The sequence below is a fragment of the Aeromonas sp. R6-1 genome, assembly GCF_040908165.1.
Classification (GTDB): domain Bacteria; phylum Pseudomonadota; class Gammaproteobacteria; order Enterobacterales; family Aeromonadaceae; genus Aeromonas; species Aeromonas caviae.
The window spans coordinates 1-115,343 of sequence record NZ_JBFODF010000015.1; the positions used below are offsets into that span (position 1 = coordinate 1).

Here is a 115,343-nt window from a genome sequence, read left to right on the forward strand (position 1 = left end):
CCTGAGTACCTGAGTACCTGAGTACCTGAGTACCTGAGTACCTGAGTACCTGAGTACCTGAGTACCTGAGTACCTGAGTACCTGAGTACCTGAGTGCCTGAGTGCCTGAGTGCCTGAGTGCCTGAGTGCCTGAGTGCCTGAGTGCCTGAGTGCCTGAGTGCCTGAGTGCCTGAGTACCTGAGTGCCTGAGTGCCTGAGTGCCTGAGTGCCGGTGGGCACATCCGTGCATCAAGCGCAGGAGAGGAGTGGAGAGGGGCATCATAGGGAGGGGCGTTAGGAGGCTAACGTCTGGCCGAGCCTGCGGCTCAGAGCCTGTGAGTCAGGGGGCCTGTGAGGTAGGAAACGGCTTGCACACCGGCTAACGGCCATAAAAAAACCGGCGCCTGGGCGCCGGTTTTTGTTCACCGAGACGCTATTACAGAGAAGCGGTGAAGGTACGGGTGATGACGTCTTGCTGTTGCTCCTTGGTCAAGGAGTTGAAGCGAACGGCATAACCGGATACGCGGATAGTCAACTGCGGATATTTCTCCGGGTTTTCCATGGCGTCCAGCAGCATTTCACGGTTCATCACGTTGACGTTCAGGTGCTGACCACCTTCCAGGTTGGCTTCATGGTGGAAGTAACCATCCATCAGGCCGGCCAGGTTGGCTTTCTGGGCTTCCATGTCTTTGCCCAGGGCGTTCGGCACGATGGAGAAGGTATAGGAGATACCATCTTTGGCGTAGGCGAACGGCAGCTTGGCGACGGACGTCAGGGAAGCAACGGCACCCTTCTGATCACGACCGTGCATCGGGTTGGCACCCGGGCCGAACGGCGCACCGGCGCGACGACCATCCGGGGTGTTACCGGTCTTCTTGCCGTACACCACGTTGGAGGTGATGGTCAGCACGGACTGGGTAGCCACGGCACCACGGTAGGTGTTGAGCTTCTGAATCTTCTTCATGAAGCGCTCGACCAGGTCGCAGGCGATGTCATCGACGCGAGCGTCGTTGTTGCCGAACTGCGGGTACTCGCCTTCGATCTCGAAGTCGATGGAGACGCCATCGGCATCACGTACCGGCTTGACCTTGGCGTACTTGATGGCAGACAGGGAGTCAGCGGCTACGGACAGACCGGCGATACCACAGGCCATGGTGCGATAGACATCACGGTCGTGCAGCGCCATCAGGGAGGCTTCGTAGCTGTACTTGTCGTGCATGTAGTGGATGATGTTCAGCGCAGCAACGTATTGCTTGGCCAGCCAGTCCATGAAGTGATCCAGTCTGTCCATCACGTCGTTGTAGTCGAGGTACTCGGAGGTGACCATTTCGGTCTTCGGACCGACCTGGATCTTGAGCTTCTCGTCCATACCGCCGTTGATTGCATACAGCATGGTCTTGGCCAGGTTGGCACGGGCACCGAAGAACTGCATCTGTTTGCCGACGATCATCGGGGACACACAGCAAGCGATGGCGTAGTCATCGTTGTTGAAGTCCGGACGCATCAGGTCGTCGTTCTCGTACTGAACAGAAGAGGTCTCGATGGATACCTTGGCGCAGTACTTCTTGAAACCGACCGGCAGCTTCTCGGACCACAGGATGGTCAGGTTCGGCTCAGGGGACGGGCCCATGGTGTACAGGGTGTTCAGCATACGGAAGCTGTTCTTGGTGACCAGGGTACGGCCGTCAACGCCCATACCGGCCAGGGTCTCGGTGGCCCACATCGGGTCGCCGGAGAACAGTGAATCGTATTCCGGGGTACGCAGGAAGCGAACCATACGCAGCTTCATGACCATGTGGTCCATCAGCTCCTGGGCTTCTTGCTCGGTGATCAGGCCTTTTTGCAGGTCACGCTCGATGTAGATGTCCAGGAAGCTGGAGGTACGACCGAAGGACATGGCCGCGCCGTTCTGGGACTTGACCGCCGCCAGGTAGGCGAAGTAGGTCCACTGGACGGCTTCTTTGGCGGTCTTGGCCGGTACGGAGATGTCGCAGCCATATTTGGCAGCCATCACCTTCATCTGGGCCAGGGCACGGTGCTGCTCGGAGATCTCTTCGCGCAGACGGATGGTGGCTTCCAGGTTGACACCGTTTTCCAGGTCAGCCTGCAGGGACTTGAACTGGGCCAGTTTGTCGGCCATCAGGAAGTCGACACCGTACAGGGCAACACGACGGTAGTCACCGATGATGCGGCCACGGCCGTAGGCATCCGGCAGACCGGTGATGACGCCGGACTTGCGGCAGTTCAGGATGTCTTTGGTGTAGACGTCGAACACGCCCTGGTTGTGAGTCTTGCGGTACTCGGTGAAGATCTTCTCGACCATGGGGTCAAGCTGGCGACCGTACACTTCGCAAGAGGTCTTGACCATCTTGATACCGCCGTTGGCGATGATGGCGCGCTTGAGCGGCTTGTCGGTCTGCAGACCAACGATTTGCTCCAGGCTCTGATCGATATAGCCGGCATCGTGAGCGGTAATGGTGGAGGGCAGGTCGGTATCAAAATCGACCGGCGCGTGAGTGCGGTTCTCGATCTTGATGCCTTCCATGACCTTGTCCCACAGCTTGGTGGTAGCTTCGGTCGCGCCAGCCAGGAAGGACTCGTCACCTTCATACGGGGTGTAGTTCTTCTGGATGAAGTCACGGGTGTTGACAGAGGTCTGCCATTCACCGGCTGCGAAGCCTTCCCATGCTTTTTGGAACTGTTCGTTAAGTTCTGCCATTTTCATTACCTCTCAAGGTATTTATGTGTCTGCCGCCATCCTTAATGATGGCGACGGAAGATAAACCAGTAAGTCAGCCCAACCATGACGCCACCACCAATGATATTACCGATGGTGACAGGGATGAGGTTGTGCAGGACGAAGTTGGACACGGTCAGGTCGGCAAAGGTCGCCGGATCCTGGCCGATGGCCTGCCAGAATTCCGGGCTCGCGACGCTGTGGATGGCGATACCGACCGGGATCATAAACATGTTTGCGATGCTGTGCTCAAAACCGGAGGCCACGAACATGGCGACGGGGAGCAGCATCACCATCACCTTGTCGGTGGCGCTGCGGGCGCCGAAGGCCATCCACACGGCGAGACACACCATGAGGTTGCAGAGGATGCCAAGGGCCACGGCTTCAAAGAAGGTGTGATGGATCTTGTGCTGGGCCACTTTCATGGCGTTCAGACCCCACTGACCATCCGCTGCCATGTATTCCGCCGACATGATGATGAGGCCGACGATGATGAGACCGCCGATGAGGTTACCGAAGTAGACCAGTCCCCAGTTCTTGAGCAGCTGGGCCCAGCTGATGCGATTCGCCGCCTTGGCTACCAGGGTGAGGGTAGTGGAGGTGAACAGCTCGGCGCCGAGCAGGACGCAGAGGATGAGACCGAGGGAGAAGCAGATGCCGCCCACCAGCTTGGACATGCCCCAGGCCATGCCGCTTGAGCCCGTGGTGACGGTGATATAGAAGACGAAGGCGATGGCGATGAAGGCGCCAGCGGTGATGGCCAGGGGAATGACCTTGTATGCGGGCTTGGTGGCCTTGGCATAGGTAATGTCTTCGGCCAGGGCGGCGATGGCTTCGGGCTTCAGACAATCAAAGGGAGATTCTGCTTTCAATTCTCAGTACCTGCATATTTTGCCTGTGGAAATCATAACAAAGGGGCTGATCCCCAAAATTGACTCCGATCAAGAATTACAGATTGTGAATGTAATTTTACTACAGGATTTTTCGCCATCCGGAAGCGTTTCCTTACACCAGGTTTCAGGTGAAACAGAAATGGGTCTGTTATTAATTTTATGATTTTTAAGAACTTATAAAGGACACCCTGAAAAACGTACCGGCAAGGCACCTGTGCGGCCGCACTGCACCATGAGTGCCAAATTAACAACCCCCTAAGAGGTATTTTTTGTCTTTTATTTCATCTTTGTGGCACGGCCAGCCAAAGCGTAGACCATAAAACAGAAGGGGCCATAAGGCCCCTTCGTCACACTAGCATATCAGTTCCAGGTATGGATTCGTTTGGCTTTTTGCAATTTCTCGTAAGCGGCCAGCAGTTTCTGGTGCAGCGGGAACTGGGAGAGGGAGAGATCGGCGGCTTCCAGACCGTGGAAGCGCGCCTCGCCGCGGGCGTTGGCCCACGCCTGCGCCAGGGTCTCTTCCCCGAACATGCGGGCGAACACCGGGCGGTACTGTTCGGGGTCGCGTTCCTCGTCGAGGAAAAGCTCGACGCAGGCGCGCAGGGCGCGGTAGTAAGCGGCGCGGTCCGCCGGGAACACCGACTGGTTGAACTCCATGGTCCAGTCGATGAGGTCGAGGGCGCTCTCCAGGTCACCAGCGGCCAGCGCCAGCATGGCTTTGAGCTCACCGACGCGCAGGGTGTGCAGGGCAGTGCCCTTGGCGGCGGCGATGCCGAGCAGCTCGCGCACCCGGGTCCGCTCGTCGTGCCCCTCTTCATCCAGCTGGTCGAACAGGGCCATGTACTGCTCTGCGTCCCACTCGAGCGCCGGCAGCGCCAGGATGGTCTCCCGCAGGTGGGCCCCCATGGTGTTGTTGGCCAGCAGCAGATCTTCCACCGGATAGATGTCGGACATGCCGGGCACCAGGATACGGCAGGCGTAGACACCCAGGTGCTCGTAGTCGGCGATGTAGACCGGCTGCTCCAGCTCGTGGAAGATGCCGATCAGGTGGTCGAACTCCTCTTGCGAGGTGCCACGGAAGTCCCAGTCGGCAAACTCGAAGTCGGACTCTTCCTTGAACAGATCCCAGCTGATGAGGCCGGAGGAGTCGATGAAGTGGGTCTCCAGGTTGTGGTGATCCGCCACCTGCTCGTTGTCAAACGACGGCGGCACGAAGACGTCCAGATCCTTGAGACTGCGCCCTTGCAGCAGTTCGGTGACGGTACGCTCGAAGGCGACCTCGAAGCGCGGGTGGGCGCCGAAGGAGGCAAAGCAGGTGCCGTTGCTCGGGTTGAGCAGCACCACGCAGATGACCGGATAACGGCCGCCGAGGGAGGCATCGAAGCTGTAGATGGGGAAGCCTTCGGCCTCCAGTGCATCGATGGACGCCTTGATGCCCGGGTAACGGGCGATGACCTCGCCCGGGATCTGGGGCAGGCTGATGGCCTCGGCGATGATCTTGTTCTTCACGTGGCGCTCGAACACCTCCGACAACCCCTGGGTGCGGGCCTCGGTGCGGGTGTTGCCGGCACTCATGCCGTTGGAAACATACAGGTTGCCGACGATGTTCATCGGGATGTAGACGGTCTGGCGGTCGGACTGGCGCTCGAAGGGCAGGGCGACGATGCCGCGCTCCTCGTTGCCGGATTGCAGGTCCACCAGCATGTCGGCGGTCACTTCCCCGTCCGGGTTGTAGAACTTGCGGGTGAAGGAGTCGAGCAGACCAGTGGGCAGCTGATCCCCCTCGATGGGGAACCACTTCTCGTTCGGGTAGTGGACGAAGTCGCCATTGGCGACCTGCTCGCCCAGGTAGAAGTCGGCGAAGAAGTAGTTGGTGGAGAGACGCTCGAAATACTCGCCAAGGGCGGAGGCGAGCGCCGCCTTCTTGCTGGCACCTTTGCCGTTGGTGAAGCAGAGGGCGCACTCCTTGTCCCGGATGTGCACGGACCAGACGTTGGGCACGGGGTTGAGCCAGGAGGCCTCTTCGATATCAAACCCCAGGGCTTGCAGCTTGGTCTGGAAGCGTTCGATGGAGTCTTCCAGCGCTGCGTCCTTGCCGGGAATAAAAGTGTGGTCGGTCATCACAATGTCCTGATTTTATGGGCTCATGTTTGGACGCAGATAATAGCATGAGTGACGGGGAAAGCGGCCAGGGCAATGGTGTGGGCTTGCCCAGGTCTGCATTGGAGGGGCGGGGTGTGGTAGTGGGGCCGGGCGGTGCGCTGCGGGGCGGTGATTTTTCATGGGAAAGAGGGTTGGATCATCAGTTTTACTTAACATAATTAAGATAAAGTAAATTTTATTATGACCCTGTGCCCTTCATCATGGCGTCAACCATTGGTGGGGGGAGGAAAAGAGGGGAGCGCCCGTGCCCGTTCCCCCCCCGTCTTGATGAGCCTTGACCAGGAGTGCTGAATGTTCCCGATGATCCCCCGTATCGACCCCGAGATAGCCAGGTTGGCGCCGGGCTTTTGTGCCCTCAGCATCGTGGTGGAAGCCGCCCCCGTGATTGACACTCTGGTGGGGGAGCGGGCCCTGGCCCGGGCATGTGCGGCCCTTGGCACCGACGAGGCCCCCTGGGCCCTTGAACATCTGGCCGCCTGGGATCAGGTGTTCAAGGGGTTTGGCGCCAAGCCTGCCCGCACGCCCTGCTCGGCCCAGGCACTGCGCAAGCGGGTGCTGCGCGATGGCGTCTTGCCCGCCATCGATCCCGTGGTGGATCTCTACAACGCCATCAGCATCGAGTATGCCATTCCCGTGGGCGGGGAGGATCTGGCGGCCTATGTGGGAGCGCCGCGCCTGGTGATTGCCGATGGCAGCGAATGCTTTGACACCCTCAAAGAAGGGCTGCCAACCCAAGAGGCACCGGCTCCCGGAGAGGTGGTGTGGCGGGACGATCTCGGCGTCACCTGTCGCCGCTGGAACTGGCGCCAGGGGATCCGCACTCGCCTGAGCCTCTCTTCCCCCCGGATGTGGTTCATTCTGGAGTGTCTGCCGCCGATGCCGCGCACGGCCTTGTGGGAGGCCGGCGACAGGCTGATTGCCGGTCTCACGCAGATGATGCCTGGGGCCCGCATCGAGCAGACGCTGGTGGAGTGATTGAAGGAGCAGACGAAAAGATAAAAGGAGGCGCCCCATGTTCGCCCGGGCGGTCATGGGGCGGATCTTGCTCGCCATGCCACGTCTGTGCCGCCCGCCTTTACCCACCGCCTGCGAATACATCAGCAAGCAGAGGAACACGGCAACACGCCGGGCTGACATCGTCCCCAGGAGCTTGCCACGTCGGGGCCGGTGTACCCGGCCCTTTCAGCGCGCCTAACCGATGAATTTCAGACCCAGAATGCCGACGATGATGAGCAGCAGGCAGAGCACCCGGGCCAGGGTGGCCGGTTCGTTGAACAGCCAGATCCCCATCAGCACGGTGCCGACCGCGCCGATGCCGGTCCAGACCGCATAGGCGGTACCAAGGGGCAACTGTTTGACCGCCATGGCGAGCAGCAGCACGCTCACCCCCATGGCGATCAGGGTCAGCAGGGTGGGGAGGGGACGGCTGAAACCGTCGGTGTATTTGAGGCCGATGGCCCAGGCGACCTCGAACAGGCCGGCCAACAGCAGGAGCAACCAGGACATAAGGCAGATTCCGCAGGAAGCAGGGTCGTCCCTGCGTATCAGGAGGCCTCGGGGCCGTCCCCGAGGGGCAGCGGGGCTGCCGGTCGGTCTCAATGATGCCCCAACTGAAGGCAGGATGCCAACCGGCTGCCCGCAGGTCGGCCAGGCCGACGGATATTGCAGCGAATGGCACAGAATATTGCGCAATTCGACTTGCGCCCGCCGTCACAATCCGTAATGTGGACAGACGCATTTTTTGCAACTCATATATTGTGAATCCCTTGTAAACGGCTGGCGCCAAGGCAGGGGGTCACGGGTACCACACACGATTTCTATAAGCAGCTATCCAGGGTAGGACATTATGAAAAAAGTAGGTTTGGTCGGTTGGCGTGGCATGGTGGGTTCGGTGTTGATGAGCCGGATGCAGGAAGAGAAGGATTTTGCCCGCATTCAACCCACCTTCTTCACCACCTCCCAGGCCGGTGAGGCCGCCCCCAATTTTGGCGTCGATGCCGGCACCCTGCAGGACGCCTTCGATCTCGAGGCGCTGGCCGCGCAGGACGTCATCATCACCGCCCAGGGCGGCGACTACACCAAGGATGTCTATCCGCGCCTGAAAGCCGCCGGCTGGCAGGGCTACTGGATTGACGCCGCCTCCTCCCTGCGCATGGAGAAGGACGCGGTCATCATCCTAGATCCGGTCAACGGCGACGTCATCGAACACGCCCTGAACAACGGCATCAAGACCTTCGTTGGCGGCAACTGCACCGTCAGCCTGATGCTGCTGGCCCTGGGTGGCCTGTTCAAGGCCGATCTGGTGGAGTGGGTGAGCGTGGCCACCTATCAGGCGGCCTCCGGTGGTGGTGCCCGCCACATGCGCGAGCTGGTCACCCAGATGGGCATGCTGCGGGATGAAGTGGCGGTGGAGCTGGCGGATCCCGCCTCCGCCATCCTCGACATCGAGCGCAAGATCACCGAGAAGACCCGCTCCGGCACCCTGCCGGTGGACAATTTCGGTGTGCCGCTGGCCGGTGGCCTCATTCCCTGGATCGACACCAAGCTCGACAACGGCCAGAGCCGTGAAGAGTGGAAGGGCCAGGCCGAGACCAACAAGATCCTGGGTATCGAAAACGCCGCTATCCCGGTGGATGGTCTGTGCGTGCGGATCGGGGCCCTGCGCTGCCACAGCCAGGCCTTCACCATCAAGCTGAAAAAAGATGTGCCGCTGGCCGAGATCGAAGCCCTGCTGGCTGCCCACAACGACTGGGTCAAGGTGATCCCCAACGATCGCGACATCACTGCCCGCGAGCTGACCCCGGCTGCCGTCACCGGCACCCTCAGCATCCCGGTCGGTCGTCTGCGCAAGCTCAACATGGGCCCGGAATACCTGGCCGCCTTTACCGTGGGTGACCAGTTGCTGTGGGGCGCCGCCGAGCCGCTGCGTCGCATGCTGAACATCCTGCTGGCCCGCTGAGGTAGCTGCAGCAGGGAACAAGGAAGGCCTTGCCTTTCTTGATCCCCTCTTCGTGCCTGTCCATAAAAAAGCGGCATCCCTTGGGATGCCGCTTTTTAATTTATCCAGTTTGACTCTTAGATGTTCTGTGCTTCGTTTGGCACGATGACAGAGGCATGATTTCCTTTCGGCCCCTGCTGCAGTTCAAAGTTGACTGCCTGACCTGCTTTCAAGGTCTTGTAACCTTCCATTTGAATCGTGGAGTAGTGAGCGAAGATGTCTTCACCACCGCCTTCCGGACAGATAAACCCAAATCCTTTTGCGTTGTTGAACCACTTGACTGTTCCGGTTGCCATACATCTACATCCTTTTATTGATTACCCTGAAGTCGTTGAGTAACCTGCGCCAGCCTTATATAACTAGGGCATGACCCCGTAGCAGACGGGCGCCGATTAGCAAGTAACCAATCTAGTCCAACTTTTAAGCGAGTCAAGAAGTTGTTAACAACCGATGTGATCTGGTTAACAAGTCTATTGACAATCTTGAGCGACACGGTAGTAATCTAGAGGTACCAAAGCGCAACTATGAGCAAGCAGAAAGAACTCTTTGCTAATGAAGAGATTGCAGAGGCAGAGAAAACGAAGCTGCAACCGCCACCCATGTACAAGGTCGTCCTGAACAACGACGACTACACACCGATGGAGTTCGTGGTGGAGGTGCTGCAAAGGTTCTTTGGTATGGATCTGGAGAAGGCCACTCAGGTGATGCTGAGCGTGCATTATAGTGGTAAGGGAGTCTGCGGCACATTTACCGCCGAGATTGCCGAGACCAAAGTGGTCCAGGTCAACACCTATTCACGTAACAACGAACATCCACTGCTATGTACCATGGAAAAGGCTTGAATCTGATGACTTGATGGCGATAACGACACCGCATTGTTGCTGTACTGAGGGGAGGTGCCTATGTTGAACAAAGATCTAGAAAAGACGCTGAACGAGGCTTTCAAGCTGGCCCGTGACGAGCGCCACGAATTCATGACCGTCGAGCACCTGTTGTTGGCCCTGCTGGATAACAGCTCAGCCCATGAGGCGCTGAGTTCATGTGGTGCGGATGTGGAACAGATGCGCAAAGAGATCCGCGCCTTCATCAATCAAACGACCCCGCTCATCCCCCGTGACGACGAAGACAGGGAAACCCAGCCGACGCTGGGCTTCCAGCGCGTGCTGCAACGTGCCGTCTTCCATGTCCAGTCGTCCGGCAATACCGAGGTGAGCGGTGCCAATGTCCTGGTCGCCATCTTCAGCGAACAAGAGTCCCAGGCCGCCTACTTCCTGAAAAAAGCCGAAATAAGCCGCCTGGATGTGGTGAACTTCCTGTCCCACGGGGTGCGCAAGGACAACAAGCCCGAGAGTGGTGGCAACAATGCGGAATCTGATGACGAGGTATCCTCTGCCCAGATAGAAAGCTTTGCCACCAACCTCAACCAGCTGGTGCTGGAGGGGCGCATCGATCCGCTCATCGGCCGTGATCAGGAGCTCAATCGCACCATTCAGGTATTGTGCCGCCGCCGCAAGAACAACCCCTTGCTGGTCGGGGAAGCCGGCGTGGGCAAGACCGCCATCGCCGAAGGGCTTGCCTACCGTATCGTCAAGGGGGATGTGCCCGAGGTGATTGCGGGTAGCACCATCTACTCCCTGGACATGGGCTCCCTGCTGGCGGGCACCAAGTATCGTGGTGACTTCGAGAAGCGCCTCAAGGTGCTGCTCAAGCAGATCGAACGTCAGGAGGGGGCCATCCTCTTCATCGACGAGATCCACACCATCATTGGCGCTGGTGCGGCTTCCGGTGGGCAGCTGGATGCGGCCAACCTCATCAAGCCGCTGCTCTCCAATGGTTTGCTGCGCTGCGTGGGCTCCACCACCTACCAAGAATATGCCCAGATCTTCGAGAAGGACAGGGCCCTTGCTCGCCGCTTCCAGAAGATCGACATCGTCGAACCCACAGTAGACGACACCACTCGCATTCTGATGGGACTCAAGAGCCGTTATGAGTCTCACCATGGCGTGCGTTACACCGTCAAGGCGATCCGGGCGGCGGTGGAGCTTTCCGCCAAGTACATCAATGATCGCCATCTGCCTGACAAGGCCATCGACGTCATCGACGAAGCGGGGGCAGGGCAACGCCTCTTGCCCGTCAGCAAGCGCAAGAAGGTGATCAATGTGCCGGAAATCGAAGCCATTGTTGCCAAGATTGCCCGTATTCCCGAGAAATCTGTCTCCTCCTCCGACAAGGAAGTGCTGAAGAATCTGGAGCGTAATCTCAAGATGGTGGTGTTCGGGCAGGACAAGGCCATCGAGGTGCTGACCGATGCCATTCGGTTGTCACGTTCAGGGCTTGGCAACGAACGCCGACCTGTGGGCTGCTTCCTGTTTGCCGGCCCGACCGGGGTGGGCAAGACCGAAGTGACCCAGCAACTTGGCAAGGCGCTCGGGGTCGAGGTATTGCGATTTGACATGTCGGAATACATGGAACGCCATACCGTGTCCCGGTTGATAGGGGCTCCTCCCGGTTACGTGGGATTCGAGCAGGGAGGGCTGTTGACCGACTCCGTCCTCAAGCATCCGCACTCCGTCGTGCTGCTTGACGAGATCGAGAAGGCGCACCCGGATGTCTTCAACTTGCTGCTGCAGGTGATGGACAACGGTACCCTGACGGACAACAACGGGCGCAAGGCAGATTTTCGCAATGTGATCCTGGTGATGACCACCAACGCAGGGGTTCAGGAAACCCAGCGCAAGTCCATCGGCTTCCAGCAGCAGGACATGAGCCACGATGCCATGGCGGTGATCAACAAGACGTTCAGTCCGGAGTTCCGCAACCGGCTCGATCACACCATCTGGTTCAACCATCTCGACATGGGAGTGATCCATCAGGTGGTCGACAAGTTCATCGTCGAGCTGCAGGTTCAGCTGGATGCCAAGGGCGTTTCACTGGAGGTGTCTGAAGAGGCGCGCCACTGGTTGGCAGAGAAAGGTTATGACAGGGCAATGGGAGCAAGACCCATGGGCCGGGTCATTCAGGAGCACCTCAAGAAGCCCCTGGCCAACGAGATCCTGTTCGGTTCCCTGGTCGATGGCGGTATTGTGAAGGTTGAGCTGGTGAACAACAGCCTCAGCTTTGATTTTCAGGTCAACGTTGAAGCTGTCTCTCACTGACTGTGAGCAAGGCCGGAAATGACAAAAAACCCCAACCGAGAGGCTGGGGTTTTTTGCTGAATTCCTGGCTTAGCGAGAGCGGAAAACAATACGTCCCTTGGAGAGATCGTACGGAGTCAGAGCCACCGTTACTTTGTCCCCAGTCAGGATACGGATGTAGTTTTTGCGCATCTTGCCGGAAATATGAGCGATAACCACGTGACCATTTTCCAGTTCCACACGGAACATGGTATTGGGCAAGGTTTCGAGAATGGTACCCTGCATCTCAATACTGTCTTCTTTAGCCATTGAATCCTCTTGATAAGCCACAACAAAAAACCGCTGGATCATGCCGGATTTAAGGCTATGTGTAAAGTTTACTCGGGCTTGGTGTCGATTTTTTTCCATTCTCCCTGGACCAGCAGCTCATGGGGCAGGTATTGGCGCTTGTAATTCATCTTGCGGCACTCCTCCACCAGATACCCCAGATAGAGCCACTGACGACCGGTACGTCTGGCCAGTTCCAACTGGCTCAGGATGGCGAAGGTGCCGAGCGACCGATCGGCATAGTCGGGGTCGAAGAAGGTGTACATGGCGCTCAGAGAGTGGGGAAGCAGGTCCGTGGTGGCCACGCCGATGAGGCGTCCCTCCTTGCGTATCTCCAGATAAAGGGGGGGCATCCAGTCGCAGTGCAGGAACCCCTTGTATTGAGTCCGGCTCGGTGGGTACATGCTGCCATCCCGATGACGCTCACGGATATAGCGTTCATAGAGCTGGTAATACTCGGGCTTGTCGTCATAGCTCAGCACGAGTTCGAGATCCCGGTTCAACTGGCGGATGCGTTTCTGCCCACGACTCGGGATGAAGCGTTCACTGTGTATGCGCAAGGATTGGCAGGCGCTGCAGGCGGGGCAGTGAGGACGATAGATGTCGTTGCCACTGCGCCGGAATCCTGCCGTCAGCAGCCGTTCGTACCCGGCGGCGTTGAGCAGTTCATGGTCCATCAGGACCAGCAACTGCTCCTGCTCGTGACCGAGGTAGCTGCACGGGTGCCTGGGGGTCAGCCCGACCTTGAGGATCACTTCTTCACTCATAGGCTGATTCTCCTCGGTTGCCAGCATCCCTCTTGCAACGGTTGCCGGGTCAGGGTGGCCAGGGTGGTCAGAAAGCGCTGCCTTGGCCACTCCTGGACGCCCAGCGTGGCCAGAAAGTCGTTTTGCATCTGGCAGTCGATGAGGGCACCGCCGTGCCCTGCAAAGTGGCGGCAGAGGGCCACCATGGCCAGTTTGGCGCCATTGTCGATGCGGCTGAACATGGATTCACCACAAAAGAGTCGGCCTAGGGAGAGGCCATAGAGACCTGCCTGCAACTGATCATCCTGCCAGATCTCGATGGAGTGGGCATGACCGAGGCGATGAAGGCGCCGATAGGCGTCGATCATGGGGGCACTTATCCAGGTGCCGCTGGCGGTGCGACGGGGGGCGGCGCAGGCTGCAATGACGTCATCAAAGGCGCGATTGATGTAAATCTCGAAGGGGGTGCGGCGCAAACACTTCTGCAGGCTGCGGCCGATGTGGAGTTCCTCGGGCACGATGACTCCCCTGGGGTCCGGTGACCACCACAGCAGTGGCTGATGGGGTTCATTCCACGGAAAGATCCCGCTGTGGTAAGCTGCCAGCAATCGAGCGGGGGAGAGATCTCCCCCAATCGCGAGCAGCCCGTTGGGCTCTTCCAGCGCATGGCTGGGGGAGGGAAACCAGCACAGCTCATCATCCAGTTCGGTAAGATAGCGAGACATAAGGCAGAGGTTCATAGATGAAGGCCATTATCCTGATAGTATCCAGCTTGCTTGGCTTTGTCACGGCGCCGGCCTGGAGTGCGGTGTATGAACGCAACACGGCGCGTCCGGTGGAGCAGGTGGTCTTCGGCCAGGTGGATGCGGTGCGCAACATCACCCAGCGCCAGATGGTGGAATCAGAGCATTCCGGCTGGAAAACCCTGGGAGGGGCCGTGCTTGGCGGGCTGCTCGGCAACCAGTTTGGCGGTGGGCACGGGCGGGAAATTGCCACAGCGGTCGGGGCGCTGGCGGGAGCGGCGGCGGTGCAGCAGTTTCAGTCAGGGGGCAGCGTGGTGGAGAACAAGTTGGTGGAGCTGCTGATCCGCAACGAGCAGAATGGGCTCATCAACGTGATCCAGGATTACGATCCGGCCATGGTCTTTGCGCAGGGCGACAAGGTACGCATCCTCTATTTCAACGATGGAGTGCGGGTCGACAAGACCTATTGAACGGTGAAGAAGGGATTGACCCGGCGGCCGCCACACAAGGGGCGCCGGGCGGTACTACACGGAGTGCCTCTGCTGATGCTTGCTCAGACGTCCTGACAGACTATCTTGTCTCGCCCGGTATTCTTTGCCTGATACAACTGGCGATCTGCCTCGCTCAGCGCCTCGTCCATGGAGAGCCGCCCGACATTGATGACGCCGAAACTGGCGCGTACAAAGAGCGATATCTCCCGCGACAGCGGTTGCTGACGCATTTGCAGACGAAGCCCTTCCAGTCGCTTGAGCAGCACGGGAACGGGGCAGTGTGGCACCATCAGGGCAAATTCTTCACCACCGAATCGGGCTATCATGGCATCCGGGAAGAACTGGGTGAGCAGCCTGGCCAGATGACAGAGCAGCTGATCGCCGATGGCGTGCCCCCAGTGATCATTGACCTGCTTGAAGTGATCCACGTCGAGCACGCACAGGGAGAGCTGCGCCTGATGGCGCTGATGCTCCTCGAACCACTTTTGACCCTCGTTGAACCAATAGCGTCTGTTGTAAAGCCCGGTCAGGTAGTCTCGGTTGGCCGATTCCTGGATGTTGTTGAACTGCTCAAGGGCCTCCAGGTTGTGGCTGACCCGGCACTGCAGCTCCTCGGGTTCAAAGGGCTGATTGAGAAAATCATTCGCCCCTTGCTTGAGGTAGCGTGCCGAGAGGCCGTGCTTGTCCGACACCGAGATGCCGATGATGGCGAGCTGCTGCTTGCTGTAGCGCTCGCGCAGCATTCGCACCAGGCTGATGCCATCGATCTCCGGCATGTAGTAGTCCACCAGCATCAGGCGAATGGCGGGGTGCTGCTCAAGCTGTGCCAGCGCATCGCGGGCTGAATTGGCCTCGTGCACCTGCAACAACTGCTTGCGCAACTGGGCCGCGGTACGGTGACGGGAGGTGCGTGAATCGTCGACCACCAAGACTTCGATGGCCTGGTTGAGGTAGAGGCGGTGCACCAGACCGACGGCATATTGCAGGGAGTGACGTGAATCCTTCATCACATAGTCCAGCACCCCGGCCTCCAGCCAGGCTTCCCGCTTCTCTTCGCTGATGTCAGCCGTCAGGATCACCACCGGCAACCCACGCTCCCTCAGCACGTTGACAGCCTCTCCGCCGGGGGCGTCCGGCAGGGTGAGATCCACCAGGGCGACCACATAATCTTCCCCATGGCAATCGCGAGCCCCTTCAAGGGTATCGAACGCGTCGATTTCCAGTCCGGTCTGCTGCGCAATGGCCTGGGTCAGCATACGGCGTACCGTCAGGCTGTCTTCCACTATCATTATTTTTCGTTTCATCCTGCTCCTTGCAATAAAAAAGGGCATGCCAACTGGCATGCCCTTTATATCCTTCCGATTATTGTGCGTCCAGATATCGCTCTGCATCGAGGGCGGCCATGCAGCCGGTTCCTGCGGAGGTGATCGCCTGGCGGTAGACGTGGTCGGCCACGTCGCCGGCGGCGAACACGCCCGGGATACTGGTCTGGGTTGCGAACCCTTCCAGTCCGCCACGCACTTTCAGATAGCCGTTTTCCATCGCCAGCTGCCCTTCGAAGATCTGGGTGTTGGGCTGGTGACCGATGGCGATGAAGACCCCCATCAGCGGCAGCTCGGAGGTGGTGTCATCCCGGGTGCTGCGCAGGCGCACGCCGGTGACGCCCATGTCGTCACCCAGTACTTCGTCCAGGGTCTGATGGGTGTGCAGGACGATATTGCCGCTCTCGACCTTGTCGTTGAGGCGCTTGATCAGGATCTTCTCGGCGCGGAACTCGTCGCGGCGATGGATGAGGTGCACCTTCTTGGCGATGTTGGCCAGATAGAGTGCCTCTTCCACGGCGGTGTTGCCGCCGCCGACCACGGCCACTTCCTGATTGCGGTAGAAGAAGCCGTCACAGGTGGCGCAGGCGGAGACGCCGCGGCCCTTGAAGGCCTCTTCGGAGGGCAGACCCAGGTATTTGGCGGAGGCGCCGGTGGCGAGGATCAGCGCATCGCAGGTGTATTCACCGTTGTCGCCCTTGAGGCGGAAGGGACGCTCGGTCAGCGTCACTTCATTGATGTGATCAAAGAGGATGCGGGTATCGAACTTCTCTGCATGCTCTTTCATGCGCTCCATCAGGGCCGGGCCGGTCAGCCCTTCCGCGTCCCCTGGCCAGTTTTCCACTTCGGTGGTGGTGGTCAGCTGACCACCTTGCTGCATGCCGGTGATGAGCAGGGGATTGAGGTTGGCGCGAGCGGCATAGACGGCCGCAGTGTAACCTGCCGGACCGGATCCCAGGATCAGCAGTTTGCTGTGAGTGACTTGGCTCATGATGTGATTTCCGAGACGTGATGAGTTTGCGCGATTGTAGGTAATTCGTGATCCGTGGTCAAAGGCCAGCGCATCGATTGGGGCAATCGCCAACAAGAGGGGTGAGCCGGGGATGGCAGGCATAAAAAAACCGCCCATCGCGGGCGGATTTTCACTCATCTACCTCCCTTTGCAGGGACGCGATCAGTTCAGCAGGGTCAGGGGATCCGTGTAAGCCAGGTTGTGGGCCACGGCAACCTCCTTGCAGGTGATTTTGCCCGCCATCACGTTCAGGCCGTGCAACAGGTGGGGATCGGCGAGCAGAGCGTTGCGATAGCCCTGTTCGGCCAGCTTGATGATGAAGGGGAGGGTGGCGTTGTTCAGGGCCACGGTGGAGGTCCGCGCCACGGCACCCGGCATGTTGGCCACGCAGTAGTGCACCACCTCGTCGACGATGAAGGTGGGATCTTCGTGGGTGGTGGCATGGGAGGTCTCGACACAGCCGCCCTGGTCGATGGCCACGTCCACGATGGCTGCACCGGGTTTCATGCGAGCAATGTGGTCACGGCTGACAAGTTTTGGCGCAGTGGCGCCAGGCACCAGCACGCCGCCGATGACCAGGTCCGCCGCCAGCAGATGGCGCTCCAGGGTCTCGCGGTTGGAGTAGACCACCTTGGCAGCCCCTTGGAACTCGCTGTCGAGACGGCGCAGGGTATCGACGTTGTTGTCGAGGATGGTGACGTCGGCACGCAGGCCGACGGCCATGCGGGCTGCGTTGGAGCCCACCACACCACCACCGATGATCACCACCTTGGCCGGTTCCACACCGGGCACACCGCCGAGCAGCACGCCGCTGCCGCCACGGGATTTCTCCAGTGCCTGGGCACCGGCCTGAATAGACATGCGTCCGGCCACTTCCGACATGGGGGCCAGCAGGGGCAGACCGCCACGACCGTCCGTGACGGTTTCATAGGCGATGCAGACGGCACCACTGTCGATGAGATCCTGGGTCTGGGCCAGGTCCGGCGCCAGATGCAGATAGGTAAAGAGGGTCTGGCCGGGACGCAGCATGGCCCGTTCCACTGCCTGGGGTTCCTTGACCTTGACGATCATCTCCGCCTTGGCGAAAACTTCGGCAGCGGAGGCCAGGATCTCGGCTCCGGCAGCCAGATAATCTGCGTCACTGAACCCAATGCCATTTCCTGCGCCGCTTTGGACGAAAACAGTATGGTTTCGTGCTGTCAGTTCACGTACACTGGCCGGAACCATGCCTACGCGATATTCATGGTTTTTTATTTCCTTAGGTACACCGATAATCATGCTATCCCTCGTCTATCGATTGGTGGTTTATGTTGCCTAGATGTTAAGCGACATTTGCGCCTAGTATATTCAGGTATTGACAGGATTTGTGACCATTATTATAAAATGACTGGTGATTCTTACCAAAAAATAGCCAAAGGATGGAATTAAATGATGGAAGCTAAGAGTCGGCTAAAGGATTTGGACAGGATTGACCGCAACATTCTGAATGAACTGCAAAAGGATGGCAGGATTTCGAACGTTGAGTTGTCCAAACGAGTTGGCCTGAGTCCCACACCGTGTCTGGAACGGGTTCGTCGCCTAGAGCGACAAGGGTATATCGAAGGATATGCCGCCATTCTGAACCCTCATTATCTGGACGCGTCTCTGCTGGTGTTCGTGGAAATTACCCTCAATCGTGGCGCCCCCGATGTGTTCGAGCAGTTCAACAAGGCTGTTCAGGTGCTCGAAGAGATCCAGGAATGTCATCTGGTGTCCGGTGATTTCGACTATCTGCTCAAGACCCGCGTCAGCGACATGTCCGCTTACCGCCGCCTGCTGGGTGAAACCCTGCTGCGTCTGCCGGGCGTGAACGACACCCGCACCTACGTGGTGATGGAAGAGGTCAAACAGAGCAGTCGTCTGGTGATCAGCACCCGATAAGCGGGGTTGTGCTGTGACTTGCAAGTTCCATGACGAGTCACGATAGTCAGAAACGAGCGGCCGGTCCGCTCGTTTCTTCTTATAGAGAGTTTCAGGCTCGCCCTCAGGCACTGGCTGACAATCGGTGGGCTTTTCAGGGATACTAGGCCCCCTATCCCCGCATTCATGTTTTCACAAAGGAGCCGGAGTTTGGCCGATAAAAAGCTGTTTACTCCTTTATCAGGTACACAACGGATCTTCGAGGCCGTCTTGATCGCCATCACCCTGATGGCTGCCTATCTTTTGCTTGCCCTGCTGACCTACCATCCCGCCGATCCCGGCTGGTCGCAAACCTCCTGGCAAGGGGAGGTGAAAAACCTCGCGGGCAGCGCCGGTGCCTGGCTCGCCGACATCACCATGTTTACCTTCGGGGCCTTCTCCTATCTGGTGCCCCCTCTGGTGGTGCTGCTTGGCTGGAGCCTGTTCTGGCGCCCGAGCAAGCTGCTGGAAGTGGATTACCTCACCCTGTCGGTACGGATCATCGGCTTCGTGCTGACGGTGCTTGGCATGTCCGCCATCGCCAGCATGAACTTCAACGACTTGCAGAACTTTTCCGCCGGCGGCCTGGTGGGGGATGTGATCGCCTCAGCCGTGGTGCCGCTCTTTGGCGGCGTGGGGGCAAACCTGATGCTGCTCTGCTTCGTGGCCACCGGCATCACCCTCTTTACCGGCTGGTCCTGGCTCACCATCGTCGAGCGCATCGGTGCCGCCTGCACCGGCTCAGTCAGCGCCATCTACCATTTCCCCACCACCCTGGGCCGCTGGCTCACCGGTGGCTGGCGCCAGCCCCGCTATGAGGGGCCGGATCCCCTGCTGGAAGGCGTGGGCAGCTTCGATCAGGAAGAGGATGACGAAGACCCCCACGGCAGCTGGACACGCAACCCCAAGGCGAAGAATTGCGCTCAAAAGACAAAAGCTGACGAATGGCTGCCGGAGCTTGACGAAGACACCTTCCAGTTCGATCCACAGTTTGACGACGAAGAGGACGAGGCTCCGGCGCCTGCCGCCAAGGGCAAGCGCGTGGCCAATGGCCGTCCGCGTCCCGCCGTGCGCCAGGAAGAAGATGACCTCGACTTGCCCTGGGCGGAGGGGGATGACGAACCCGATGCTCCCGTTGCCGCGGCGCCGGTGAAAGCCAAGCGCCGTCCCCAGCCCGGTCTGGCCCCTTTGCCGAGCATCGATCTGCTGGACAGGCCGCCCGCCAAGACCCAGATGATGAGCAAGGACGAGCTGGAGCGCATGGGCCGGCTGGTGGAGGCGAAGCTCGCCGATTACAACGTGCAGGCCAAGGTGGTGGGCGTCTATCCCGGTCCCGTCATTACCCGCTTCGAGCTGGACCTGGCGCCGGGCATGAAGGCGAGCAAGATCACCAACCTCTCCCGGGATCTCGCCCGTTCTCTCTCTGCCAGCAGCGTGCGGGTGGTGGAAGTGATCCCGGGCAAGACGTTCGTCGGGATCGAGCTGCCCAACCGGGTTCGCCAGACCGTCTACCTGCGGGAAACCCTCGACTGCGAGGCGTTCGCGGCCAGCCGCAATCCGCTCACCATGGGGCTGGGTCAGGACATCGCGGGGGAACCCGTGGTGGTGAACCTCGCCAAGATGCCCCACCTGCTGGTGGCGGGTACCACGGGCTCGGGCAAGTCGGTGGGGGTGAACACCATGATCATCTCCATGCTCTACAAATCCTCCCCCGAGGATCTGCGCTTCATCATGATCGACCCCAAGATGCTGGAGCTCTCGGTCTATGAAGGCATTCCGCATCTGCTGACCGAGGTGGTCACCGACATGAAGGATGCCGCCAACGCCCTGCGCTGGTGCGTAGGCGAGATGGAGCGTCGTTACAAGCTGATGTCCGCGGTCGGGGTGCGCAACCTCAAGGGGTACAACGACAAGGTGCTGGCCGCCATCGAGGCGGGGGATCCCCTGGTCGACCCCCTGTGGCGTCCGGGCGACTCCATGGATCAGATGCCGCCGGAGCTGGAAAAACTGCCCCACATCGTGGTGGTGGTGGACGAGTTCGCCGACATGATGATGATCGTCGGCAAGAAGGTGGAGGAGCTTATCGCCCGTATCGCCCAGAAGGCGCGGGCGGCCGGTATTCACCTTATCCTCGCGACCCAGCGTCCGTCGGTGGATGTCATTACCGGCCTCATCAAGGCCAACATCCCGACCCGTATTTCCTTCCAGGTGTCGAGCAAGATCGATTCCCGCACCATCCTGGACCAGGGGGGCGCCGAATCCCTGCTCGGCATGGGTGACATGCTCTACATGCCTGCCGGCACCTCCAACCCCACCCGTGTCCACGGAGCCTTCGTCGATGACCACGAGGTACACAAGGTGGTGGCGGACTGGAAACTGCGTGGCGAGCCGGATTACATCGACGAGATCCTCTCCGGCGAGTCGGACGGCGAGGGCGGCGGTGGCGACTTCGGCGGTGGCGGCGATGAAGAGCTCGATCCCCTGTTCGACGAGGCGGTGGCCTTCGTGGTGGAATCCCGCCGCGGCTCGACCTCCAGCGTGCAGCGCAAGTTCAAGATCGGTTACAACCGGGCGGCCCGTCTCATCGAGCAGATGGAAAACCAGGGCATCGTCAGCGCCCCGGGCGGCAACGGCCAGCGCGACGTGCTGGCACCGCCGCCGGTCCGTGACTAAGCCTCACATCATCCTGGCCATGCCCTCTGCGGGCGTGGCCTTTTATCGAGAACCTCCCTATGAAGAGCCTGATGAAAAAACAACTGTTGATGGGTTCCATTCTGCTGGTCGCCAGCAGCCAGGTATGGGCCGATGCGGCCAGCGATCTCAAGGAGAAGCTCTCCTCCGTCAATGTCTTCTCCGCCACATTTGCCCAGACCGTCTATGACAGCAAGGGCAAGGAGCTGCAAAAGGCGAGCGGCTCCCTGCTGGTGCAGCGACCCAACCGCTTCAACTGGCACACTACCTCCCCGGACGAGAGTTTGATCGTGGCCGATGGCAAGGATGTGTGGGTGTACGACCCCTTCGTCGAGCAGGTCACCGCCCTCAAGATGAAGGATGCGGTGCTCAACACCCCCTTCGTGCTCATCGCGGGCAACGACAACAGCCTCTGGAAGAACTATGACGTGACCCAGGAAGGGGATGTCTACACCGTCACCAGCCGCAACAAGGACGAGCTGATCGCCTCCTTTCGCATCACCTTCGACCGTCAGAACAACATCAGCCGCTTCGACGTGAAAGAGGCGCAGGGGCAGTGGAGCGAGTTCACCCTGAGCAGCTTCAACCGCAAGCCGGTGCTCAAGGGCAACGAATTTGTCTTCAAGATCCCGAAGGGGGTCGAGCTGGACGACCAGCGTTGATGAGCCAGCCGTTACCGGCGTTATCGTCTGACCGGGCGTCATGGACGACCGGTCAGCTGCAAGGTCAATGCAGATGAGCAATTTATCCCTGGATTTCTCCTCGGACTTTCGTCCGCTGGCGGCCCGGATGCGGCCGCAAACCCTCGAGCAGTACATCGGCCAGCAGCATATCCTGGGGCCGGACAAGCCCCTGCGAAAAGCGATCCTGGCGGGGCACTGCCACTCCATGATCCTCTGGGGGCCCCCCGGTACCGGCAAGACTACGCTGGCAGAACTGGTTGCCCACTACTGCCAGGCGGAGGTGGAGCGGCTCTCGGCGGTCACCTCCGGCATCAAGGAGATCCGCGCCGCCCTCGACAAGGCGAAGGAGAACGGCTGGCGTGGGGTGCGCACCATCCTGTTCGTGGATGAAGTCCACCGCTTCAACAAGAGCCAGCAGGATGTCTTCCTGCCCCACATCGAAGACGGCACCATCACCTTCATCGGCGCCACCACCGAGAACCCCTCGTTCGAGCTCAACAACGCGCTGCTCTCCCGGGCCCGGGTCTATCTGCTCAAGAGGCTGGAGGAGCAGGATATCCTCGCCATGATCGATCAGGCGATGCAGGATGCTCGCGGGCTCAATGACCCTAGCCTGCGCTTTGCCCCCGGGGCCAAGGAGGCGCTGGCGAAAGCCGTGGACGGGGACGGGCGCAAGTCTCTGAACTATCTGGAGCTCCTGGCCGACATGGCCGAGGCCGACAGCTCAGGGGCGCGGGTGATCGACAGTACCCTGCTCGCCGCCGTGGTGGGGGAGCACGTGGCCCGTTTCGACAAGGGCGGCGATCACTTCTACGACCTCATCTCGGCGGTGCACAAGTCCATTCGCGGCTCGGCACCGGATGCAGCCCTCTACTGGTATGCCCGCATGGTGAGCGCCGGCTGCGATCCCCTCTACATCGCCCGCCGCTTGCTGGCCATTGCCTCGGAAGACGTGGGCAACGCCGATCCCCGTGCCATGCAGGTGGCGCTCTCGGCCTGGGACTGCTTCCATCGCATCGGCCCGGCGGAAGGGGAGCGGGCCATCGCCCAGGCCATCGTCTACCTCGCCTGCGCCCCCAAGAGCAATGCGGTCTACACCGCCTGGAAGGCGGCGCTTCACGACGCCAAGAACCTGCCGGACTTCGAGGTGCCGTCGCACCTTCGCAATGCCCCTACCAAGCTGATGAGCGAGCTGGGCTACGGCGCTGAGTATCGCTACGCCCACGACGAGCCGGGGGCCTATGCGGCCGGCGAGCAGTACTTCCCCCCGGAGCTTGCCGGCAAGCAGTACTATCAGCCCACCGAGCGGGGGCTTGAGAAGCAGATAGCCCAGAAGCTCGACTATCTGCATGAGCTGGACAAGCAGAGCCCGCGCAAGCGATAGGAAAGACCTTCAGGTTCCTTGCCCGGAAAAGGGCACGGCAAGGGCATCAGGGGAGGGGGTTTCCGGCAAAAACGGGCGCAATAGTCCCTGTTCGGGCGGGGGGGCGGTCTGCTACACTGCCCGTCTGACCCCGGTTGTCTTGGCCTTGCACCATCTTCTTGATTTCGAAGGCCCGATTCCGAAGGCAAAGGGGTGCGCCAACCGATGTTAACTTCCGGATCTGTTTCCCAACCCGGTCACGATGACCCGGGCCCAGATCCCATTAAAAAAAGTAGGTAAACCATGCTGGATCCCAAATATCTGCGCAGCGACATCACCGAAGCTGCCGCTCGTCTGGCGACACGTGGCTACGTTCTGGACGTAGCGGCGGTCAATGTTCTGGAAGAGAAACGCAAGGATCTGCAGTCCCGCACCCAGGAGCTGCAGGCCGAGCGCAACGCCCGCTCCAAGTCCATCGGTGAGGCTGCCCGTCGTGGTGAAGATGTTGCCCCCCTCAAGGCCGAGGTGACCAAGATCAACGACGAGCTTGAGACCAGCAAGGTCGAGCTGGAGGCCCTGCTGGCCCAGCTCAAGGGGATCGCCGACGCCATCCCCAACCTGCCGAGCGAGACCACCCCGGTGGGCCGTGACGAGAACGACAACGTGGAGGTCCGCCGCTGGGGTACCCCGCGTGAGTTCGATTTCCCGGTGCGCGATCACATCGATCTGGGTGAGGCGGCCAAGGGGGTCGACTTCAAGAACGGCGTCAAGCTCTCCGGTGCCCGTTTCGTGGTGATGAAGGGCCAGATTGCCCGTCTGCACCGCGCCCTGGCCCAGTTCATGCTGGACCTGCACACCCTGCAGCACGGCTACACCGAGTGCTACGTGCCCTATCTGGTCAACCCGGACAGCCTGTACGGCACCGGCCAGCTGCCCAAGTTCTCCCAGGACCTCTTCAATACCGGCATCGAAGGGGAAGGGGAAGACGAAGGCAAGGTGCGCAAGTTCTCCCTCATCCCGACCTCCGAAGTGCCGCTCACCAACATGGCCCGTGACGAGATCTTCGACGAGCAGGAGCTGCCCATCAAGATGACCGCCCACAGCCCCTGCTTCCGCTCCGAAGCGGGCTCCTACGGTCGTGATACCCGTGGCCTCATCCGTATGCACCAGTTCGACAAGGTCGAGATGGTGCAACTGGTGCACCCGGAAAAATCCTGGGATGCCCTGGAAGAGATGGTGGGTCACGCCGAGAAGGTGCTGCAACTGCTGGAGCTGCCGTATCGCGTGATGGCGCTTTCCACCGGTGACATGGGCTTCTGCGCCGCCAAGACCTACGATCTGGAAGTGTGGCTGCCGGCCCAGAACACCTATCGCGAGATCTCCTCCGTCTCCAACTGCACCGACTTCCAGGCACGCCGCATGCAGGCTCGCGTGCGCATCGACGGCAAGCCGCAGCTCATTCACACCCTGAATGGTTCCGGTCTGGCGGTGGGTCGTACCCTGGTGGCCGTGCTCGAGAACTACCAGCAGGCAGATGGCCGCATCGCCATCCCGGCTGCGCTGCAATCCTATATGGGCGGCCTGACCCACATCGGGTAAGCGCTCGTTGCAGACGACAACGCCATGGCATGCCATGGCGTTGTGCATTCTGGGCCCGGGAAACCCGCCGCAAGGGGAAGGGATAGCTCCCTTCGGGCCTGTAACACAATTTTATCAAGCATTGCGCAATCGTTTTTGTTAGACTGCGCCGCAATTTCGCAGGACATCTTTTTCTATGGTCTGGATTGATTACGCCATCATCGGCATCGTCGGTTTCTCCGCCCTCATCAGCCTGGTGCGCGGCTTTCTCAAGGAGGCCATGTCTCTGGTCACCTGGTTCGTCGCCTTTTTCATTGCCAGCCATTTCTATCCCGATCTCGCCGTCTATTTCACCTCTTTCTCCGATGCCATGGTTCGCAACGGTCTGGCCATCGCCGCCCTGTTCGTGGCGACCCTGATCCTCGGCAGCGTGGTGAACTACGTGGTGGGCCTGCTGGTGGAAAAGACCGGGCTTTCCGGCACAGACAGGGTGCTCGGGGTCTGTTTTGGCGCCATTCGCGGGGTGCTGATCGTCAGCGCCCTGCTGTTTTTCATGGATACCTTCACCAGCCTCTCCCAGAGCGACTGGTGGGTGGCGTCCAGGCTGGTGCCGGAGTTCAAGCCGGTGATCCAGTGGTTTTTCGGGTTCATGATGAACTCGTCCAGTTTTCTTCAACAGGTACAGTGACTTCGAGGTAGCAAAGACATGTGCGGTATTGTCGGTATAGTTGGCACCACCCCCGTCAATCAGGCCCTCTACGACGCCTTGACGGTGTTGCAGCACAGGGGACAGGATGCCGCCGGGATCGTGACCATTGACAGTGGAAACTTCCGGCAACGCAAGGCCAACGGTCTGGTGAAGGATGTGTTTGAAGTGCGCCACATGCAGCGCCTGAAAGGGAATATCGGCATCGGACACGTCCGTTATCCCACCGCAGGCAGCTCCAGTGCGGCAGAGGCGCAGCCGTTTTACGTGAACTCCCCCTACGGCATGGTGCTGGCCCACAACGGCAACCTCACCAACGCCAAGGAGCTCAAGGAGCAGCAGTTCAAGGTGGCCCGCCGCCACATCAACACCACCTCGGACTCCGAAGTGCTGTTGAACGTGCTGGCCCACGAGCTGGACTTGTGCGACAAGATGGCGCTGCGCCCGGAAGATATCTTCTCGGCGGTGCGCAAGGTGCACCAGCAGATCCGCGGCGCCTATGCCGTGGTCTCTCTGGTGATCGGCCACGGTCTCATCGGTTTTCGCGACCCGAACGGCATTCGCCCGCTGATCCTGGGTCGCCGGGTCGACGAGCAGGGGCAGGTGGAGTACATGCTCGCCTCCGAGAGCGTGGCCCTCGACGCCATCGGCTTCGAGACGGTGCGTGACGTCGCCCCGGGCGAGGCCATCTACATCACCGAGCAGGGCCAGCTCTTCTCCGAGCAGTGTGCGGAGAGCCCGCAGATGAACCCCTGCATCTTCGAATACGTCTACTTCGCCCGTCCCGACTCCTTCATCGACAAGGTCTCCGTCTATGCCGCCCGCCTCAACATGGGTCGCAAGCTGGGCCAGAAGATCGCACGGGAGTGGGACGATCTCGACGTGGACGTGGTCATCCCCATCCCCGAGACTTCCTGCGACGTGGCGCTGGAAATCGCCCACACCCTGAATCTGCCGTACCGTCAGGGCTTCGTGAAGAACCGCTACATCGGCCGTACCTTCATCATGCCGGGCCAGACCCAGCGCAAGAAGTCGGTGCGCCGCAAGCTCAACGCCATCAGCTCCGAATTCAAGGGCAAGAAGGTATTGCTGGTGGACGACTCCATCGTGCGGGGCACCACCTCCGAGCAGATCATCCAGATGGCCCGTGAAGCGGGGGCCGCCAAGGTCTACTTCGCCTCGGCCGCGCCGGAAATTCGCTTCCCCAACGTCTACGGCATCGACATGCCCACCGCCAACGAGCTCATTGCCCATGGTCGTGAAGTGGAAGAGGTGTGCAAGCTTATCGGTGCCGACGGCCTCATCTTCCAGGATCTGGAAGATCTGGAAGAGGCGGTGCGGGAGATCAACCCCGAGCTGCGCCACTTCGAGACCTCGGTCTTCAACGGTCACTATGTGACCTCCGACGTGGATCAGGGTTATCTGGACCACCTCAATGCCCTGCGCAGCGACGACAACAAGGCGGTGCGCGAGTGGCAGGAAGGGACCAGCAACCTCGAGATCTTCAACGAAGGCAGTTAAACGTTTTCAGATTGCCAGCGCGATGAAAAAAGATGGGGGTCTAGGCCCCCATCTTGTATTCGTGCACTCGGCGCAGCGCCTGGACAACCCACACAAGGGTCCTCAGGCCAGATCCTCCCCGTTGCTCGCGATCACCTTCTTGTACCACCAGAACGACTTCTTGCGCCGGCGGGCCAGGGTGCCATGGCCGGCGTCGTCCCTGTCCACATGGACGAAGCCGTAGCGCTTGCTCATCTCGCCGGTGGAGGCGGAGACGAGATCGATGCAGCCCCAGCTGGTGTACCCCATCAGGGGCACGCCGTCCTCGATGGCGTCCCCCATGGCCTCGATGTGGGCGCGCAGGTAGTCGATGCGGTAGTCGTCCTCTATCTCCCCTTGCTCGTTCACTTCGTCCACCGCTCCCAGGCCGTTTTCCACCAGGAAGAGGGGCTTCTGGTAGCGATCGTGCAAGGTGTTGAGGGTGATGCGAAGGCCCAGGGGATCGATGCCCCAGCCCCACTCGCTCACCTCGATGTGGGGATTGCGCAGGGACTTGACCACGTTGGCCTCGCTGGTGTTGCCCGCATTCATGTCGGCGGCGGCGCAGCGGGAGGCGTAGTAGCTGAAGGAGACGAAATCCACGGTGTGCCTGAGGATCTCGTCATCTTCCGGCCCCTTCACCAGGGTGACCCCCTTGTCACGAAACACCCTCTGCGCATAGGCCGGATAGGCGCCCCTGGCCTGCACGTCGATGAAGAGGAGGTTCTCCCGATCTTTCTGGAGGGCGGTCCAGACGTCGGCGGGCTTGCAGGAGTAGGGGTAGAAGTTGCCCCCCGCCAGCATGCAGCCCACCTGGTTGGCCGGGTTCACCTCGTGGGCGATCCGGGTCGCCAGGGCGCTGGCCACCAGCTCGTGGTGGGCGGCCTGATACTTCACCTGATCCTGGTGCTCCCCTTGCTCGAACACCAGCCCCGCCCCGGAGAAGGGGCTGTGCAGCAGGATGTTGATCTCGTTGAAGGTGAGCCAGTACTTCACCAGGCCGTCGAACTGCTCGAAGCAGGTGCGGGCGTAGCGGGTGAAAAACTCCACCATCTGGCGGTTGCGCCAGGAGCCGTACTCGGTCACCAGGTGCATGGGCACATCGAAGTGGCACAGGGTCACCAGGGGCTCGATGTTGTACTTTCTGCACTCCTCGAACACCGCCCGGTAGAAGGCGATGCCCTCGGCATTGGGCTCGCGCTCGTCCCCCCTGGGGTAGAGACGGGCCCAGGCGATGGAGGTGCGAAACACGGTGAAGCCCATCTCGGCCATCAGGGCGATGTCCTCCCGATAGCGGTGATAGAAATCGATGGCTCCGTGGCTTGGGTAGAACTCGTCATCTTGCAGGGTGATGCGCTTCTCCTGGCCGAGTTTGACCGCCATGCGGCGCGGGCCATGGGGGATCATGTCCACCGTGGTCAGCCCCTTGCCCCCCTCGAGATAGCCGCCCTCCGCCTGATTGGCGGCCAGGGCACCGCCCCAGAGAAAGCCCTCGGGAAATCTTGTTAACGACATTGGTTACCTCTTGTCATGTCTGAATGGGGTGTCACAGCCCGGCCTGCGCCTGGCTGGTGGCGACGGGTTGCACGGGCTCGGCGCGGGAGGCCGGGCTCTCGACCGGGATGTCCTCGAACCCCATCACCAGGGTCAGCACGAAGGAGAGCACCACCGAGAGGGCCATCACGCCGAACACCCAGGCGATGGTCATGGGGTTGGCCGGATCGAAGAACTGCACGCTGGTAAAGAGCCCGGGGGCGGCCATGGAGTGGCTGGCGAGCCCCGCCATGCCGGCGACGGCACCGCAGACAAAGCCGCTGATGAGGCTCGCGATGAGCGGACGCTTGAGGCGCAGGGCCACACCGTAGAGCGCGGGTTCGGAGATCCCCGCCATGATGGCGGAGGCAGCCGCCGCGAGCGCCGTCTGGTGCAGTTCCGGGTTACGGGTGCGCCAGGCCACCGCCAGGGACGAGCCGCCAAGAGAGAGATTGGCGCCGATTTCGGAGGGCATGACCATGCCTTCCTTGCCGGTCTCGGCGATGGTCTGGATGATGGTCGGGGTGAAGACGCGGTGCATGCCGGTCATCACCAGCAGGGGCCAGAGCGCCCCCATGATGGCCACCGACAGCCAGCCCAGGTAGTCGTGGACCGTGTAGACCAGGCCGGAGATGGCGGTGCCAATCCAGATGCCGACGGGGCCGATGAAGAGGATGGCCAGCGGCGCCGCGATCAGCACGATCAGCATGGGTTTGAGGAAGTTCTTGGTGACCGCCGGGGTGATGCGGTCGACCCAGCCCTCGATGTAGGAGAGGCACCAGGTCATCACCAGGGCCGGAATGACGGTGTAGGTGTATTTGACCGCGGTCACCGGGACCAGGGCGAAGGTCACCTGCTCCCCTTCGGCGGCTCTGGCCATCAGCTCGATGAAGCTGGGGTGCACCAGCACGCCTGCGATGGCGATGGCCAGAGACATGTTGGTCTTGAACTTGACGGCGGCGGAGGCGGCCACCATCAGGGGCAGGAAGAAGAAGGCCCCATCCCCGGCCACCGTGAGGATGGTGAGGGTCGAGGAGCCTTTCTCCAGCACGCCGGTCATCTCCAGCACCATGGCCAGCAGCTTGAGCATGGAGCCGCCGATGATGGCCGGGATGAGGGGGGACATGGTGCCGATCAGGGCGTCGAGGATGACGGCGCCCATGCGGCGCAGGCTCCAGCCAGCGGAAGCCTCCGCAAGCGGAGTCTGTCCGCCGCCCTGGGGCAGCAGGGCCAGCACTTCGCGATAGGCGTGGGAGACGGTGTTGCCGATGATCACCTGACACTGGTTGTCCGCCTGCACCACCCCGAGCACGCCCGTGATCGCCTTGAGGGCAGGGCCATTGACCCGGGCGGGATCGCCCAGCACAAAGCGCAGCCGCGTCATGCAGTGGGTCACGGCGACGACGTTGTCGGCGCCGCCGAGTGCGGTGATGACGGTACCGGCCAGAGCCGCATAGTTTTTTGACATCGAGGTAGATCCTTTTAACCAAGTGGGCCTGCTCGCCCCCGCCGCCGCGAAGGGCGGGAACGCGCATGAAACTGAATGTGGAACCGGTTCCACATAGAGTGCGCGGCCTGAGCGCGGGAGACAAGCACCTTGTGCAGCGAGCGTCCGGATCCGTGAATGGGATCACTGAACTCGGGCCTGCACGCCATTCGTGCGACGACAAGCCGGGGGCGGTGCAGTACACTGCGCCCCGTTACGAGCAAGGGAGAACACAATGACGACGATGCTGGAGGTGGCAAGGCGGGCAGGGGTGTCGAAGGCGACGGTCTCCCGGGTGTTGTCGGGCAATGGTTACACCAGCCAGGAGACCCGGGACCGGGTGCAGCAGGCCATCGAGGAGTGCGGCTATCGCCCCAACCTGGTGGCGAGGCAGCTGGCGACCAGGCACACCCGGACCCTGGGACTGGTGGTCACCAACACCCTCTACCACGGTGTCTACTTCGGCGAGCTGCTCTCCCAGGTGGCGCGGATGACCGAGGATCGCGGGCGCCAGCTCATACTGGCGGACGGCAAGCACAGCGCCGACGAGGAGCGCCAGGCCATCCAGTATCTGCTCGATTCCCGTTGCGATGGCGTCATCATCTATCCGCGCTTTCTTGGGGTGGAGGAGATGGACGAGATCATCGAGCAGCATGAGCAGCCCATCATGGTGCTCAACCGGCGTCTGAGCCGCCATCCGGCCCACTGCGTCTATGTGGATCAGCAGGCGGCGGCGGAGGCGGTGGTGGACAAGCTGGTGGCCATGGGGCACAGGGAGATCGCCTTCATCGCAGGCTCTGCGGATTCCCCCACCGGCGCCGAGCGCCTGGCTGGCTACCGGCAGGCGCTGATCCGGCACGGCATCCCTGTGCTGGAGACCTTGATCGCCCCCGGCAAATGGACACCCGCCTGTGGCGCGGCCGCCGTCTCGACCTTGCTGGCGCGAGGCGCTCGCTTCACTGCCCTGGTGGCCAGCAACGATGACATGGCGATCGGGGCCATCAAACGGCTGCACGAAGCCGGTGTGATGGTGCCTGACGAGGTTTCGGTGGTGGGGTTTGACGACATCCCCCTGGCCCCTTACGTCATTCCCGCGCTGTCGAGCGTCAAGATGCCGGTGAACGGGATGATCCAGGAGACCATCAACCGCCTGATCACCATGGTGGAGGAGGGGAGCCGGGACGCACTGCCCGCCTTCAGCGGCACCCTGATCCGCCGTGACTCCCTCAGGCGTCTGACGGGCTGAGCCATGATGGCGGTGGGCAGGCCGGGCGGGATCCGTTAGCATAGGCCCCCCGGCGCCAGGCGCCGCGTGTCGTATCAACAGATGAGAGTTCAGATGGATGACCTGTTAGCCCCCGTTCGCCAGTTCCTGCATTGCGAGACCCCGGATGAGTGGGTGGAAATGGCGCGGGATCCCGCCCAGTTGCCGACCCTGCTTATCGATCACGCCAACTGCGAGAACAAGGCGGCACTCACCGCCCACAGCCTGGTGCGCCGCTACTGCCTGCCCAAGGAGAAGCGTCACCTGCTGCCCAAGCTGACCTTCTACCGGGAGCTCGATGCCTTGCCGGAGAAGGCGGAGATCCTCGGCAAGCGCACCATGGGCGAATCAGACAGGAGCGTGTTTGCCGAGCTGGAGCGCAATCCCCTGCTGTTCCCCATGGTGCGCCTCATCCAGGAGGAGCTGCACCACTTCGAGCAGGTGCTGGAGATCATGGCCGCACGGGGCATCCCCTATGGTCCCGTCACCGCCTCCCGCTATGCCCGCAGCCTGCTGACCCATGTGCGCACCTACGAGCCGGCGGCCGTGGTGGACAAGATGATCATCGGTGCCTATATCGAAGCGCGATCCTGCGAGCGTTTTGCCAGGCTGGCCCCTCATCTGGACGAGGAGCTTGGCCGCTTCTATGTCTCCCTGCTGCGCTCGGAGGCGCGTCACTATCAGGACTACCTGGCCCTGGCACAGACGTTCGCAGACGAAGACATCAGCGAGCGGGTGGCCTTCTTCGGTCGCCTGGAGGCCGAGCTCATCTGTTCGCCGGATCCGCAATTCCGGTTCCATAGGGGACTGCCTGTCAGATCTGACAGTTGTTGAGGTGACGGGGGCTGCCTACCATTCCCCTGTTCCTACTACGAGCGACGCAATCACTTTTTTGAGCGCAATCCCCCGGCGACTGATGAGACATCAGGCCGGGTTTTTTTATGTCTGGCGCAAGGGGAAACGCGCCGCGGGATCAGCGGCGGTATTCGTTGTTGTAGTTCTGAATGAGGCGGCGGGTGACGTCGTGCTGGGGATCGGCGAAGACCCGCAAGGTCTTGCCGCGCTCCACCACACGCCCTTCGTGCATCACCAGCACCTCGTCGCTGATGTGGCTGACGATCCCCAGATCGTTGGCCACCAGCACATAGCTCAGCCCCATGGTCTCCTGCATCTCCAGCAGCAGGTTGATGATCTGGGAGCGTACCGAAATATCCAGGGTCGAGAGCGCCTCGTCCGCCACCACTATCTTGGGATTGAGGATGAGCGCCCGCGCCAGCCCCACCCGCTGCTGCTGGCCGGCGGAGAGCATCTGGGGATAGAAGAGGGCGTGGTCGGGCAGCATGCCCACCATGCGCAGGGTCTGGATCACCTTCTCCCGGCGCTCCTCCTCGCTCAGGGCCGTGTTGAGGCGAAGGGGGGTCTCCAGGATCTGGCCGACCCGGATTTTCCGGTTAAGGGAGGTGTTGGGATCCTGGAAGATCATCCGCAGCAGCTTGCAGCGGGTCTGGTAATCGCCGTGGACCATGGGTTGCCCCTCGATGGCGATCTCCCCGCCGCTCGGTTCAATCATGCCCGCCAGAATGCGGGCAAGGGTGCTCTTGCCCGAGCCCGCCTCCCCGACGATGGCCAGGGTCTGGCCCACCTCGAGATCGAACGAGAGAGGCTTTATCGCCTCCACCGCGCGGCGCCTGAACAGGCCGGTGCGGTTCTGGTAGGTCTTGCACAGGCCCCTGACCTGCAACAGGGAAGGTTCGGTCACGACGTGGTCTCCTTGGGTGCGCTCGCCGGATAGAGGGGCTGACGGGGCGGGCAGGTGCCCCGGATCAGGGTCTGGTGCCGGTTCATTTCTTCGGTTCTTCCATGTTGAGGGGGAAGTGGCAACTGAACTGATGCCCCTTGACCTTGCTCATCAGCGGTGTCTGCACGCACTGCTTCTGGGCGTAGGGGCAGCGTGGGCCGAGGCGGCAGCCGATGGGCAGATGCTGCAGCGGCGGTATCACCCCGGGCAGGGTCTCGAGCCGGGACTTGTGGCGCACCAGTTTGTCAAAGTCCGGGATGGACTTGAGCAGGGCATCCGTATAGGGGTGGTGAGGGGATTCCAGGATCTGGTCCCGGGTCCCCACTTCCACCATCTGGCCGCAATACATGATGTTGAGGGTGTCGGTCAGGTTCGCGATGGCGGCGATGTCGTTGCTGATGATGAGGATGGTGGTATTGCCCAGCTTGTTCATCTTGTCCAGCAACCGCAGGATCTGGGAGTGGGTGGTGGACTCCATGGCGCTGGTGGGCTCGTCCGCCACCAGCAGGCGCGGCTGGTTGGCGATGGCCATGGCGATCATCACCTTCTGGCACATGCCGTCTGACAGCTCGTGGGGATAGGCCCGCATCACCTTGCGGTGATCCTTGACCCCAACCCGGTGCAGCAGGGCGATGGCCCGCTTCTTGCGCCACTGGAAACGCTGCCAGAACTTGCCGGTGAAGGCGCTGGTGGGGATGGCCTCTTCGAGCTGGGTGCCTATCTCCTCGGAGGGGTCGAGGCAGCTGATAGGGTCCTGGAAGATCATCGCTATCTCCCGCCCCATGATGCGGCGCCGCTCCTTGGGCGCCATGGTCAGCAGATCCATGTCGTTGAAGCGCATCCGGTCGGCGCGCACCGTCCAGTTGTCCTTCTGGATGCCAACGATCACCTTGGCCACCAGGCTCTTGCCCGAGCCGGATTCCCCCACCAGCCCGCGGATCTCCCCCTCGTTCAGGGTCAGGCTGACTCTGTCCACCGCCTTGACCTTGCCCTGGGGGGTGTCGATTTCGATGGTGAGGTTGCGTATGTCGAGCAGGGGCATCAGCAATGTCTCCCGTTCAGGGCGCAGCCGGGTCGCTCAGGGCGTCCGGGGGCGGGGATAGATAACAAGGCTGGCAACATCAGTCGTTCCCCTCTTTGAGTGCTTCGCGAATGCCTTCGCCCACCAGGTTGGTCACCAGCACGCTGAACAGGATGGCCATCCCGGGCAGGGTCACCGTCCAGGGGGCCAGATAGATAAGATCGCTCGAGTCGGCCAGCATGGCACCCCACTCCGGCTGGGGAGACTGGGCCCCGAGACCGAGGAAGCCCACCGCCGAGATGTCCAGGATGGCGGCGGAGAGGGTGCGGGTGGTCTGGGTCACCAGGGTCTCGACGATGTTCGGCAAGATGGCCAGACGCATGATCCGCTGGGGCGGAGAGCCGTCGAGGCGGCTGGCGATGATGTACTCCTTCTGCATCTCGGCGTGGACCGCGTTGTAGGTCGCCCGGATGAAGGGCGGTATCAACGCGAGCGTGATGGCGATCAGGGTGTTGAACAGACCCGGCCCCAGGATGGCCACGACGATGATGGCCAGCAGCAGGGACGGGATGGAGAGCAGGGTATCGAGCAGGTGATGGAGCACGCTCGACTTCACCCCCTTGCTCATGCCGCCGAGGATGCCGATGGCAGAGCCGATGACCAGCGCGATGAGCACCACCAGCAGGGCGTTGCCGAAGGTGAGTCTGGCCCCGGCCACCAGACGGGAGAGGATGTCGCGCCCCAGATCGTCGGTCCCCAGAAAGTAATCGATGTTGCCGCTGTTGGCCCAGGAGGGGGCGAGCAGCAGGTGGTTGCTGTGCTGATCGTCGATGCCGTAGGGGATCACCAGGGGACCGATGAGGGTCACCAGCAGCAGCAGCCCGAAGCACCAGAGCCCCGCCATGGCCAGCGGGTTGCGCCGGTAGGAGGCCCAGGTCTGCTCCAGGGGGGAGAGGATCTTGAGCTCCGGATAGATGTTCGATTTATCGTGCATGATGCAGGCTCCCGTGCTGGTCGCAAGGGGATGGGCACGCCTGTGCGCCGGTGGCCCATGGGCCGCCGTGGTTCATCCACAGACCGCAATCAATCTTGTCTTGCATAGAGTTCTTTACGCCGTGCCGGATACATGATGGTGGTCAGCAGATCGGTGCTGACGCTGATGAAGATGACGAAGCTCGCCACCACCAGGAAGGCGCCGCGGATGGCGGCATAGTCCTGCAGCGCGATGCTGCTCACCAGCCAGCGGCCGATGCCGGGCCAGTCGAACACCACCTCGGTGATCATGGCGGAGGTGAGCACGCTGCCAAGTTGCAGCCCCAGCAGCGGCAACACGGGGGGCAGGGCGTTCTTGAGCCCGTGACGCCAGACGATCTGGCGGCGGGAGAGCCCGCGGCTGGCGGCGGCCTTGATGTAGTTCTGCTTCATCACATCGATGAGGGAGCTGCGCACGTGGCGGATCACCTCGGTGGTGGGCACCACGGCCAGCACCAGGGAAGGCAGTACCAGATGGCGCAGGGCGTCGTGCAGGGCCGCCTCCCGCCAGGGCTCCTGGCTCATCAACACATCGACGATGGCGATCCCGGTGATGGAGGGCACGTCGTAGAGCAGGCTGATCTGGCCAGAGGAGGGGAGCCAGCCAAGATCCAGGGAGAAGAACATCACCATCAGCAGCCCCAGCCAGAAGACCGGGATGGCATAGCCGACGAGGCCGGCGGCCATGATGGAGAGATCCGGGCTGCGCCCCTGATAGAGGGCCGCGAGGGTGCCCAGGGGGATGCCCACCAGCAGCGAGATGGCGAAGGCGGCGAGGCAGAGGGTCAGGGTCGCCGGGAAGTAGTGACGGATCTCGTCGAGGACCGGCTGGCCGGAGACGCTGGAGAGCCCGAAATCCCCGGCGGCGATGCGCTGGAGGAAGTCAGGATAGCCGTGCCAGAAATCCAGCACCTGGGTGATGAGGCGAAACTCCAGGAGGTAGGCCCCCAGAGTCAGCACCAGGAGGGTGATCACCAGCAGGGTGATGCGGCGCAGGATATAGAAAAACATGCTTATGCCTCCTGGGGACGGTGCGCCGATGGCCCGACGATGGAGTGGTTATCTGTCATGGTCACTCCCGATGGGCCTGGTTGAAGGTGGTGCCGCCAAAGGGCATCAGGGTCAGCCCCTGAATGTCGCTGCGATTCACCTGGGTTCTCAGGGCATGGGCCAGGGGAATGAGCGGCAACTGCTCGTTGAGCAAGGACTGGGCATAGTAATAGTTGCGCAGGCGGAAGGCGAGCTGCGGGGTGGTCACCGCATCGTCCAGCAGCTGATCAAACGCCGGGCTGCACCAGCGGCTGTAGTTGTTGCCCCGCTCGACGGCGGCGCAGCTCAGCAACTGGCGGAAGAAGTTGTCCGGATCCGCGTTGTCGGCGATCCAGCCCGAAAGCAGGCTGTCATATTGTCCATGGGCGAGCCGGGTCTCGATGACCGGCCAGGCCTGCTGCACTATCTTGAGGCTCACCCCAATCTTGGCGAAATCGCTGCGCATCAGTTGCGCCGTCTTGAGGCCGTCCGGGTTGTAGGGACGGGCGCCGGGTTGCACCAGCACCTGCATCTCGAAGCCGTGGGGGTAGCCCGCGTCCTTGAGCAACTGGCGAGCGAGCTTGAGATCCGGCGTGCGCTGGGGCAGGGAGGGATTGTAGCCCCAGGAGAGGGGCGGCAGCAGGCTGGCGGCGCTCTGGCCGGTCTCGAAATAGACAGCCTGCAGCAGATTCTGCACATTGATGGCGCTGGCGAGGGCCTGGCGCACCTGCACCTTGTTGAACGGGGCCTTGCGGGTATTGAGGGCGAGGAAGGCGACGTTCATCCCCGACTGCACCGACAGATCCAGGTGGGAGTCCTTGTCTATCACCGACAGCTGGCTGGCAGAGGGGGTGCTCATCACGTCGCACTCGCCGGTCAACAGCTTGGCAAGGCGTTTGGAGGACTTGGGGGTGATGTCGTAGATGAGCTGCTCCATTCTGGCCTCGCCGCCCCAGTAGCCGGGGTGGCGCAGGTAGCGCACGAACTCGTTGTGGCGATACTCCTTGAAGCTGAAGGGGCCGGTGCCGATGGGGCGGCTGTCCAGCAGCGCCGGGGTGCCGGCCTTTAGCATCTGCTCCCCGTACTCGGCGGAGAGCACGATGGCGTAGTCGCTGGCCAGGGTGGCGAGGAAGGAGGCATCGGGGCGGTTCAGCTCGAACACCACCTCATAGGGCCCCTTCTTGTAGACCCGCTTGATGAGGTTGCCGAGCCCCAGGCTGTAAAAATAGGGGTACTCGCCGCCGGAGACGGCGTGGAAGGGGTGGTGTTCGTCCAGCAGGCGCTGCCAGGTGAACAGGACGTCGTCGGCATTGAAGTGACGGGTCGGGCTGAACCAGGGGGTACGGTGGAAGGTCACTCCCTTGCGCAGGGTCAGGGTATAGGAGAGACCGTCCTCGCTGCTTTGCCAGCGGGTGGCGAGCCCCCCTTCGATGCCGAGGGTGTTGGCATTGACCTCGAGCAGGCGATCGTAGATGGGACGGGCACTGGCATCCAGGGTCGCATCCGAATTGGCAAGCTGCGGGTTGAAGGTTCGGGGTGCCCCTTCGGCACAATAGATGAGCCCGGTTTTGGAGGCTTCATCGCGTTTCTGACAGCCGCTGACCAGGACCAGGAGACCAAGCAGCAGGGGGGTGAGCATTCTCATGTTGGAACCATGTTTTCAGACAAAGTTGCCCGCCAGGGGGCGGGCGCGTTGCGGGGGGCGGCCGGGCAGGCGCTCCCGTCAGGGGTGACGTGCGCCGCGTTATCCGCGCGCACAGACCCGGTGCCAGGCATCAGCCCGCCTCCTGGTTGCCACTGTTGTCATCCCCGTCCAGCAATTGATATTTGCGCAGCATCCCCCGGAACTGGTGATAGCTCAGGGCCAGCAACTGGGCTGCTTTGCGCTGATTATACTGGGATTGCTGCATCGCTTGCTTGAGTAAATTAATCTCGTACTCCGCCACCGCCCCTTTGAGATCCAGCGGCAGGGTCAGGGTAGGGGTTGTCTCTGCCGAGGTCGGCGCGTCCGTGGAAGGGGCGGCGTCACCTCGGGCACGGGGGCGCCAGGGGGAGTCAAAGGGATTGAGTACCAGCTCCGCCAGCGGCAGCTGGGGGTTGCCCTGGCGATAGAGACTGCGCTCCACCACGTTCTTGAGCTCCCGCACGTTGCCCGGCCAAGGATAATCTTGCAGCAACTGGGTCGCCTTGCGCGAGAAGCCGGCAAAGAGCGGATACCCCAGCTCCCGGGTCATGCCGTGGGCGAAGTGCTCCGCCAGCATCAGGATGTCCTCGCGCCGCTCCCGCAGGGGGGGCAGGGTGATGACGTCAAAGGCTAGCCGGTCCAGCAGGTCGTGACGAAACTGTCCTTTCTGTGCCAGTGCAGGCAGATCCTCGTTGGTGGCGCACACCAGCCGCACATCCACCTTGAGGGGCTTGGCACCGCCCACCCGTTCGAACTCCCCGTACTCGATGACCCGCAGCAGTTTTTCCTGCACCCGGGCGCTGGTGGTGGCCAGCTCGTCGAGGAAGAGGGTGCCGCCGTCGGCCCGCTCGAAGCGCCCCTGATGACGCTTGGCGGCGCCAGTGAAGGAGCCCGCCTCGTGGCCAAACAGCTCGGTCTCCAGCAGGCTCTCGCTCAAGGTGGCGCAGTTGATGGTGACAAAGCTTTGATCCCAGCGATCCGAGAGATAATGTAGGCGGTGGGCGATGAGCTCCTTGCCGGTCCCCCGCTCGCCGATGATGAGTACGGGCTTGCGCAGCGGCGCGAGGCGCGATGCCTGCTCGATGATTTCTAGAAATGCGTTGGATTCACCCAACAGACTTTCCGTGGCCGTGGTCATCCCTGCCCCTGTGAGTTGAAAAATCTGGTTAATCTTACCAAAAGTTGGTTATTTTAATCATCACTTGTTTCCCCGGGACTTGAACTGCATTCTGAGTGCCCATATAAATCAACAAGTTAAATATTGTTCCAGATTGGCACACAAGTTGCCATTGTCAATGGAGACACAACCCGATGCCTATCACAGGAGTACAATCATGAGCATTTTTTCTCGCCTGGCCGACATCATCAATTCCAATCTGACGGCCCTGCTCGACAAGGCGGAAGATCCCCAGAAGATGGTGCGTCTGATCATCCAGGAGATGGAAGATGAACTGGTGAAGGAGCGCTCCAACCTGGCCCGCTTCCTCGCGAATCAAAAAGAGATCGGCCGTCAGGTGAGCCGCCATCAGGAGCGGGTCGCCGAGTGGCAGGGCAAGGCCGAGCTGGCCCTGACCAAGGGGCGCGAAGATCTGGCCCGGGCCGCCCTCATCGAGAAGAGCAAGCAGGCGGAGCTTGCCGACGCCCTGTCTCGGGAACAGCAGGCGGTGGACAGCGGCATCGAGAAGCTGGGGGAGGAGATCCGCCAGTTGGAAGCCAAGCTGGAAGACGCCCGTGCCCGCCAGAAGGCGATGGCCATTCGCAGCGAAGCCGCCAGCAGCCGTCTCAATGTGCAAAGCCAGGTGGCCCGTGGCGACAGTCAGGCCGTGGTGAGCAAGTTCGAGCGCATGGAGCGCCGCATCGACGAGATGGAAGCCCGCGCCGATCTGGGGCAGTCCGACAAGGCGCTCGCCCAGCAGTTTGCCGAGCTGGAAGCGGACGACCAGATCAGCCGCGAGCTGGAAGCCATGCGCCAGAAGCTGGGCCAGCACAATCCGGCACCGAAACAGGGAGAGTAACAGATGGAAGATCTGCTGGGTGTATTGATGGTTCCCATGGTGGTCTTCATGGTGGTGGTGGCCCCCATCTGGCTGGTGCTGCACTACCGCGCCAAGGGACGCATTGGCGCCGGTCTTGCCGATGGTGAGCGTGAACAGCTGCAGGGCTTGCTGGTGCGTGCCGAGAAGATGCAGGAACGGGTCGGCGCCCTGGAGTCGATTCTGGATGCGGAAGTCCCCGGTTGGAGGAACAAGGTATGAACAGTGTCAGTCGTGAAGGGCGCAACCTGTACCGGGATCCCCAGCGAGGCAAGATTGCCGGGGTCTGTGCCGGTCTGGCAGAGTACTTCGGGGTGGAGACCTGGATCGTGCGGCTGCTGGCCATCAGTGGTCTCATCTTCGCCGGTTTCATCACCTTCACCGCCTATATTGCCGCTTGGTTCTTGCTCGACAAGAAGCCGGTCACCCTCTACTCCCAGGAAGATGTCGAGTTCGCCGAGGTGCGGATGAAGGCGCGCAGCTGGCAGGCAGGCGTCACACCTCATCAGGCCCTTGCCCGCATCGGCCAGGAGCTGGATGCACTGGAGCCCAGGGTGCAGCGCATCGAGAAGCTGGTGACCTCCAAGGAGTTCACCCTGCAACGGGAGTTCAGCAAGCTCTAATCGTGCCGGGCCGCGAGGATACTGCCTCGCGGCCGTCTCTCTGATGTGATCACAAGGAGAAGAAGACCCGCCTTGATACGCAACAAACTCGAACACTCCTGGTCGGTGCTCCAGCACAAGGCCGTTGACGCGGTGAACCGGGCCCGGGATCGCCACATCCGGCTGGCGGTCACCGGCCTCTCTCGCAGTGGCAAGACCGCGTTTATCACGGCGCTGGTCAATCAACTGGAGCACGCGGCCATCGATGGCCGTCTGCCACTCTGGGACGCCCAGCGCCAGGGACGCATCCTCGGTGCTCGTCGGGTGCCCCAGCAAAACGCCCACATTCCCACCTTTCCCTACGAACGGGGCCTCGATGCCCTGTTTGGCGATCCGCCCGCCTGGCCCGCGCCGACCCGGGGGGTGGCCGAGGTACGCCTCGAGATCCGCTATCGCACCCGCCATCCGCTGCGTCGGCACTTGGGGGAGATCTCCACCCTCTATGTGGATCTGGTGGATTATCCCGGGGAGTGGCTGCTGGATTTGCCGCTGCTGGATCTGAACTACGAGCAGTGGAGCGAGCAGGTGCGGGAGCAACTGCGTCGTCCCGAGCTGCAAGCCCTGGCGGCAGGCTGGTTGACGCCGCTCTGGCAGGCGGATCAAGCCTTCGAGGAGCGGGCCGCCAGCGAACTGGCCGCCCGCTATACCGATTATCTGCACGCCTGCAAGCAGGCGCTCGGGCTTCACCTCATCCAGCCCGGGCGTTTCGTGTTGCCCGGCGAGTATGCCGGTGCGCCGCTGCTGCAATTCGTGCCCTGGGTATGGGAGATGCCCACGCACTCCCCCGAAGACGGCACCCTCTACGCCACCTTCAAGCAGCGCTTCGAGCAGTACAAGCAGCATCTGGTACAGGGCTTCTATGAGCAGCACTTTGCAGGCTTTGATCGCCAGATCGTGCTGGTGGACTGCCTGGCGCCCCTCAATGCCGGTGCCGCGAGCTTTGGTGACATGCAGCAGGCCATCGCCCGCATCATGGAGAGCTTCGCCTACGGCAAGAGCAACTGGTGGCGCCGCCTGTTCGCCCCGCGCATCGACAAGCTGCTGTTTGTGGCGAGCAAGGCCGATCACGTCACGCCGGAGCAGCACGGACCTCTGGTGTCGCTCCTGCAGCACCTGGTGAGCCGTGGCCGGGGTCAGGCCCGCTTCGAGGGGATAGAGACCGAATGCCTGGCGCTCGCCGCCATCAAGGCCACCGAGGTGGGCAAGGGGGTGGCAGACGGACGGGAATTTCCCGCCATTCGTGGCACTACCCTCTCGGGCGAGCCCTTGCTGCTCTTCCCGGGGGAGGTGCCTGCCCAGATCCCGCCTGCGCAGTGGTGGAAAACTCAAGGGTTTGATTTTCAGGCCTTTCGCCCGTTGCCCATGAGCGCCCATCAGGCGCTCCCCCATATCCGGCTTGATGCGGCGCTGGAATTCCTGCTCGGGGATCACCTCGAATAACGGGTGGGTGGCCCGCTGTGCTCGAGGGGCGCCCACAGGAGAGAATGCGATGAACGATCAGACAAGATGGCGCACCGATGACGCCGCTCCCCTGCAAGGCAAGGTGACGCTGGAGCCCGCGCCCTCGATGGCAAGCGAAGCGCAGCCACCGGCCCCGGCCCGGCGGCTGGAAGAGGAGAGCTTCGAGCCTCTGGACGCGCTGGACGAGCTCACCGAGGTGGAGCCCGCGCTTAACGTCAGGCCTCGGCGCCGTCATCGTCTGCTGGCCTGGGGGCTGGGCGGGGTGGGGCTGCTGTCGCTTGGCCAGTTTGGCGCTTTTCTGGTGGATCAGTTTGCCGCCTCCCCCTTCTGGGGTGGGGCCTGGCTGCTCGCCTCCGGCCTGGTGGCGGTGGGCACCGCCGGGGTGGCGGGGCGCGAATGGCTGCGGCTGCGCACTTTGAAGCGGCGCCAGGATGTGCGCTCAAGAGCCGAGGATCTGCTGGCCCATCAGGGGGTCGGTCAGGGGCAGGCCTTCTGCGAGGCCCTGGCCGAGAAGAGCGGTGACAAGGGGCGTGAAGGGTATCGCACCTGGTTATCCCAGCTTGACGAGAGCCACAGCGATCGGGAAGTGCTGACCCTCTACAGCCAGCTGGTGCTCACCGAGCGGGACAAGCTGGCCCAGGCCCGCGTCGCCAAATGGTCGGGGGAGGCCGCCGTGCTGGTGGCCCTGAGCCCGCTCGCCACCGTCGACATGATGCTGATGCTCTGGCGCAACCTGCGGATGATCGAGGACATCGCCGATGTCTATGCCATCGAGCTCGGCTACTGGAGCCGCATCCGCCTCATTCGCCAGGTGTTTCGCAACATGCTCTATGCGGGGGCCACCGAGCTGGTGACCGAGGTAGGGATGGATCTGCTGGGGGCCGAGCTGACCGCCAAGCTCTCCGCCCGCGCTGCCCAAGGGGTCGGGGCCGGGTTGCTCACCGCGCGCCTCGGGATGCGTACCATGGAAGCCTGTCGTCCGCTCCCCTGGTGTGCCGACGAGAAGCCGAAACTGGGCGAGTTGCGCAAGCGGCTGATCGGCCAGTTGGCGGGTTATCTCAACAAGTCGTGAGGTGGCTGGGATTCGATAGGGATGTCACAAATAATTTACAATTGTCAAAAGCAGCCGACCCCGGGGTCGGCTGCTTTTTTGAGGGGCAAACCGTTACAGTGATCCCATGACTCAACGACCAGTGACCGCCCGGATGGCGGCTGGCACCCGAAGGATGGGATCACTCATGGCAAGTCTCTACACGGCCCGCCAACCGGATGGGCAGGGCAGGATCCACTACACGGACGAGGAGCACGGCACCTGGCGGATCCTGATTGCACGCCAGCTTGCGGCGCTCGATGGCAAGGCCTGCGACGAATACCAGGCCGGACTGGCACGCCTCGACCTGCCTCTGGACCGCATCCCCCAGCTAGGCGAGATCAACGCTGCCCTGATGCCCGCCACCGGCTGGTCGGTGGCGGCGGTGCCGGCCCTCATCTCCTTTGATCACTTCTTCGCGCTGCTCGCTGATCGCCGTTTTCCCGTCGCCACCTTCATTCGCCGCCGGGACGAGCTCGACTACCTGCAAGAGCCCGACATCTTCCACGAGATCTTCGGCCACTGCGCCATGCTGACCAACCCGGCCTTTGCCCACTTCACTCACCTGTATGGTCGGCTCGGACGCCATGCGAGCAAGGAGGAGCGGGTCTATCTGGCGCGGCTCTACTGGTTCACGGTGGAGTTCGGTCTCCTGCAGGGGGAGGAGGGGCTGCGCATCTACGGCGGCGGCATTCTCTCCTCCATCGGCGAGACCGCCTATGCCCTCTCGGGCAAGCCCGAGCTGCAACCCTTCGATCTGCTGGAGATCCTGCGTACCCCCTATCGCATCGACATCATGCAGCCGACCTATTTCGTGCTGCCTCGTCTCGATACCCTCTATGGTCTGGAGGGGCCGGGGATCATGGCGGCCGTGGCCGAGGCCCGTTGTCTTGGCCTGCGTCCACCCCGCTTTGCCCCCGTTGCCGGCAAGCAGGCGAGCTGACCCGTATTCATTCCCACGATGTTTCATGAAAGGAGTCCCGAATGACTGAACTGGCGAGTCAACGATGCGAGGCGTGCCGCGCCGATGCCCCCAGGGTGAGCGATCAGGAGCTGGGGGAGCTGATGCACCTCATCCCCGACTGGCAGCCCCTGGTGGTCAACGGCGAGCTGCAACTGCGTCGTGAATTTGTGTTTCGCAACTTCAAGGAGGGGCTGGCGTTCACCAACCGCCTCGGAGAACTGGCGGAGGCGGAGTTCCATCATCCGGCGATCTTGCTCGAATGGGGCAAGGTGACCGTGAGCTGGTGGACCCACAAGATAGGCGGCTTGCATCGCAACGACTTCATCATGGCAGCCCGCACCGACGGTCTGATGAAGTAACCGCCGTCTGGCGCCAACGCAGACAGGGCCTGCCCGGTGAAAGCGGGGCAGGCCCGCATTTTTGTGGGGGAGCGCTCGCACTGGCGGGATCGAGTCTGTATTATCCCGTTATTCAGAATGTTAGCTAGGAAGTGTGTGCCGAATGCGTCTTGAAGTCAGCTGTGAAGACCGTCTGGGCCTGACCCGGGAATTGCTCGACCGACTGGTGGAGCACAACATCGATCTGCGCGGCATCGAAATCGATACCTCAGGCATCATCTATCTCAATTTCCCCGAGCTGGAGTTCCGTGACTTTCAGCATCTGATGCCGGAAATTCGCCGCATTCCCGGCGTCTATGACGTCAAGACCATCCCCTACATGCCCTCCGAGCGGGAACACCACGAGATAGAGGCCCTGCTCAAGGCACTGCCGGACCTGGTCTTCTCCCTCGACAGCAAGGGGCGGGTGACCCAGGCCAACCAGGCTGCCCTCACCACCCTGGCGTTGCCACCGGACGAGGTGCGCGGCGTGGCGATCGCCTCCCTGGTCAAGGGCTTCTCGTTTGGCCGCTGGCTGGAGTCGGGGGAGATCAAGCCCCAGACCTGCAAGCTGAGCCTCGGTGGCGAAGAGTACCTGGGCGATCTGATGCCGCTGTTCGTGGCCGAAGAGAAGGGCAAGCAGGCTCTGGCCGGCGCCGTGGTGGTGCTCAAATCCGCCCGCCGGGTCGGCATGCACTTCAGTGCCCTGCACGCGGTGGAAGTGGGGGGCTTTGAGCACCTCCAGGCCGAGAGCCAGAAGATGAAAGAGGTGCTGGCCCAGGCTGCCAAGCTCGCGATGCAGGACGCCCCCTTGCTCATCGTGGGGGAGACCGGCACCGGCAAGGAGTTGCTGGCCCGGGCCTGCCACGGCGCCAGCCTGCGCTCCAGCCACCCCTTCATGGCGCTCAACTGTGCGGCCATGCCGGACAACGTGGCCGAGAGCGAGCTGTTCGGCTATGCCCCCGGCGCCTTTGGCAACAACACCGAGGGCAAGCGCGGGGTGCTGGAGCTGGCCAGCGGCGGCACCCTGATGCTGGACGAGATCGGCGACATGTCCCCCCATCTGCAGACCAAGTTCCTGCGGGTGCTGCAAGATGGCGTGTTTCGCCGGGTCGGTGACGAGCAGGAGGTGAGGGTCAACGTGCGCTTCATCTGTACCACCCAGAAGCAGTTGCTGGATCTGGTCCATGAAGGGAAGTTTCGCGAAGATCTCTACTACCGCCTCAATGTGCTTAGCCTCAATCTGCCGCCGCTGCGCGAGCGCAAGGCGGACATCATGGCCCTGGCCCAGCAGTTCGTGTCGCGCTTTGCCAGCGAACTGCAGCGCCCGCGTCCGCGCTTTACCCGCAACATGGCCGAGTACCTCACCGCCTACCGCTGGCCCGGCAACGTACGCCAGCTGCGAAACTGCCTCTATCGGGCCATGACCCTGCTGGAAGGGGACGAGATTGGACCCGAGCACGTGGACTTGCCGGTGGCGGCCGATGCCATGCCGCTCATCGACGAGTGGTTCGAGGGGGGGCTCGACGAGGCGGTGAAGCGTTTCGAGAGCCGCCTGCTGGAGCGGCTCTACCCGGCGTTCCCCTCCACCCGCCAACTGGCCAAGCGGCTCGGTGTCTCCCATACCGCCATCGCCAACAAGCTGCGCGAATATGGGATTGGCAAGAAGTAGTGTCGATGGACGGTGTCTGCCAGGGGCATTGAGCGCCTTGCAGGCACGGCTGCGACACCCGGTGACGCAACCGTGCCACTTGCCTCTGGGGGCTGGCCACCCGGCTGGTAAGCTCGGTGCGGTGCCATGCAGGCACTCTCATCATGGGCGTCGGGTTACCCCGGCGCCGACCTGGACACTCTCTCGGGCACCATGCAGATGTTTTGTTACCTCCGGTTACTGATGTGGCTGGCGCCACTGTGCTGCATGCTGATGCTGGCAAACCAGGCCATGGCGGCAACCTCCGCCGAGGCGCGCAGCGACATGGTGCGCCAGACCGTGCTCGATATCCTCAGTTACACCCGCTGGCCCAGCGAGCCCGCCAGACTTCGGCTCTGCATCACGGCGCCGACGGAATATGCGTCATCCCTTCTGACCATCGAACGGCAGGCCAATGGCCGACCGGTGGAGGTCCATCACTACGACATGGACGATGAGGCGCTGATCCAGCGCTGTGACGTCATCTATCTGGGGGTGCTGGCACCGGCGCAGCGCCTCTCCCTGTTCGAGCGCCTGCGCGGTCACGCCATCCTCAGCATCAGCGAGCAGAGCCGCGAGTGCATCGCCGATGCGGTCTTCTGTCTGCAGGCCGGGGAGGAGAGGGTGCGTTTTCGGGTCAATCTGGATGCGCTGGCCCGCAGCGGCGTGCGAGTACACCCGGCCGTGCTCAAGCTGGCGCGAGCCGATGAGGAGGTGCGATGACGGTCCATCACGCCACTCCCCGGCTTACCCTGCGACAGAGTCTGGGGCGCACCCACATGATGATCTCCCTGACTGCCGTCTGCATGGCCGGGCTGTTTCTGACCGTCACGGCGCTGCTGGCGCTGCGCCTTTATGCGGATCACAACCTCAAGCTGGTGGCGCGGGCCATCAGCTACACCACTGAGGCGGCCGTGGTCTTCCATGACAAGGAGGCGACACTGGATGCCCTGGAGACCATCACCTCCCGGGAAGACATAGCCAGCGCCAGCATAGTGCTGCCGGACGGCCAGGTGCTGGCGAGCTGGCGCCGGGACATCACTACCCCCTGGACCACCCTGGAGCAGCACCTGGCCCGCCTGATCCTGCCGGGACCGGTGGCGCTACCTATGGTGCGGGAGAATCAGGAGATAGCCCGGGTTCACCTGGTCGGTCACGGCCAGTACCTGCTGCGATTTCTGTTGCAGACCCTGCTGGCTACCCTGGTGTGCCTGCTCATCAGTATTCTCGGGGCACTCCATGTGGCGCGCCGGATGCAGCGCTCCATCACGGCACCCCTCAAGGCCCTGACCGAGGTGGCTTACAACGTCAGCCGCCAGCGGGCCCTCAAGGAGCGGGTGCCGGCGGCCAATATCGCCGAGCTGCACGAGCTGGGGGAGGATTTCAATTCGCTGCTCGACGAGCTGGAAGCCTGGCAGGCCCACCAGAAGCGGGAGAACGCCAGCCTGCTGCATCAGGCAACCCATGATCCCCTGACCGGTCTGCCCAACCGCGCTCTGTTCGAGGCTCGCATGGAGCAGGCCATCCTGGCAGGCAACAAGGGGCATGAAGGTTTTGCCCTGCTCTATCTGGATTGCGATCGTTTCAAGCAGATCAATGACAACCTGGGCCACGGCATCGGCGACGAAGTGCTGATCGCCGTGGCGCGGCGGGTGCAGCATCAGCTCAGGCCCCTGGATCTGGTCTGCCGTCTGGGGGGAGATGAGTTCGTCATCCTCCTGACCCCGATCCAGGGGGAGGACGAGGTGCGCGAGGTGATAGGGCGAGTGCAGCAGGCCATGAACACCCCCGTGGTATTGAGTGACGGTCGCCATCTCGGGGTGGGGATCAGCATCGGCTCTGCCCGCTATCCCGAGCAGGGGAAGACGGCGGATGCCCTGCTGCAATGGGCAGACGACGCCATGTATCAAGCCAAACGACAACGCAGGGAGGAGAGAGAAACACGAAAAACGAGCACGTGAAGTTGAACCGGAAATAGTGAAAGGATGATAAGAATGCGCATGTTGAACCCGATCAAAGCGGGCCTGGTGGCACTGTTGCTGAGTGTGCTGGCGGCGTGCCAGAGCCCTCCCCAGGGGCTCACGGCGGAGCAGATCGCCGCCTTGAAGGAGCAGGGCTTTCACCTGACCGACGAGGGATGGACCCTGGATATCTCCAACAAGGTGCTGTTCGCCAACAATGTGGGGGCCCTCAACCCCGAGACCCGCCAGGTGGTGGAGAAACTCGGCAAGGCCCTGATTGAGGTAGGACTGAACCGGGCACGGGTGGACGGTCATACCGACTCCAACGGTGATGAGGCCTACAACCAGCAACTCTCCCTCAAGCGGGCACGGTCGGTGGCCGATGTCCTGGTGTCGGTGGGTATGCCCCAGGGGAACCTGGATATCCGCGGCCGCGGAGAAGAGGCGCCCATCGCCGACAACGCGACCGCTGCCGGACGAGCGGAAAATCGCCGGGTTGCCATCATCATCGGCAATGGCTGACCCCCGTCAGCCGGTATCGGCGCGGCGCTCCCGTCGGGAGCCTTGAATCAACCGCCTGATCCTGTGTGTGCCACCACTCTCCAGTGGGAGAGTGGCTCTCTTCCCTTGTTGTTTCACGCCTTCCTTGTCTGACGCGCTGTTGCCCTGATGGAGACAGAGTGACGACTCAATCCTTCCCGACTTGATCCAGCACAAATACCTGCAACTGATATTCGTTATCATTTGCGTTATTTACGCAGGGTAACCCCAGTGACGACTCTCCAGCTTTCTTCGACCATGACGGGGCTTTGTACCCCGGATCCCCTCAAATTCGCCTTCACCGCCAAGACGTCGGCCCATGCCAGCCGGGGAGGGGCCGCCCCCCTGATGCTGGACGATGCCGGCTGGCAAGCCTGGTGGCAGCAGGAGAGCGAGGCCAAGGCCCGAGCGCTCTATATCCATATCCCGTTTTGCCGCAAGCGCTGCAGTTTTTGCAACTTCTTCGAAAACGGCGCCAATCCGACGCGCATGAGCCGCTACATGGAGGCACTCTGCGGGTCGCTGCACCAGGCAGCCGAGACGCCGCTCGTCCAGAGCCGGCCTTTCTCGGCGGTCTATGTGGGGGGCGGCACGCCAACCGACATGGCGGCGGGCGATCTCGCCCGCCTGGCCAGCGCCATCCGCCGTTTTCCCCTGACCGTGGATGCGGAGCTGACCCTGGAGGGGCGACTCAACGGCTTTGATGACGAGAAGTGGCAGACGGCCCTGGCGGGCGGTTTCAACCGCTTCTCGTTCGGCGTGCAGAGTTTTGATACCCGCGTGCGCCAGCAGGCGGCCCGCTTCGATGACAGGGAGACCTTGCTGGCCCGGCTGGCGGCGCTGACCCGCCACAACGAGGCGGTGATCGTGGCGGATCTCATCTTCGGTCTGCCGGGGCAAGATGAGGCCGTGTGGCGCCAGGATATCGCGGATGTGATGGCGAGCGGTGTGCACGGGGTGGATCTCTATCAACTCATCTCCATGGCGGGCACCAACCTGGCGCGCGCCGACGAGAAAGGCACCCTGGGCTGGGCCGCCGATGGCCAGCAGCGGGCAGTCATGTATGCCGACGGGGCACGGACGCTGGAGGCGGGGGGCTGGGATCGGCTCTCCTGCAGCCACTGGCGGCGCACCGATGCCGAGCAGAGCCGCTACAACCAGATGGCCAAGTGGGGCGCCGAGATCCTGCCCTTCGGCGCAGGGGCGGGGGGCAACATTCACGGCCACGGCCTCATGTATGGCCGGGATCTGGCGCCCTGGCATGAGGCGCAGGCGAAGGGCGTGCGTGCTCCCGGCATGGTGATGAGGCCCAATCCTGATGCCCGTCTCGACGGGTTGCTGAGAGGGGGGCTCGACACCGGATGGCTGGCGTTGTCGCAATTGCCACAGGGGCTGGTCTCCCACCTGATGCCGCTCTTTGAGGCCTGGCTGCGACACGGGCTGGCACGGCTCTCGGCCGAGCGTCTCGCCCTCACCCTGGCGGGGCGTTTCTGGAACGTGAATCTGCAGGCCGGGTTGTTTGAATACTTACAGACCAACCCGCTGGCGGGGTCGGATACGGCGTCTGCCGATCCGGCGCAGGCGGTGCGCCATTCACTGGTGTGAGTGCGCTGGCCGAGAGGGCCGGGCAAAGAGGGGATGATAGACAAGGGGGCACTTGATGTGCCCCCCTTGTTCGTTATGGCTGGTGGACCTCGTCCACCCGTACCCGCAGCGCTCCCTCTGCGAGGGTGGTGATCAGGGTCTGGCCTGCATTGACCTGGGATGCGCGGCGGATCACCTCCCCGGAGGGGGTGCGCACGATGGCGTAACCGCGCCCCAGGGTGGCCAGCGGGCTGATGCCGTCGAGGCGGGCTCCCAGCATGGCGAGGCGGTGGCGGGCGAGATCCTGGCGTTTTGCGATGAGGGCATGGAGGCGCTCCTCGGCCAGCTGGTGACGACGTTTGCCGATGGCCAGCAGCTTTTCGGGGCTTCTGGCCTGCAGGCGCATGGCGAGGCCCGCGAGGCGCCGCTCCCCCTGGTGCAGGCGATCACGCAGGTGCTGCTGCAAGCGGCGGTCGAGCTCGTCGAGGCGCTGGGACTGCTGCTCCAGCCGTCGCTTGGGATCCTGATGGTCGAGCCGCTTCTGCAGCAAGACGAAGCCATGGCGGGCGGCGACCTGGTGACGGCTCATGGCCTGGGTGAGCCGCTGGCGCAGGTGCACGAGGCGCTGGGCGCGGGTGCGCCTGTCCGGCGCCACCAGCTCGGCGGCGGCAGAGGGGGTGGGGGCACGAAGGTCGGCGGCAAAGTCGCTGATGGTGACGTCCACCTCGTGTCCTACGGCGCTCACCACGGGGATGGCGGAGCCTGCGATGGCCCGTGCCACCGCCTCTTCGTTGAAGCACCAGAGATCTTCAAGGGAGCCGCCGCCGCGTCCGACGATGAGCACATCCACCTCGGCGCGGCGGTTGGCAAGCATGATGGCCGAGACGATCTGGGCGGTGGCGGCGCTCCCCTGCACCTGGGTCGGGTAGATGAAAACGGGCAAGTCCGGGGCGCGGCGTTCAAGCACCGTCAGCATGTCGTGCAGGGCGGCGCCGGTGGCGGAGGTGACCAGCCCCACGGCGCGGGGTTCCCGGGGCAAGGGGCGCTTGCGCCCTTCGTCAAAGAGCCCTTCGGCCCCGAGGCGGCGCTTGAGCTCCTCGAAGCGCAGGGCCAGCATGCCATCCCCGGCGGGCTGCATGGACTCGATGATGAGCTGGTAGTCGCCCCGGGGTTCATAGAGGGAGACTCGCGCCTGCACCAGTACCTGCATGCCATCCTGGGGACGGAACGGCACCCGGCGGTTGTTGCCCTTGAACATGGCGCAGCGCACCTGGGCCGACATGTCCTTCAAGGAGAAGTACCAGTGGCCGGAACTTGGCATCGCCAGGTTGGAAAGCTCGCCGGTGAGCCACACCAGCCCCAGATCCTGCTCCAGGATCATGCGCACGGCGCTGTTGAGGCGGGTGACGGTGAAGATCTGCTGTTGTCTGCTTTGACTGGCGGGTTCGAGGTGATTCAAGGCTGGCCCTGCTGTGGTGTCCGCCGGGGCGGGAGAAACGATGGGGGTCATCTTACCCCAGTTGCGCCCATCTGCCGAGCCATGGGTCCGGCAGATGACGCGGAGCCTAGGCTTGTGCCTTGGCCGGCTTGACGGCTCTGGCGGGGCTGGTCACCAGCCAGACCGCGAGGCAGACCACGGCGCCGCCGAACACGAAGCCGCCGGTGAGGGTTTCCCCCAGCACCAGATAGCCCCACAGGATGCCGAAGGGCGGAATGAGGAAGGTGACAGTGAGGCTTCGCAGGGGGCCGATGTCGGCGATCAGCCTGAAATAGAGCAGATAGGCGAAGGCGGTGCAGAGGAAGCCGACCGCCAGCACGCTGGCCCAGACCCCAGGCTGGGCCCAGTCGACGGCGGGGCCGGTCGCCAGGGTGTAGCCGAAGAAGGGAAGCAGGAAGAGGACGGCCCCTATCTGGCTGCCAAAGGCCACCAGTTTGGCGTCCAGGCCTCCCCGCTCGGTGACCCAGCGCCTCGTCAGAAAGCCGGCGCAGCCATAGCAGGCGGTGGCGATGAGGCAGGCCAGCACCCCGATGGCCAGTTGGCCGCTCAGGTCGACCTCCCCGGTGGTGGTGATGAGCCCGATGCCCACCAGCCCCAGCATCACCCCGGCCCACTTGCGCAAGGTCAGCGCCTCGTGAAAGAAGGAGAAGCCGATGAGGGCTCCCATCAGGGGCGTGGTGGCGTTGAGGATGGCGGAATACCCCGCGGGCAGCCAGAGGGCCGCCACGGCATACATCAGGAAGGGGACGCCGGAGTTGATGATGCCAAGCACCATGATGGATTTGAGCTTGCCCTGAAACTGCATGGGGGTGCGCAGCAGCAGGAGCATGGCGGCGAGCCCGACGAGGGCGAAGAAGACCCGCAGGAAGGTGGTGTTGACCGAGCCGAACGCCGGCGCCGCGATGCGCATGAACAAGAAGCTGGCACCCCAGATGGCCGCCAGCGCCAGCAGCCTCACGTAATCCGATGGTCTCATCTTCTCTCCTTGAAATGGCGGGGCGGCCTTGCATCATGCAGGGCAGTCCCGCCGCTGGCAACCGGGTATAGGGGGGGCCAATAAACAAGGCACCACCTGGGTGATGCCTTGTTACACGAGTTGCTCTCTTCCTGGCCATCACTCGCTTTCAGGCTGGCTGACGAACGCTATCTTGTGTAACCCGTGCTGGGAGGCCTGTGCCATCACCTTGGCGATGGCGCCGTACTCCACGCTCTTGTCGATGCGCAGCTGGATCTCGGGGATCTCCGGCTTGGCCTCGCTGGCCTTGACCATCTCGGCGAGCAGCGCCGTCTCATCGACCTGCTTGTCGTTCCAGTAGATCTTGCCGGCACCGTCGATGGAGAGGATCACATCCTCCTGCTTGGGCTGATTGACCTGGCTGCTGGCCTCGGGCAACTCGAGCTTGACCGCGTTGGTGAGCAGGGGGGCGGTGATCATGAAGACGATGAGCAGCACCAGCATGACGTCGATCATCGGGATCATGTTGATCTCACAGAGGGGCTGCTCGTCCGATTCCCCGGGAAGTTTTCCGAAAGCCATTACATCTGCCCCTGCTTGGCGCTGTCGACGGCGGCCAGTGGCGTCACCCTGGAGGCGCTCTGCTCCACGCCGGTCACCAGCAGGGCGAACAGGTCGTAGGCAAACTCGTCCAGCGCCGCGAGTTTGAGGCGGTTGCGGCGCACGAAGAAGTTGTAGATAAGCACCGCCGGCAGGGCGACGGCGAGACCGAAGCCGGTCATGATGAGGGCCTCACCGACCGGGCCTGCGACCTTGTCCAGGCTGCTCTGACCCGCGGCCCCTATGGCCAGCAGGGCGTGATAGATGCCCCAGACGGTGCCAAAGAGCCCGATGAAGGGGGCCGCGGAGCCGACGGAGGCGAGGAAGGCCAAGCCGTGCTCGAGGCGGATCCGCTCCGCGCTGATGGTCTGGCGCAGGGCGCGCAGCAAGAAGTCGTCGGGGGAACCCAGCTTGAGGGAGGCGGCCCGTCCCTGGGATCGCTCAATCTGGGCAACCGCCGTCAGTGCCGCACTCGTTATCCTGCCGCAGGCTTCTTCAGGGGGCGTCTGGGCGAGCTGGTTCGCCATCGCCTGCACGCTCTCATGGTGCCAGAAGGCCCCCAGGAAACGGGCGTTCAGACGCTGCTCGCGATGGTCAAGCCAGAGCTTGAGCAACCCGTAGTAGCAGGTGCCGAGCGACATCAGTACCAGCAGGATCAGCGGGATCAGGCCCATCCCGGTGTTTTGGCTGAGCAGATGCGTTATGCCCATCCCGCTTGTTTCGATTTCCGGATTCATGGTTAGTTTCCTAGCTTGAAAATAATGGTAACCCCTGTCCAGGCTGGGACGGCGGTATTGTTCTGTTTGGCTGGAATGAAGCGCCAACGGCTGACGGTCTTGCGGGCGACCATGTCCAGGCGTCGATGACCACTGCTCTGCTCCACGTCGACCGACTCGGCGGTGCCCTCCTTGCTGACTCGGACCTTCAATACCACGCGCCCCTCTTCTCCCCGTCGGCGTGACTCCGGAGGGTAGGGAGGCTCGGGGTTGTTCAGCCTGGCATCCCGTGCGATGGGGGCACTGCTGCCGGCCCCGGCCCCAGTCTGGCGGGACTTGGTCGGCGGCGCACTGGCGCCACTCGCGCTCTGGGTATTGGCCGCCGTCTGCGGGGTAGCAGGCGCAGAGGGCGCGACCACCGGCTCGGCCCTGGCCACTGGCGCTGGTTTGGTCATCGGTACTGGCTTGGGCTTTGGCGGAGTGGGCGCCGGTTTGGGAGCCGGTTTCTTGACGACCGGCTTGACCACTTTCGGCGGCACAGGTGCCGGTTTCTTCACCTCCCGAGGGGGAGCCGGAGTGGCCGCTGGCGCCGCCGGCTTGGCCGGTGCGTCATCTTTGTCCGACTCGCCGGCCCAGCGGGCAGACAAGGTGATGGGCTCGGGGGGCGTGACGGGGGCGGGGCGGCTGCCTTGCATCAGCCAGAGGAGGGCGAGATGCAGGGCAAGGGCGACGGCCAGGCAGGCAAGGTGAACCGGGCCAAATGCCAGCTTGTCGCGGCCAAAGGCCGGCCTCATTGCGCAGGCGTCCATCAGCCTGCCTTCTCGCTGGTCGTCATATTCGTACTCGAATGTCGATGGAATTGGCCCCGAAACCGGGCCTCGGCGCCCAGCATGCGCCATCGGATAGCCTGCAAACAAGAAACATTATCAATCGCGTTTTAATCAGGTGTGTCAGCGCCAGGGCCGCCCCGAGCCATGATTGGAGGCGAGAAAGGGAGCGCCTTCGGGGCAGACACGCCCAGGGACTGTCCATGTCAGGGGGGCGCCACAGCGGGTCGCGCTGCTCTCTCCCTCGCTCAAGCAGAGATGAAAGCGCTATCAATCACATCTGCATTATCCACGGGGCGATTTCGGTCACATTTCATACGCATTGGCCATGAATCGACCAGTGCACGCCCTAGACTGGCGTGACTCATTCGAAGGCGGGACATTGCGGATGAGGAATGCCGGGACACACCGGCATCACACACAAACAATGAAAATAAAGGACTATCAATGGCTAGATGGATACTCGCGGCCGGATTGTTGGGAACCCTGATCACGGCGCCGAGCACGGCGGCGGAGTGGTTCTTCCGGGGCACCGCGAATGGATGGGCGGCGACCGCCATGACGTCGACGGACGGCGTCAATTTTGATACCTGCCAGCGCTTCGTGAGCGGGGATGCCAGCGGCGGCCCGCGCTTCAAGATAGACAGGTACGGCAACTGGCAGCAGAGCTACCCGGCGGCCGACTACGGGGTCAATGCCAATACGGCGTACCAGATCCGCATCAACGCGAGCACCCAGGCGGTGAGCGCGACGGCGGTGGCCAGTTGCGAGGCCTCGGGGTTTGCCAGCACCTTGCCGCAGCTCAACGTGCGCGGCACCTTCAACGGCTGGGCCAGCCTCCCCATGACCCTGGTAGGGGATCACCTGTGGCAGGTGGAAGCCTACCTGGATGGCAAGGCGAGCCAGCGCCTCAAGTTTGATCAGGCTGGGGACTGGGCCGTCAACTTTGGCGACAGCAACGGCGACGGCGTGCTGGAGAAAAGTGGCGGCGACATCTTCTGGAGCGCCGTGGGCACGGTGCGCATCCAGGTCAACGATCAGACCCTGGCCTACAGCATCACCCCCCTTGGGGATGACAACCAGCCGCCGCTCGCGGTCATCACCCCGGGGGGGACGGTGAACGTGACCCAGGGGGCGTCGCTCACCTTGAGCGGCAGCGACTCCACGGATCCCGACGGCCAGATCGCGAGCTATCTGTGGAGCAGCAGCGAGACCACGGAGAGCATTGTCGTCAACACCACCCAGACCGGCACCTTCACCTATGGCCTCACGGTCACCGACGATCAGGGCGCCAAGGGCAGCAGCAGCGTGAGTGTGGTGGTCGGGGCAGGACAGAGCAGCGACAGCTGGTACTTCCGGGGCACGGCCAACAATTGGGGGCTCACCCCCATGACCAGCGAGGATGGCACCACCTTCTGCACCGAGCAGGCCTTTGGCAGCAACAACCCCCGCTTCAAGATTGACCACAAGGGGGACTGGACCGAGGCGTATCCGGCCCAGGATTATCTGGTCAGCGCCAACACCAGTTATCGCATCTGCTTTGACAGCCTGCGCAAGGCCATCGAGGTGGAGACGCTGGCCGGGGCCGATCTGCAGGCCCCCACGGTGACGGCTACCCCGTCTCCGGGGAGTTATGTGGACAGTCAATCCATCACCCTGGGAGTGAGCGACGATCAGGACAGCGCCCCCGCCGTGCATTTCACGACGGACGGCAGCCAGCCCACCACGGCATCGGCCCGCTATGCAGGCCAGCCCCTGGTGGCGAGTGACAAGGGGAGCGGCACCGATCTGGTGATCCGCACCCTTGCCATCGACGCCAGCGGCAATCAGCGCGAGCAGCGCTTCGAGTACCGTATCGGCGAGCAGGGGGTGGCGAGCGGCGACTTTCGTGCCGAGAGCATCTACTTCCTGCTGACTGCCCGCTTCTATGATGGCGATGCCAGCAACAACTACTACAACCGGGATCGCTACAAGGCGGGGGATCCCCAGTGGCGTGGCGACTTCAAGGGGTTGATCGCCAAGCTCGACTACATCAAGGATCTCGGCTTCACCGCCATCTGGGTGACGCCGCCGGTGGAGAACCGCTCCGGCCTCGACTACCACGGCTACCATGCCTACGACTTCTACCGGGTCGATCCCCGTCTGGAGTCGCCGGGGGCGGGTTACCGGGAGTTCATCCAGGCGGCCCACGCCAAGGGGCTCAAGGTGATCCAGGATGTGGTGCTCAACCACTCGAGCCAGTACGGCCTGCGCGGCAAGACCTGGATCGATCGCCTGCCCGTCAAATACTACGTACCGGCGGGGTCGAGCCAGGGGCTCATCAACAATGGCCCCTATCAGGGCAATCTTGGGGATTACGCCAGCGCCAATCGCTGTGACGACGACAACCCGGCGGCTCCCGACTGGTACAAGGCCCGCTGCCAGTCCGATCCGGCGGGCACCCAGCCCCTGGTAGATCCCAAGACCGGCGCCACCGTGCCGAGCGCAGGCTACAACCCAAACCGCTTCTTCGGCATCGACGCCCAAACCCTGGATCCCGCCTGGTATCACCTGGACGGTTTCATGTCCGGCGGTGACTGGGAGAGCCCGCTTGCCCTGCAGCGCAAGCACATGGCGGGGGACTGCATCGATCTCGCCACCGGCAACCAGAACGTCAAGGACTACCTCAACGGCGCCATTCGTCAGTACCTCGACATGGGGGTGGATGCGATTCGCATCGATACCTTGAAACACATCGAGCGGGACGAACTGCTGACCTATGTCCATGACTGGCAGGCCCACAAGCCGGGGCTGTTCGTCTTTGGCGAAAACCTGGTCAAGGGCACCGGATGGGGCTCTGAGCTGGCCAACGACAATGCCTCGGCGGTGATCCGCCCCTGGTGGTATACCCGCACCACGCCGAACCCGGCCAATCCCCGTGCAGGGGGCGATTCCGGCCTCTCGGTGCTGGACTTCTCGCTGTTCTCCACCTTCCGTGACAACGTCACCCGGGGGAACTTTGGCGGGGTAGGGGGGATCTTCGCCATGGATTGGGTCTATGGGGATGCCACCAAGCTCATCACCTTCTTCCAGAACCACGACGTGGGGCCGGACAATGACTTCAAGTACCGCTACGGCGGGGAAGAGGGGAATGCGGCCATGACCTACAACCTGCTCTGGACGGCGCGGGGGATCCCGACCCTCTACTACGGGGAGGAGGTGATGTTCCAGGCGGGCAAGCCCCAGGACATCGACGGGGCCACCATGACGGTGGATCAGACCGGTCGTGCCTACTACGGGGAGGTGCTGGACAACCCCGCCACCCCGAGCCACCCGCTCTATCAGCACATCAAGCGCCTGAACCAGATCCGCAAGGCGGTGCCCGCCCTGCAAAAGGCGCCCATGAGCCAGGTGAACGAGTGGGGGAGCGGCATCAGCTTCGTGCGTGATCTGAGCGCCCAAGGGAGCTACGCTGCCGTGGGCCTTGCGGCCAACTCGGCCCAGCAGATAAACCTGAGTGGCCTGAAGAACGGCACCTACACGGACGCGGTAACCGGTGCGAGCCAGAGCGTCAGCAACGGCAGCCTGAGCTTTGCGGTGCCCGCCTATTCGGCGAGGGTCTGGGTACTGAACGGCCCGGGCAAGGTGGGCGCGGACGGCAAATACCTCAAGTAAGGAAGCCCTGTCACAGGGGACAGCGAGTCGGCCTTCGGGCCGACTTTTTTATTCTGCCTTCTGCCTATGCCTGAATGGATGCCCCATCCTGATGGGACTCTGGCTGCGGAGGGGCTGGTGAATGGGCAGACCTGTGGACTCGCGACCAGCACGCTCATGGGAAGGGGGCTAGAGGGAAGGGAAGTAGTGCATCCGCCGCCCGAGTCACTTCATGCTCTGCATATTGCAGTGCTCATTGCAGTGCTCATTGCAGTGCTCATGGCAGTGAGCAAAGCGGTGCCCATGTCGCCTTTGCGCCGCGATGCAAGGCAAACTGTGCCACTCAGTTGCTCCATGATGGTGCAAGCGCACTTGATTGGTGCACTCCATCCACATCCGCCCCTGGAGCCCGCCCCGAAGAAACACGCCGTTTGGCCCCCGGATTTCCCCCATGACAGGCATCATCCATGCTGAAAAGCGGCATCCTATCGACATGATCTGCCGAAAAACCGGGCTGTGAAGGGGATACCACGAGGCCTTTCTCGGTGACTCGGGTAAACATGCTGCGCCACTGTGATGGCCGATCACGGAAGTGGTGCATTCGACCTGCATATTGCGCATTTATCGGAATTTAAATCCGATTATTTATGGTATCACGGACTCTTGTTTTGATTGGCGCTCTTTTTGCTGTGCCTTGTCATCCCCATGATGGCGAGATCAGGGGGCGGGGGACGCAAGATTGGGGGTGGGGACGGCAAGGTGAACGGGTCGCCGCCATCAGCCCCAATGCGGCCTGGTTGTCGGGCAACGGATGCCACCATCAAATCGGATCTAAGGAGTCATATGGAAGGTGAAATGACCATGCAGCCAGCGGCTGCGGGCAGGGGGCTGGCCCATACCCTCAAGGACGATGTCTACGGCATGGTGCTCGGGGTCATGTTTATCGCCGTGGGGCTCAATCTGCTCAAGTGTTCCGGCATGATCACCGGTGGCATCGCGGGCATCGCCCTGCTGATCGCCCATGTCAGCACCCTGCCCATCGGCGTGCTCTTCTTCCTGGTGAACCTGCCCTTCATGGTGTTCTGCTACGCCACCATGGGGCGCGCCTTCACCCTCAAGACGCTGATCGTCAACGTCGCCCTCTCGGCGGCCACCCAGGCGGTGCCGCTGCTGCTGACGGTGAGCTATGTCCATCCCCTGTTTGCCGCCCTGGTGGGGGGAACCTTCCTCGGCATGGGGGTCTTGTCTCTGGCGCGCCACAATGCCTCCGTGGGGGGCACCGGCGTGGTGACGCTCTGGCTGCAACGGCGCACCGGCATCAATGCGGGAAAGAGCCAGATGGTGCTGGATGTGCTGGTGTTTGCGCTCTCTCTGCTCACCCTGCCGCTTCCCCTGCTGCTCTGGTCAACCCTGAGTGCGCTGGCCATGAACGCCATGCTGATGAACTGGCACAAGCCGGGCCGCTATCAGGGGAACTGACCGCCGGTCTGGCTGACGGCTGAGAGGGAAAAAAGGTCGTTCCGGGAGACTGGCGGCAGAAAGGGGCTCAACGGCAAAAAAGATCATCTTGTCGGGAAAAACGGCATGGTTACGGCTGAATTTATTGGTTTTTTGCCCTGTTGGTGGCGTTAAATCGGGCTACGCCATAAAAAATTCAAAAAACTTCTTTACCACTGCCCAATGCATGAGTAAAATTTGTCGGCAATATTTTACACCCCCACTCCTCAACGGTGAGATATTGCCATGCTCAGGATTGCCAAAGAAGCGCTGACCTTCGACGATGTACTGTTGGTTCCAGCCCACTCCACTGTTCTCCCCAATACCGCCGACCTGCGTACCAAGCTCACGTCTGCGATCACGCTGAATATCCCGATGATCTCCGCTGCCATGGACACAGTGACCGAAGCCCGTCTGGCTATCGCACTGGCCCAGGAAGGCGGTATCGGCTTCATTCACAAGAACATGTCCATCGAGCAGCAGGCTGCCGAAGTGCGCAAGGTCAAGAAGTACGAGAGCGGCGTGGTCAGCGACCCCGTTACCGTGCGCCCTGACATGACCATCGCCCAGATCAAGGAGCTGAGCCACAAGAACGGTTTCGCCGGTTACCCCGTGGTGACTGACGGCAACCAGCTGGTGGGCATCATCACCGGCCGTGACGTGCGCTTCGTCATTGATCTCTCCCAGACTGTCGAACAGATCATGACCCAGAAAGATCGTCTGGTCACCGTGCGTGAAGGGGCCCCTCGCGAAGAGGTGGTGGCCCTGATGCAAAAGCACCGCATCGAGAAGGTGCTGGTGGTCAACGGCGACTTCAAGCTCAAGGGCATGATCACCGTGAAGGACTTCCAGAAAGCCGAGCGCAAGCCCAACGCCTGCAAAGACGAGCGTGGCCGTCTGCGGGTCGGTGCCGCCGTCGGTGCCGGTGCTGGCAACGAAGAGCGCGTCGCCGCCCTGGTGGAAGCCGGTGTGGACGTGCTGCTGATTGACTCCTCCCACGGCCACTCCCAGGGCGTGCTGGATCGCATCAAGGCGACCCGTGAAGCCTATCCTGACCTGCAAATCATCGGTGGCAACGTCGCCACTGCCGCTGGCGCCAAGGCGCTGGTGGAAGCGGGTGTCAACGCCGTCAAGGTCGGTATCGGCCCGGGCTCCATCTGTACTACCCGTATCGTGACCGGCGTGGGCGTGCCCCAGATCACCGCCATCTCCGACGCCGTTGACGCCCTGGAAGGCACCGGCGTGCCGGTGATTGCCGATGGCGGCATCCGCTTCTCCGGTGACGTGGCCAAGGCCATCGCCGCGGGCGCAAGCTGCGTCATGGTGGGCTCCATGTTTGCCGGTACCGAAGAGGCGCCGGGCGAGATCGAGCTCTATCAGGGCCGCTCCTTCAAGTCCTACCGCGGCATGGGCTCTCTGGGTGCCATGTCCAAGGGCTCCAGCGACCGTTACTTCCAGACCGACAACGCCGCCGACAAGCTGGTGCCGGAAGGGATCGAAGGGCGCGTGCCGTACAAGGGCCGCCTCAAAGAGATCATCCACCAGCAGATGGGTGGCCTGCGCTCCTCCATGGGTCTGACCGGCAGCGCGACCATCGACGACATGCGCACCAAGGCCGAGTTCGTGCGCATCTCGGGCGCCGGGATGAAAGAGTCCCACGTTCACGACGTGACCATTACCAAAGAAGCCCCCAACTACCGGATGGGCTGATGAAACGGGGCTCTGCGCCCCGTTTTTCCACCCTTTTTTATCCCGTGCTTTTTGTGACAACATCAGCCTGATGCAGGAATAAAATGACTAAAGACATTCACGCCCACCGTATCCTTATCCTGGATTTCGGTTCCCAGTACACCCAGCTCATCGCCCGTCGCGTCCGTGAAATCGGCGTCTACTGCGAGCTGTGGGCCTGGGATGTAACCGAAGAGCAGATCCGCGAGTTCAACCCGAGCGGCATCATCCTCTCCGGCGGCCCGGAATCCGTGACCGAGGCGGGCAGCCCGCGCGCCCCCGAGTACGTCTTCAACGCCGGTGTGCCGGTGTTCGGCATCTGCTACGGCATGCAGACCATGTCCGAGCAGCTCGGCGGCAAGGTGCAGTCCTCCAACCTGCGTGAATTCGGCTATGCCCAGGTCGAAGTGCTGGGCCAGTCCGGCAAGACCAGCGCCCTCTTGCGCAACATCGAAGACGCCATTGCCGACAACGGCAATGCCCTGCTGGATGTCTGGATGAGCCACGGCGACAAGGTCACCGAGATCCCCGCCGGCTTCACCACCATCGCCCAGACCGCCACCTGCCCCCATGCCGCCATGGCCGACGAGGCCAAGCGCTTCTACGGCGTGCAGTTCCACCCGGAAGTGACCCACACCCGTCAGGGTGCCCGTATGCTGGAACACTTCGTCAAGGACATCTGCGGCTGCGAATGCCTCTGGACCCCGGCCACCATCATCGACGACGCCGTTGCCCGCATCCGCGAGCAGGTGGGTGACGACGAGGTGATCCTGGGCCTCTCCGGCGGCGTGGACTCCTCCGTGGTCGCCATGCTGGTGCACCGCGCCATCGGCGATCGCCTGACCTGCGTCTTCGTCGACAACGGCCTGCTGCGCCTGAACGAAGGCCAGCAGGTGATGGACATGTTCGGCGATCACTTCGGCCTGAACATCATCAAGGTCGACGCCGAAGAGCGCTTCCTTTCCGCCCTCGCGGGCATTGACGAGCCGGAAGCCAAACGCAAGACCATCGGCCGCGTCTTCGTCGAAGTGTTCGACGACGAGTCCAAGAAGCTCAAGAACGCCAAGTGGCTGGCCCAGGGCACCATCTACCCGGACGTCATCGAATCCGCGGCCAGCAAGACCGGCAAGGCCCACGTCATCAAGTCCCACCACAACGTCGGCGGCCTGCCGGAAGAGATGAAGATGGGTCTGGTGGAGCCGCTGCGCGAGCTGTTCAAGGACGAAGTGCGCCGCGTCGGCCTCGAACTCGGCCTGCCCTACGACATGCTCTACCGTCACCCCTTCCCGGGTCCGGGCCTGGGCGTGCGCGTGCTTGGCGAAGTGAAGAAAGAGTACTGCGACCTGCTGCGCAAGGCTGACGCCATCTTCATCGAAGAGCTACGCAAGGCCGACCTCTACAACCAGGTCAGCCAGGCGTTCGCCGTCTTCCTGCCGGTGCGCTCCGTCGGCGTCATGGGCGATGGCCGCAAGTACGACTGGGTCATTGCGCTGCGCGCCGTCGAGACCATCGACTTCATGACCGCCCACTGGGCTCACCTGCCGTACGACTTCCTCGGCCACGTGTCGAATCGCATCATCAACGAGATCAACGGCATCTCCCGCGTGGTGTACGACGTCTCCGGCAAGCCGCCCGCGACTATCGAATGGGAATAAGCGGTTAACGCCTCTCCCTGAGATCACGCAAAACTGTCAAAAAGGCGCCCTTGAGGCGTCTTTTCTTTTTCCAATCGTTTGCGAGAAAATTTTGCTCCTGGCGAAGGAGGTGAGGGCTCTGTTGCCAACGTTGTCATGGTAAGTGCCCGAGTCGATAGGCAGAGCCTCATCTATCGCATCCACACAAGGCGGCAGGCTGTGGTTTATCCAAACGGGGAGGGGGAGCAACCCCTGTCCGTCAGGTGCCATGTGGGAAATGGAGTCGGATACCAACCGTGTCGATGCCCCATCTTGAAGCAAGAGGGTGATGCGAGCTGCTGCTGTGCCCCCAAGATGGGGTAATTTCTTGATCTGGCTTGGAAAACGCCCACCTTCCGCTTTTTCTTGTCGCTCTCGCTCGCTAGGATAGCCGTCTGGGTATGACCTCCTTGGAGTTACCGATGAGCCAAGCCAGATACACCGCGTGGGTTAAAGGCAGCAAACTGATGGCTGCTGGGCGGTAGCTTGGCTGTTATTCGGGAATGGTGAGACATGCTGAGCGCCAGTGGGACCGTGGTAGATGGAAGCGTATGGAGTCTGATATCAGTGAGAGCTTGGTAATATGATGATTTGAAATGAATTTATGTGGCGTTTATGAAGATGGAACGGAGTTATATGGAAGGCTCTGCTATCGGATATGTACCTCCTTCCATCTAATCACTGTTATTTTTTATAAGGAAGGACAATGGCAAGGCCAAGAATATTCGTATCCTCAACTTGTTATGATTTGAGTGTCATAAGATCAGAGTTACGACCATTTATTACATCTCTCGGCTATGAACCTGTGATGAGTGAATATTCTGATATTCTATATGACCCAAGAGAGCACACTCATGACTCTTGCGTAAAGGAAGTTCCTAATTGCGACATGGTTGTTCTGATTGTGGGGCAACGTTTTGGGGGGACTGGTATTCCAGCGGCATTGGAATCCATAGACTTAGAAAATTTAAAATCTAAATCGACAAAAAATGATATTTTGGATCATATTGAAAGCCTCTCTGTTACTCAACTTGAGATATTAAAAGCAATTGAATCCGCCACGCCAGTTTACGCTTTTATTGATGATAGAGTTATGCATGATCATCATGTCTACGAAAAAAACAAGAAGAATAAAGCGATAATAGAACAGATGGAGTTTCCTTCTATTGACAAGAGAGAGACTGCTAAATATATATTCGAATTCATAAATTTCCTTAGCCACAGGTCAAGCAATAATAGTATTTCTGGTTTTACAAGATTAGAAGATATTAAAGTCACACTAACATCACAATGGGCACAGTATTTTCAAAAACTATTATCTGAAAACCGCCAAAGGTCTAAGGAGGCAAGAAGATACGCTGATTTTTCCGAGAGACTGGAAGATCTAAAGGCTGTTGTTCTTGCTTCAATTTCAACACCTGATCTCCGGGATACAGCTCGTGGTGCTGTGCAGTACAGAAATTTAATCGGATATCTTCAAGGGCTTAACTTTTCAAATGCGCGTGAAGTTCTACTATCTAATAGTTCATGGGAAGATATACTTCAACTTGCAGGAGTAGTAGATATAAGAGAAGTATCGAGGGAAGATGAAGACGGATGGAGTGATTCGGATACTTATCTAGTACTTAAAGATGGTACTTTCTTCATTTCTCAATACTCCATGGATGTTTTAGAAAGACTGAAGCATGAGTGGTCTAACTTTAGCGGCTTAAATGATGAAAGCAGAAAGGCAATAGTAGACGTAACTCTTGAAGACCGGTCGTTGACTCGTTTTCCGCGCCACAGAAGGCTCGTTCGCCATATTGATAAAAGTCTTGAAGAACACTTGGCTGAGCAGTCAGAAAAATCTGAGGATTCAAAAGATTCTTTATAAGGCTGGTGGAACCGTAAACTCGGATGCATTTTTCGTTCGTTGTGCTTATTGCCTCCTGTAAGAGGGTTGTAAATTCGATGAGCAGCCTCCTTGTTGCCCATGATGTACAGATCTAGTTATCACCTGGCACCGGCCTCAAACCGGTGTCTTGTTTACGCTACTTTAGAACGCACTTCCTTCGGTATCAATTTCAGACCCTTTTTGAGCATGCAGTAGGGAGTCTGTCCTTCTATCATCCTTCCTTGATGTGCCCGCCGGGTGTTGTAGTGCGTCAGGTAGTTGTCCAAGTCTGTCTGCATCTGCTCCACCGACTCATACCAGATCGTCAGCCTTTTGCTACGTAAATGTTAATCCAGCAGTGTACAATGCAGCCGTTTGATAAAGCCGTTGTTCTGCGGCCTGCGCACCTTGGTGGTCCGTTGCTCAATCCCCTCCAGTTTCAGATTCTGTATTTCCCCTTGTCAGGTAGAGCATCACAGTGCTTACCTCACTCATACCTCGCTGCTTCCCAGGCGTGTATCGCCTGTTTGCGGATCTCGCCCCAGTGATAGCCGCCGAGTTTGCCGTTTTGCTGGATGACTCTGTGGCAGGGGATCATCAAGGCGACGGGGTTGGCGCCCACCGCCAGCCCCACGGCGCGGGCGGCCTTGGGGTTGCCGACGGCGCTCGCCACCTGGGCGTAGCTCACCACCTTGGCGGGCGGGATCTGCAGCAGCGCCCGCCAGACGCTGATCTGAAAGTTGGTGCCGCTCACGTGCAAGGAGAGGGGGCGATCCGGTGTCTTGCTGCCATCGAACATGGTGTGGATGACGCTTTGGGTGCGTGAGGGCGCTTCTCGCAGTTCTGCCTCAGGCCAACGCTGGGCGAGGGCACTCAGCGGCGTTTGTGGGGCCTGGTCATCGAGAAACGAGAAGTTGCACACCCCCCGCGGGGTGAGGGCGACGAACGCTTGGCCGAAGGGGGTGTCGTGCACCCCGTGATCGATGACCAGACCGGCCCCGCGCTGTTTGTACTCGCCCGGCGTTACCGCCTCGAGCTGCACGAAGTGATCGTAGAGCCGCGAGCCGCTGCTAAGGCCCAGGGTATCGGCCACCTCGAGCAGCGGGCGCGACTCCTGCAACAGCGCCTTGGCCCGCTCCAGGGTCAGCACCTGCAGATAGCGTTTGGGTGTCACTCCGGCCCAGCGGCTGAACAGCCGCTGGAAGTGAAAGGGGCTTAAGTGAACGTGCGCCGCTATCTCGTCCAGGGTGGGCTGGCGCGCCACCTGGCTGGCGATAAAACGGATGGCATCGGCGATGCGGGCGTAATCAGACATAAAACGCTCTCACGATAGGTTGGCAGCCGCAGGATCTTGGGTGCGACAAGGTCATGTGCGACAAATAGATACCCCACCATCGGCCAGCAGGGCAATGCCGGTGGTAAAGCTGGATGCATCGGACGCGAGATAGAGGGCCGAGCGGGCGATCTCCTCCGGTTGGGCCAGCCGTTTGAGGGCATGCATATGCTGCACAAAGGCGAGACTCTCCGGTGTATCGGTAAAGGCCCGCCCCATGGGGGTGTCGGTGCCCCCCGGCAGCAGGGCGTTGACCCGCACCCCTTGTGCCCCATATTCGGCGGCCAGCACCTGGGTCAGGCCGATGAGGCCTGCTTTGCTCGCAGCATAGGCCGCCATGCCGGGCAGTCCCAGGGTATGGCCAACGAAGGTGGAGGTAAAGATAAGCGAGCCACCCCCGCGCGCCTGCATGGCGGGGATCTGGTACTTGGCCCCCACAAAGGCGCTGGTGAGGTTGGTATCCAGGGTCGCATGCCACTGCGCGAGTTCAAGCCCCGGCACGCTGCCCGGTGTTCCCGTGGTGCCGGCGTTGTTGAAGGCGATATCGAGTCCGCCGAAACGGGTCAGCGCGAGATCCACCAGGGCGCGGGCATAGGTTTCGCTTTTCACATCCCCCGCCAGGCTCACTGCCTGGCCCCCCTCATGGCGGATCTCCTCCACCAGCAGATCCAGCTCAGGCTGGCGGCGGGCGCCGACGACGACGCTGGCTCCCTCCCTGGCAAACAGGATGGCGCTGGCGCGACCGATACCGGAGCTGGCTCCCGTGATGATGGCGACCTTGTTGGACAGTAATGACATGGCAGTTCCCTCGCGTGATGTGCATGGCGCCGGGTGGTGACGCTCATGCAGGGTTGGCAGACAAGTGGATGGGTTCAACCCCCCTCCTGGTTCAAACCTCCTTTGGTTCAACCCTCCTTTGGTTCAAAGCTTTGGGGGGGTCGAAAGCACTGTTGGTTTGAAAGCAATATGGCGGCGAACCTTTGTCACGACGACCCGGATCTTGCTCACTTTTCCCATCGGCGATGGGCCATCACGGCATCGGGAGATATCAGCGTTTATTGAAGGGAGTGGAAGGAAGTGAGAAGGGAGCGGGGTGGTGGCGCCGCTTTCCCGGGTGGTGGTGACCTGGGTCTGCAAGGGCAGGGCATGGAAAACAGTGCCACCGGTGTCGGCGGCACTGACGCAAGGCCTGGTGGGGTAACGCTCTTTTAGGGGTTATCAGGCCAGGGCGGGGCTGGATGTGGCGGCGCAGGGCAGGGCGGCCAACTGTGCAAGGTGCTCGCCCAGGGAGACACCGGCGCCGGTGGCGTTGACCGTCTCGAAGTAGTCGTGCCAGCCCGATGCGGCTATCCCCTGGACGAGGGCCTCGATGGCTGCGGCATCTGGCCCGCGCCAGATGGCGAAGAAGGGGTGGGGCGCGCCATGGAGGGTGGCAGCATCGGTCTCGCCCAGGGCGATGGGCTCCACCCCGAGGGCGGCGAGGTTGGCCATGCCTGTGCCAATGGCCTCGAAGAACTGCTGACGGGCCGTCTGGCTCAGTGCCAGCCAGGCGGGAGTGGGGGTGTAGAGCTCTGCCAGATAGTGGGTCATAGGGGTTCCTTCGGGAGTTGGCCCTTGCGCAAGGTGCGCAAGGCGCGTTGACAAATCCGGGTTGTCGCGGGACTGGGGCTTTCGCGAGACCAGCGCGCGCAGAGGTCAGTGACCCACTGTGGCCTGTCTTTGCTCGCATCGTTCAGCCAGTTGGCAACGGAGTCCTGCACATAGGGGGCGGGATCGGCCTTGAGGGGCTCAAGCAGCATCAGGGCCTGCTCCGGCGCTTGTCGCAGGGACGCAAGATGGGTACACCAGACGCCGCGGGGCCGGGTCGCTTCGCTTGCAAAGCGTCGCAGTCGCTCGGACGGCTCCGCCGTCCAGGGCACCAGGGCGGCAATGGCCGCCTCGAGCTGCGCAGCAATGGTCGATCGCATTGCGAGCCAGGCCCACTCGCGCACCCCAAAGTGAGAGTCATCGGCGAGGGGGCGAATGAGGGCCAGGCGGTCGCTGAGCGACAGCCCCTCGCTCGCGCCCACCATGAAACAGGCCCAGCCCCGCACGGTATCGGAGGGATGGCGGCTGAGCGCCGCAAGATCCCTCGTGCCGCTCTCGGCCAGGAGCAGCCTGGCGGCCAGCGCCATGCGCCGGGTAATGCCCTCCCCGGATGCGGCGTGCATCGACGCCAGCGCCTGGGGCCCGAGCGAAGGCAGGGTGCACTGCATCAGGGCGGCAAAATCCACCGCCAGGCATTCGGTCAGGTTGCTTGCCTCAGCCTCTCCCCGGTTGAGCTGGGCGAGGCGTGAGGGGGCGATATCCGTGATGCGGCTGCGTGTCATGGGTGCTCCTCTGTGGCGGCCTCAGTGCAGCCTGCCCGGGATGAGAGGACGTTGAGCCAGGCCCGCTTGAGCAGGGCACTCAGGGTCTCTCGCTCTGCCTGATCGAACCCGGCAAACAGGGAGCCTATCCACTGGCTGTGCTCATCGAGCAGGTGCTGCGCCAGGGCCTGGCCCTGCTCTGTCAGGCGCACCGAGATCTTCCGCCTGTCCTGGCTGTCGCTGTGGCGAGCCAACAGGCCGTCCCGTTGCAGCCCGTCGAGCAGGCCGGTGATGGTGGCCCGTGTGACCCCCGCCTTGTCGGCAAGCTCGTGGGGAGCCAGCCCTTGTGGCAGGTCGCGCAGCAAAAACAGCAGGACGAACTTGCCTTCGGAGAGGCGGTGGGGAGCCAGGCGCGCCGCGCACGCCTGATCGATGGCAGCGGCGAGGGTCAACACCTCAAAGCAGACACGTATGTTTTGGGTGTCCGCGTGTCCGCGGCGCTCTGCATCTTCGAGCAGGGCGAGGTGTTTCTGTTCCAACGTGATCATGATAGTGAGTCTCGAATGACTTTGTATGGCGCCATATTATATGGCGCCAATCAAATGTTCAACCACCCAAGCACGCGACCGGGATGGTTCATGGCAACGGAGAGCGGGAGTGTGGCGATGGGGGGCCTTTGCAAGAGCAGGCGTTGCAAGAAAATCGGCCATCTTTGGCCGTCATCCCCTATAATGCCCCTCCTTTGTGGTCTGGGGGGAGTGCCCGCAGTGAGCCACCGCAAGCCCGAATGTTGATAGAGACGATCCCATGCATACCCTGGAACAGCTTCGCGCAGGCGAGCTCTGCGGCGCCCGCCACCTCAAACTTGCTGAAAACCTCGCGGTGTTCCCCCCCGAGATCCTGAGCCTCAAGGAGACCCTGGAGGTGCTGGATCTCACCGGCAACCAGCTGAGCGAGTTGCCTGACGCGCTGGCCGAATGCAAGAAGCTGCGCATCCTCTTCTGCTCCGAGAACAACTTCACCGAACTGCCAGAGGTGCTGGGGCGCTGCCCTGCGCTCACCATGGTGGGCTTCAAGGCCAACCGCATCGCGACCGTCCCGGCCGCCTCCCTGCCCGCCAGATTGCGCTGGTTGATCCTGACCGACAACGAGATAGAGACACTGCCCGGAGAATTGGGGCGCTGCATTGATCTGCAAAAGCTGATGCTCTCTGGCAACCGGCTACATGAGCTTCCCGAGACGCTTGCCGGTTGCCACCGTTTGGAGCTTTTGCGCATCGCCGCCAACCGCCTGCCAGCGCTGCCGAGTTGGCTGCCCTCGATGCCGCGTCTGTCCTGGCTGGCCTTTGCGGGCAACCCTTTCTGTGATGAACAGGCGTGTTTGAACGGCACATCGGAGTTCACTACCGAGATCCCCTGGCAGGCGCTCTCACCGGGGGATGTGCTCGGGGAGGGAGCATCCGGCGTCATTTATCGCGCCGAGTGGGCGAGTGCCGAAGGGCCCGGGGCGGTGGCGGTCAAGCTCTTCAAGGGGGCCGTCACCAGCGATGGCTTGCCCCTGAGCGAGATGACTGCGTCCCTGGCCGCCGGTCGTCATCCAAACCTGGTCGGTGTGATGGGGCGAGTGAGCGATCATCCCTCCGGCATCCCGGCACTGGTGATGCCCCTGATAGACCCCGCCTTCGCCACCCTGGCGGGCCCCCCGAGCCTGGACTCCTGCACCCGGGATGTCTATGGGGTGGATCTGAACTTCACCCCGGCCCAGGTGATGGCCATGGTGCAGGGGGTGGCTGCGGCCGCCCGGCACCTGCACGAGCGGGGCATCCTCCACGGCGATCTCTACGCACACAACCTGCTGTACTCCTTGCAGCCCGCGATGCCTCACTCGTCGCAGGAGGCGCCGGGCCGGGTGCTGCTCGGGGACTTTGGCGCCGCCTCCTGTTACGAGCGCGCCGATGAGGTGCTGGCCGGGCGGCTCGAGCGCCTGGAAGTGCGGGCCTTTGGCTGCCTGCTGGCCGAGCTGCTGGCGCGCTGTGATGGGGGGGACGCCGACCTCGACCCCCTTCATCGACTGGCCGGGGAGTGCGGCTTTGAGGTGCCTTCCCGGCGACCCACCTTCGCGCAGATCCTGACCCGGCTGGCAGCGATGGCGACAAGCCTGCCTGGGGTCGTGGCCTGAGGCCTGCCCATCGTGGGCCTTCTCTTGCACAGGGGCGGGATCATGGGGCTTGCGCCACTTCGGTGAAGTTGTGATAGTGATGCACCATTGCAGATGACGAGAGGAAGATGATGGAAGCGGCATTTTGGCACCAGAAGTGGAAAGAGAACCGGATTGGCTTTCATCAGGCAGATTTCAACCGCTGGCTGCAATCCTGGTGGTCGGCCCAGCAAGGGAGCGACCCCGTGCTGGTGCCCCTTTGCGGCAAGTCCCGGGACATGCTCTGGCTGCGTGAGCAGGGGCATCCGGTGGATGGCTTCGAGCTCTCCGAGCTCGCCATTACCCAGTTTTTTGACGAGAACAACCTGAGTGCAGAGAGAAGCGAGGTGGGTCCCTATCAGTGCCACCGGCACGAGGATCTGCGCATCTATCAGGGGGACTTCTTCGCCGCTCCGGAGCTTGGTCAGCGTTATCGCCTGGTCTATGACAGGGCGGCCCTTATCGCCTTGCCGGGCGCCATGCGCCGCCAGTATGCCGCCCTGATGAGCCGCCTGGTGGAGGCGGGGGGGCAGGTGTTGCTGGTGACCCTCGAGTATCAGCCCGAGCAGCAGCAACAGCCGCCGTTCTCGGTGGGGGAGATGGAGGTGCGTACCCTGTTTGAGCGCGACTTTGGTGTCGAGGTGCTGGGCCGGGGGGCGGAGCTGGATCACCCCAGGGTGCTCTCGGGGCAGCTCTCCTATTTCGACGAGGTGGCTTACCGGCTGATCCGCCGGGGTTGAGAGGGCGCGAGGCCGATGCCAAGGACGGAAGTGGCGCTTGTTTTACCTCCTTTGACATAGATCAACGTGGAAAATCAGGGAAATGCCTAAGATGAGGCTGTTTCTCAATCACTGCTGGTGCCGACCGATGAGCTCTGGTTTGAACGCCGGTCGAACATCAACCCAGTGTCTGATTTTCACGCTCATGTTCACTTTTGGCGGCTCTGGTCGCAATTGACTATGGTTTTTCCAGCCGACCCCACAGGGTCGGCTTTTTATTGCCTGCGCGTTGCCAACAGGGGAGGTCAGCCTTCGAAGGTGGCGGCGTTGAGCCGAAATGCCCTGGGATCGTCGACAAACTGGCCGGTGATCCGCTCGTCGTGCTCGTGGCCCAGGCCATAGCTGCAGAGGATGAGGCGATCCGAGGTACGGGATCTCAGCTGGGTGATGAAGCGCACCAGATCGGCACGGCTGAGCCTGCCCACCTCCTCGCGTACCCGTTCGCGCTGATCAAAACCCAGATCTTTGTTGCCGATGCTGACCCAGAGCCGCTGGCCGCGGCTGCGCAGGTTGGCATCTCGCTCGCTGAGCTGGGCCTGCAACCCCGCCTTGCTCTCCTGCCACTGCTGCTCGGTGAACTCCAACATGGCCAGCGGGAAGAGATCGATGAACTCCTCCACCGCATCCAGCAGGATCTGCGGCCCCGCTACCGGCGACTGGATATAGAAGATGAGACCGGGATGGCGGTTGAGGGGCAGGTTGCCGGCTCCCACCACGTAACCGAGCTGCTGGCGGGTGCGCAGCTCGTGGAAGAAGGTGGATGACATGATGTGGTTGGCCAGGGTGAAGCAGGCGAGATCCCGCGCCCGGGTGGTGCGCGACTGGTAGTAGACCAGCAGCGCCGAGTCCTCGTGATCGCACCCCTGCTCGCGAATGAGGGTGCCTCTGTCCTGGATGGAGATGAGGGGGCGGCGGGTCTCGGCGCTGGGCTGGCTGTTGGCACCGAGGTGGCGCTCCAGCAGGGCCGCGAGTTCGAGGGCCTCGGCGGCCGTCCAGTCTCCGTGTACCAGGGCCTCCAGATGCACCCTGGCAAAGAGCTCGGAGACGAAGCCGGGCATCTCCCCTAGTTCGACGGTGCGCAGGTGGCGCAACAGCTGCTCGAAGGGCGGGTTATTGGGTTGCAGCAAACTGGTGAGCTGGTTGAACAACTGGGAGATGGGGCGGGTCTTGGACTGGTTCTCCCAGTTGCGGATAAGCTGCTCCTTGATCTCGCTAAAGCGGGCCGGATCCGGATACCCCAGGGTGCGGTTGCCGAGGATCATGTCGAGCAGCAGCGGTTGCTTGTCGGCAAAGCCGCTGAGGTTGATGGTAAAGCCCCCCTGATGGGCATAAATCTGGTAGCCAAGGCCCGCGAGCTCCGCCGGGTAGGTAAGGGCGTTGAGGTGATCCGTGAGCAGTTCCACGGCCAGACGCGCCATGGCGATGTGACGCGGGCTCTTGACCGCATGTTCGCTGTCGACGGAGATGTAAAGGCTGCCCTTGGGCACGCTGAACTGATGCTCGTGCAGGTGCCAGAGCCGGAAACCGGGCCTGTCGATGAGGCAGGACGGCATGTCGGCGGGCAGCGCCGGCAGACGGGCGTCGAGGCGGGTGCTGATGAAGGGGTTGGGCGCCGGCAGGTGCAGGGCGGGATCCGGCTCGCTCTGCTGCCAGCGGATCTTCTCGGCTTCGCTGATGATCTGGACGCTGTAGGGTGTCTGGTACCAGCGGGCGAGGCGATCCGTGCTCGCTTCCGGGGCCTGGATGGTCACTCGCAGATTGTGGGGCGTCAGCTTGGCGAGGAAGCGCCGGATCAGCGGCTCATCGAACTCGCGCATCATGTAATCGCCGTAGAGCAGATCGTCCGGCCCGTAGCTGAACAGGTTGAGCACGAGGCCGGAGACGGTGTCGAGGGCCCGTCCACGCTCCTGGAAGCGGAACGCGGATTCCAGCACGCTGCGCTTCTCCTCATAGCGCCAGGCCTGCACCCCGCCCCGCTCGATGAGCTTCAGATAGCCAAACAGAGCGGCGATGATCTCGTCCACATGCTCAAGCCCAAGGGGGGTGAGGCCAAAGCTCACGCCAAAGTCCTTGAAGTTGGCGCCGCTGATGCCGCCGCCGGCGGCGAGCTGATTGACCCAGCCTCGCCCCTTGAGCAGGGAGAGCAGGCTGCCTTCCCCCTCATAGCCGATGAGGTGGCTCAGGAAGGTGAGGGGTTTTTTGTCGTAATACTCATCCACGCACGGCAGCGGGAAGGTCAGCGCCAGCTTGCGGGTCTCCTTGACCGGGGTCAGTTGGATGCGAATGCCGAGATCATCGAGCCGGTAGAGAGGATGGCTCAGTACCGGAGGGCCGAGGCGGCGATCCGGAATGGCACCAAAGAAGCGATCACACCAGGCCAGCTGGGTCTCGATGGGTGCCGGTGAAAGCATGACCAGCGCCATGCGATCCGCACTGTAGTGGGTTTCGTAGAACGCAATGAGGTCCGAGCGCAGATCCCGGCCGGGGAGATCCGCCAGGGTGTCGAGGTTGCCCACCGAGAATTTGGAGAAGGGGTGGTCCGGATTGACCGTCTCCTTGTGCACCTGGTAGCTGCGGCGCACGTCGTCCTGCAGCTTGAGGCGGTACTCGGAGTCCACCGCGTTGCGCTCCTTGTCGACCCACTCCGGTGCAAAGGTGGGGCAGATGAAGAACTGGGAAAACCGGTCGAGCCCCGCCTCGAAGAAGCCGTTGTCGATGTCGAAGAAGAAGTTGGTGAACTCGGTGCCGGTCCAGGCGTTGTTGCTGCCCCCGTGACGGCTCATGAATTGCTGGTACTCACCGGGTTTGGGGTAGGTGCGGGTACCGAGAAACAGCATATGCTCGAGGAAATGGGCCATGCCCTGGCGATCGGCAGGATCGTCGAAGTGGCCAGTATTCACCGCCAGGGAGGCGGCGGATTTGTCGGTCTCGGGATCACAGATCAGCAAGACCCTGAGCCGGTTTGCCAGCTCCAGATAGTGATACCGCCGATGGTCATTGGGACTGGCATATGGGCTCATTGGGGAGGGGCTCGCGGTGAATTTATTTGAATTTAAACATGATTATCGACCCCGCTATCTTGCGAGGCAAACCCTTTTCTGAGAGGTGGCGCAATTGTTTCCCCCGGCATGGCGGGGTAAGATCCCCCCGCTATTTAAACAGGCCCCCTGGGCGAGGTTGTAATGAAAATCTACATCATGCGTCATGGCCAGGCTGGCATGAACGCAAAGACTGATGAACAGCGTCCACTGACCGAGCAAGGCATCGAAGAGTCCATCCACATGGCGAGCTGGCTGGCTCCCCAATTGGCAGGCTCTCTGAACCTGGTGATCCACAGCAACTACCTGCGTGCCAGACAGACCTGGCAGGCCATCGCCCCCGTGTTGCCCAAGGCCCTCAAGGTCGAGGAGAGCGGCGACATCACCCCCTATGGGGACCCGGCTTTCGTGGCGAGCTACCTCACGGAGCTGGCGGCGGAGCATGACAACATCCTGATGGTCAGTCACCTGCCGCTGGTGGGGTATCTGGTCCAGAGTCTCTGCCCGGCGGCAGGGGCCCCCATGTTCGCGACGTCCGGGCTGGCCTGCATCGAATGGCAAGATGGCAAAGGAGTCTTGCTCTGGCTGGAAGGACCGCATACAATACGGTAAAAGTTAATAATAAGTTACAGTTTGGTTTTTTGGGGAAGAGAGAGTCGATTTTTCCGGTTTTTTATATAAATTTAACGGAATTATTTCGCATAAGCTGCTGTCATACGGATACAACTTCAAGAGGTTGCAAACGATGAGAGTGTTCAAGAAGTACCTGCCACTGATGGTGGCAAAACATGTCAAAACCTTCTTCAAGGGGCGGATTTACATCCACGGCAGGGGGCGCTTCGATTTCCAGTCGGGCTTGCTGATGATGCCATTGCAAGCCGACATTCCCCATCGCCAGACGGTGCTCGAGGTCAATGAACTGATTTCAAGGCTCCACATGGATGCCGCCTGAGGCGCCTCAGGCTGACCCTGGTCCCCCTCATGCCCGCCCCTGTGCGGGCATGATTGTTGATGGCGCCTGGGCGCGGCGCCAACCGTTCGCGTCATGGCGCTTCTTCCTGCGTTGGCAGGCTTGCTTATCCTGATTGCCTCTCTATACTCGCGCGCAATACCCGCCTTTTTATTCTGGATATCGCAATGCCCCTTGCCTTCCTGTTTCCCTTCTCCTGCATGGCCATCTGGGCCGGCAATGGCATCGTCAGCAAGCTGGCGGTCGGGGTGTTGTCTCCTGCGGCGCTCGCCTGGTCGCGCTGGATGGTGGCGGCCCTGGTGCTGACCCCGTTTCTGGCTCACCGGGCCTGGCGCGAGCGCCGCAAGCTGCGGGCCGGTTTCTCTAAGCTGGCGGTGCTGGCCCTGCTCGGCATGGTCTTGAACCAGACCTTTGGCTATTACGCGGCCCAGACCCTGGGGGCCACCGAGATTGGCCTGATGATGGGGCTGACCCCCTTGATGACGGTACTGCTCAGCATCTGGTTGCTGCGCGAGCGGCCCACCTGGGGGGCGCTGCTGGGAGGCGCCATCTCCATTCTGGGGCTGGCGATTTTGCTGGGGCAGGGGGATCCGGCCCGGCTGCTGACCCAGGGCATCCATATCGGTTCCGTTTACATGCTGCTCTCGGCGGCCACCTATGCGCTCTACAGCGTGCTGCTCAAGCGCTGGGATCTGGGGCTGGACAACTGGTCCATGCTCTACGGCCAGGTGCTGTGCAGCCTCCTGTTCCTCACCCCCTTCTATCTGCTGGTGGACGGGCACTGGCCCGATGGCAGCGCCCTCTGGCTCATTCTCTATGCGGGGATCCCGACCTCGGCCCTCTCGCCCTGGCTCTGGATGCAGGGCATTGCCCTGCTCGGGGCGAGCCGCACCGCCATCTTCATGAACCTGTTGCCGGTCATGACGGCCGCCCTTGCCATCAGCTGGCTCGGGGAGCGGCTCACCAGCTATCACCTCATCGGTGGCGGCATGACCCTGATGGGGGTGCTGCTGGCGCAGTTGCTGGTCAGGCCCGTGACGGTGCGAAGACGCGCCCGGCTCGCGGTGGCGGGCTGTCAGGAGAAGTAGGATAAAAAAAGACCGCCCACGAGGCGGTCTTTTTGGTTCGGTGCCCAGCGTCACTGCGCCGTCAGATAGAGATCCTTGGCATAGACCAGGTCTTGCGGGTTCTGGTAGGGGTAGCCCTTGACGTTGGGTTTGAGCAGCCGAGATTTCACGTAGAAGTAGACAGGCGCGATGGGGGCCTCCTCGTCGATCAGCACCTCGGCCTGCTGATAGAGGCGGTTGCGCTCGGCCGGATCCTTGGCGTCATGGGCCTTGGCCAGGAGGGCGTCGTACTCCTTGTTGAACCACTTGCCGCTGTTGGCGCTGCTGCTGGAGGTCATGATGTCGAGGAAGGTAGAGGCATCGTTGTAGTCTCCGTTCCAGGAGTAGCGGCTCACCCCGAAGTCACCCTCGTTCAGGGCCGACACCATGGTCTTCCACTCCATGTTGTTGAGCTCCGCCTTGACCCCCAGGTTGTGCTTCCACATGGAGGAGATGGCGAGCGCTATCTTCTTGTGCCCCTCGTTGGTGTTGTAGAGGATGTCCACCGTCAGCGGCTTGTCCGGGCCGTAACCCGCCTCGCCGAGCAGCGCCTTGGCCTGCTTGATGCGCTCTTCCTTGCTCATCAGCTCGCTGGCGGGGCGTTTGAGCTCGAAGCCGTCCACGCTCGGCGGGGTCAGGCTGAAGGCGGAGAGCTGCCCCTGTCCCAGGATCTTCTCCGTGATGGTGTCCCGGTCGATGGCAAGAGACAGTGCCTTGCGCACCCTGACGTCGTCAAAGGGTTTGCGCTGGGTGTTGAAGACGTAGTAGTAGGTGGCGAGCATGGGGGCGCTCACCAGCTCCTCCGGGCTCTGGCGCTTGATCTGCTGATACTGCTCCAGGGGATAGGTGGTGTAGTGCAGCTCGCTCGCACGATAGCGGTTGTAGGCCGCGGTATCGGAGACGATCTCCAGATAGATCACCTTGTTCAGCACGGTGTGCTCGTTGTCCCAGTAGTGGGGGTTGCGCTCGGCGATGAGGCGCTCGTTCGGGGTCCACTCCTTGAGGGCGAAGGCGCCGTTGGAGACGATGTTGGCCGGTTTGACCCACTCATGACCGAACTTCTCGATGGTGGCCTTGGGCGCCGGGAAGGTGGTGTAGTGGGAGAGGGTCTTGAGGAAGAAGGGGACCGGGTTTTTCAGGGTGATCTGCAGGGTGTAGTCATCGAGCGCCTTGATCCCCAGGGCATCCGGGCTCTGCTTGCCCTGCACCACGTCGCTGGCATTGGCGACGCCGGTCAGCTCGATGAACCAGGCGTAGTTGGAGGCGTTCTTGGGGTCCGCCGCCCGCTGCCAGCCATAGACGTAGTCCGCCGCCGTCACCGGCTCGCCGTTGGACCATTTGGCATCGGGTCTGAGCTTGAAGGTGTAGACGGTGCCCGTGGCATCGAGCTCGTAGCCAAGGGCGCCCGCCGCCTGCAGCTTGCCGTTGCCATCCAGGGTATAGAGCCCCTCGAACAGATCGTTGACGACGTCGCTGCCCGCGCTCTCTTCCACCATCTGGGGATCGATGGAGGCAGGCTCGGTGCCGATGTTGCGCACGAACACTTGCTGGGCGGCTGGCAGAAGCTGGGTGCCTTCAGGCACCTGGGCGGCGAGGACGGGGAGGGTGAGCAGAGCGGCAACCGCCCCGGCGATAAGCGACTTTTTCATTGAATATCCTTATGTTTTTTTGCTTCCAAAGCGCAGCCAGTGTGCGGGATTGGGGGGGAGATCTCAAGAGGGGCGCCTCTGGCACAACATTGCCGGGCGCCAGGGGGAGCAGGGCGGGCAGCTGCGTCGGCCCGGATGCATTCTTGTCACGAATTAACCCCCCAAAAGATGCCGGATGGCACCCTTGTTTGACGGCGAAAGCCCGTGGTGGCGCGGCTTTCTGGCGATTTAAAGAACGGCTTAATTCGCTGCAAAAACAAAAAACAGGCGTTACATTGGGTTACAAAACAACGCTGCCGGGGATCGGCACTTTTTTTGCCGACACTTGCAAACGTTTTCAACGGCCAACGGAAACGATCTTAAAGGAACAAGAATGCGAAACATGATCACCATGGGCGAGTTCATCGTCAAAAAGCAGGCGGACTACCCGACCGCGACCGGCGAGCTGACCTCCTTGCTCAGCTCCATCCGCCTGGCCGCCAAGGTGGTGAACCGGGAGATCAACAAGGCGGGGCTGGCGGACATCATCGGTTCCATCGGCGCCGAAAACGTGCAGGGCGAGGTGCAGCAGAAGCTGGACGTCTATGCCAACGAGCGCTTCAAGGCGGCGCTGGAGGCCCGTGGCGAGGTGTGCGGCATGGCCTCTGAGGAGGAGGAGGACTTCGTCTCCTTCGATTCCGAGCTCTCTCGTCACTCCAAGTACGTGGTGCTGATAGACCCCCTCGACGGCTCCTCCAACATCGACGTCAACGTCTCGGTCGGGACCATCTTCTCCATCTACCGCCGGGTCAGCAAACCGGGCGCCGGGGTCACTCTGGAGGACTTCCTGCAGCCGGGTCACCGTCAGGTCGCGGCGGGCTACGTGGTCTACGGCTCCTCCACCATGCTGGTCTACACCACCGGCTTTGGGGTCAACGGCTTCACCTATGACCCCTCCATCGGCTGCTTCTGCCTCTCCCACGAGAACATCCGCATTCCGGAGGAGGGCAAGATCTACTCCATCAACGAGGGCAACTACATCAAGTTCCCGGACGGGGTGAAGAAGTACCTCAAATACTGCCAGGAGCGTGACGAGGCGACTCACAGGCCCTATACCTCCCGCTACATCGGCTCCCTGGTGTCGGATTTCCACCGCAACCTGCTCAAGGGGGGCATCTACATCTACCCGTCCGGCACCAACTCCCCGAACGGCAAGCTGCGCCTGCTCTATGAGTGCAACCCCATGGCCTTCCTGGTGGAGCAGGCCGGTGGCAAGGCGTCCGATGGCTTTGGCCGCATCATGGACATCCAGCCTACCGCTCTGCACCAGCGCACCCCCTACTTCGTCGGGTCCACCAGGATGGTGGAGCGGGCCGAGGCCTTCATGCGGGAGTTCTCCGCCCACGAGGATCCGGCCAACCAGGGCTGAGCCCGGGCCAGCGTCCCTTCGTCACGGGAGCCGTCAAGGCTCCCGTTTTTATTGGCGTGCAGGCGGGTTGAGCCAGGTTGATATGCTGACGAACTGACGAACTGACGAACTGACGAACTGACGAACTGACGGACTGACGGACTGACGGACTGACGGACTGACGGACTGACGGACTGACGGACTGACGGACTGACGGGCTGACGGGCTGACGGACGGACGCGGCGCCTTGGCGGTCGCGGTGCAATGGCTGGTGGCCCCCTTGCCGGAATACCGGGTCTGGATACCTGGGCGGGATAAATACGGCACGGGCCATCTGCGGGGCTATCGAGGCGCGTTGACCCCGTTTTTTGCCCACGATCATCCCCACATCCATCTGTTTTTCAGATGGGTGATGACTCAATGTATCGCATCAGTGGATGGATTTGGCGGTAAAATGGTGCTGCCAGGAGGGCGAACCGAGGCATCGGGAGGCAAGAAGGCGGGCCGGGGGCGAGATGCCGCCCCTTGCCAGCAACGAAACGGGAGCCCTGGGGCTCCCGTTGTTATAGGCGGCAGGTCGCGCCCTGCTGACGTCATGCTTCCCCTCAGGGGGTGGCATGGCGGGCGAGATCCGCCAGCAGGCCGTCCACCAGTTTGAGGCGCATGGCCCTGTCCTGGGTCGGCACCTGGAAGCGCAGCCGGGTCGGTCCGTCCATCTTGTAGATGCGCGGCTGCTCCGAGAGCAGCTTGACCAGATAGGCCGGGTTGACGCGGGTTTCCTGGGTAAAGTCCAGATAGCCGCCGCGCTCGCTCATCTCCACCCGGCGAATGCCCAGCGCCGTGGCGCGCTGGCGGAAGGCGGCAAGCTCCATCAGCGTCTTGGTCGGCTCCGGCAAGAGGCCGAAGCGATCGATGAGCTCCACTTTGAGCTCCCGCAGCTCCTGCTCATCGGCGGCACTGGCGATGCGCTTGTACATGGAGAGGCGCATGTTGACGTCCGGGATGTAGTCGTCCGGGAGCAAGGCGGGCAGACGCAGCTCCACCTCGGTGTGCTGGCTCATGAGCTGCTCCAGCGACGGCTCCTTGCCATGTTTGAGCGCTTCCACCGCCTGCTCCAGCATCTCCATGTAGAGGGTGAAGCCCACCGATTCGATCTGGCCGCTCTGATCGTCGCCCAGCAGCTCGCCCGCGCCCCGGATCTCCAGATCGTGGGTGGCGAGCGCAAAGCCGGCGCCGAGATCTTCGAGGGACGCGATGGCCTCCAGCCGCTTGGCCGCATCCTTGGTCATCAGCTTGGGATGGGGGGTGAGCAGGTAGGCATAGGCCTGGTGGTGGGAGCGACCGACCCGGCCCCGTAGCTGGTGCAGCTGGGCCAGACCGAGATGATCCGCCCGGTCCATGATGATGGTGTTGGCGCTCGGCACGTCGATGCCGGTCTCGATGATGGTGGTGCACACCAGCAGGTTGAAGCGCTGGTGGTAGAAGTCCGACATCACCCGCTCGAGCTCCCGCTCGCGCATCTGGCCGTGGGCGATGCCGATGCGCGCCTCCGGCACCAGCTCGGCAAGATCGGCGGCGCACTTCTCGATGCTCTCCACGTCGTTGTGCAGGTAGTAGACCTGGCCGCCACGCTTCAATTCCCGCAGTACCGCCTCGCGCACCACCGCAGGTTCGTGCTGGCGCACGAAGGTCTTGATGGCGAGCCGCTTGGCGGGCGGGGTGGCGATGATGGAGAGATCCCGCATGCCGGACATGGCCATGTTGAGGGTACGCGGAATGGGGGTCGCGGTGAGGGTGAGGATATCCACGTCGGCGCGCAGCGCCTTGATCTTCTCCTTCTGGCGCACCCCGAAGCGGTGCTCCTCGTCGACGATGAGCAGGCCCAGATCCTTGAAGGTGAGCTCGGCGCCGAGCAGCTTGTGGGTGCCGATGATGATGTCCACCTTGCCCTCGGCCATCTCCTTCATCACGGCGCTCTGCTCCTTGGCGGAGCGGAAGCGGCTCAGCACCTCCACCCGCACCGGCCAGTTGGCGAAGCGGTCGCGGAAGTTGTCGTAGTGCTGCTGGGCCAGGAGGGTGGTGGGCACCAGCACGGCCACCTGTTTGCCGCCGTGCACGGCCACAAAGGCCGCCCGCATCGCCACTTCGGTCTTGCCAAAGCCCACGTCGCCGCACACCAGGCGGTCCATGCTCTTGGCCTGGCACATGTCGCCGAGCACGGCGTTGATGGCATTGAGCTGATCCTCGGTCTCCTCGAACGGGAAGCTCGCGGCAAACTGGCGGTAGGCCTCCCGGTCGTGTTTGAAGGCAAAGCCGTGACGGGCTGCCCGCATGGCATAGACATCCAGCAGCTCGGCCGCCACGTCCCGCACCTTCTCGGCCGCCTTGCGCCGCGCCTTGACCCAGGCCTCGCCGCCGAGCTTGTGGCTGGGCGGGTTGTCGGAGCCGGTGTAGCGGCTGATCAGGTGCAAACTGGTGACCGGCACGAACAGCTTGTCGCCGCCGGCGTATTCCAGGGTCAGAAACTCGGTGGGCAGGCCGCCGGCATCGATGGTCTCGAGCCCCAGGTAGCGACCGACCCCGTGATCCAGGTGCACCACCGGCTGGCCCTGGGTCAGCTCGCCCAGGTTTCGGATCACCGCATCCGAGCTCAGGTTCTTGCTCTTGTCCCGCTGGCGCTTGCTGCGGATCTTGCCGCCCAGCAGTTCGGCCTCGGTGATGAGGGCAAGGGGCGTCTGGCCGGGCTCTTGCAGCAGGAAGCCCCGCTCCAGGGGAGAGACCAGCAGCCCGTGGCGCGCATCGCTCACCAGGAAGGCGTCGAGGGAGGCAAACTCCCGGGGTTGCAGGTTGATCCGTGCGAGCAGATCCCCGAGCCCCTCGCGCCGTCCCTCGGACTCCACCGCAAACAGGGTGCGCCCGGCAAAGCCTTGCAGGAAGCCGTCAAGGGCCAGCAGGGGCTGCTCCTTGCTGTGGTCGAGCTGCAGATCCGGCAGGGGGGCGAGGGGCAGATCCTGCTGACCCGCTCCGCCGTCAACGGTCGCCTCCTGCAGCCGCACGGCGCCATAGTCCCCGAGGGCGGCGAAGAGCTGCTCCACCGGCAGATAGATCTGCTGGGGCGGCAGCAGGGGACGGGTGTTGTCCCAGCGCCTGTCTTCATAGCGCTGGCCGATGTCGTTCCAGAAGCGCTGGGCCGCGGGGTAGATCTCCCCCACGGTGAGCAGCAGGGTGTTGCCTGGCAGGTAGTCAAACAGACTGGCGGTCTGGTTGAAGAAGAGCGGCAGGTAGTACTCGATGCCGGCGGGCCAGCGCCCCTTGCTCACCTCCTGATAGACGGAGCCCTCGGCCCGGGAGATCTCGAACTGTTCGCGATACTGGCCACGAAACAGCTCGATGGCCCCCTCGTCGGTGGGAAATTCCCGGGCGGGCAGGAGGCTCACCGACTTCACCGGCTCGCTGGAGCGCTGGGTCTCGGGGTCGAACGGGCGGATGGAGTCCACCTCGTCGTCAAAAAAATCAATGCGATAGGGGCGGCTGCTCCCCATGGGGAAGAGATCCAGCAGGGAGCCGCGGGCGGCGAATTCGCCGTGCTCCAGCACCTGTTCCACCGCCACGTAGCCCGCCTCCGCCAGACGCCCGCGCAGCTGCTGCAGGTTGAGGCGCTGGCCGCTTGTGACCATCAGGCTGTATTTGTCGAGATAAGCCTGGGGCGCCGTGCGCAGCATCAGGGTGGAGATGGGCACGATGAGCACGCCGTGGCGCATCTGCGGCAACTGGTAGAGGGTCTCGAGGCGCTGGGAGATGATGTCCTGGTGGGGAGAGAAGCTGTCGTAGGGCAGGGTCTCCCAGTCCGGGAACAGCAGCACCGGGCAATCCTGATCCGCCAGCAGGAACCCCAGTTCCTGTTCAAGGCGCAGGGCGCTCGGGGTATCGGCGGTGACCAGCAGGACGGGTCTTCGGGCTTCCCGGGTGAGGCGGGCGGCAACCAGAGCCAGGCTGCTGCCGACCAGCTGGCCGAACGTTGTCTTCTGGCCCGCTTTGGCGGGCAAGGCGGGGAGGGTCATTGGCATCATCGGAGTCTTTTACTGTTGGCGTTCTTTTGACATGGACCTGGGTTAGCGCTGACGTTCCTGGGCACGCAGCTTGAGCTGTTTCGACTGCACATGCAGGCTGGCGCGCACCAGCAGCTCCCGGTCATCCTCGCGGATGCGCACGTAGTCGAGCACCACGTGGGTGCCGTGCTCTCCGGCGTCCCGCTGCACGACTTCGCCGTAGCAGTAGATGGCGGAGGCCTCTTCCCTCAGGAAGATCTTGAGCCGCACTATCTGGTGCAGGGCGGGGGCCTCCCCGTGCCCCTGGTGGGGGTGCAGGTAGGTGAGCTGCCCGGCGCCAAAGCGCAGGGTGTGGAAGCGGTGCTCGGGGTGATCCTGGGCCGCCAGCACATAGCCCATGATCATGTCGATCTTGCGGGACTGCTGGTTGATGATCTCCACCAGATCGTGCATGGACTCGTTCTGGCTGCGCAGCAACCGGCTGCTCACCAGATCGATGGAGGTGATGGCGGAGGCGATGCGAAACGGCTCGGGCAACTCGGCCTCCAGGGCCTCCAGCGTCGGCAGACGAAAGTCGGCCGGCATGGGGATCACATTGACCGGCGTGGCATGGGTGACGCTGAAGAACTGTTCCTGCATGGAGGCTATCCCTTGTTGTCATAGACGGTTTCCCTTTATTATCCGGTATCTTATTTCGTTGGCAACGTAGATATCCTTGAAGACCGGACTTTTTCAGCCACTGTCGCTGGCCATCGGCCTGCGTTATGCAGGCTCGCGACGCAGTAACCGCTTCGTCTCCTTTATCTCCCTGTTCTCCACCTTTGGCATCGCCATCGGGGTCGCCGCCCTGATGGTGGTGATCTCGGTGATGAACGGGTTCGAAGGCCAGCTCAAGGGGCGCATCCTCGGGGTGATCCCCCATGTGGTGGTGACCAATCAGGCCGGACGCATCGAGGCCGAGCCCGAAGGTCTGCCCGATCTGGCCCGCTTGCCCCACGTGGTGGCCACGGCCCCCATGCTCGACAGCGAAGGCATGCTGCAAAGCCCGGGCCAGCTCACCGGCGTGAGCGTGCAGGGGATCGATCCCGCCCGCTGGCCCAAGGATGACATCTTGCACGCCCAGATGCTGGGTGGGCGCCTTGACAGCCTGCAGGCCGGTGAATACCACATCGTGCTGGGGCAGGGGGTGGCCAGCCGCCTCAAGGTCTCCATCGGTGACCAGGTGCGTCTCATCCTGACCGAAGGTACCCGCTTTACCCCCTTTGGTCGGGTGCCGGCCCAGCGGCTTTTCACCGTCTCCGGCATCTTCGGGGTCGGCGCCGATGTGGACAGCCAGGTGGCCCAGATTGCCCTGGGGGATGCCCAGCGCATGCTGCGTCTGCCCGCAGACAAGGTGGGCGGCATCCGCCTCTGGCTGGACGATCCCTTCGCCGCCGACGAGGTGGTGAAGACCGCGTTGCCGGACGGACTGGAGTGGCAGGACTGGCGCCGCGAGCGCGGCGAGCTGTTCCAGGCGGTGGCCATGGAAAAACGGATGATGGGGTTGATGCTGGTGCTGATCATCGCGGTCGCCACCTTCAACATCCTCTCCGCCCTGGTGATGGTGGTCACCGACAAGGAAGGGGAGGTGGCCATCCTGCGTACCATGGGCATGAGCGAATCCGGCATCGTCAAGATCTTCATGGTCCTGGGGGCGTCGAGCGGCGTCATCGGCGCCCTGTTCGGGGGGCTGGCGGGGCTGGCGCTCTGCTTTGGCCTCAATCCTCTGCTCAATGCCCTTGGGCTCAACCTCTATATGGCGGCGGGGGGCAGCGGTCTGCCGGTCATCGTCGAGCCGGCCCAGGTCATGACGATCCTGCTGGGTGCAGTGCTGCTGAGTTTCAGTGCCACCCTCTACCCGGCCTCCCGCGCGGCCCGGGTCAAACCGGCGGAGGCGCTGCGTTATGAATAATTCATCTTCTGTTGTTACTGGTGCAAGTGGAGCCCCCGTTATGAATCAATCCGTCCCCTGCGAGCCGCTGCTGCGCTGCCAGGCCCTCAATCATGTCTACAAAGAGGGCAATCTGGAGACCCAGGTACTCAAGGGGATCGAGCTGGACGTCGCCCCCGGGGAGATGCTGGCGGTGGTGGGGAGCTCGGGCTCCGGCAAGACCACCCTGCTGCACCTTATGGGGGCGCTGGACAACCCTTCCAGCGGCGCCGTGCTGTTCAAGGGGCAGGACATCCATGGCTGGGACAGCCGCACCCAGGCGAGGTTTCGCAACCAGGAGCTGGGTTTCGTTTACCAGTTCCACCACCTGCTCTCGGAATTCAGCGCGCTGGAAAATGCGGCCATGCCGCTGCTGATCGCCGGTGAGTCGGTGGCCAGCGCCACCGAGAAGGCGAGCAAGATGCTGGGGCGGGTGGGGCTCTCCCACCGTCTCAACCACAGACCGTCCGAGCTCTCCGGTGGCGAGCGCCAGCGGGTGGCCATCGCCCGTGCCCTGGTCAACGAACCCAGCCTGGTGCTGGCGGACGAGCCCACCGGCAACCTGGATCATGCCAGCGCCACCGCCGTCTATGAGCTCTTGTGCGAGCTCAATCGCGAGCTTGGCACCGCGTTCGTGGTGGTGACCCATGACTTGAGCCTGGCCGCCAAGCTCCACCGCCGGGTCACCCTGGTGAGCGGCATCATGGCGGAGGTCGCCTGATGTTCAAGCCGCTGCCCCTGTTCCTGGGCCTGCGTTACAGCCGCTCCCGCCGCCGCAACGGCTTCATCGCCTTCATTTCGGCCTCCTCCCTCATCGGGATCGCCCTCGGGGTGATGGCCCTCATTCTTGGCCTCTCCGCCATGAACGGGTTCGAGCGGGAGCTCAAGAACCGGGTGCTCTCCGTGGTCCCCCACGGCGAGCTCATCGGCATGGAGGCGCCACTGCCTGACTGGCCGAGGCTCAGGGACTACCTGCTGGCCCAGCCCGGGGTGGAGGCGGCTGCCCCGGTGATCCGGCTCGACGGCCTGCTGGAGCACGGCTCCGCCCTCAAGGGGGTCCAGCTGCGTGCGGTGCTGCCGGAGCTGGAAGCCAATCTCTCCGATGCGGGCAACTTCATGACGGGGCGGGGCCTTCGCGAGCTACAGGCGGGTGAACACGGGGTCATCCTCGGCAAGATCATCGCCGACAAGCTGGGGGTCAAGACAGGGGACACCGTCACCCTGCTGCTGCCCCAGGCGGGGGATGCCGCCGGCATCAAGAACCCGAAACGGGAGGCGCTCACCGTGGTGGGACTGCTCGAGATCGGCGGCCAGCTCGACGGCCTGCTCGGCTTCATGCACCTGGCGGACGCCCAGGCCATCACCGGCATGGGCAGCGCGGTGGAGGGGTTCAGCCTCAAGGTGAGCGACGTGCTCAAGGCCCAGTCCATCACGGTGGCGGCGGCCCAGAAATTCCCACACTACGTCTATATCAGCAGCTGGATGAGCCGTCAGGGTTATCTCTATCAGGACATCCAGATGGTGCGCACCGTGATGTACGTGGTGATGCTGATGGTGGTGGCGGTGGCCTGCTTCAACATCGTCTCCACCCTGGTGATGGCGGTGAACGAGAAGCGCAGCGAGATTGCCATCTTGAAGACCATGGGGGCGAGCCCGGGCCAGATCCGGCTTACCTTCGTCATCCAGGGGATGGTGAACGGGGTGGCGGGAGCCCTGCTAGGCGCCCTGCTGGGCGGCCTGCTCTCCAGCAAGCTGACCCAGATCCTGAGCGCCATCGAAGGGGTGATCGGGCACCGTTTCCTCAATCCGGACATCTACTTCATCGACTTCCTGCCGACCGAGCTGCACATGCAGGATTTGCTCATCGTGACCGGGGCCGCCATCCTGATGAGCCTGGTGGCGACCCTCTATCCTGCCTGGCGGGCGAGCGGCCTGGTGCCGTCCCGGGAACTGGGGCATTGATGCCCATGGATGTGATAAAGGGCCCTGCGGGGCCCTTTTTATTGTCACTCTTTTGTGGGGAAACCCGAACTGGCGGTTATCGAGGCAATACGCAGGAGGAGATGATGCCTGGTGCCGTGTTGGTGGCATCAATGGGCATTCAACTCATCGAGAGGCAGTGAAAAACTCCCCACGAAGACATCGATGAAGTAGCGCATGGCGGGGTTCATCCTGGCGTCCAGCATCTGCTCGAGGCGCTTTCGCGCGGGCTCGAACTCCCGGTTGCCGACGCTCAGCTCCTCCAGACACTTGGTGTAGGCGCAGAGGGTGTCTGCATCCTTCACCAGGCTGGTGAGGGCCTCGTCCTGGGCGCCGGAGTCGAGCAGGGGGCGAAAGTCCTCGACCAGCTCAGGCGGCAACATGCCCAGCAGGCGCTGCTCGGCGGCAAGCTCAATCTTTTTGTATTCGCGGGCGATTTCGGGATTGAAGTACTTGACCGGGGTGGGCAGATCCCCGGTCAGCACCTCGCTGCTGTCGTGGTAGAGGGCCATGACGGCGGCCCGGTCGGCATCCACCTGAGCGCCGAACAGGCGATTGCTGATAAGGCCGAGGGCGTGGGCCACCATGGCGACCTGCAGGCTGTGCTCGGCGATGTTTTCGGGCTGGATGTTGCGCATCAGAGGCCAGCGGTAGATGAGGCGCATACGGGCGAGGTTGGCAAAAAAATGGCTGGGCAGCATGGAAGACCTCGAAGGGTGGCAATGAAAAAGGGCAGACCCTAGTCTGCCCTTTTTTCCACCCGCAAGGATAGCCTGAGATGGGCCGTCAGCGGATGTAGCGGCCCGATTCGGCCTCGTGGTTAGTCACTATCATCTGGCCGATGGGGGCCAGGCTGATGAGGGCCAGCTTGAGGTGCTGGATGCCGAACGGGATGCCGACGATGGTGACGAAACAGGCCAGCGCCGAGGCGATGTGGCCGATGGCCAGCCAGACCCCGATGAGCACAAACCAGAGAATGTTGCCAATCAGCCCCAGGGCGCCGGTGCCGATGTCGCTCTGGCCCGTCATGCTCTTGCGGCTCACCGCCTGCTTTCCAAACGGGAAGAAGGTGAAGGTGCCGATGACGAAGCAGGCGCGTCCCCAGGGGATCCCGATGAGGGAGACGAAGCAGAGCAGCCCCGCCAGCCACCAGGCCAGCCCCATGAAGACGCCTCCCAGCACGAACCAGAGCAGATTGAACAAGAAGCGGAAAAAGGACATGTGGGTGACTCCAGCAGCACGTGAATTGGCTGTCACCATAGCGAGCCCTGCCGGGGGACGCAATGGCACAGGCGAGAAGGTGGACAATTTGGGTCGCAGCACGCCATTTTTGTGCCCGATTGGCGGCGGATGGCGATCAAAATGGCCCGTTCGCCGTGAAAAAGAGTGAGCCAGTGCAAATTATTGCGGATGGAATGCTTGAACTCGGTGCAAGGCTTCCCCATATAGGAGAAAGTCTTGCGCAAATTGTGCTGTCTGTGCCCCGGATGGGGGATGTGCGGCTCGACGCGACCACTGCACGCCGCTATAATGTCGCGTCATATTTTCTCATCACAAAGACAGTCGTTGTCTTTATAAACAGGAAGACTCCGGGCTTGCCCGGGGGCAATAAAGGGTCAGCACGCAGTGCTGAGTTGAACGAGGTAAAAGAATGCAAGTTTCTGTAGAGACAACCCAGGGTCTGGAACGCCGTCTTACCATCACTGTACCGGCCGCTACCGTTGACGCCGCCGTGCGCAAAGAATTGAATGGCCTGGCCAAAACCCGTCGCATCGACGGTTTCCGTCCTGGCAAGGCTCCGGTTGCCATCATCAAGAAGATGTTCGGTGCCATGGCTCACGCCCGCGTTGCCGATGAAATGATGCAGAACAACTTCATCAAGGCCATCATCGAGAACAAACTGAGCCCGGCTGGCGCCCCGACCATGGATCCGAAAGAGATCAAAGAAGGTCAGGATTTCGAATTCACCGCCACTTTCGAAGTGTATCCGGAGTTCGAAGTTGCCGGTCTGGAAAGCATCAAGGTCGAGAAGCCGGTTGCCACCGTGAAGGACAGCGACCTGGAAAACATGATCGACACCCTGCGCAAGCAGCACGCCACCTGGACTGAAGCCGCTGTGGCTGCCGCCAACGGCATGCGTGTGACCATGGACTTCGTCGGTTCCATCGACGGTGAAGAGTTCGATGGTGGCAAGGCTGAAGGCTTCACCCTGGAACTGGGCGCTGGCCGTATGATCCCGGGCTTTGAAGACGCCATCCTGGGCAAGAAAGCGGGCGACGAGTTCACCATCGAGGTGACTTTCCCGGCTGACTACCACGCCGAAGCCCTGAAGGGCAAGGCTGCCAAGTTTGCCTCCAAGCTGCACAAGGTTGAAGAGCAGGTGCTGCCCGAGCTGACCGAAGAGTTCGTCAAGCGTTTCGGCATCGAGAGCGGCAGCGTTGAAGAGCTGAAGGCAGAAGTGCGCAAGAACATGGAGCGCGAACTGGCCCAGGCCCTGAAAAACAGCGTGAAAGAGCAGGTACTGAACGGCCTGGTTGAAGCCAACCAGATCGATCTGCCGAAGGCTGCCGTTGCCCAGGAAATCGACACCCTGCGTCAGCAGGCTCTGCAGCGCTTCGGTGGCTTCCAGGGCGGCAACGCCCCCGAGCTGCCGGCCGAGCTGTTCCAGGCCCAGGCCGAGCGCCGTGTCCGCGTTGGTCTGCTGCTGGGTGACGTCATCCGCACCAACGAGATCAAGGCTGACGACGCCCGTGTGACCAGCATCATCGAGTCCATGGCCACTGCCTACGAAGATCCGAAAGAAGTGATCGAGTACTATCAGCAGAACGAGCAGATGCTGAACGGCGTGCGCAACCTGGCCATTGAAGATCAAGCCATCGATCTGATCCTGTCCAAGGCGCAAGTCACCGAGAAAGAAGTTGCCTTCGACGAAGTGATCAACAAGTCCGGTGCCGCTGCCTAAGAACATTTGACTTAAGGTCAAAACTGTTAAGTATAATGGCTCGTGTGATCTCCACTCGGGCCATTTTATTTTAGGGACAATGCCTTATGTACAAGAACTATAACGATGTGACTGAATCCCCACGCAATGCGCTCATCCCGATGGTGGTAGAGCAAACCGCGAAAGGGGAGCGTTCCTACGACATCTATTCCCGTCTGCTGAAAGAGCGGGTGATCTTCCTGACCGGTCAGGTCGAGGATCACATGGCGAACTTGGTGGTGGCCCAACTGCTGTTCCTGGAGTCCGAGAACCCGGATCAGGACATCAGCATCTACATCAATTCGCCGGGTGGCGCCGTCACTGCGGGTATGTCCATCTATGACACCATGCAGTTCATCAAGCCGGACGTGAGCACCGTCTGCATGGGGCAGGCCTGCTCCATGGGGGCCTTCCTGCTGGCCGGTGGCGCCAAGGGCAAGCGTTTCTGCCTGCCCAATGCCCGAGTGATGATCCACCAGCCGCTGGGCGGCTTCCAGGGGCAGGCTTCTGACATCCAGATCCATGCCCAGGAGATCCTGAAAATCAAGAATACCCTGAACGATCGTCTGGCGTTCCATACCGGTCAGGACATGGCCACCATCGAGCGCGACACCGACCGTGACAATTTCATGTCTGCCGAGCAGGCCGTTGCCTATGGTCTGGTTGACGGCATCCTGAGCCAGCGCGGCTGAGCAGGGTACCCCGTCCTGTTGTAAACTCAACAGGACGATCCATCCTCTATTGATAAAACGAGGTCGCTGAATGACAGAGAAACGCAAGGGTGAGGGCGACAAGCTGCTGTATTGCTCTTTCTGCGGCAAAAGCCAGCATGAAGTGCGCAAGCTGATCGCTGGCCCTTCCGTCTACGTATGTGATGAGTGTGTCGAGCTGTGCAACGACATCATCCGCGAGGAGATCCGCGAGATCTCTCCCAAGCGCGATGGTAGCGAGCTGCCGACCCCTCATGAAATCCGCGCCCATCTGGACGACTACGTGATCGGTCAGGAGTACGCCAAGAAGGTGCTGGCAGTGGCTGTCTACAACCACTACAAGCGTCTTCGCAGCGGCAGCGAGTCCGGTGGCGTGGAGCTGGGCAAATCCAACATCCTGCTGATTGGCCCCACCGGCAGCGGCAAGACTCTGCTGGCCGAGACCCTGGCTCGTCTGCTGGATGTGCCCTTCACCATGGCCGATGCCACCACCCTGACCGAAGCCGGTTACGTGGGCGAGGACGTGGAGAACATCATCCAGAAGTTGCTGCAAAAGTGCGACTACGACGTGGAGAAGGCCCAGCGCGGTATCGTCTACATCGACGAGATCGACAAGATCTCCCGCAAGTCGGACAACCCCTCCATCACCCGCGACGTCTCCGGTGAAGGGGTGCAGCAAGCACTGCTGAAACTGATCGAAGGCACCATCGCCTCCGTGCCGCCCCAGGGCGGTCGCAAGCACCCGCAGCAGGAGTTTTTGCAGGTCGATACCTCCAAGATCCTCTTCATCTGTGGTGGTGCCTTCGCGGGGCTGGACAAGGTGATCGAGCAGCGCTCTGTCAAGGGCACCGGCATCGGTTTTGGCGCCGAGGTGAAATCCAAGAATGCCAAGGCAACCCTGAGCGAGAATTTTGCCAAGGTGGAGCCGGAAGATCTCATCAAGTACGGTCTCATCCCCGAGTTCATCGGTCGTCTGCCGGTGGTCGCGACCCTGACCGAGCTTGACGAGGCTGCCCTCATCCAGATCCTGAAAGAGCCGAAGAACGCGTTGACCAAGCAGTATGCTGCGCTGTTTGCCCTGGAAGAGGTTGAGCTGGAGTTTCGTGACGACGCGCTCAATGCCATTGCCCGCAAGGCCATGGAGCGCAAAACCGGTGCCCGGGGTCTGCGTTCCATTGTCGAGGCTGTACTGCTCGACACCATGTATGACCTGCCCTCCCTGAAAGGGGTCAGCAAGGTGGTGATCGACGAGACGGTGATCAAGGGAGACTCCGCGCCCCTGATGATCTACGACAATCCCGAGACTCAGGCCGCAGCCTCAGAGTAACTGTCTGATTTTTAATCACATAAAGGGGCTTTTTGCCCCTTTCATGCTTTTTACGGCCAAGGCGATTGAATCTCATCTTTGCGCCCCCATATACTCAGCCAAGCCTTTGCCAACGGTATAACAAGCCGAGAGGACATATATGAACCTAGAGCGTTCAGAACGCATCGAGATTCCCGTCCTGCCTCTTCGTGACGTGGTGGTCTATCCCCACATGGTCATTCCACTCTTTGTGGGGCGGGAAAAATCCATTCGCTGTCTGGAAGCGGCCATGGAGCAGGACAAGAAAGTCCTGCTGGTGGCCCAGAAGGATGCGTCGACTGACGAACCGACGGTGGAGGAAATTTTCTCCGTCGGGACAGTGGCCAATATTCTGCAGATGCTCAAGCTGCCGGACGGCACCGTCAAGGTGCTGGTGGAGGGGGGCCAGCGTGCCCGCCTTGAGCGGATGATCGACGATCGCGACTTCTTTGTCGGGGAGGCCCAGTACATCGCGTCCGCCCCCATCGAGGAGAAGGATCAGGACGTGCTGGTGCGCTCTGCCATCGGCCAGTTCGAAGGTTACATCAAGCTCAACAAGAAGATCCCGCCCGAGGTACTCACCTCGATTTCGGCGATCGACGATGCGGCGCGCCTGGCCGATACCATGGCTGCCCACATGCCGCTCAAGCTCGAAGACAAGCAGAAGGTGCTGGAAATCGCTTCCGTGTCCGAGCGCATCGAGTTTCTGATGGCCATGATGGAGTCGGAGATCGACCTGTTGCAGGTCGAGAAGCGCATCCGCTCCCGGGTCAAGAAGCAGATGGAGAAGAGCCAGCGGGAGTATTACCTCAACGAGCAGATGAAGGCCATCCAGAAAGAGCTGGGTGAGCTGGAAGACAGCCCGGATGAATTCGAAGCCCTCAATCGCAAGATTGAAGAGGCCGGGATGCCGGAGGATGCCCGCGAGAAGGCCCAGGCCGAGCTCGCCAAGCTCAAGATGATGTCCCCCATGTCGGCGGAAGCCACCGTGGTGCGCAGCTATGTGGACTGGATGGTGCAGGTGCCCTGGAAGGCCCGCTCCAAGGTCAAGAAAGACCTGGGCAAGGCCCAGGAGGTGCTGGATGCGGATCACTATGGCCTGGACAAGGTCAAGGATCGCATCCTCGAATACCTGGCGGTGCAGGCGCGTGTGAACAAGCTCAAGGGCCCCATCCTCTGCCTGGTCGGGCCTCCCGGGGTGGGCAAGACCTCCCTGGGGCAGTCCATCGCCAAGGCCACCGGCCGCAAGTATGTGCGCATGGCCCTGGGTGGGGTGCGTGACGAGGCGGAGATCCGCGGTCACCGTCGTACCTACATCGGCTCCATGCCCGGCAAGCTCATCCAGAAGATGGCGAAAGTGGGCGTGAAGAACCCGCTGTTCCTGCTCGACGAAATCGACAAGATGAGCTCGGACATGCGTGGCGATCCCGCTTCCGCCCTGCTGGAGGTGCTGGATCCCGAGCAGAACAGCAGCTTCAACGATCACTATCTGGAAGTGGATTATGACCTGTCGGACGTGATGTTCGTGGCCACCTCCAACTCCATGAACATCCCGGGTCCGCTGCTGGACCGGATGGAAGTGATCCGTCTGTCCGGTTACACCGAGGACGAGAAGCTCAACATTGCCAAGCAGCACCTGGTGGCCAAGCAGATCCAGCGCAACGGCCTGAAGCCTTCCGAGATCACCATCGAGGATTCGGCGCTGATCGGGGTGATTCGCTACTACACCCGCGAGGCGGGTGTGCGCAGCCTGGAGCGTGAAATCTCCAAAATCTGTCGCAAGGCAGTCAAACGCATCCTGCTGGACAAGAGCATCAAGCATGTTCAGGTCAACCAGGAGAACCTCAAGGAGTTCCTGGGGGTACAGCGCTTTGACTATGGCAAGGCCACCGACCAGAACCAGATTGGTCAGGTGTGCGGGCTGGCGTGGACCGAAGTGGGGGGCGATCTGCTCACCATCGAGACCACCAACATGCCGGGCAAGGGCAAGCTCACTTACACCGGTTCCCTCGGTGACGTGATGCAGGAGTCCATCCAGGCGGCCATGACGGTGGTGCGGGCCCGTGCCGAGAAGCTGCGTATCAACGGCGACTTCTACGAGAAGCGAGACATCCACGTGCACGTGCCGGAAGGGGCGACCCCGAAAGACGGCCCGAGCGCCGGTATCGCCATGTGTACCGCCCTGGTCTCCAGCCTCACCGGCAACCCGGTGCGCGCCGACGTGGCCATGACAGGGGAAATCACCCTGCGTGGCGAGGTGTTGCCCATCGGTGGTCTCAAGGAGAAACTGCTGGCAGCCCACCGTGGTGGCATCAAGCGTGTGCTGATCCCGAAAGAGAACGAACGTGACCTCGAGGAGATCCCGGCCAACGTCAAACAAGATCTTGAAATCTATCCGGTTCGCTGGATTGATGAGGTGCTTGCACTGGCGTTGCAGGACAATCCGCAAGGTTTCGAACGCGTTTCTGTCGTGTAAATGTTGATGCGCCGCAAATTTGGCGCATTCGGGGGGTGGTTAAGGCTTGCATGCACCGGACAACGGAAGTAGCCTTGACCACCGATCGGGTACTCATGATGAGTCGCAATGCGTGATGTGGCGCGGGTTTGCGCCAGATTGTCACTTGCAACTGATCAGGAGGCTTGTTATAAAACCTCCACTTGTTGTGGCCAGGGAAATCAGCGCCGCAGCGATGTTCGATAAAAGGGGAATATAAGAGTGAATAAATCTCAACTGATTGACAAGATTGCAGACGGTGCTGATATCTCCAAAGCTGCCGCTGGTCGTGCGCTGGATGCCTTCATCGATGCCGTGGGCGAAGCCCTGAAAGAGGGTGACCAGGTTGCTCTGGTTGGTTTCGGTACTTTCGCCGTTCGCGAGCGTGCAGCCCGTTCCGGCCGCAACCCGCAAACTGGTGCGACCATCGAAATCGCTGCCGGTAAAGTTCCTGCCTTCAAAGCCGGCAAGGCCCTGAAAGACGCGGTCAACTAAGCCGGTCGCTGATATCTATCGGCACCGTCCTTGGTCTCTGACCAGACAAGTGAGAGGGCTCTCCCTCATACTGCTTGACCAAGGCGCATCGCAATCGGTGCGCCTTTTCATTATTTACGCCCATCGAGTTCGGGAGCATAAGTACAAACATGATGTTGGATAAACTACGCGAAGGGGCGCAGGGCAAGGTAGCCAAGGTTATCTTGGGCCTGATCATCCTCTCCTTTGCCTTGGCCGGGGTAGGCAGCTACCTCAATGGCCCGGCACGTACCGCCCCCGCCACCGTCAACGGCAATGACATCAGTGCCCCCGCACTGGAGAATGCCTACCGCAATGAGCGGGCCCGCATGGAATCCCAAATGGGTGAGGCCTTCAACCAGCTGGCCGCCAATCCCGATTACATGAAACAGTTCCGCCGTGGCGTGCTGGACCGTCTGATCGATCAGGCGCTGATCGATGACAAGGCCCGCTCCCTGGGTCTGCGCGTCAGCGATGAGCAGATCAAGCAGGCCATCGTCGCCATGCCCGAGTTTGCCGAGAACGGCAAGTTCAGCAATGACCGCTACCTGCAGCTCATTCGCCGTGCCGGCATGACCCCCGAGATGTTCCGCGACTCCCTGCGCCAGGACATGGTGCGCCAGCAATTGATGGGCGCCGTGCTGGGATCGGAGTTCGCCCTCAAGGGTGAAGCCGAGCAACTGGATCGTCTCTACAACCAGACCCGTGACCTGCGCCTGATCCGTCTGGCCGCTTCCGCCTATGTGGACGGGATCGAGGTGAGCGATGCCGAGGTAGAGCAGTTCTACAAGGCCAACAGCGCTCGCTTCATGAACGACGAGACGGTCAAGGTCGACTATCTGCTGCTCGATGCCGCGAACCTTGGCAAGAACATCAAGGTCACCGAGCAGGATGCCCAGGATTACTACGACCAGCATCAGGATCTGTTCCAGCGTCCCGAGCGCCGTCAGGTGGCGCACATCCTGATCCCGTTTGGCAAGGATGAAAAGGCCGCCGAGCAGAAAGCCGAGGCCGTGCTGGCCAAGGCCAAGGCAGGTGACGATTTCGCCGCGCTGGCCAAGGCCGACTCCTCCGATACCTTCTCCGCGAAGAAGGGCGGGGAGCTCGACTGGTTCGAGAAAGGGGTGATGGATCCTGCCTTCGAGAAAGCCGCGTTCGCGCTAGCCAAGGCCGGCGATCTCTCGGCCGTGGTGAAGAGCCCGTTCGGCTTCCACATCATCAAGCTGCTGGGCGTCGAGCCTGCCAAGACCAAGCCCTTCGTGGACGTGATGAGCGATACCATCGCCCGTCTGCAGTCTGAGAAGGCCAAGGAGCAGTTCTTCGCCGAACAGCAGAAGATGGCCGACAGCAGCTTCGAGAACCCGGACTCCCTGGACTTGACCGCCGAAGCCATGGGCCTCCAGGTGCAGTCCACCGGCTATTTCAGCCAGGCCGATGCGCCGGCACCGCTCAATGATCCCAAGGTGCTCTCCGTGGCGTTCTCAGAACAGCTGCGCGATGACAATACCAACTCCGACGTGATCGAGCTGGCCGACGGCAAGGCGCTGGTGCTGCACATCATGGGTCACCAGCCGAAGGCGGCCAAGCCGCTTGCCGAGGTGAAAGAGCAGGTGATCACCGTCATCAAGCACGACAAGGCCAGTGAAGTGGCCCGTGGCAAGGCCCAGGGTCTGCTGGACAAGCTCAAGGCCGGTGAGAACGTTCAGGCCGACCTGACCGCGCTGGGTCTGAAAGTGGATACCCATACCGGCGTATCCCGTTTCGCCCAGGAGATGGATCAGAACCTGGTGACCCAGGCGTTCCGCATGCCCCATCCGACCGATGGCAAGCCGAGCGTCGAGCTGGTGACCGAAGCCAACGGTGATCGTGTGGTGGTGGCGCTGGACAAGGTCAACGTCATCAAGGAGCCGTCCCAGATGGTGAGCCTGCTGCAAGGTCAGCTGGGTCAGGGCAAGGCACAGGCTGACTACAAGTCGCTGATCGACGAGCTGCGCAAGGCGGCCAAGATCGAATACTTCACCGACGTGGAAGCCACTGTCGAGTAAGTCAGCCTCACGGCCCCAAGTGTGAAAACGGCTCCATAATGGAGCCGTTTTTTTGTGCCATCGACAGCCCGGCAGAGCGGGCGGGCGCAGGAGGGAAGGGCCAGGCACGGGCTTGTGCTGCCTATCCTGGCTGGGGATGAGCGGGACAGGTGTATGACAGCGCGCTGTACTCTTGCTCTCCCTATCCCCAATCCTTCTCTTGCTGTGGGGCGTGATCAAGGAGGCATAAAAAAAACCGGCGCACGAGGCGCCGGTTCTGATCGCTTTGCTTGAAGGCGGGGGATTACACCACACCCTGGGTGCGCAGGTAATCCTCGTAGGTGCCGCCGAAGTCGCGGATGCCGTCTTCGGTCAGTTCCAGGATGCGGGTCGCCAGGGAGGAGACGAACTCGCGGTCGTGGGAGACGAAGATCAGGGTGCCCTTGTACATCTCCAGCGCCAGGTTCAAGGATTCGATGGATTCCATGTCCAGGTGGTTGGTCGGTTCATCCATGATCAGGATGTTGGGGCGCTGCATCATCAGCTTGCCGAACAGCATCCGGCCCTGTTCACCACCGGAGAGCACCTTGACCGGCTTCTTGATGTCGTCCTGGGAGAAGAGCAGACGACCCAGCACGGAGCGCACCGCCTGCTCGTCTTCGTTCTCCTGCTTCCACTGGGCCATCCAGTCGAACACATTGAGATCAGTGTCGAAATCTTCGGCGTGATCCTGGGCGTAGTAGCCGATCTGGGCGTTCTCGGACCACTTGATGGTGCCGGTATCCGGTGCCAGGGCACCGACCAGCGTCTTGATCAGGGTGGACTTACCGATCCCGTTGGTACCCAGGATGGCGACCTTCTCGCCCACTTCCAGCATCATGTTGAGCCCCTTGAACAGGGGACCGTCGCCATAACCCTTGGAGACGCCTTCGATCTCCAGGATGTTGCGGTAGAGCTTCTTGTCCTGCTCGAAGCGGATGAAGGGGTTCTGACGGCTGGATACCTTTACTTCCTCAATCTTGATCTTGTCGATCTGCTTGAGGCGGGAGGTAGCCTGGCTGGACTTGGAGGCGTTGGCGCTGAAGCGGGAGACGAAGGATTGCAGATCGGCGATCTGGGCCTTCTTCTTGGCGTTGTCGGCCAGCAGGCGCTCGCGGGCCTGGGTGGCAGCCAGCATGTACTCGTCGTAGTTGCCCGGGTAGACCCGCAGCTCGCCGTAGTCCAGATCCGCCATATGGGTGCAGACGGAGTTCAGGAAGTGACGGTCGTGAGAGATGATGATCATGGTGCTTTCACGATCGTTGAGCACCTGCTCCAGCCAGCGAATGGTGTTGATGTCCAGGTTGTTGGTCGGTTCGTCCAGCAACAGGATGTCGGGGTTGGAGAAGAGCGCCTGCGCCAGCAGTACCCGCAGTTTCCAGCCCGGGGCCACTTCGCTCATCGGACCGTTGTGCTGCTCGATGGGAATACCGGCACCCAGCAGCAGCTCGCCTGCGCGGGATTCGGCGGTGTAGCCATCATACTCGGCGACCAGGCCTTCCAGTTCGGCGGCCTTCATGTAGTCGTCGTCGGTCGCTTCCAGGTTGGCGTAGATGGCATCGCGCTCGGCGATGGCGGCCCACAGCTCGGTGTGGCCCATCATGACCACGTCCAGTACGCGCATCTCTTCGTAGGCGAACTGATCCTGGCGCAGCTTACCGATGCGCTCGTTGACATCCAGGCTCACATTGCCGCCGGTGGGTTCGAGATCGCCGCCGAGGATCTTCATGAAGGTGGACTTGCCACAGCCGTTGGCACCGATGAGGCCGTAGCGGTTGCCGCCGCCAAACTTGACGCTGATGTTCTCAAACAGCGGCTTGGCGCCGAACTGCATGGTGATGTTGTTGCTTGAAAGCACTGGAATGTCCCGGTTGGTCTGTCAAATGGCGCGCATTATGGCACAGATCCCCCGAAAGTTTTAGCAGGAACTGTGATCTGGCCCCATTGCAGGGGGGAAGGTTTCACGACCAGGCCGGCAACGGGCTCCGGCATCTCTTGCAGAGGGGAGGCGAGGGGGCGGTCATGAAAAAAGCCGGCACTGGGCCGGCTTGGATGCGTAGGATGCCACTTAGTGGGCGGAGGCGCCGGAGGCACCGAGCCCGGTCTGGGAGCGGACGAACTGCGGGAAGAACTTCGCATGCTCGTCGGAGGCTGCCTGGGACTTGTCGGTGACCGAGAAGAACCAGATCCCGATGAAGGCCAGCCCCATGGAGAAGAGCGCCGGGTATTCGTAGGGGAAGATGGCCTGGGCATGACCCAGCACCTTCACCCAGACGGTGGGGCCCAGGATCATCAGGGTCACGGCGCTGATGAGGCCGAGCCAGCCGCCATAGACGGCGCCACGGGTGGTCAGGCGGGACCAGAACATGGAGAGGAAGAGCACCGGGAAGTTGCAGCTCGCCGCGATGGAGAAGGCCAGGCCCACCATGAAGGCGATGTTCTGCTTCTCGAACAGGATGCCAAGGCCGATGGCGACCACACCCAGTACCAGGGTGGTCATCTTGGAGACGCGCAGCTCGTCGGCCTCGTTGGCCTTGCCTTCCTTGATGACGCAGGCATAGAGGTCGTGAGAGACCGCGGAGGCCCCCGCCAGGGTCAGCCCGGCCACGACCGCCAGTATGGTGGCAAACGCCACGGCGGAGATGAAGCCCAGGAACAGGCTGCCGCCCACCGCGTCGGCCAGATGGACCGCCGCCATGTTGGTGCCCCCCAGCAGGGCGCCGGTGGCGTCCTTGAAGTCCGGGTTGGTGCTGACCAGCAGGATGGCGCCAAAGCCGATGATGAAGGTGAGGATGTAGAAGTAGCCGATGAAGCCGGTGGCATAGAACACCGATTTACGGGCTTCCTTGGCATCGCTCACGGTGAAGAAGCGCATCAGGATGTGGGGCAGACCGGCGGTACCGAACATCAGGGCCAGCCCAAGGGAGATGGCGGAGATGGGGTCGGCGACCAGGCCGCCCGGGCTCATGATGGCCGCACCATTGGCATGCACCTTGACCGCTTCGCTGAACAGGGTACCGACGTCGAAGTTGACGGACTTCATCACCATGATGGCCATGAAGGAGGCACCGGAGAGCAGCATCACCGCCTTGATGATCTGTACCCAGGTGGTGGCCAGCATGCCGCCGAACAGCACGTAGAGCACCATCAGGATGCCGACCAGCACCACGGCCACATGGTATTGGAGGCCGAACAGCAGCTCGATGAGCTTGCCGGCACCGACCATCTGGGCGATGAGGTAGAGGGCGACCACCACCAGGGAGCCGCTGGCGGAGAGGCTGCGCACCGAGGTCTGCTTGAGGCGGTAGGAGGCCACGTCGGCAAAGGTGTACTTGCCGAGGTTGCGCAGCCGCTCCGCGATCAGGAACAGGATGATGGGCCAGCCCACCAGGAAGCCGATGGAGTAGATGAGACCGTCGTAGCCCGAGGTATAGACCAGGGCGGAGATGCCGAGGAAGGAGGCGGCGGACATGTAGTCACCGGCGATGGCCAGACCGTTCTGGAAGCCGGTGATGCGCCCGCCGGCGGCGTAGTAGTCGGAAGCCGAGCGGTTGCGCTTGGAGGCCCAGTAGGTGATGAACAGGGTGGCGGCCACGAAGACCACGAACATCACGATGGCCGAGATATTGAGGGGTTGGCGTTGCACCTCGCCGCTGATGGCGTCGGCCGCCAGCAAGGGGGTGGAGATCAGACCTGCCAGCGGCAGCAGAAACTTGCCTTTCATGATTGCGCTCCCTTGAGGATCTTCTGGTTCAGCTCGTCGAACTCGCCGTTGGCACGAAATACGTAGATACCGGTCAGCACGAAGGCCGATACGATGAGACCAATCCCGACCGGGATGCCACGGGTGATGCTGGAGCCTTCGCTCAAGGGGGTGCCAAGCCAGCCCGGTGCAAAGGCGATGAGCAGGATGAACGCCAGGTAGAGCCCCAGCATCAGGATGGAGAGGGTCCAGGCAAAACGCTGGCGTTTGGCGACCAGTGCCTGGAAGTTGGGATCTTGCTGGATCCGAAGATACGGTTGCTGTTCCATTGCAGTTCTCCATGACAGTGAATGTCAGCGGTGGATGAGGGGTTCCCTACCGGACAGCACGGCTGTCCATGTAAGCAAAATGTGAATTAAATGTTATTGCTGAACAATTAGACTTTGGGATAAGCCAGCGGGCCGCCCTGATGCAGGCGTACAAAGACAAGGGCGGCGGTGACGGCATCGCTCAGGGCGTCGTGGGGGGGCAGGGCTGGCAGCGCCAGATGGCGACAGATCGCGGCCAGGTGCAGATCGATGGCGGCATCGGGATAGCGGCGATAGAGGTGATCGTGATAGAGGCGGCTCACCTCGATGCCGCGCTGGGGCAGGGTGAGCCCCCACAGCCGTTGGCAGGCGAGGTTGAGAATGCGCAGGTCATAGGCGATGTGATACCCCACCAGCTCACGGGGGCCGATGAACTCCAGCAGCGCGCGCAGCGCGGGCTCCAGTGCCATTCCCTGTTGCAGATCCTGATGGCGCAGGCCGTGGATCACCACGGACCCGGCGCTCAGGCTGGCGGGAGCCTGGACTCGGATGGCAAGGGCATCGCCCGTCTCTATCCGGTTGCCCCGGATACGCACCGCCCCGATGGAGACGATCTCCGCCAGCGCTGGATCCAGGCTGGTGGTCTCGAAGTCCAGCGCCACCCACTCGTCGCCAGCAGGGCGGGCAAAGAGCGGGGCAAACTCCCCCTCCCGAAACGTCCTGCCAAGCCAGCGGCGGCGCCAGTGCTTCCACATCGCTATTGCCTAAGACGAAAGTGCAAGGTGAGCCATTGCTGGAACTTCTTCACCTGGTGCAGGGCATGGCGCAGCAGATCCCGCTCTGCGGGGCCGAGGTCTGCCACCCGCACCCGTCCGTCTCCCTCCTGCAACTGGCTGCGCAGCCGAAGCCGCATGAACAGCCGGAAGGCCTCCGCCAGATTGGTGCCATAGTCCCGGCTGAGGCGTCCCTGGCCCACCAGGGCCTCGATGCGCCCCGTGGTCGAGGTCTCCAGGATCCCCGCCTCCAGGGAGAGCACCCGGACGCCGTGGACAAGGGGGAAGAGGCCGCCCCGCTTGAGATCCAGCCCCTCCGGGGCTTGCTCCAGCCTGCCAAAGAGGGTGAGGGGGGCGTGAAAGGCGACGGCGGCCCTTGCCATCTCCGCCAGCAGATCCGGCCGGTCGGCGAGGCAGGCCCGCAGGTGGCGGGCGACGGGGGCGAGCCGGGCGCGATCTCCCGTGATGGCCTGGGCATCGGCCAGGGTGGCGAGCCAGAGCAGATCCGCTTCGCTGGCGCGCACACAGGCCTGCTCTATCCCTTGCAGCCAGCCGTCAAGCGGCTTCACCCAGGCCGGGTTGTTGACCATCACCCTGCCCGGGCAAGGGGGATAACCCAGGCGCGCCAGCAGGGCGCTGAAGGCGGCCAGATCCGCCGACTGGGTGGGCCACGGCAGGCCATCCGGCAGGATCAGAGCATTGTCCTGATCGGTTTTCTGGATCTGCTCGCCACGCCCCTCCGACCCCAGCATCAGCAGGCACACCTGCTCTTGCTGCGCCGCGGGGATCACCAGGGAAAAGGCCTTGGCGATCAACTGCTCGTTGATGGTGGCGATGAGCTTCATCAGGAACAGGGTGTGGATCCCCTGGGCAAACAGGGAGCGAATGAGCTGCTGCTGCTCCCGGGCGACCGCCTCGAGGGTGGTCGGGGAGTCGGCGCGGGCGATGCGCAGGGTCAACACATGGGAGTGGGTGGAGAAGAGCCCGAGCACCTGGGTCAAATGCAGGATGCCTGCCACCTCCTGCCCCTGCCAGATGACCAGGCGCTTGATGCGGTGGCGGGTCATCAGCAGCAGGGCATCGAACAGATAGCTCCCCAGTGGCAGACCCGTCAGCGGGGTGGGGGTCAGCACCGCCAGCGGCGCACTGAGCGGCAATCCCTTGAGGGTGAGGGCGTGGAGCAGGGTCTTGCGGGTGGCCAGGCTCAGGCTGCCGTCTGCTCCGGGATAGAGCAGGCAGTCGGTGCCCCTGGCCACCATGGCCTCGGTGGCGGCCAGGAGCGAGAGGCTGCTTTCCACGATGAGCGGCGCCTGCAGATGGTCGGGAGCGATGCGGGTCAGGATGAACTCCGCCAGGTTCTGCTGCCCGAGCTGACTGCGCCGCTCCTGCTCCCGCTGGCGCTCCGCCAGGGTGGCGGTGAAGTAGCGGGCGATATGGGGGTGCGCGTCGCACAGGGCCAGAAAGACGGGGCGGGGAATGAGCTGGCAGAGGGTATCTTCCAGGGCGGCGAAACGGTGGCGGCAGTGCCCGTCAAACTGGGCACGGACGTCGAACATGTCCCCCTCGCCATAGTCGCCAAAGGATTGATGGGGGGCAGACTCTTCCACGGCCCCCTTGATGATGAGGTAGAGCCCGGCGGGCTCCTCCCCGGCGTGCTGCACCGTCTGGCCCGCGCGAAAGTAGCAGATGCTGAGGTGCTGACCGAGCCGCTGGCGTGCCTCCTCGTCCAGGCCGTCGAACGGTGGACGGGCAAAATTGAACAGAAGTGACATGAGAGGCTCCACCGTGACCATGGGGCCAGTCTGACAAAGGCTCCACCACCGGGCCAGCCGACTTTAGTCGCAGGCCCGGGGCGGCCTCCCTGTACCTGCCCATAACACTCTGGTAACGTTGTGGTATGACCAGTTGAATCAAAGGACGAAGACGGAGATGGAAAAGCCAAGGGTCAAATGGGTGTTTCAGGAGGGGATCGCCGAGGTGATGCTCTGCCGGGGGGACAAGCTCAACGCGCTGGATCGGGCCATGTTCGACGCCATCGACGAGACGCTGAACGCGGTATCCCGGCAAAAAGGGCTGCGGGCCGTGATCCTGCACGGGGAGGGGCGGGCGTTCTGCGCCGGGCTGGATGTGAAATCCATGCTGAGGCAGCCGGTGGCGGCGCTGGAGATCCTCAAGCGCGAGGCGGACGAGGCGACCAACCTGGCCCAGCGGGTGGCCTATGGCTGGCATCAACTGCCGGTGCCCGTGATTGCGGTGACCCAGGGGGTCTGTTTTGGCGGCGGCTTGCAGATAGCGCTCGGCGCCGATTTTCGCTTCAGCACCCCGGATTGCCGCTTCTCGGTGATGGAGATCAAGTGGGGCATCATCCCCGACATGAGCGGCAGCGTCACCCTGCGCAACCTGATGGGGATGGATACCGCCATGGAGCTTGCCATGAGCGGGCGCGAGCTGGAAGCCAGCGAAGCCAAGTCCCTCGGCCTGGTGAGCCGGGTGTGCGCGGATCCCCTGGAAGAGGCGCGGGCCTTTGCCCGGACCCTGATCACCAAGTCGCCGGATGCGCTGGCGGGGATCAAGCAGCTCTACACCCAGGCCTGGGCTCGCAGTGACGAGACCATGCTCAAGGAAGAGACCCGGTTGCAGAGGCAGATCCTGGGGCGCCCCAACCAGTGGCGGGCGACCCTCAACAGCCTGTTTCGCTGGCGCCTGCCGTTCGGACCCCGCCGCAACGCGCTCTGAACCGGCGCTCACTCTCAAGAGAGCACAAATAAAAATGGCAGCCTAGGCTGCCATTTTGTTTTCTGTTTAGGGGTCAACGCTTCAGGTGGACTGACGGTCCGGTTCGAAGGGGTGACCGGATTGCTCCTGCTCCAGGTTTTGCTCGGAACGGCGGCCGGTCCAGTAGTCAGCGTTCTTGATACCGAGTTTTTCCGGGTGGAACACGGGATCCAGTCCCATTGCCTTCTGGGCCTCATAGTCTTTCAGACAGGCGAAGGCGGGCTTTTGCAGCATCAAAATGGCGCCGATGTTGAGCCAGGCCATCAGGCCGACGCCGATGTCACCCAGACCCCAGGCCAGATCGGCGGTCTTGACGGTGCCGTAGACGGTGGATGCCATCAGTGCAATCTTCAGCAGGAAGGTGAGCCAGGGGCGGTTAATCTTGCGATTGACAAAAGCGATGTTGGTTTCGGCGATGTAGTAGTAGGCCACGATGGTGGTGAAGGCGAAGAAGAACAGGGCGATGGCGACGAAGTAGTTGCCAAAGCCTGGCATCATGCTCTCCATGGCGGTCTGCACATAGCCTGGGCCGGCGGCCACGCCGGCGATGCCGGTGTAGAGGGCGGCACCGTCCGGACCCTGCACGTTGTACAGGCCGGTGATGAGCAGCATGAAGCCGGTGGCGGAGCAGACGAACAGGGTGTCGATGTAGACGGAGAACGCCTGCACCAGACCCTGCTTGGCCGGGTGGCTCACCGCGGCGGCGGAGGAGGCGTGGGGACCCGTCCCCTGGGCGGCTTCGTTGGAGTAGACCCCGCGTTTCACCCCCCACATGATGGCCAGACCCAGAATGGCGCCGAAGCCGGCGTCCATCCCGAAGGCGCTCTTCCAGATGAGCAGGATCACGCCCGGCAACTGGCCAATGTTCAGGGCAATGATGACGCAGGCGACAATGATGTAACCCAGCGCCATGAAGGGCACCACGGTACTGGCGAAGTTGGCGATGCGCTTGACGCCGCCGAAGATGATGAAACCGAGCAGCAGCGCCAGACCGGCGGCGGTCACGTTGGGGTCGATGGCAAAGGCGGTCTGCAGGCTGGAGCCGATGGAGTTCGCCTGTACGCCCGGCAGCAGCACGCCGCAGGCGAAGATGGTGGCGATGGCGAAGGTCCAGGCGTACCACTTCATGCCGAGCCCCTTCTCGATGTAGAAGGCCGGACCGCCGCGGTATTCACCGTTGATCTTCTCCTTGTAGACCTGGCCCAGGGTGGACTCCACGAAGGCGGAGCTGGCGCCGAGGAAGGCAACCATCCACATCCAGAACAGGGCGCCCGGGCCGCCGAAGGTGATGGCGGTGGCCACACCGGCGATGTTGCCGGTACCGACGCGACCGGCCAGGGTCATGGCCAGGGCCTGGAAGGAGGAGACGCCCGCATCCGTACTCTTGCCATCGAACATCAGGCGCACCATTTCCTTGATATGACGCAGTTGCAGGAAACGGCTGCGCAGGGAGAAGTAGAGGCCTACCCCCAGACACAGATAGATGAGCGCTGGGCTCCAAATCACGCCATTGATGGCATTGACGATCTCATTCATGTACAACAACTCCTTTGTTGCGCTGTCTTGGCGAGGTCTATATGCCTCGCTCCCTTAACATTGAAATATGCGGTGACCAAGGGGGTCACTCAGGATTGTGCGGGACTTTCGACTGGTTAGTCCGCGGGATTTAACATATCGGTTTGTTCAGGGCCTTCCTAGTGAAAAGTGTTGTGACTTTGTTAATTTGTGAATTGACATTAACAAATGGTGAATGGAACTGGACAAGATTCGGTACATACCCATCATCTGCCGCTTTGCCATGCCCAGAGGGCTGATTGGGGTAATGCAAATAGGAGGCCAGGAGTGGCAACAAGGGAAAACAGATACATCATTCGCCTCGCCGGGGAGGCGGATGGGGCCGGATTGACGGGGTTGTTTGCCCAGCTGGGCTACCCCAACCCTGACGGGGCGGTCAGCGCCAGGCTGGCCCAGCCCGATCCGGCGCGGGAGGTCCTGGTGGCCCTGTGCGAGGGGATCCCGGTGGGGGTGCTGGTGTGGCACCACTTGCAACCCATGCACCTTGCACCAGCCTGGGGCCTGATCTCGGCGCTGGTTGTCGATGAGGGTGCAAGGGGAGGCGGCATCGGGGCCCTGCTGCTGGCGGCGGCAGAGCAGCGGGCGGCAGCCCTGGGATGCGGCCAGCTGGAGCTCTCCAGCAGCCTCAAGCGCGAAGGGGCGCACCGATTTTATCTGGCGCAAGGGTATTGCGAGCGTCCGAAACGTTTTGTGAAAGCTGTCTGATTGGCAAGAGGAGTCCGTGTGTTCTGGTCCAGGTTGAAAGAGGTATTGGGTGGTGCATCTCCCCGGGAGCCCCGTCTCCCAGAAGAGCAGGAGTGGCGCGAGGCGCTGGCGGCGGTGCCCATCTTGCAGGGGCTTGAAGAAGAAGAGGCGCAGAGGCTGATGGAGCTGGCGCGCCATTTTCTCTCGCGCAAGACCCTCACCCAGATCGGGGTGGAACTGACGCCACGCCAGCAGGGAGTGCTGGCCCTGCAGGCAGTGCTGCCCATCCTGCACCTGGGGTTCGATTGGTATCGAGGGTTCCACGAGGTGATCATCATCCCCGAGCCCGTGACCCGTCGTCAGGAGGTGCAGGACGAGTTCGGGCTGGTGAGCGAATTTGAAGAGGAGAACGCCGGTGAATCCTGGCCCCAGGGGCCACTGGTGCTGGCCTGGAGCGAATTGCAGCAGGACGGGGACTGGGACGGATTCAACCTGGTGATCCATGAGCTTGCCCACAAGCTCGACATGCTGGGAGGGGATGCGGACGGTGCACCGCCCCTGCCGCGGGGCATGGATCCCCAGCAATGGACCCGGGCGCTGCAAGGTGCGTTTGACGAGATGAACGATCAGTTGACCAGAGAGGAGGTGACCGAGATAGACCCCTACGCCGCCTCGCATCCCGCCGAATTCTTCGCGGTGTGCAGCGAGAGCTTCTTCACCGATCCGTTGCGTCTGCGTGCCGTCTACCCCGCGGTCTATGACCAGTTCGCCCGCTTCTACGGCCAGGATCCCGCCGCCCGCTACCCGGCCACCCGGTTGCTGGCGGGAGATCCCGGAGCGCAGGGCTGACCGGCACGGCGTCCGGGCGGCAGAAACACAAAAGGCACCCGAGGGTGCCTTTTTCGTGACAGCGATGTCGCCGGGTGCTTAGGCAGCGGCTTTGAGCTCGACGGGAGCGGCTTTCTTCTGCTCGCCGATGGGCAGCACGGTGCGACCGAACTGCTCGTTGATCACGGTGGCCATGGCCAGGTAGATGGCGCTGGCGCCGCAGATGATGCCTTCGAAACCGGCGATGGTGCCGATCAGGGTGCTGCCGGTGAAGTCACGGGCGGCCAGCAGGAAGAACAGCACGGTCAGGGAGGCGAACACGAACTGCTTCACGCGGGGGAAGTTGACGGTCCCGATCAGCATGAACAGGGTGAACATGCCCCACATCAGCAGGTACCAGCCCATGTAGGCGTGGGGAGTGGCCTCGGCCAGACCCATGGTCGGCATCACCAGCAGGAACACCAGGCTCCACCAGAAGGTGCCGTAGGAGATGAAAGCGGTGACACCGAAGGTGTTGCCACGCTTGTATTCCATGATGCCGGCGATGATCTGGGCCAGACCGCCATAGCACAGACCCATGGCCAGGATCATGGCGCTGATGGGGAAGAAACCTGCGTTATGGATGTTCAGCAGAATGGTGGTCATACCGAAACCCATCAGACCCAGAGGGGCAGGGTTGGCCAATTTTTCGCTCACGTGGTGTTCTCCAACAATAGAGGTGGGGTTGATAAAAGACGCGCGATTTTAGGCAGGCTCAGGGTCCCGGGCAAGGGGGGGACACACAGAAATGGTAAAAAAAGAACACGAAAGTTTAAGTGGCCAACCATTCGTGCCATTCAGGTAGACGAGTGGTGAATGAAAAACGTTTTCAACGTTGCGGTTTTGTATAAAAGGCACCTTGGCATGAAAGTCGGCAACGACGATGGTGACTGGGACTGGTGAGGGAAACGCGCCCCGGATGGTCGCGTCATGGCGGCTTGATTGAAAAATGAGTTCATATGCCATCAGACTAGAGTGTTTCCCTCCTGTTTGTGGCCCATGAACCTCCCGTATCGCTTGCCATCGCAGTGCCCGTTGCGCTCCCCATTTTCTCGTCAACCCCGCGCTCGTCACCGTGTTCCCTACACAAGGGCGGGGCGCCTGAGAAACCCGCAAGCGCGCCGTGTTGACTGCCACGGGCGAAAGGGGCGCAAGATCAACGGGCAGGATCAGAGGCTGCCCTTGTCAGAAAGCCAGAGGCGGGATGGGCCATGGGCTCAGGTGGCACAAACCAAGATACAAGAGGCTGAGCCAAGGGATCGCCCTGTGGCCGGAGGCTTCAACATGGCAGACACGGCAGCACCAGTTGCGCTGGTGCAAAAGCGTCAAGACGGGAGGCATGGCGTCATGGGCTAGCCAGGTGAAAAAACTGAGACGCAAGAGGTTGGGCCAAGAGCGCGTTCTGTGGCAGAGAGCCTCAAGATGGAAAGTGCGGCAGAACGGGGGCCAGTGAAGACGCTTCGAAATGGAAGGGGGCGCGGGGTTGGCCCTGTGGCGCGCGCGAGAGGGTGTTCAGGATTGGCCCGATTAGACACTATATATCTAATCGGGCCATCTATTTTGACATGCCGACATGCCGACATGCCGGATAACTGGATTGTTCGGGACGGCTAGCGAGAGACATATCCTGATGGCAGGGGTCAGGGGGAGGTTAGAGAAGGGGAGGCAAGTAGCCAAGGTCGCCTCCTGCTTCTGCTCGGCCAGACCGGCAACCAGGGATAAGGAGAGCCCACCTCGTGCCCGCCACGGTGAAAGACTCAGCAAGGGACAGAGATCCGCTTCCCTTATTCCCTCGTGGAGAGAGGCTACCTGGAGTAGAGAGCCACCATCCTGATCATCCCGCTGCAAGCAGGCAAGCAGGGATAAGGCAGCTCCACCATGATGTCACCGCCGCTAGGCACAAAGGGAACAACAGGGGCAAAGCGCGGGACCAGCCACCGCCCGCTCGCTCCGGCGGGAAAGAAAGGGATGAGAAAGGGCCGAGCAGACTGGCGCCGCCCGGTACCTGGGCGGTGGGCAACTTTAATGGCCAGGAAGGCGTTATCCGGTGGGGGTCAGGGGTGGGAGCCCCTCGGGCCATATGCCGTCGGGGCAAACAAGAGGGGTATCCGGCGGGCGCCGGATCAGTTGTCCAGGGTCAGTACCACCTTGGCTTCCTTGTCCGTCTCCTTCACCTGGCTGTCGAGCACGAAGAGGCGCTCCGGCGCGATGCCCTGGGTATCCACCAGATACTCCTTGGTGTTCTGGGCGCGGCGCATGGCGAGGTTTCGCAGGGACTTGGCGGTGATGAGCTGCTGATCCCGCAGCCGGAGCACCGCCTGGGCGCGCAGGGCCTCGCTCCCTTCATCGAGTCGCAAGCGGTCGGCCAGCTCCCCGAGATCTTCGTTGAACTTGGCTTCATAAGCCTCTGCCAGTGCGGACTGCATGGCAGGATCCTGCTCCAGCAGCGTCAAATCCACCGGGCTGCCGGTGATCTTGGCCAGCAGCCGCTCAAGCTTCTGGCGCTGGAGGATGGGGCGCTCTTCGTTGAAGTTGACCTTGCCGCGGATGTTCATGCTGAGCTTGGGCCTCTCCTTGAGGGCCTGGGCGAGGGTGGTCAGCTTGGTCTGCTGGGTCGGGGTCAGGGCGGGATCGCCAGGCAGGAAGGGGAGCTCGTCGAGATCCTTGGTGCCCCCCGTCAGGGACGCAAGCAGGGAGAAGGGGGAGGTGATGGCCTTGCCGAGGGTATTGCCGAGCACGTCCCAGAAGATGTTGCCCAGGCTGAAATCAGGCTGATCCAGATTGCCCTTCACCTTGAGGTTCATCTTGATGACGCCGTTCGAATCGCTCAGCAGGGCGATGGCGAGGCCGAGGGGCAGATCCTTGGCCTGCTCGCTCTTGACCTTCTCCCCGAGTTGCAGCTTCTTGATGGTGATGTCGTTGTCCCCCTCCAGCCGGTTGCCCTGCAGCTTGTAGTTGAGCTTCATGGAGAGCTGCCCCTTGTCGATGGCATAGCCTGCATAGGTGCTGGAGTAGGGGGTGAAGGTGGTGAGCTCCAGGTTGTTGAAGGCCACGGCCACGTCCAGCACGGGATCCTCGATGAGCAGGTTGGCGCCCCCCCGGATGGTGACGGGGGCATAGCGGTCCACCTTGCCGTTGAAGGCGATCTCGGAGCGCTGCCCCGGGGTGTTGCTGATATGGCGGCTCTGGCCGTCGAGGGAGGCGATGTCCACCACGAACTCCGGGCTCAGGCTGCGATCGGCGAAGCGCAGGTTGCCCTGGGCGGTACGGATCTGATCGATGACGATGTGCGGGGCGGGGGCGCTCTCCTTGTCGTTCGCGGCGGGTTGCGGCAGCAGCAGTTGCTGCACGTTGGTGATCCCCTCTTCGTTGATCTCGATACGGGCATAGGGTTTGCTGAGCAGGATGTCGGCGATGCGCAGTTGCTGGCTCAGGCCATCATAGTGCAGGCCGCTCAATTGCAGATTCTCTATCTGGAGCAGGCGCTGGTTGTCGGCCCGATCCAGCACGTTGAGCCCGGCGACCTCGAGTCCACCGCTTATCTCCAGCTTGCTGATGGCCCCCTGGCGGTCGGTGACCAGGTCCAGCCTGGTGCGGCTGGCAAGCTCGCCGTCCCGCACGCTGATGCGCAGCAGATCCTGCAGGTAGGGTTGAGCCAGGGTCAGCGGCAGCCCCTGCTGGCGGATGGCGCCGTTCAGGGTGAAGGGGGTCAGCCCCAGGGTGCCGTCAAACGCCACCGTCGTCCTGGTGTCGAGGGCTGCGTTGAGGGTGAGGGGGCTGGGTTGGGCGGTCTGGCTGCCAAGGGGCCCCAGGGTGAGGGCGAGGGGGGAGATGGCCCGTTTCAGGGGCTTGCCGCTGGTGGCTTCGGTCAGGGTGAGGCTGCCCTGGTCGATGCGGGTCTGCTTGAGGGCCCATTGCCAGGGCTTGGCGGGGGTGGCCGGTTGTTTGCCCCCCTTGGGGGTCTTCTGGGGGATCAGCAGGTCCGCGAGATCCAGTTGTTGCTGGTGGTCGAGGACGGCGGTGATGGCCGGGCTCTTGAGGGTGGCGGCATCGAGCTCAAGGCGCTGCTTGTTGCCATCAATGCGGATCCCGGTCAGCGCCAACTGCTTGAAGCGGGCAAATTCCTCCCCCTTGTTGCGTGTGAGCTGCCAGTTGGCCAGGGTCAGCTTGCCCTTTGACAACTGCCAGTCCAGTCCCTGCTTACCCTGGGTGAGGCGATAGGCGAGCTCGGCGCTGGCCTCCCCTTTGGCGAGGGTCGCCTTGAGATAGGGGGCCCAGAGGGGGGCGAAGGGGGCGATGGCCACCTTGCCAAGGCTGAGGTGGCCCTTGCCGGCGCCGCTCATCATGTCGAACTCCCCTTCGGCCTTGAGGGGGCTCTTCTCGTTGACGGTGGCGCTCAGGCGATAGGGGTTGAGCGCCCCCTCTGCGGTGGAAAAGCCGGGCAGGTGCAGGGCGAGCTTGTCCAGGGTGAGGGGCGGCACCCACCCCGGGCTGCTCTGCTTGCGGCTGTCCCGGTAGCTGAGCCGGCCCTGCTCGACGGACAGCTTGCCGATGGTCACCAGCACGGGCTCGGTGGCGGCTGGCGGCGTTTGCTCCGGCGCAGGGGAGAGCAGGGAGGCCAGTGCATCGGTCAGGTTGAAGCGCGCCTCCCCCTTGAGATCCTCGAGGCGCACCAGATCTGCCCTGGGGGCGGTCAGGGTGGCCTCTTCCAGTACCAGGGCGCGCTGCTGCCAGCTCGCTTTCAAGGCGGGAATGAGCTTCAGCTCTTCAAATGACACCAGCGCTTGCTGCTGGTCATCGAGCAGGGCGCTGGGCCCCAGCACGAGGGAGGGGGAGCGGATCCCCACCTCTATCTTGCCAAGGGAGAGGTGCAGACCGTAATGGGTGGCAAGCCAGCCGGGGAGATGGCGTTGGATGAGGGTCGGCGCCTGCCAGAGCAGGATGGTGATGCCGATGAGCAGGAGCGCGAGAAGATAGAGGGCATAGCGCAGCAGACGAGCGGGCAGAGGCTTGAGCATGATGGTCTCCATTTGATGCGCATATGGTAGCAATTAATCGTGCCCGGTTCATGGGAAGGACTCATGAGGTGCGCCGCACTCTGACCGGGCTGGGGAATTATTGTGCGACCAAGGCCGGATTTCCCCCGTTTGCCCCACCTCGCCGCTTGCCCAAACCGCCCAGTCTGTCCGGCATGCCGTGACGGGCGATGGGGGGAACAAGGGGGCTGCCGGGTCAGGGCCTGCCACTGCGGATATCCACTGGAAAACCGGGATACCGGGGGCGAGATACCCCCAGAGTCTGTCAATCCCCGTCGGTTTTCAAGCCGCCGAGGGAGTGGATGCAGCGCTGCTCGGCGGCATCGAGCTCGGCCATCACCATCTGGATGTCCTCCAGTTGCTGGCGCAGGGAGTGGCGTCTGGCTTCGATGAGCTGGATCATGGAGTGAAGCTGCATCCGGCTGGAGCGGTCGGTGTCGTACATGTCGAACAGCTCGCGGATCTCCGCCAGGCTGAACCCGAGGCGCTTGCCGCGCAGGGTCAATTTCAGGCGGATCCTGTCCTTGTGGCTGTAGATGCGGGTCTGCCCCTCCCGGGTCGGGGTGATGAGCCCCTCGTCCTCGTAATAGCGGATGGTGCGGGGGGTGATGTCGAACTCCTGGGCCAGCTCCGAGATGCTGTAGGTCCTCTCCTTGCCACTGGCGTGTCTGGCTCTCATGGTGCGCCCTCCTGATGAACTGGCGGGGTCCTGGCCCCGCGGCAAGGGCCGGGTTCATGATGCATGATGGCCTCCCGGGGTGCGCTGCTCGCGCTCTTGTGCGAGGCGCCGTCCCCTCCCGTGCAGGGCCTGGCCGACCCGGGAGCCGTTGGGGCGCCCCAGCAGCTCGCTCACCCACTGGCCGGTGGCGGCCAGCTGGTCGAGGTCGACCCCTGTGCTCATGCCAAGGCCGTGCAGCAGATAGACCACCTCTTCCGACGCCACATTGCCGGAGGCGCCGGGGGCATAGGGGCAGCCGCCGAGCCCGGCCACCGAGCAGTCGATGGTGCGGATGCCGCGCTCGAGCGCCGGCAGCAGGTTGGCCAGCCCCTGGCCGTAGGTGTCGTGAAAATGAACCGCAAGCCGGCCCGCCGGGATCTCGTGCAGTACCGCATCCAGCATGGGAGCCACGGTGCCCGGGGTGCCGACGCCGATGGTGTCGCCGAGGGATATCTCGTGGCAACCCAGATCCAGCAGCCGCTCGGCCAGGGCGGCGACCCGTTTCGGGCGGGTCGGGCCGTCGAACGGGCAGGCGATGACGGTGGAGAGGTAGCCGCGCACCTTGATGCCGAGGCTGCGCGCCTCCTGCACCAGGGGGGCAAAGCGCACCAGGGACTCCTCCACGCTGATGCCGATGTTGGCCCGGGTGAAGCCGTCCGAGCAGGCGGTGAAGAGGCCTATCTCGTCGGCGCGTGCGGCGATGGCGGCCTGCAGACCCTGCAGATTGGGCACCAGGGCGCCAT

95 protein-coding genes and 1 pseudogene (1 of these 96 running past the window's edge) are annotated in these 115,343 nt (G+C 62.1%); 50 read left to right on the forward strand and 46 right to left on the reverse strand.

The window, feature by feature from the left end:
- Nucleotides 1-415: 415 nt before the first annotated feature.
- From pflB to ycaO, 3 genes are all read right to left on the reverse strand, one after another.
- Nucleotides 416-2,698 carry a formate C-acetyltransferase gene (pflB, locus tag AB5Y68_RS02540; RefSeq protein WP_039039161.1) on the reverse strand — a complete coding sequence of 761 codons (2,283 nt, stop codon included), beginning with the start codon at nt 2,696-2,698 and terminating at the stop codon, nt 416-418.
- Nucleotides 2,699-2,739: 41 nt separating this feature from the next.
- Complete coding sequence (focA, locus tag AB5Y68_RS02545) at nt 2,740-3,588, reverse strand: formate transporter FocA (RefSeq protein WP_039039000.1); 849 nt, start codon at nt 3,586-3,588, stop codon at nt 2,740-2,742.
- A gap of 381 nt (nt 3,589-3,969) precedes the next feature.
- Nucleotides 3,970-5,730, reverse strand: coding sequence for a 30S ribosomal protein S12 methylthiotransferase accessory factor YcaO (gene ycaO, locus AB5Y68_RS02550; protein WP_039039001.1), 1,761 nt, complete (start codon nt 5,728-5,730; stop codon nt 3,970-3,972).
- Between the two features lie 333 nt (nt 5,731-6,063).
- Here ycaO and AB5Y68_RS02555 point away from each other — a divergent pair, with 333 nt between their 5' ends.
- Complete coding sequence (locus AB5Y68_RS02555) at nt 6,064-6,747, forward strand: B3/4 domain-containing protein (protein WP_039039002.1); 684 nt, start codon at nt 6,064-6,066, stop codon at nt 6,745-6,747.
- A gap of 216 nt (nt 6,748-6,963) precedes the next feature.
- On the opposite strand, the gene sugE is transcribed toward AB5Y68_RS02555, so the two are convergent.
- Nucleotides 6,964-7,278, reverse strand: a complete 315-nt coding sequence (gene sugE / locus AB5Y68_RS02560) for a quaternary ammonium compound efflux SMR transporter SugE (RefSeq protein ID WP_039039004.1) — start codon at nt 7,276-7,278, stop codon at nt 6,964-6,966.
- 340 nt (nt 7,279-7,618) lie between these two features.
- Between sugE and asd the strand changes: the two genes are divergently transcribed.
- On the forward strand, nt 7,619-8,731 hold the full coding sequence (gene asd, locus AB5Y68_RS02565; RefSeq protein ID WP_039039005.1) for an aspartate-semialdehyde dehydrogenase: 1,113 nt from the start codon (nt 7,619-7,621) through the stop codon (nt 8,729-8,731).
- Nucleotides 8,732-8,847: 116 nt separating this feature from the next.
- Here the strand turns inward: asd and cspD are convergent, their stop codons facing one another.
- Nucleotides 8,848-9,066: a cold shock-like protein CspD gene (gene cspD / locus AB5Y68_RS02570; RefSeq protein WP_010674510.1), complete on the reverse strand. Its 219-nt coding sequence runs from the start codon at nt 9,064-9,066 to the stop codon at nt 8,848-8,850.
- A 228-nt stretch (nt 9,067-9,294) separates the two neighbouring features.
- On the opposite strand from cspD, the gene clpS reads away from it, so the two are divergent.
- Together clpS and clpA are read left to right on the forward strand one after the other, a co-directional pair.
- On the forward strand, nt 9,295-9,612 hold the full coding sequence (gene clpS / locus AB5Y68_RS02575) for an ATP-dependent Clp protease adapter ClpS (protein ID WP_005325410.1): 318 nt from the start codon (nt 9,295-9,297) through the stop codon (nt 9,610-9,612).
- A 60-nt stretch (nt 9,613-9,672) separates the two neighbouring features.
- On the forward strand, nt 9,673-11,925 hold the full coding sequence (clpA, locus tag AB5Y68_RS02580; protein WP_010674511.1) for an ATP-dependent Clp protease ATP-binding subunit ClpA: 2,253 nt from the start codon (nt 9,673-9,675) through the stop codon (nt 11,923-11,925).
- Between the two features lie 69 nt (nt 11,926-11,994).
- Here clpA and infA read toward each other — a convergent pair whose 3' ends face one another.
- From infA to aat, 3 genes are all read right to left on the reverse strand, one after another.
- Nucleotides 11,995-12,213 carry a translation initiation factor IF-1 gene (infA, locus tag AB5Y68_RS02585; RefSeq protein WP_005300033.1) on the reverse strand — a complete coding sequence of 73 codons (219 nt, stop codon included), beginning with the start codon at nt 12,211-12,213 and terminating at the stop codon, nt 11,995-11,997.
- Nucleotides 12,214-12,281: 68 nt separating this feature from the next.
- Nucleotides 12,282-12,998: an arginyltransferase gene (locus tag AB5Y68_RS02590; protein ID WP_167825493.1), complete on the reverse strand. Its 717-nt coding sequence runs from the start codon at nt 12,996-12,998 to the stop codon at nt 12,282-12,284.
- A complete protein-coding gene (gene aat / locus AB5Y68_RS02595; protein ID WP_039039162.1) occupies nt 12,995-13,702 on the reverse strand; it encodes a leucyl/phenylalanyl-tRNA--protein transferase in 708 nt (235 codons plus the stop codon). Before aat ends, AB5Y68_RS02590 begins: the two co-directional genes overlap by 4 nt.
- A 17-nt stretch (nt 13,703-13,719) precedes the next feature.
- Between aat and AB5Y68_RS02600 the strand changes: the two genes are divergently transcribed.
- A complete protein-coding gene (locus AB5Y68_RS02600; protein WP_010674514.1) occupies nt 13,720-14,190 on the forward strand; it encodes a glycine zipper 2TM domain-containing protein in 471 nt (156 codons plus the stop codon).
- A gap of 83 nt (nt 14,191-14,273) precedes the next feature.
- Here the strand turns inward: AB5Y68_RS02600 and AB5Y68_RS02605 are convergent, their stop codons facing one another.
- From AB5Y68_RS02605 to ald, 3 genes are all read right to left on the reverse strand, one after another.
- Entirely contained in the window at nt 14,274-15,515 is a 1,242-nt protein-coding gene (locus AB5Y68_RS02605; RefSeq protein WP_029314438.1) for a diguanylate cyclase, read from the reverse strand.
- Between the two features lie 58 nt (nt 15,516-15,573).
- Entirely contained in the window at nt 15,574-16,524 is a 951-nt protein-coding gene (gene trxB, locus AB5Y68_RS02610; RefSeq protein ID WP_010674516.1) for a thioredoxin-disulfide reductase, read from the reverse strand.
- Between the two features lie 183 nt (nt 16,525-16,707).
- Entirely contained in the window at nt 16,708-17,823 is a 1,116-nt protein-coding gene (gene ald / locus AB5Y68_RS02615) for an alanine dehydrogenase (protein WP_010674517.1), read from the reverse strand.
- A 150-nt stretch (nt 17,824-17,973) separates the two neighbouring features.
- On the opposite strand from ald, the gene lrp reads away from it, so the two are divergent.
- From lrp to purF, 7 genes are all read left to right on the forward strand, one after another.
- Nucleotides 17,974-18,465: a leucine-responsive transcriptional regulator Lrp gene (gene lrp, locus AB5Y68_RS02620; RefSeq protein ID WP_005300047.1), complete on the forward strand. Its 492-nt coding sequence runs from the start codon at nt 17,974-17,976 to the stop codon at nt 18,463-18,465.
- A gap of 189 nt (nt 18,466-18,654) precedes the next feature.
- Complete coding sequence (locus AB5Y68_RS02625; RefSeq protein ID WP_039039007.1) at nt 18,655-21,156, forward strand: DNA translocase FtsK; 2,502 nt, start codon at nt 18,655-18,657, stop codon at nt 21,154-21,156.
- A 71-nt stretch (nt 21,157-21,227) separates the two neighbouring features.
- Nucleotides 21,228-21,836, forward strand: coding sequence for an outer membrane lipoprotein chaperone LolA (gene lolA / locus AB5Y68_RS02630; RefSeq protein ID WP_039039163.1), 609 nt, complete (start codon nt 21,228-21,230; stop codon nt 21,834-21,836).
- Nucleotides 21,837-21,903: 67 nt separating this feature from the next.
- Nucleotides 21,904-23,241 carry a replication-associated recombination protein A gene (locus tag AB5Y68_RS02635; RefSeq protein WP_039039008.1) on the forward strand — a complete coding sequence of 446 codons (1,338 nt, stop codon included), beginning with the start codon at nt 21,904-21,906 and terminating at the stop codon, nt 23,239-23,241.
- A gap of 282 nt (nt 23,242-23,523) precedes the next feature.
- Entirely contained in the window at nt 23,524-24,819 is a 1,296-nt protein-coding gene (serS, locus tag AB5Y68_RS02640; protein WP_039039009.1) for a serine--tRNA ligase, read from the forward strand.
- A gap of 175 nt (nt 24,820-24,994) precedes the next feature.
- Nucleotides 24,995-25,486, forward strand: a complete 492-nt coding sequence (locus tag AB5Y68_RS02645; RefSeq protein ID WP_010674522.1) for a CvpA family protein — start codon at nt 24,995-24,997, stop codon at nt 25,484-25,486.
- Nucleotides 25,487-25,504: 18 nt separating this feature from the next.
- A complete protein-coding gene (gene purF / locus AB5Y68_RS02650; protein ID WP_039039010.1) occupies nt 25,505-27,025 on the forward strand; it encodes an amidophosphoribosyltransferase in 1,521 nt (506 codons plus the stop codon).
- Nucleotides 27,026-27,127: 102 nt separating this feature from the next.
- Here purF and AB5Y68_RS02655 read toward each other — a convergent pair whose 3' ends face one another.
- Nucleotides 27,128-28,558, reverse strand: a complete 1,431-nt coding sequence (locus AB5Y68_RS02655) for a 6-phospho-beta-glucosidase (RefSeq protein WP_039039011.1) — start codon at nt 28,556-28,558, stop codon at nt 27,128-27,130.
- A 31-nt stretch (nt 28,559-28,589) separates the two neighbouring features.
- The gene (ascF, locus tag AB5Y68_RS02660) at nt 28,590-30,044 is read right to left on the reverse strand and encodes a PTS cellobiose/arbutin/salicin transporter subunit IIBC (protein WP_039039012.1); all 1,455 of its coding nucleotides are present in this window, start codon (nt 30,042-30,044) and stop codon (nt 28,590-28,592) included.
- 253 nt (nt 30,045-30,297) lie between these two features.
- Between ascF and AB5Y68_RS02665 the strand changes: the two genes are divergently transcribed.
- Both AB5Y68_RS02665 and AB5Y68_RS02670 read left to right on the forward strand, forming a co-directional pair.
- Nucleotides 30,298-31,308, forward strand: a complete 1,011-nt coding sequence (locus AB5Y68_RS02665; RefSeq protein WP_039039013.1) for a LacI family DNA-binding transcriptional regulator — start codon at nt 30,298-30,300, stop codon at nt 31,306-31,308.
- 93 nt (nt 31,309-31,401) lie between these two features.
- A complete protein-coding gene (locus AB5Y68_RS02670) occupies nt 31,402-32,160 on the forward strand; it encodes a tRNA-(ms[2]io[6]A)-hydroxylase (protein ID WP_368206909.1) in 759 nt (252 codons plus the stop codon).
- Nucleotides 32,161-32,299: 139 nt separating this feature from the next.
- Here AB5Y68_RS02670 and AB5Y68_RS02675 read toward each other — a convergent pair whose 3' ends face one another.
- The 6 genes from AB5Y68_RS02675 to pspF all read right to left on the reverse strand — a co-directional run bounded on the left by AB5Y68_RS02675 (nt 32,300) and on the right by pspF (nt 39,028).
- Complete coding sequence (locus AB5Y68_RS02675; protein WP_039039015.1) at nt 32,300-33,085, reverse strand: ABC transporter ATP-binding protein; 786 nt, start codon at nt 33,083-33,085, stop codon at nt 32,300-32,302.
- Nucleotides 33,086-33,167: 82 nt separating this feature from the next.
- Entirely contained in the window at nt 33,168-34,166 is a 999-nt protein-coding gene (locus tag AB5Y68_RS02680; protein ID WP_010674529.1) for an oligopeptide/dipeptide ABC transporter ATP-binding protein, read from the reverse strand.
- 79 nt (nt 34,167-34,245) lie between these two features.
- Complete coding sequence (locus AB5Y68_RS02685) at nt 34,246-35,139, reverse strand: ABC transporter permease subunit (protein WP_010674530.1); 894 nt, start codon at nt 35,137-35,139, stop codon at nt 34,246-34,248.
- A gap of 89 nt (nt 35,140-35,228) precedes the next feature.
- A complete protein-coding gene (locus AB5Y68_RS02690) occupies nt 35,229-36,188 on the reverse strand; it encodes an ABC transporter permease subunit (RefSeq protein WP_010674531.1) in 960 nt (319 codons plus the stop codon).
- Between the two features lie 61 nt (nt 36,189-36,249).
- The gene (gene sapA, locus AB5Y68_RS02695; protein WP_039039016.1) at nt 36,250-37,845 is read right to left on the reverse strand and encodes an ABC transporter substrate-binding protein SapA; all 1,596 of its coding nucleotides are present in this window, start codon (nt 37,843-37,845) and stop codon (nt 36,250-36,252) included.
- A 136-nt stretch (nt 37,846-37,981) separates the two neighbouring features.
- Nucleotides 37,982-39,028 (reverse strand): phage shock protein operon transcriptional activator, encoded by a 1,047-nt coding sequence (gene pspF, locus AB5Y68_RS02700; RefSeq protein ID WP_039039017.1) that lies wholly within the window; start codon nt 39,026-39,028, stop codon nt 37,982-37,984.
- 196 nt (nt 39,029-39,224) lie between these two features.
- On the opposite strand from pspF, the gene pspA reads away from it, so the two are divergent.
- The 12 genes from pspA to hutW all read left to right on the forward strand — a co-directional run bounded on the left by pspA (nt 39,225) and on the right by hutW (nt 50,273).
- Nucleotides 39,225-39,905, forward strand: a complete 681-nt coding sequence (gene pspA / locus AB5Y68_RS02705; protein ID WP_010674534.1) for a phage shock protein PspA — start codon at nt 39,225-39,227, stop codon at nt 39,903-39,905.
- A gap of 3 nt (nt 39,906-39,908) precedes the next feature.
- Nucleotides 39,909-40,145 carry an envelope stress response membrane protein PspB gene (gene pspB, locus AB5Y68_RS02710; protein ID WP_005300084.1) on the forward strand — a complete coding sequence of 79 codons (237 nt, stop codon included), beginning with the start codon at nt 39,909-39,911 and terminating at the stop codon, nt 40,143-40,145.
- Nucleotides 40,142-40,546 (forward strand): envelope stress response membrane protein PspC, encoded by a 405-nt coding sequence (gene pspC, locus AB5Y68_RS02715; RefSeq protein ID WP_039039018.1) that lies wholly within the window; start codon nt 40,142-40,144, stop codon nt 40,544-40,546. Before pspB ends, pspC begins: the two co-directional genes overlap by 4 nt.
- Nucleotides 40,547-40,618: 72 nt before the next feature.
- A complete protein-coding gene (locus AB5Y68_RS02720; protein WP_039039019.1) occupies nt 40,619-42,025 on the forward strand; it encodes a YcjX family protein in 1,407 nt (468 codons plus the stop codon).
- Nucleotides 42,026-42,074: 49 nt separating this feature from the next.
- On the forward strand, nt 42,075-43,118 hold the full coding sequence (locus AB5Y68_RS02725) for a YcjF family protein (RefSeq protein WP_039039020.1): 1,044 nt from the start codon (nt 42,075-42,077) through the stop codon (nt 43,116-43,118).
- Between the two features lie 166 nt (nt 43,119-43,284).
- Nucleotides 43,285-44,079: a phenylalanine 4-monooxygenase gene (gene phhA, locus AB5Y68_RS02730; protein ID WP_039039021.1), complete on the forward strand. Its 795-nt coding sequence runs from the start codon at nt 43,285-43,287 to the stop codon at nt 44,077-44,079.
- A 41-nt stretch (nt 44,080-44,120) separates the two neighbouring features.
- The gene (locus AB5Y68_RS02735) at nt 44,121-44,459 is read left to right on the forward strand and encodes a 4a-hydroxytetrahydrobiopterin dehydratase (protein WP_010674539.1); all 339 of its coding nucleotides are present in this window, start codon (nt 44,121-44,123) and stop codon (nt 44,457-44,459) included.
- A 142-nt stretch (nt 44,460-44,601) separates the two neighbouring features.
- Complete coding sequence (tyrR, locus tag AB5Y68_RS02740; protein ID WP_010674540.1) at nt 44,602-46,149, forward strand: transcriptional regulator TyrR; 1,548 nt, start codon at nt 44,602-44,604, stop codon at nt 46,147-46,149.
- A gap of 198 nt (nt 46,150-46,347) precedes the next feature.
- Nucleotides 46,348-46,890: a YfiR family protein gene (locus tag AB5Y68_RS02745; protein WP_323949795.1), complete on the forward strand. Its 543-nt coding sequence runs from the start codon at nt 46,348-46,350 to the stop codon at nt 46,888-46,890.
- Nucleotides 46,887-48,128 (forward strand): diguanylate cyclase, encoded by a 1,242-nt coding sequence (locus AB5Y68_RS02750; protein ID WP_039039023.1) that lies wholly within the window; start codon nt 46,887-46,889, stop codon nt 48,126-48,128. Before AB5Y68_RS02745 ends, AB5Y68_RS02750 begins: the two co-directional genes overlap by 4 nt.
- A gap of 33 nt (nt 48,129-48,161) precedes the next feature.
- Nucleotides 48,162-48,650: an OmpA family protein gene (locus tag AB5Y68_RS02755; protein ID WP_010674543.1), complete on the forward strand. Its 489-nt coding sequence runs from the start codon at nt 48,162-48,164 to the stop codon at nt 48,648-48,650.
- A 276-nt stretch (nt 48,651-48,926) separates the two neighbouring features.
- A complete protein-coding gene (gene hutW / locus AB5Y68_RS02760; RefSeq protein ID WP_039039024.1) occupies nt 48,927-50,273 on the forward strand; it encodes a heme anaerobic degradation radical SAM methyltransferase ChuW/HutW in 1,347 nt (448 codons plus the stop codon).
- 73 nt (nt 50,274-50,346) lie between these two features.
- Here hutW and xseA read toward each other — a convergent pair whose 3' ends face one another.
- The 5 genes from xseA to AB5Y68_RS02785 all read right to left on the reverse strand — a co-directional run bounded on the left by xseA (nt 50,347) and on the right by AB5Y68_RS02785 (nt 54,815).
- A complete protein-coding gene (xseA, locus tag AB5Y68_RS02765; protein ID WP_039039025.1) occupies nt 50,347-51,711 on the reverse strand; it encodes an exodeoxyribonuclease VII large subunit in 1,365 nt (454 codons plus the stop codon).
- Between the two features lie 106 nt (nt 51,712-51,817).
- Nucleotides 51,818-52,726, reverse strand: a complete 909-nt coding sequence (locus tag AB5Y68_RS02770) for a DMT family transporter (protein ID WP_039039026.1) — start codon at nt 52,724-52,726, stop codon at nt 51,818-51,820.
- 138 nt (nt 52,727-52,864) lie between these two features.
- The gene (locus AB5Y68_RS02775) at nt 52,865-53,287 is read right to left on the reverse strand and encodes a biopolymer transporter ExbD (RefSeq protein ID WP_039039027.1); all 423 of its coding nucleotides are present in this window, start codon (nt 53,285-53,287) and stop codon (nt 52,865-52,867) included.
- Nucleotides 53,287-54,042: a MotA/TolQ/ExbB proton channel family protein gene (locus AB5Y68_RS02780; RefSeq protein WP_039039028.1), complete on the reverse strand. Its 756-nt coding sequence runs from the start codon at nt 54,040-54,042 to the stop codon at nt 53,287-53,289. Before AB5Y68_RS02780 ends, AB5Y68_RS02775 begins: the two co-directional genes overlap by 1 nt.
- Nucleotides 54,043-54,044: 2 nt before the next feature.
- Nucleotides 54,045-54,815, reverse strand: coding sequence for an energy transducer TonB (locus tag AB5Y68_RS02785; protein WP_234703999.1), 771 nt, complete (start codon nt 54,813-54,815; stop codon nt 54,045-54,047).
- Nucleotides 54,816-55,295: 480 nt separating this feature from the next.
- On the opposite strand from AB5Y68_RS02785, the gene AB5Y68_RS02790 reads away from it, so the two are divergent.
- From AB5Y68_RS02790 to AB5Y68_RS02810, 5 genes are all read left to right on the forward strand, one after another.
- Nucleotides 55,296-58,502, forward strand: a complete 3,207-nt coding sequence (locus AB5Y68_RS02790) for an alpha-amylase family glycosyl hydrolase (RefSeq protein ID WP_234704000.1) — start codon at nt 55,296-55,298, stop codon at nt 58,500-58,502.
- 822 nt (nt 58,503-59,324) lie between these two features.
- Nucleotides 59,325-59,960, forward strand: coding sequence for a YitT family protein (locus AB5Y68_RS02795; RefSeq protein ID WP_052258789.1), 636 nt, complete (start codon nt 59,325-59,327; stop codon nt 59,958-59,960).
- Nucleotides 59,961-60,224: 264 nt separating this feature from the next.
- Entirely contained in the window at nt 60,225-61,688 is a 1,464-nt protein-coding gene (gene guaB, locus AB5Y68_RS02800; RefSeq protein ID WP_010674549.1) for an IMP dehydrogenase, read from the forward strand.
- A gap of 83 nt (nt 61,689-61,771) precedes the next feature.
- The gene (gene guaA / locus AB5Y68_RS02805; protein WP_010674550.1) at nt 61,772-63,361 is read left to right on the forward strand and encodes a glutamine-hydrolyzing GMP synthase; all 1,590 of its coding nucleotides are present in this window, start codon (nt 61,772-61,774) and stop codon (nt 63,359-63,361) included.
- Between the two features lie 724 nt (nt 63,362-64,085).
- Complete coding sequence (locus AB5Y68_RS02810) at nt 64,086-65,252, forward strand: DUF4062 domain-containing protein (RefSeq protein WP_368206910.1); 1,167 nt, start codon at nt 64,086-64,088, stop codon at nt 65,250-65,252.
- Between the two features lie 152 nt (nt 65,253-65,404).
- Here AB5Y68_RS02810 and AB5Y68_RS02815 read toward each other — a convergent pair.
- From AB5Y68_RS02815 to AB5Y68_RS02840, 6 genes and pseudogenes are all read right to left on the reverse strand, one after another.
- Nucleotides 65,405-65,695 (reverse strand): annotated as a pseudogene (locus AB5Y68_RS02815) (integrase core domain-containing protein); the annotation flags it as partial.
- A 44-nt stretch (nt 65,696-65,739) separates the two neighbouring features.
- Nucleotides 65,740-66,567 (reverse strand): bifunctional transcriptional activator/DNA repair enzyme AdaA, encoded by an 828-nt coding sequence (locus tag AB5Y68_RS02820; protein ID WP_039039031.1) that lies wholly within the window; start codon nt 66,565-66,567, stop codon nt 65,740-65,742.
- A gap of 51 nt (nt 66,568-66,618) precedes the next feature.
- Nucleotides 66,619-67,383 carry an SDR family oxidoreductase gene (locus AB5Y68_RS02825; RefSeq protein ID WP_039039032.1) on the reverse strand — a complete coding sequence of 255 codons (765 nt, stop codon included), beginning with the start codon at nt 67,381-67,383 and terminating at the stop codon, nt 66,619-66,621.
- Between the two features lie 420 nt (nt 67,384-67,803).
- Nucleotides 67,804-68,175: a DUF6616 family protein gene (locus AB5Y68_RS02830; protein WP_039039033.1), complete on the reverse strand. Its 372-nt coding sequence runs from the start codon at nt 68,173-68,175 to the stop codon at nt 67,804-67,806.
- On the reverse strand, nt 68,172-68,954 hold the full coding sequence (locus AB5Y68_RS02835) for a HEAT repeat domain-containing protein (RefSeq protein ID WP_039039034.1): 783 nt from the start codon (nt 68,952-68,954) through the stop codon (nt 68,172-68,174). The genes AB5Y68_RS02830 and AB5Y68_RS02835 overlap by 4 nt, the downstream gene beginning before the upstream one ends.
- Nucleotides 68,951-69,481 carry a MarR family winged helix-turn-helix transcriptional regulator gene (locus tag AB5Y68_RS02840; RefSeq protein ID WP_039039035.1) on the reverse strand — a complete coding sequence of 177 codons (531 nt, stop codon included), beginning with the start codon at nt 69,479-69,481 and terminating at the stop codon, nt 68,951-68,953. Before AB5Y68_RS02840 ends, AB5Y68_RS02835 begins: the two co-directional genes overlap by 4 nt.
- A 259-nt stretch (nt 69,482-69,740) precedes the next feature.
- Between AB5Y68_RS02840 and AB5Y68_RS02845 the strand changes: the two genes are divergently transcribed.
- Together AB5Y68_RS02845 and AB5Y68_RS02850 are read left to right on the forward strand one after the other, a co-directional pair.
- Nucleotides 69,741-71,111: a leucine-rich repeat-containing protein kinase family protein gene (locus tag AB5Y68_RS02845; RefSeq protein WP_039039036.1), complete on the forward strand. Its 1,371-nt coding sequence runs from the start codon at nt 69,741-69,743 to the stop codon at nt 71,109-71,111.
- 110 nt (nt 71,112-71,221) lie between these two features.
- Nucleotides 71,222-71,869, forward strand: coding sequence for a thiopurine S-methyltransferase (locus tag AB5Y68_RS02850; RefSeq protein ID WP_039039037.1), 648 nt, complete (start codon nt 71,222-71,224; stop codon nt 71,867-71,869).
- 284 nt (nt 71,870-72,153) lie between these two features.
- On the opposite strand, the gene AB5Y68_RS02855 is transcribed toward AB5Y68_RS02850, so the two are convergent.
- On the reverse strand, nt 72,154-74,928 hold the full coding sequence (locus AB5Y68_RS02855) for an insulinase family protein (protein WP_039039038.1): 2,775 nt from the start codon (nt 74,926-74,928) through the stop codon (nt 72,154-72,156).
- A 162-nt stretch (nt 74,929-75,090) separates the two neighbouring features.
- Here AB5Y68_RS02855 and sixA point away from each other — a divergent pair, with 162 nt between their 5' ends.
- The 3 genes from sixA (at nt 75,091) to AB5Y68_RS02870 (ending at nt 77,004) form a co-directional block, all read left to right on the forward strand.
- Nucleotides 75,091-75,558 carry a phosphohistidine phosphatase SixA gene (sixA, locus tag AB5Y68_RS02860; RefSeq protein WP_039039039.1) on the forward strand — a complete coding sequence of 156 codons (468 nt, stop codon included), beginning with the start codon at nt 75,091-75,093 and terminating at the stop codon, nt 75,556-75,558.
- A 133-nt stretch (nt 75,559-75,691) separates the two neighbouring features.
- On the forward strand, nt 75,692-75,898 hold the full coding sequence (locus tag AB5Y68_RS02865; protein ID WP_005324080.1) for a DUF1107 domain-containing protein: 207 nt from the start codon (nt 75,692-75,694) through the stop codon (nt 75,896-75,898).
- 185 nt (nt 75,899-76,083) lie between these two features.
- Nucleotides 76,084-77,004 (forward strand): DMT family transporter, encoded by a 921-nt coding sequence (locus tag AB5Y68_RS02870; RefSeq protein WP_039039040.1) that lies wholly within the window; start codon nt 76,084-76,086, stop codon nt 77,002-77,004.
- Nucleotides 77,005-77,054: 50 nt separating this feature from the next.
- On the opposite strand, the gene AB5Y68_RS02875 is transcribed toward AB5Y68_RS02870, so the two are convergent.
- Nucleotides 77,055-78,671, reverse strand: coding sequence for a peptide ABC transporter substrate-binding protein (locus AB5Y68_RS02875; protein WP_010674562.1), 1,617 nt, complete (start codon nt 78,669-78,671; stop codon nt 77,055-77,057).
- Nucleotides 78,672-78,814: 143 nt separating this feature from the next.
- On the opposite strand from AB5Y68_RS02875, the gene AB5Y68_RS02880 reads away from it, so the two are divergent.
- Entirely contained in the window at nt 78,815-79,057 is a 243-nt protein-coding gene (locus tag AB5Y68_RS02880; protein ID WP_152610167.1) for a hypothetical protein, read from the forward strand.
- On the forward strand, nt 79,045-80,079 hold the full coding sequence (fbp, locus tag AB5Y68_RS02885; protein ID WP_029314452.1) for a class 1 fructose-bisphosphatase: 1,035 nt from the start codon (nt 79,045-79,047) through the stop codon (nt 80,077-80,079). The genes AB5Y68_RS02880 and fbp overlap by 13 nt, the downstream gene beginning before the upstream one ends.
- 584 nt (nt 80,080-80,663) lie before the next feature.
- Here the strand turns inward: fbp and mfd are convergent.
- Nucleotides 80,664-84,128: a transcription-repair coupling factor gene (gene mfd, locus AB5Y68_RS02890; protein ID WP_039039041.1), complete on the reverse strand. Its 3,465-nt coding sequence runs from the start codon at nt 84,126-84,128 to the stop codon at nt 80,664-80,666.
- A 42-nt stretch (nt 84,129-84,170) separates the two neighbouring features.
- Entirely contained in the window at nt 84,171-84,746 is a 576-nt protein-coding gene (locus AB5Y68_RS02895) for a PilZ domain-containing protein (RefSeq protein ID WP_103260033.1), read from the reverse strand.
- A 76-nt stretch (nt 84,747-84,822) separates the two neighbouring features.
- Between AB5Y68_RS02895 and AB5Y68_RS02900 the strand changes: the two genes are divergently transcribed.
- Genes AB5Y68_RS02900 through lolE form a run of 3 tightly spaced genes read left to right on the forward strand, consistent with a single transcriptional unit; the run spans nt 84,823 to nt 88,038 of the window.
- Nucleotides 84,823-86,058, forward strand: a complete 1,236-nt coding sequence (locus tag AB5Y68_RS02900; protein ID WP_039039043.1) for a lipoprotein-releasing ABC transporter permease subunit — start codon at nt 84,823-84,825, stop codon at nt 86,056-86,058.
- 40 nt (nt 86,059-86,098) lie between these two features.
- Complete coding sequence (gene lolD, locus AB5Y68_RS02905; protein WP_039039044.1) at nt 86,099-86,797, forward strand: lipoprotein-releasing ABC transporter ATP-binding protein LolD; 699 nt, start codon at nt 86,099-86,101, stop codon at nt 86,795-86,797.
- Nucleotides 86,797-88,038 (forward strand): lipoprotein-releasing ABC transporter permease subunit LolE, encoded by a 1,242-nt coding sequence (gene lolE / locus AB5Y68_RS02910; protein WP_039039045.1) that lies wholly within the window; start codon nt 86,797-86,799, stop codon nt 88,036-88,038. The genes lolD and lolE overlap by 1 nt, the downstream gene beginning before the upstream one ends.
- A gap of 128 nt (nt 88,039-88,166) precedes the next feature.
- Here the strand turns inward: lolE and yfbR are convergent, their stop codons facing one another.
- Both yfbR and AB5Y68_RS02920 read right to left on the reverse strand, forming a co-directional pair.
- The gene (yfbR, locus tag AB5Y68_RS02915) at nt 88,167-88,757 is read right to left on the reverse strand and encodes a 5'-deoxynucleotidase (protein ID WP_010674569.1); all 591 of its coding nucleotides are present in this window, start codon (nt 88,755-88,757) and stop codon (nt 88,167-88,169) included.
- Between the two features lie 85 nt (nt 88,758-88,842).
- On the reverse strand, nt 88,843-89,277 hold the full coding sequence (locus tag AB5Y68_RS02920; protein ID WP_039039046.1) for a YccF domain-containing protein: 435 nt from the start codon (nt 89,275-89,277) through the stop codon (nt 88,843-88,845).
- A 430-nt stretch (nt 89,278-89,707) separates the two neighbouring features.
- Between AB5Y68_RS02920 and tig the strand changes: the two genes are divergently transcribed.
- The 6 genes from tig to ppiD all read left to right on the forward strand — a co-directional run bounded on the left by tig (nt 89,708) and on the right by ppiD (nt 98,143).
- Complete coding sequence (gene tig / locus AB5Y68_RS02925; RefSeq protein ID WP_010674572.1) at nt 89,708-91,018, forward strand: trigger factor; 1,311 nt, start codon at nt 89,708-89,710, stop codon at nt 91,016-91,018.
- An 86-nt stretch (nt 91,019-91,104) separates the two neighbouring features.
- Nucleotides 91,105-91,728, forward strand: coding sequence for an ATP-dependent Clp endopeptidase proteolytic subunit ClpP (gene clpP / locus AB5Y68_RS02930; RefSeq protein WP_005324106.1), 624 nt, complete (start codon nt 91,105-91,107; stop codon nt 91,726-91,728).
- Between the two features lie 70 nt (nt 91,729-91,798).
- Nucleotides 91,799-93,073: an ATP-dependent protease ATP-binding subunit ClpX gene (gene clpX, locus AB5Y68_RS02935; RefSeq protein WP_010674573.1), complete on the forward strand. Its 1,275-nt coding sequence runs from the start codon at nt 91,799-91,801 to the stop codon at nt 93,071-93,073.
- A 139-nt stretch (nt 93,074-93,212) separates the two neighbouring features.
- A complete protein-coding gene (gene lon, locus AB5Y68_RS02940) occupies nt 93,213-95,567 on the forward strand; it encodes an endopeptidase La (RefSeq protein WP_010674574.1) in 2,355 nt (784 codons plus the stop codon).
- 240 nt (nt 95,568-95,807) lie between these two features.
- Nucleotides 95,808-96,080, forward strand: coding sequence for a nucleoid-associated protein HU-beta (gene hupB / locus AB5Y68_RS02945; RefSeq protein WP_005315375.1), 273 nt, complete (start codon nt 95,808-95,810; stop codon nt 96,078-96,080).
- A 149-nt stretch (nt 96,081-96,229) separates the two neighbouring features.
- Entirely contained in the window at nt 96,230-98,143 is a 1,914-nt protein-coding gene (ppiD, locus tag AB5Y68_RS02950; protein ID WP_039039047.1) for a peptidylprolyl isomerase, read from the forward strand.
- Nucleotides 98,144-98,426: 283 nt separating this feature from the next.
- Here the strand turns inward: ppiD and AB5Y68_RS02955 are convergent, their stop codons facing one another.
- The 5 genes from AB5Y68_RS02955 to AB5Y68_RS02975 all read right to left on the reverse strand — a co-directional run bounded on the left by AB5Y68_RS02955 (nt 98,427) and on the right by AB5Y68_RS02975 (nt 104,717).
- Nucleotides 98,427-100,019: an ABC-F family ATPase gene (locus tag AB5Y68_RS02955; RefSeq protein WP_010674576.1), complete on the reverse strand. Its 1,593-nt coding sequence runs from the start codon at nt 100,017-100,019 to the stop codon at nt 98,427-98,429.
- Between the two features lie 210 nt (nt 100,020-100,229).
- On the reverse strand, nt 100,230-101,885 hold the full coding sequence (locus AB5Y68_RS02960; protein ID WP_039039048.1) for a cation acetate symporter: 1,656 nt from the start codon (nt 101,883-101,885) through the stop codon (nt 100,230-100,232).
- On the reverse strand, nt 101,882-102,193 hold the full coding sequence (locus AB5Y68_RS02965) for a DUF485 domain-containing protein (protein ID WP_039039049.1): 312 nt from the start codon (nt 102,191-102,193) through the stop codon (nt 101,882-101,884). Before AB5Y68_RS02965 ends, AB5Y68_RS02960 begins: the two co-directional genes overlap by 4 nt.
- A gap of 107 nt (nt 102,194-102,300) precedes the next feature.
- Nucleotides 102,301-102,927 (reverse strand): 3'-5' exonuclease, encoded by a 627-nt coding sequence (locus tag AB5Y68_RS02970; protein ID WP_039039050.1) that lies wholly within the window; start codon nt 102,925-102,927, stop codon nt 102,301-102,303.
- Between the two features lie 2 nt (nt 102,928-102,929).
- The gene (locus AB5Y68_RS02975; protein WP_039039051.1) at nt 102,930-104,717 is read right to left on the reverse strand and encodes a putative nucleotidyltransferase substrate binding domain-containing protein; all 1,788 of its coding nucleotides are present in this window, start codon (nt 104,715-104,717) and stop codon (nt 102,930-102,932) included.
- Between the two features lie 157 nt (nt 104,718-104,874).
- On the opposite strand from AB5Y68_RS02975, the gene AB5Y68_RS02980 reads away from it, so the two are divergent.
- Nucleotides 104,875-105,681 (forward strand): crotonase/enoyl-CoA hydratase family protein, encoded by an 807-nt coding sequence (locus tag AB5Y68_RS02980; protein ID WP_039039052.1) that lies wholly within the window; start codon nt 104,875-104,877, stop codon nt 105,679-105,681.
- 81 nt (nt 105,682-105,762) lie between these two features.
- Here the strand turns inward: AB5Y68_RS02980 and AB5Y68_RS02985 are convergent, their stop codons facing one another.
- On the reverse strand, nt 105,763-107,256 hold the full coding sequence (locus tag AB5Y68_RS02985) for a sodium:alanine symporter family protein (protein ID WP_039039053.1): 1,494 nt from the start codon (nt 107,254-107,256) through the stop codon (nt 105,763-105,765).
- Between the two features lie 375 nt (nt 107,257-107,631).
- Between AB5Y68_RS02985 and AB5Y68_RS02990 the strand changes: the two genes are divergently transcribed.
- Nucleotides 107,632-108,000: a GNAT family N-acetyltransferase gene (locus AB5Y68_RS02990; RefSeq protein ID WP_010674583.1), complete on the forward strand. Its 369-nt coding sequence runs from the start codon at nt 107,632-107,634 to the stop codon at nt 107,998-108,000.
- A gap of 18 nt (nt 108,001-108,018) precedes the next feature.
- Nucleotides 108,019-108,828 (forward strand): zinc-dependent peptidase, encoded by an 810-nt coding sequence (locus AB5Y68_RS02995; RefSeq protein ID WP_039039054.1) that lies wholly within the window; start codon nt 108,019-108,021, stop codon nt 108,826-108,828.
- A gap of 78 nt (nt 108,829-108,906) precedes the next feature.
- Here AB5Y68_RS02995 and AB5Y68_RS03000 read toward each other — a convergent pair whose 3' ends face one another.
- The 4 genes from AB5Y68_RS03000 to AB5Y68_RS03015 form a co-directional block, all read right to left on the reverse strand.
- A complete protein-coding gene (locus AB5Y68_RS03000; RefSeq protein WP_039039055.1) occupies nt 108,907-109,503 on the reverse strand; it encodes a GPR1/FUN34/YaaH family transporter in 597 nt (198 codons plus the stop codon).
- A gap of 1,466 nt (nt 109,504-110,969) precedes the next feature.
- Nucleotides 110,970-113,864 (reverse strand): DUF748 domain-containing protein, encoded by a 2,895-nt coding sequence (locus AB5Y68_RS03005; protein WP_039039057.1) that lies wholly within the window; start codon nt 113,862-113,864, stop codon nt 110,970-110,972.
- 283 nt (nt 113,865-114,147) lie between these two features.
- Nucleotides 114,148-114,561: a MerR family DNA-binding transcriptional regulator gene (locus AB5Y68_RS03010; RefSeq protein WP_010674587.1), complete on the reverse strand. Its 414-nt coding sequence runs from the start codon at nt 114,559-114,561 to the stop codon at nt 114,148-114,150.
- Between the two features lie 54 nt (nt 114,562-114,615).
- A protein-coding gene (locus AB5Y68_RS03015; protein ID WP_039039058.1) for a hydroxymethylglutaryl-CoA lyase crosses the window boundary here: on the reverse strand, nt 114,616-115,343 show its 3' portion. 244 nt of this gene lie beyond the right edge of the window; the window shows 728 of its 972 coding nt (coding positions 245-972); its start codon lies off the right edge, out of view; its stop codon occupies nt 114,616-114,618.

What these genes read in the sequence shown, in the direction of transcription:
- AB5Y68_RS02795 (WP_052258789.1), top strand. Translation starts at nt 59,325, where the DNA reads ATGGAAGGTGAAATGACCATGCAGCCAGCGGCTGCGGGCAGGGGGCTG.
- AB5Y68_RS02605 (WP_029314438.1), bottom strand. Translation starts at nt 15,515, where the DNA reads ATGAAACGAAAAATAATGATAGTGGAAGACAGCCTGACGGTACGCCGT.
- clpP (WP_005324106.1), top strand. Translation starts at nt 91,105, where the DNA reads ATGTACAAGAACTATAACGATGTGACTGAATCCCCACGCAATGCGCTC.
- trxB (WP_010674516.1), bottom strand. Translation starts at nt 16,524, where the DNA reads ATGAGCCAAGTCACTCACAGCAAACTGCTGATCCTGGGATCCGGTCCG.
- asd (WP_039039005.1), top strand. Translation starts at nt 7,619, where the DNA reads ATGAAAAAAGTAGGTTTGGTCGGTTGGCGTGGCATGGTGGGTTCGGTG.
- guaA (WP_010674550.1), top strand. Translation starts at nt 61,772, where the DNA reads ATGACTAAAGACATTCACGCCCACCGTATCCTTATCCTGGATTTCGGT.
- AB5Y68_RS02790 (WP_234704000.1), top strand. Translation starts at nt 55,296, where the DNA reads ATGGCTAGATGGATACTCGCGGCCGGATTGTTGGGAACCCTGATCACG.
- ascF (WP_039039012.1), bottom strand. Translation starts at nt 30,044, where the DNA reads ATGTCAAAAAACTATGCGGCTCTGGCCGGTACCGTCATCACCGCACTC.
- AB5Y68_RS02855 (WP_039039038.1), bottom strand. Translation starts at nt 74,928, where the DNA reads ATGAGCCCATATGCCAGTCCCAATGACCATCGGCGGTATCACTATCTG.
- AB5Y68_RS02680 (WP_010674529.1), bottom strand. Translation starts at nt 34,166, where the DNA reads ATGCCCCTGCTCGACATACGCAACCTCACCATCGAAATCGACACCCCC.
- AB5Y68_RS02850 (WP_039039037.1), top strand. Translation starts at nt 71,222, where the DNA reads ATGGAAGCGGCATTTTGGCACCAGAAGTGGAAAGAGAACCGGATTGGC.
- yfbR (WP_010674569.1), bottom strand. Translation starts at nt 88,757, where the DNA reads ATGCTGCCCAGCCATTTTTTTGCCAACCTCGCCCGTATGCGCCTCATC.
- AB5Y68_RS02590 (WP_167825493.1), bottom strand. Translation starts at nt 12,998, where the DNA reads ATGAGTGAAGAAGTGATCCTCAAGGTCGGGCTGACCCCCAGGCACCCG.
- AB5Y68_RS02685 (WP_010674530.1), bottom strand. Translation starts at nt 35,139, where the DNA reads ATGCACGATAAATCGAACATCTATCCGGAGCTCAAGATCCTCTCCCCC.
- AB5Y68_RS02825 (WP_039039032.1), bottom strand. Translation starts at nt 67,383, where the DNA reads ATGTCATTACTGTCCAACAAGGTCGCCATCATCACGGGAGCCAGCTCC.
- AB5Y68_RS02770 (WP_039039026.1), bottom strand. Translation starts at nt 52,726, where the DNA reads ATGAGACCATCGGATTACGTGAGGCTGCTGGCGCTGGCGGCCATCTGG.
- phhA (WP_039039021.1), top strand. Translation starts at nt 43,285, where the DNA reads ATGGCAAGTCTCTACACGGCCCGCCAACCGGATGGGCAGGGCAGGATC.
- AB5Y68_RS02645 (WP_010674522.1), top strand. Translation starts at nt 24,995, where the DNA reads ATGGTCTGGATTGATTACGCCATCATCGGCATCGTCGGTTTCTCCGCC.
- lon (WP_010674574.1), top strand. Translation starts at nt 93,213, where the DNA reads ATGAACCTAGAGCGTTCAGAACGCATCGAGATTCCCGTCCTGCCTCTT.
- AB5Y68_RS02785 (WP_234703999.1), bottom strand. Translation starts at nt 54,815, where the DNA reads ATGAGGCCGGCCTTTGGCCGCGACAAGCTGGCATTTGGCCCGGTTCAC.
- AB5Y68_RS02845 (WP_039039036.1), top strand. Translation starts at nt 69,741, where the DNA reads ATGCATACCCTGGAACAGCTTCGCGCAGGCGAGCTCTGCGGCGCCCGC.
- pflB (WP_039039161.1), bottom strand. Translation starts at nt 2,698, where the DNA reads ATGGCAGAACTTAACGAACAGTTCCAAAAAGCATGGGAAGGCTTCGCA.
- AB5Y68_RS02895 (WP_103260033.1), bottom strand. Translation starts at nt 84,746, where the DNA reads ATGCAGGAACAGTTCTTCAGCGTCACCCATGCCACGCCGGTCAATGTG.
- sixA (WP_039039039.1), top strand. Translation starts at nt 75,091, where the DNA reads ATGAAAATCTACATCATGCGTCATGGCCAGGCTGGCATGAACGCAAAG.
- AB5Y68_RS02865 (WP_005324080.1), top strand. Translation starts at nt 75,692, where the DNA reads ATGAGAGTGTTCAAGAAGTACCTGCCACTGATGGTGGCAAAACATGTC.
- ycaO (WP_039039001.1), bottom strand. Translation starts at nt 5,730, where the DNA reads ATGACCGACCACACTTTTATTCCCGGCAAGGACGCAGCGCTGGAAGAC.
- pspC (WP_039039018.1), top strand. Translation starts at nt 40,142, where the DNA reads ATGAACAGTGTCAGTCGTGAAGGGCGCAACCTGTACCGGGATCCCCAG.
- lolE (WP_039039045.1), top strand. Translation starts at nt 86,797, where the DNA reads ATGTTCAAGCCGCTGCCCCTGTTCCTGGGCCTGCGTTACAGCCGCTCC.
- AB5Y68_RS02810 (WP_368206910.1), top strand. Translation starts at nt 64,086, where the DNA reads ATGGCAAGGCCAAGAATATTCGTATCCTCAACTTGTTATGATTTGAGT.
- AB5Y68_RS02725 (WP_039039020.1), top strand. Translation starts at nt 42,075, where the DNA reads ATGAACGATCAGACAAGATGGCGCACCGATGACGCCGCTCCCCTGCAA.
- AB5Y68_RS03005 (WP_039039057.1), bottom strand. Translation starts at nt 113,864, where the DNA reads ATGCTCAAGCCTCTGCCCGCTCGTCTGCTGCGCTATGCCCTCTATCTT.
- clpS (WP_005325410.1), top strand. Translation starts at nt 9,295, where the DNA reads ATGAGCAAGCAGAAAGAACTCTTTGCTAATGAAGAGATTGCAGAGGCA.
- lolD (WP_039039044.1), top strand. Translation starts at nt 86,099, where the DNA reads ATGAATCAATCCGTCCCCTGCGAGCCGCTGCTGCGCTGCCAGGCCCTC.
- AB5Y68_RS02870 (WP_039039040.1), top strand. Translation starts at nt 76,084, where the DNA reads ATGCCCCTTGCCTTCCTGTTTCCCTTCTCCTGCATGGCCATCTGGGCC.
- AB5Y68_RS02980 (WP_039039052.1), top strand. Translation starts at nt 104,875, where the DNA reads ATGGAAAAGCCAAGGGTCAAATGGGTGTTTCAGGAGGGGATCGCCGAG.
- ppiD (WP_039039047.1), top strand. Translation starts at nt 96,230, where the DNA reads ATGATGTTGGATAAACTACGCGAAGGGGCGCAGGGCAAGGTAGCCAAG.
- cspD (WP_010674510.1), bottom strand. Translation starts at nt 9,066, where the DNA reads ATGGCAACCGGAACAGTCAAGTGGTTCAACAACGCAAAAGGATTTGGG.
- AB5Y68_RS02835 (WP_039039034.1), bottom strand. Translation starts at nt 68,954, where the DNA reads ATGACACGCAGCCGCATCACGGATATCGCCCCCTCACGCCTCGCCCAG.
- AB5Y68_RS02690 (WP_010674531.1), bottom strand. Translation starts at nt 36,188, where the DNA reads ATGTTTTTCTATATCCTGCGCCGCATCACCCTGCTGGTGATCACCCTC.
- fbp (WP_029314452.1), top strand. Translation starts at nt 79,045, where the DNA reads ATGCGAAACATGATCACCATGGGCGAGTTCATCGTCAAAAAGCAGGCG.
- AB5Y68_RS02960 (WP_039039048.1), bottom strand. Translation starts at nt 101,885, where the DNA reads ATGAAAGGCAAGTTTCTGCTGCCGCTGGCAGGTCTGATCTCCACCCCC.
- AB5Y68_RS02665 (WP_039039013.1), top strand. Translation starts at nt 30,298, where the DNA reads ATGACGACGATGCTGGAGGTGGCAAGGCGGGCAGGGGTGTCGAAGGCG.
- guaB (WP_010674549.1), top strand. Translation starts at nt 60,225, where the DNA reads ATGCTCAGGATTGCCAAAGAAGCGCTGACCTTCGACGATGTACTGTTG.
- AB5Y68_RS02600 (WP_010674514.1), top strand. Translation starts at nt 13,720, where the DNA reads ATGAAGGCCATTATCCTGATAGTATCCAGCTTGCTTGGCTTTGTCACG.
- AB5Y68_RS02985 (WP_039039053.1), bottom strand. Translation starts at nt 107,256, where the DNA reads ATGAATGAGATCGTCAATGCCATCAATGGCGTGATTTGGAGCCCAGCG.
- AB5Y68_RS02635 (WP_039039008.1), top strand. Translation starts at nt 21,904, where the DNA reads ATGCAGATGAGCAATTTATCCCTGGATTTCTCCTCGGACTTTCGTCCG.
- pspF (WP_039039017.1), bottom strand. Translation starts at nt 39,028, where the DNA reads ATGACCACGGCCACGGAAAGTCTGTTGGGTGAATCCAACGCATTTCTA.
- AB5Y68_RS02745 (WP_323949795.1), top strand. Translation starts at nt 46,348, where the DNA reads ATGTTTTGTTACCTCCGGTTACTGATGTGGCTGGCGCCACTGTGCTGC.
- AB5Y68_RS02755 (WP_010674543.1), top strand. Translation starts at nt 48,162, where the DNA reads ATGCGCATGTTGAACCCGATCAAAGCGGGCCTGGTGGCACTGTTGCTG.
- sapA (WP_039039016.1), bottom strand. Translation starts at nt 37,845, where the DNA reads ATGCTCACCCCCCTGCTGCTTGGTCTCCTGGTCCTGGTCAGCGGCTGT.
- tig (WP_010674572.1), top strand. Translation starts at nt 89,708, where the DNA reads ATGCAAGTTTCTGTAGAGACAACCCAGGGTCTGGAACGCCGTCTTACC.
- AB5Y68_RS02830 (WP_039039033.1), bottom strand. Translation starts at nt 68,175, where the DNA reads ATGACCCACTATCTGGCAGAGCTCTACACCCCCACTCCCGCCTGGCTG.
- lrp (WP_005300047.1), top strand. Translation starts at nt 17,974, where the DNA reads ATGATGGAAGCTAAGAGTCGGCTAAAGGATTTGGACAGGATTGACCGC.
- AB5Y68_RS02840 (WP_039039035.1), bottom strand. Translation starts at nt 69,481, where the DNA reads ATGATCACGTTGGAACAGAAACACCTCGCCCTGCTCGAAGATGCAGAG.
- AB5Y68_RS02875 (WP_010674562.1), bottom strand. Translation starts at nt 78,671, where the DNA reads ATGAAAAAGTCGCTTATCGCCGGGGCGGTTGCCGCTCTGCTCACCCTC.
- AB5Y68_RS02780 (WP_039039028.1), bottom strand. Translation starts at nt 54,042, where the DNA reads ATGAATCCGGAAATCGAAACAAGCGGGATGGGCATAACGCATCTGCTC.
- AB5Y68_RS02920 (WP_039039046.1), bottom strand. Translation starts at nt 89,277, where the DNA reads ATGTCCTTTTTCCGCTTCTTGTTCAATCTGCTCTGGTTCGTGCTGGGA.
- AB5Y68_RS02655 (WP_039039011.1), bottom strand. Translation starts at nt 28,558, where the DNA reads ATGTCGTTAACAAGATTTCCCGAGGGCTTTCTCTGGGGCGGTGCCCTG.
- AB5Y68_RS02775 (WP_039039027.1), bottom strand. Translation starts at nt 53,287, where the DNA reads ATGGCTTTCGGAAAACTTCCCGGGGAATCGGACGAGCAGCCCCTCTGT.
- serS (WP_039039009.1), top strand. Translation starts at nt 23,524, where the DNA reads ATGCTGGATCCCAAATATCTGCGCAGCGACATCACCGAAGCTGCCGCT.
- clpA (WP_010674511.1), top strand. Translation starts at nt 9,673, where the DNA reads ATGTTGAACAAAGATCTAGAAAAGACGCTGAACGAGGCTTTCAAGCTG.
- AB5Y68_RS02555 (WP_039039002.1), top strand. Translation starts at nt 6,064, where the DNA reads ATGTTCCCGATGATCCCCCGTATCGACCCCGAGATAGCCAGGTTGGCG.
- tyrR (WP_010674540.1), top strand. Translation starts at nt 44,602, where the DNA reads ATGCGTCTTGAAGTCAGCTGTGAAGACCGTCTGGGCCTGACCCGGGAA.
- AB5Y68_RS02750 (WP_039039023.1), top strand. Translation starts at nt 46,887, where the DNA reads ATGACGGTCCATCACGCCACTCCCCGGCTTACCCTGCGACAGAGTCTG.
- AB5Y68_RS02970 (WP_039039050.1), bottom strand. Translation starts at nt 102,927, where the DNA reads ATGTGGAAGCACTGGCGCCGCCGCTGGCTTGGCAGGACGTTTCGGGAG.
- purF (WP_039039010.1), top strand. Translation starts at nt 25,505, where the DNA reads ATGTGCGGTATTGTCGGTATAGTTGGCACCACCCCCGTCAATCAGGCC.
- AB5Y68_RS02735 (WP_010674539.1), top strand. Translation starts at nt 44,121, where the DNA reads ATGACTGAACTGGCGAGTCAACGATGCGAGGCGTGCCGCGCCGATGCC.
- sugE (WP_039039004.1), bottom strand. Translation starts at nt 7,278, where the DNA reads ATGTCCTGGTTGCTCCTGCTGTTGGCCGGCCTGTTCGAGGTCGCCTGG.
- AB5Y68_RS02820 (WP_039039031.1), bottom strand. Translation starts at nt 66,567, where the DNA reads ATGTCTGATTACGCCCGCATCGCCGATGCCATCCGTTTTATCGCCAGC.
- infA (WP_005300033.1), bottom strand. Translation starts at nt 12,213, where the DNA reads ATGGCTAAAGAAGACAGTATTGAGATGCAGGGTACCATTCTCGAAACC.
- pspA (WP_010674534.1), top strand. Translation starts at nt 39,225, where the DNA reads ATGAGCATTTTTTCTCGCCTGGCCGACATCATCAATTCCAATCTGACG.
- clpX (WP_010674573.1), top strand. Translation starts at nt 91,799, where the DNA reads ATGACAGAGAAACGCAAGGGTGAGGGCGACAAGCTGCTGTATTGCTCT.
- ald (WP_010674517.1), bottom strand. Translation starts at nt 17,823, where the DNA reads ATGATTATCGGTGTACCTAAGGAAATAAAAAACCATGAATATCGCGTA.
- AB5Y68_RS02975 (WP_039039051.1), bottom strand. Translation starts at nt 104,717, where the DNA reads ATGTCACTTCTGTTCAATTTTGCCCGTCCACCGTTCGACGGCCTGGAC.
- aat (WP_039039162.1), bottom strand. Translation starts at nt 13,702, where the DNA reads ATGTCTCGCTATCTTACCGAACTGGATGATGAGCTGTGCTGGTTTCCC.
- lolA (WP_039039163.1), top strand. Translation starts at nt 21,228, where the DNA reads ATGAAAAAACAACTGTTGATGGGTTCCATTCTGCTGGTCGCCAGCAGC.
- mfd (WP_039039041.1), bottom strand. Translation starts at nt 84,128, where the DNA reads ATGATGCCAATGACCCTCCCCGCCTTGCCCGCCAAAGCGGGCCAGAAG.
- AB5Y68_RS02670 (WP_368206909.1), top strand. Translation starts at nt 31,402, where the DNA reads ATGGATGACCTGTTAGCCCCCGTTCGCCAGTTCCTGCATTGCGAGACC.
- pspB (WP_005300084.1), top strand. Translation starts at nt 39,909, where the DNA reads ATGGAAGATCTGCTGGGTGTATTGATGGTTCCCATGGTGGTCTTCATG.
- AB5Y68_RS02965 (WP_039039049.1), bottom strand. Translation starts at nt 102,193, where the DNA reads ATGGAACAGCAACCGTATCTTCGGATCCAGCAAGATCCCAACTTCCAG.
- AB5Y68_RS03010 (WP_010674587.1), bottom strand. Translation starts at nt 114,561, where the DNA reads ATGAGAGCCAGACACGCCAGTGGCAAGGAGAGGACCTACAGCATCTCG.
- hutW (WP_039039024.1), top strand. Translation starts at nt 48,927, where the DNA reads ATGACGGGGCTTTGTACCCCGGATCCCCTCAAATTCGCCTTCACCGCC.